The organism is Microbacterium oryzae, from assembly GCF_009735645.1.
Lineage (GTDB): Bacteria > Actinomycetota > Actinomycetes > Actinomycetales > Microbacteriaceae > Microbacterium > Microbacterium oryzae.
In genome coordinates, this window is sequence record NZ_CP032550.1 from 789,951 (window position 1) to 902,965 (window position 113,015).

Consider the following 113,015-nt stretch of genomic DNA (forward strand, 5'->3'; position numbering starts at 1 on the left):
TGCTCCTTTACTCGATGGGCGTCTCCGTCGACGGGTACATTTCCGACCGCCACGGAGTCTTCGCATGGTCGGCCCCCAGTGAAGACCTCTTCCGCTTCCACCTGGAGCGAGTCCGCGGACTGGGAGCGACGCTTCTCGGGCGCCGTCTCTACGAGGCCATGCGGGTGTGGGAGACCGATCCGGCAATGCGCGACTCCCCCGACGCCGAGGACTTCGCGGCTGTGTGGACCGCGCTCCCGAAGGTCGTCTTCAGCCACACGCTCGATCGTGTGGAAGGCAACGCGCGCCTCGCCGAGCGGCCGCTCGCCGAGGAGGTCGCCGACCTCATGCGCTCCACGTCGAAGAACGTGGAGATCGGCGGCGCGGATCTCGCCGCTCAAGCGATCGAGCGCGATCTCATCGACGAATACCGGATCTTCCGGCACCCCGTGATCGTCGGCGGTGGGCCTCCCCTGCTCCCCTCCCTCGTGCAGCCGCTGCGGCTCGAGCTGATCGAGACGCGCGGCTTCGACTCCGGCGTGATCTACGAGCACTATCGGCGCGCCCACTGACGCGGTGAGGTCAGCGAGAGCGCCAGCGCGTCAGATCCTCCCCCGCACCGGCGTGCGCTCGACCCGATCGCCACCCTCCGGCATCTCCATCTCCGCGCGCACCCCGAGCAGGCGCACCTCGCGGTCCTGATCGAGGCTCTCGCCGAGCGCGACGGCCGCGGCGACCACGGCATCGCGATCGAGCGTCGGCGCGGGGAGCTTCCGCCCCAGCGTCCGCGTCACGAATGGCGCGTAGCGGACCTTGAGATTCACACGCACCACCGCGCGCCCCTCCGCCTCGCAGTCGCCGAATGCCTCCTCCGCAAGCGAGCGGATGGCAGCCTCCACCTGGTCGGGCGTCGTCAGGTTCTGCTGATACGTCGTCTCGCGGCTGTGACTGCGCGCGATCCACGGCGCATCGTCGACGACCTCGGGGCCGAGGCCGGAGCCCAGCTGGTGGTACCAGACCCCCATCTTCGGTCCGAACTCCGCGACCAGTTCGGCCTCGTCGCCGTCGGCCAGTTCCCGCACGGTGTGGATCCCGTGCTCGGCCAAGCGCTTCTGCACCTTCGGGCCCACTCCCCACAGCTCGCGGGTCCCCCGCTCCCCCATCACCTCGAACCAGTTCTCGGCGGTGAGTCGGAACATGCCGCGCGGCTTCCCGAACTCGGTGGCGATCTTCGCGCGCACCTTGTTGTCGCCGATCCCCACCGAGCAGTGCAGACCGGTCGCCTCGAGCACAGCCGCCTGCGCCGAGCGCGCGACCGACTCCGGGTCGTCGGTCGTCACCCCGAGAAAGCACTCGTCCCATCCGAGCACCTCCAGCACCACCCCCGGCAGCGCTCGGAGCGCGCCCATGACCTCTGCCGAGACGGCGTCGTACGTCGCATGATCTACCGGCAGGAAGACCGCGTCATCAGGTGCTTTCCTCGCGGCGATCTTCATCGGCATGCCCGAGCCGATCCCGAAGGCCCGCGCCTCGTATGACGCCGTCGACACGACGGCCCGCTCGGTGGGGTCGCCGTTCCCGCCGACGATCACCGGCTTTCCCGCGAGCTCGGGATGCCGGAGCACCTCCACCGCCGCGATGAACTGGTCCATGTCGACGTGCAGCACCCAGGGAAGGGGATTCATGCCTCCGAGTGTGCCGCGTGAGGCGAGCGGATGTCACGGGTTGACGAGGCGAGGACGTCGCGTCTGCAGTGTGCCCGCGTCACCCCTGCCCCCGCCTACGACCATGCCGAGATCACCTCGATCGCCGCCTCCCACGTCGCCTACGACCTGGTGGCGCTGCTGGCGCTGCGGAAGTGAGCGAGGATCATGCCTGCGCGATCGGCTTCCGCATGAAGACCTGCTGCGTGCCGCCCTCCTCCTCGACGCGCTCGGTCTCGCGGTATCCCTGCCGCTCGTAGAGGCGGAGGTTCGCCTCGCTCAGCGATCCCGTGAAGAGCTCCGCCTCCCGCGCTCCCGCCCGGGCGCCGCGCTCCTCCACCGCGTCGAGCAGCAGGGAGCCGATGCCGTGCCCCTGCATGTCGGGGGCGATGGCGATCCGGCCGACCAGGAGCAGGTCGCCGTCGATCCGCGCCCGCAGCGCCCCGACCATCCGCTCACCGGTCAGCGCCACGCAGCCGACGTTGCCGTCCTGCAGCTCCCACTTCACCTCGTCGAGGGTCTGTGTCAGCGGCGGCATGTCGGCGCTGCCGTAGATCTGCGCCTCGGAGACGAACGCCGCGCGCTGCAGCGTCATCACCTCGCCGGCGTCGTCCACCCGGATGTCCCGCACCTCGATCTGCATGTCTGTCACGCGTTCACGGTATGCGGCGAGCGCGGCAGGACGCACGGGGTTGCCTCCGCCGGTGCGTTCCGGTTAGGCGAGGAGACGTCGCTCTCGTCGCGCGCGCCAGAGCGTGACGAGAGCTCCCAGCACCAGGGCGACGAGCACGGGCGGCCAGGACTGTGCGACGACGAGCGGGAACACGTCGAGCGAGGCGCGCGCCATCTCCCCGAGGTCGCCCGCCAGCACGCGCATGCCGAGCCCGTACTGCACGGCGGTGAGAAGCGCGGGGATGAGCCACAGCCCGGCGAGCACCACCGCCCACACCGCCATCCGGCGCCGCGGACGGATGCCGCACCATCCGATGGCGACGCCGGCGATGACGGCGGGGAGCCACCGCGCGACCACGCCGAGTGCGAGGTCCGGCGCGGCCAGCGCGTCTGTCGATGTCGCGACGAGGTCCACGCCCCAGGACCCCGCGGGCACCGCCGCCAATCCGAGGCCCAGGGCCGCGGGCCCTCGAGCCGTGTGCGAGGACAGCCAGAAGACCGCCTGAGCGAGCGCCACCGCGACCACCGCGCCCGTGAGCATGCCGTACACGTAGAGGGCGGCCCGTGGGTTTGCAGTCGGCGCGCCGAGGGCGTGCCCCTGGACCACCACGACGGCGGTCTGGATGGTCGCGGCCGCCTGCCCGAGGAGCAGGCCGGTCGCCACCGGGAGGGGAGTCGTCTCCCGAGGAACGAGGCGGGTGGCGAATCCGGCGAGCGCCCCGCCCACGATGAGCAGCACCAGGAGCCGCGTCGCGTAGTACTGGCTCAGCGGCAGCAGCGCGATCGGCATGTCCTCCGGCAGCACCTGCGTCGCCCACAGGTTCTGCAGCGGAAGCCGCGCGCCGGTGACGAGCCACGGCAGCAGGCCCACGGCCGCCGCCAGCACGCCGAGCGCGAGTCCGGGGATGACGGCGCCGATCCGCCATTGCGTCGTCACGCGCTCCGCCATGCCCCGACCGTAGCGGAGGGAGCGGCACGAGCGGATGTCCGTGGTGCCGATCACAATGGGGTCACCACGACGACGTGAAGGAGCACCATGACTCGCTTGATCTACTACACCGCGTGCACCCTCGACGGCTTCCTCGCAGATCCGCAGGACTCGCTCGACTGGCTCCTTCGGCAGCCGATCGACGAGGGCGGCCCGAACGACTACGGCCGGTTCATCGCAGGCATCGGCGCCGTGGTGATGGGCTCGACCACCTACGAGTGGATCCTCCGCCACGACCGCGACGGCTGGGCCTACGCCATGCCCACCTGGGTCATGACCTCGCGCGACCTCCCGCTCCCCGAGGGCGAGCCGGACGTCCGCTTCGCGTCGGGGCCGGTGCGACCGGTGTACGAGCGGATGGCCGCGGCCGCGGCAGGCAAGGATCTGTGGGTCGTCGGCGGCGGCGACCTCGCGGGGCAGTTCGCCGACGAGGGCCTGCTGGACGAGATCGTCACCTCGATCGCGCCCGTCACCCTGGGCGCCGGTCGCCCGCTCCTCCCCCGCCGCTTCGACCTCGAGCTCATCGACGTCGCGCGCAACGCGACGTTCATCACGGCCCGACATCGATTCGTCGGTCCCCTGCGAGAGGACGCCGCGTGAGCCCACTTCGTCTGCGACACTCGCCCTATGAGCGCACGTCGGAGTCCTCTCGCCGCCGCTGACGTGACGGCAGCCGTCGTCATGGCTGCGCTGAGCGGATGCGCGACGCCAGCCGGCGGGCCGAGCGGATCCACTGCCCCCACCACCCCGCCGTCGGCGTCCGCCGTGCCGTCGGCGGACGCTGCACCGTCGGTGGACGGCCTGCTCACTACCGGTCACCCCGTCACGGTTCTCGACGACGGCGACGGAGCGGAGCTGTGCCTGGGCGGTGTCGCGGAATCGCTGCCGCCCCAGTGCGGCGGACCGGCGCTCGTCGGGTGGGATTGGGGCGAGCACGACGGCGCCTTCGAGGAGCGGAGTGGCGTCAGGTGGGGGGACTTCGTTGTGACCGGCGCGTACGATGCCGAAGCCGATGAGTTCGCCGTGAGCGAGGTGACGCCGGCCGCGGACTACGACCCGCCTCGCGAGCTGGAACCGTCCGCGCCGGACTTCGCGACTCCCTGCCCGGAGCCGGAAGGCGGGTGGCGGGTCGTCGACGAGTCGCTCGTGTCGCCGGAGGCGATGCAGGCCGCGTTCGAGCGGGCGTCGACGTTGGAGGGGTACGGGGTCGCCTGGATGGACCAGAGCCGGAACCCCGCCTCCGAGCGGGACCTGTCGGACCCGGAGGTCGAGTGGCTGCTCAACGACCCAGAGCTCACGATCGTCAACGTCGCCGTGACGCACGATCTCCCCGCTGCCGAAGCCGCCCTCCGCGAGGTGTGGGGCGGGATGCTCTGCGTCTCGCAGGCCGATCGCACGGAGGCCGAGCTGGTCGCCATCCAGCAGGAGCTCCATGAGGACCCGACCGGCGACATCCTCAGCACGGGCATCCCCGGCACCGACCTGGTCCTCGAGGTCTCGGTCGTCTTCGACGACGGCACGCTCCAGGAGGAGCTCGACGCGCGCTACGGCGAGGGCGTCGTGCGCGTGCACTCCGCGCTGGCACCCGCCTGACGATCAGCGCGGGTCAGCGTCGCGGTGTCCACCCTGCCGGTCCGTCGAAGAGCGCGCGTTCGCGATCGACGGCGGCCGACCATCCCTGCGCGGCGTCATCGCCGTCGAACGCGCCCCGCGCGAGGCGGAGGCCGACGTCCTCGTGGTGCGATCGCGTCGGTCCGCCCCGGCGGACCGACGCGCGCACGCTCCACGCGTCGTCGGCGAAGCCACCGCCGCGGAACACGCGATAGTCGTCGTAGCGGGCCGGGTCGAGAAGATCCCAGCACCACTCCCAGACGTTGCCGAGGGTGTCGAACAGCCCGTTCAGGTTCGGCATCCGGCCACCGACATCCTGCGGAGCGCGCAGACCGTCCGCCGCCGTCCAGGCCACATCGGGCAGCGGTCCGTAGTGCGGGCCTGTCGATCCGGCGCGGCAGGCGAACTCCCACTCCGCCTCGGTCGGAAGGCGGTACCCGTCCGCCTGGACATCCCAGTGCACGTCCTCGCCGTCGAACGTGTAGACCGGATCGAGCCCCTCCCACTCCGACGCGGCGTTGCAGAAGCGGATGGCGCGCTGCCAGCTCACCTCGACCGCCGGCCGACGCGGGTGCGACGACGGCACCGCCAGCATCTCGGCGAGCTGCTCCTCGGTCACCGCGAACACGCCGATCTCGAATGCCTCGAGGTCGACCGAGCGCCGCTCCTTGCGCCGCGCGTCGTGCAGCGTCACGCGTCCTGCGGGGATCCGCGCCATCTCGAAGTCGACGGAGCTCATCGCTCCATTGTCGCCGACCGCTCCTCAGCTCGAGGTGATGGTCGTCACGGTGATCGCCGGGATGATCGCCGCCGTCATGATCGCGGTGTTCATCGCCTGCACCGCTCGCTCCACCGCGCTTCCGGCGGGCGAGGCCCCGACGATCTCCGAGATCCTCGCCTTCAACGCGCGCGGTCGGCGTCCCGCCGCCTCCTCCCGCAGGATCGTCCCGGCGACATCGAGCCCCTGCAGGATGGCCAGCAGGGTCGCGTCCGCGACACCCGCCGGGGCCGTGCCCGCGAGCACGGCTGCCAGCCGTGCGCGGAGCGCCGCCTCCGGTGCCGGATCCGCCTCCGGTGTCCGCGCTTTGCCCAGCCCCCAGAACGTCCGCTCGCCGATCGCGAGCACCCCGGCATCGACGAGGGACGCCACCACCGGCTGCTCGGGGTCGAGCTTCGCCCAGGTGATCACCGAGTCGAGGCGAGCTCCGTCCTTCGCCAGCAGACGCTCGAGAGCGAAGTCGAGCACCGGATGGCCGATGGGGGCATCCGAGGTGATCTGCACGCGCGGACGCTTCTCCTCACTCAGCGTCACCCGATTCGCGAGCACGAGGTCGGTCACGATCGCGGCCGCCTCCCCGTACGCGCGCATGGATCCCGATCGCTCCTGAGCGCCATCGGCCGTGGTGAGCAGGAGGTGCAGTTCCTCAACGATCAGCATGCTCCGACCGTACGGCGACGCCTTCGGTCGCGGATCCCCCGTGAGACGGATTCGCGGCGCCCGGGGGGTCGCCCCCGCACAGCGCGTGATCGAGTTTCTCGCCTAGCATCGTCTGCGGGGTCGACGATCGACCCGCGGACGAGGGAGCCGTACCCGCACCACGACAAGACGGACTCAGAAGGGTCTGCCATGGCATGGGTCGTCCTCATCCTCTCCGGCGTGCTGGAGGCCGTCTGGGCCTCCGCGCTGTCGGCCTCCGACGGATTCCGCCGCTGGCGTCCCACGGTGCTGTTCTTCGCGACGATGCTGATCAGCCTGTTCGGCCTCGCGTGGGCGATGAACGATCTGCCCACCGGCACCGCCTACGCGGTGTGGGTCGGCGTCGGTGCGACGCTCACCGTCGTGTGGGCGCTCGTGACGCGTCAGGAGAAGGCGAGCCTCGCGCGCATCGGGCTGCTCGTCCTGCTCGTGGCGTCGATCGCCGGGCTGAAGGTGGTCAGCTGATGTCGTGGGCGATCCTGATCCTCAGCGGCCTCTTCGAAGCGGTCTGGGCGACGGCCCTCGGGCACTCGGACGGCTTCACCGACCCCGGCGCGACCACACTCTTCGCGGTCGCGCTGGTCCTCAGCATGCTCGGGCTCGGGTGGGCCGTCAAGCGCATCCCCATCGGCACGGCGTACGCCGTCTGGACCGGGATCGGTGCGGCCCTGACCGTCGTCTACGCGATGGCGACCGGCGCCGAGCCGGTCTCGGTGGGAAAGGTCGTGTTCCTGTCCGGCATCGTCCTCGCGGTGATCGGACTGAAGCTCGTGCCGAGCGGACGCGAGGAGCAGCCGCCGGCGAGCTAGCGTGGAGGGATGCCACGCCCTCTCACTCTGATCACCGGCGGCACGCGCGGCATCGGCGCGGCGACCGCCCGACGTCTGGCCGCCGACGGTCACGATCTCGTTCTCGGGTACGCGCAGGATGGCCAGGCCGCGTCCCGCACGCAGGCCGAGATCGAGACGCTCGGCGCGAGCTGCCGCATCGTGCGCGCGGACCTCACAGCCGACGCGGGTATCGACGAGCTGTTCGCAGCCGTCGAGCCCGGTCGCCTCACCGGGGTGGTCAACAACGCCGGCGCCACGCTGCACATCGGTGCGCTCGTCGACACGCCGACCGACGTCATCCGCCGCGTTGTCGACCTCAACCTCACCTCCGCCATCCTCGTCGCCCGGCGGGCGGTGCGGGGCCTCGGCGACGGCGGCGTGCTCGTCAACATCTCGTCGGGCGCCGCGACGACGGGCTCCCCCGGGGAGTACGTGCACTACGCCGCAGCCAAGGCCGGCGTCGACGCGCTGACGAAGGGTCTCGCCGTGGAGGCCGCCGCGCGGGGCGTCCGGGTCATCGGCGTCGCGCCGGGGACGATCGAGACCGACATCCATGCCGACGCGGGAGATCCCGGCCGCCCCGCGCGCGTTGCGGCGGCACACCCCCTCGGACGCGCGGGGCGTCCCGAGGAGGTGGCCGCCGTCGTGGCCTTCGCGCTGTCGGCCGACGCATCCTACGCGGCGGGCACGACCATCCGCGTCACCGGCGGCCGCTGAGACTCGAGCCGCCTCAGCGCCAGCCGAGCCCCGGCGCGACGTGGGTGAGGATGGCCTCGAGCACGTGCGCGTTGTAGTCCACACCCAGCTGGTTCGGCACCGTGAGAAGGACCGTGTCGGCCTCGGCGATCGCCTCGTCGTGCGCGAGCTCGTCGATCAGCTCGTCGGGCTCGCCCGCGTAGGAGCGGCCGAACACCGACCGGGTGCTGTCGATGTAGCCGAACTGGTCGTCGCGGTCGCCGCTGCCGAGGAAGTAGCGCCGATCGCGGTCGTCGACGATCGCGAAGATCGACCGGGAGACCGAGACGCGCGGCTCGAACCCGTGGTCGTGCTTCGCCCACTCCTCGCGGAATGCACGGATCTGCTTGGCCTGCTGCACGTGGAAGGGCTCGCCGCTCTCGTCGTCCTTGAGCGTCGAGCTCATGAGGTTCATGCCCTGCTGCGCGGCCCACACGGCGGTGGCGTCCGATCCGGCGCCCCACCAGATGCGCTCGCGCAGTCCCTCGGAGTGCGGCTCGAGGCGCAGCAGCCCGGGCGGGTTCGGGAACATCGGCCGCGGGCTCGGCTCGGCGAAGCCCGCGCCCTCCAGCAGCGTGAGCAGCAGCTCCGTCTTCTGCCGCGCGGCCTGCGCACCCGACGGGTCGTCCTCGGCCGCCTGGTAGCCGAAGTACCGCCATCCGTCGACGACCTGCTCGGGTGACCCGCGCGAGATGCCGAGCTGCAGTCGGCCTCCCGAGATGAGGTCGGCTGCGCCCGCGTCCTCCGCCATGTACATGGGGTTCTCGTACCGCATGTCGATGACGCCCGTGCCCAGCTCGATGCGGCTGGTCTTCGCTCCTGCCGCGGCGAGCAGCGGGAAGGGCGAGGCGAGCTGCCGCGCGAAGTGGTGCACGCGGAAGTAGGCGCCGTCGGCGCCGAGGTCCTCCGCGGCCTGCGCGAGATCGATGGACTGCAGCAGCACGTCCGCCGCGCTCTGCGTCGCCGAGTCGGGATGCGGCGTCCAGTGTCCGAAGGAGAGGAATCCGATGCGCTTCACATCACCATGCAACCACGCCGCCCCCGGTTCTCATTCCCGTGAATGAGAATCAGGCGGAGGGGTGCGGCGGGATCGTCGTCCACGTAGCGTACTTGGGCTGGCGGCCATCCCCCGAGGAACGGCGGGTGAGTCGGCGCTTCACCCACGGCAGGACGTGCTCACGGTAGTAGCGCGTGCGCTGGAGGTGCGCGATGCCCTCGTGCGGCAGATCCCACCACTCCTCCGGCGCGCGCTCCCCCAGCGCGGTCAGCACGCGGGCCGCCACGCGGTGATGACCGCGCGGGCCCATGTGCAGCCGGTCGGCGGACCAGAAGCTCGGGTCGGTGAGCTCCCGGTCCGGCCAGTTGAGCGCCTGGACGACGTCGGGCCGGTCCTCGATGCGGCGCAGGACCGCCGCCGACAGCTCGTCGCCGCGCCGCTGGATCAGCCGCGACAGCGGGAGACCGCCCGACGGGTTCGCGCCCGACAGCAGGATCAGCCGCACCCCCTCCTCGTCGCAGCGTGCGAGCACGCGCGAGAAGGCGTCGGCGATGCTCTCCATGCCGACGCCCGGCCGCAGCATGTCGTTGCCGCCGCCGTTGAACGACAGGTGCGTGGGCCGCAGCGCGAGCGCCGGCTCCAGCTGCTCCGCGACGATCGGGCCCGCGAGACGGCCGCGGATGGCGAGGTTCGCGTATTCGATCGGCTCGCCGAGGCTGTTCGCCCAGCCCTGCGCGGTGAGATCCGCCCATCCGCGCGGGCGGCCATCGGGGAGCTCGTCGCCCACCCCTTCGGTGAAGGAGTCCCCGATGGCCACATAGCGGATCGTCATCCCCTCAGGCTAGCGAGCCATCGCGTCGACGAGCGTCTCCTCCAGCACCTCGCCGCGCTTGTCGACGAGCGGGATGGTGCCGATCGCGGCGACCGCGAAGAACACCGAGAACACGGTGAAGACGAGCCCTGCTCCGCCGACGCCGAGTGCCCAGGGGGTGAACAGCGGCGCGATGATCGAGGCGATCCGTCCGGCGCCCGCCGCCCAGCCCGCGCCGGTTCCGCGCACGCTCGTCGGGTACAGCTCGGGCGTGACCGCGTAGAGCGCGCCCCATGCGCCGAGGTTGAAGAACGACAGCAGCGACCCGAACAGCAGCACCTGCCACAGCTCCCCCGCGGTGCCGAACAGGACGGCCGACACGGCGGAGCCGACGAGGAACGTCGCGAGGGTGACGCGTCGCCCCCACACCTCGATGAGCCACGCGGCCACCGCGTATCCCGGCAGCTGCGCGAGGGTGATCAGCAGCGTGAAGCCGAACGAGCGGACGAGATCGTAACCCTGCGCGACGAGGATCGACGGAATCCAGATGAAGGCGCCGTAGTACGCGAAGTTCACGCAGAACCAGACGAGCCAGATGGCGGCGGTGCGCGTGCGGAGCGCGGGCGACCAGAGTGCGGCGACGCCGGACGGTCCCGCCGCCGCGGCGCTCTCGGTGCGCGCAGGCGCCGGGGTCGCGGCGGTCTCACGCGCGCTCAGCGCGGACGCTTCCTCGAAGCGGCGCACGATCGCGTCCGCCTCCGCGAACCGCCCCTTCGACTCGAGCCACCGCGGCGACTCGGGCAGCCCCCAGCGCACGATGAGCGCATAGACGGCCGGCACCGCTCCGAGGAGGAACGCCCACCGCCATCCGTCGTCCGAGGCGCCCACCACGAAGGTGCCGATGAGGGCGGCCAGCGTCCACCCCACAGCCCAGAACGCCTCGAGCACCACGACGAGCCGACCGCGGATGCGGCTGGGCGCGAACTCGCTCACGTACGTCGACGCGACCGGCAGTTCGGAGCCGAGGCCCAGGCCGACGAAGAACCGCAGCACGAGGAGCGCCCCGACCCCGCCGACCAGCGCGCTCGCGCCGGTCGCGATGCCGTAGACGAGCAGCGTGAGCGCGAAGACCTGTCGGCGCCCGAGCTTGTCGGCGAGCAGTCCGCCGAGGCTCGCGCCGATGGCCATCCCGACGAAGCCGACGGAGGTGATGAGGCCGGCTTCGGCTCCCGTGATCCCCCACTGCGCGGTCAGCGCCGCGATGATGAACGAGATGAGACCGACGTCCATCGCGTCGAGGGCCCACCCGATGCCGGATCCGGTGAGGAGCCGGGTGTGCTGCCTGTTGAAGGTGAGCGCGTCGAGCCGCGCCGAGGGATTCGCCATGCACACCAGGTTAGTGTCACCCGGACCGTAAGTGCGAATCGAGCGGAGTAGCCTGGGATGACGACATCGAATCGACCCCCGGAGGTCCCGTGAGAGCCCGCATCGCCCACCCCTCCGCCGCGTGGATGTGGACGATCTGGGTCGTCGCAGTGCTCGCCTATGTGCTCTCGGTCACGAACCGGACGTCGCTCTCGGCCGTCGGCGTGGACGCCGCTCACCACTTCGGAGCCGATGCCTCGACGCTGTCGATGTTCGCCGTGCTCCAGCTCGGCGTGTACGGGCTCATGCAGCTGCCCATCGGGCTGTGGCTCGATCGCTTCGGCGCGCGACCGATCATGGCGATCGGGATGGTCGTGATGGCGGCCGGTCAGCTCATCATGGCGCTCTCCCCCAACGTCGGCGTCGCGATCTTCGCGCGCATGCTGCTGGGCGCCGGCGATGCGGCGATCTTCCCGAGCGCGCTCCGTCTCGTCGCGACGTGGTTCCCCACGCAGCGGAACCCGATCATGGTGCAGCTGACCGGCATCATCGGGCAGATGGGGCAGCTCGTCGCGATCCTGCCGCTCGCGACCCTCCTGCACGCCACGTCGTGGTCCATCGCCTTCGGCAGCCTTGCCGGCGTCGCGCTGCTCTTCACCATCCTCGTCGTCGCGCTGGTGCGGAATCACCCGCCCGAGCGCGAAGCCGATGTCTCGGTGGACACCGAGACCGGGGCCATCCGCGTCGTGACGAGCGCGATCGACACGCGGGGTGGCATCCGCGGCGCGTGGGCGAACCCCGGCACGCGCCTCGCGTTCTGGTCGCACTTCACCACGCCGTTCGCCGGCACGGCCTTCGTGATGCTGTGGGGGTTCCCGTTCCTCACCTCTGGCGAGGGCCTCTCGTCCGGTCAGGCGTCCCTCGTGCAGAGCACGTTCGTGCTCATGGGCATCGTGTTCGGCCCGGTCATCGGCATCCTGTCGTCACGCAACCCCCTGCGCCGCTCGCGGATGCTCGTGCTGCCGATCGTGGCCATCCAGCTGCTCGCCTGGATCGCCGTGCTCGCGTGGCCGGGGCGGGCGCCGTTCGCGATGCTGCTCGCGCTCGCCGTCGCACTCGGACTCGGCGGCCCCGCGTCGATGATCGCGTTCGACCACGCCCGCACGCACAACCCGTCGCACCAGCTCAGCACCGCGACCGGCATCACCAACGTCGGCGGCTTCCTCGCGGGCCTGCTGGCCATCCTCTTCATCGGCGTCGCGCTCGATGCGCAGGGGGCGAGCGACCCGTCGGACTACTCGCTGGAGGCGTTCCGCATCGCCTTCCTCACCCAGATCCCGATCTGGCTCGTCGGCGCGGCCTTCATCATCCGCGAGCGCAAGCGCACGCGCATCCGGATGGGGCTGGATCAGCCGCGCGGAGCGTAGCTCGCCGACACCCAGGGGCCGCCGACGTCAGATGCCCGCACCGCCGCCGTCGGTGTACCGCTGAGCGGCGCGCATGCGGGCGACGTCCGCGTCGTACTGGGCGCGCTGATTCTCGTGAGGCCGGAGCTCATCGCCGGGAAGCGGCGCAGCGCGGCGATCGCGCAGGATGCCCCAGAGGAGCAGTCCGAGCGCGGCGCCGGCGAGAATCGTCAGCAGCAGCCAGTCCATCCACGTCATCGTGCGCTCCCTTCGCCGTCGCGGCACCCCGCGGCGTCGGCCCTCAGACTAGGGCGTCGAGCGCGGTGGGCGCCAGCGTCGGTGGCTTGCCGCGTGGTGCGGGCTCTGGCTAGCATCGTGCCCATGCAATGCCGGTGAACCTCTCTTCTCGAAGAACTCCGCGCGCCCATCCGGCGCCGTCGAAAGGTTCACCATGCACTCATCTCTTCCCCTGACCGGCAGATCCGCCCTCGTCACCGGCGTCTCGCGGCGTCGCGGCATCGGCTACGCCGTGGCCGTCACGCTCGCCTCGCTGGGGGCCAGCGTCTTCCTCCACCACCACCGCCCGCACGACGAGCATCAGCCGTGGGGCGCCGACGACCTCGACGCCGTGCGTGCGGGCGTCCGCGCGCATCTGACGCCGGGCGCGGCGCTCGGCGATCTCGGCGCGGATCTCGCGGATGCCGCCACCATCCCGGCGCTGGTGCGCGAGGCTCATGCGCTCACGGGAGCGCTCGACATCCTCGTCTGCAACCAGGCCCTGAGCGGAAGCGACGGGAGCATCCTCGACATGACCGCCGAACGACTCGACGCGCACTGGCAGGTGAACGCGCGCGCGTCGCTGCTGCTGACCGCGGAGTTCGCGCGCCTGCATGCGCCGGAGCAGGAGGAGGCGCGGCGGCCGGGCGAGCGGGTCGCCGGCCGGAAGCCCTACCCTGCGCCCCAGGGCCACGTGTTCTGGATGACCTCGGGTCAGCACCACGGCCCGATGGTCGGCGAAGTCGCCTACGCGACGAGCAAGGCGGCGCTGGCGGGCGTCACCGCCACGGTCGCCGCGGATCTCCTCGAGCTCGGCATCGTGCTGAACACGATCGACCCCGGCCCCGTGAACACCGGATACCTCGATGCCGAGAGCGCCGACCGACCTCTCGAAGGGATCGAGCAGCATCTCGCGACCACGCCGTTCGGACGCTTCGGCCGGCCGTCGGACCCGGCCGAGCTGATCGGATGGCTCGCCACGGCTGCGGGGAGCTGGATCGTCGGGCAGGTGCTGACGAGCGACGGCGGCTTCAGCCTGGGTTGAGCCGGCGGCCGGCTCGACCCCGGCGCGTCCAGGCGGCTTACGCGAGCAGCGCGGTCCGCAGCGTGTCGAGGCCGACACCGCCCATGTCGAGCGCGCGTCGGTGGAACTCCTTCATGGAGAACTCAGTCCCGCGCGCTGCGGCGTAGGCGTCGCGCACCTGCTCCCAGATGCGCTGCCCGACCTTGTACGACGGCGCCTGCCCCGGCCATCCGAGGTAGCGGTTCACCTCGAAGCGCACGAACTCGTCCGACATGTTGACGTTCGCGCGCATGAAGTCCAGCGCGTAGTCGGCGTCCCACGTGCCCGCGCCGTCCAGTCGCGGCTTCCCCAGGTGCACGCCGATGTCGAGCACGACGCGGGCGGCGCGCATCCGCTGGCCGTCGAGCATGCCCAGGCGGTCGGCAGGGTCGTCGAGGTACCCGAGCTGCTCCATGAGGCGCTCGGCGTACAGCGCCCACCCCTCGGCGTGCCCGGACGTTCCGGCGAGGAGCCGGCGCCAGCTGTTGAGCTCCGCACGGTTGTGCACGGCCTGCCCGATCTGCAGGTGATGGCCGGGGACGCCCTCGTGGTAGACGGTCGTGAGCTCGCGCCACGTGTCGAACTCGGTGACGCCCTCCGGCACCGACCACCACATGCGGCCGGGGCGGGAGAAGTCGTCGGTCGGGCCGGTGTAGTAGATCCCGCCCTCCTGTGTCGGCGCGATCATGCATTCCAGGCGTCGCACGGGCTCCGGGATGTCGAAGTGCGTGCGCCCGAGCTCGGCGACCGCCCGGTCGCTCGTCTCCTGCATCCACGCCTGCAGGGCGTCGGTGCCGACGAGCTTGCGGCTCGGGTCCGCCTCGAGGAACGCGACGGCCTCCTCGACGCTCGCGCCCGGCAGGATCTGCTGGGCGATCGCCTCCTGCTCGGAGACCATGCGTCCGAGCTCCTCGATCCCCCACTCGTACGTCTCGTCGAGATCGATGACGGCGCCGAGGAACCGGCGGGAGTTCAGGGCGTAGAGCTCCCGTCCCACGGCGTCCTCCGCGGGGGCGGCGGGAGCCAGCTCGTCGCGCAGGAACGTCGCGAGCCGGTCGTACGCCTCGCGGGCGGCTCCGGCGCCCCGGGTCAGGTCCTTCGCCAGCGCGCGGGTGCCATCCGCGGGGTGCGCGCCGGCGACGAGGCCCGCGAAGAAGCCGTCGTCGGCGGTGTACCGCGGGATCTGCGCGGCCACCTCGTGCACCTGGCGCACCGCGGGCATGACGCCCCGCGCCATCCCCTCGCGCAGCGTCGCGACGTACCCGTCGATCGCCTCCGGCACCGCCGCGAGACGGCGGGCGATCGTCGACCAGTCGTCCGCGGAATCGGTCGGCATGAGGTCGTAGACCTGTCGGATGTCCTGGGGCGCGCTCGCGATGACGTTGAGGTCCCGCAGGTGCCACTGTGCGTCATGCAGCTCGAGTCCCAGGCGGAGCTCGGCGGCGAGGTCGGCCTGCGTGACCTCGTCCACCGCGTCGACGCGACGCGCGGCCTCGAGGGAGGCGAGCGCGGCCCGCGCTGTGTCGGCGTGCCGCTGCGCACCTTCCGGGCTGAAGTCGTCGTACCGGTCGCCGACCTCGTCGCGGCCGATGTAGGTGCCGAGGATAGGCGAGAGCTCGACGAGCGTGTCGACCCATCCCTCGGCGATCCGGTCGATCTCCGTCTGCGGTCGCATCGCGGCCATCCTCTCGTCCGACATCAGTGCGCCGCCTCGGTCCAGTCGGCGCCGTGGCCGATCTGCACGTCGAGCGGCACGGTGAGCTGGGCGGCCCCGGCCATCCGGTCGCGGACGATGCGCTCGACGTCGTCCGCCTCCCCCGGGGCGACCTCGACGACGATCTCGTCGTGGATCTGCAGCAGCAGACGCGAGCGCATGCCGAGGAGATCCTGATGGACGCCGAACAGGGCGATCTTCATGATGTCGGCCGCCGACCCCTGGATGGGCGCGTTGAGCGCGGCGCGCTCCGCGTTCTCCCGCAGCACGCGGTTGGGGCTCGTGAGATCGGGGAACGGGCGGCGGCGGCCGAAGATCGTCTCGGTGTAGCCGTCGACCCGCGCCTTCTCGACCGACGCGCGCAGGTAGTCGCGCACGGCGCCGAAGCGCGCGAAGTACTCGAGCATGAGCGTCTTCGCCTCGGACTGCTCGATGCGCAGCTGCTTCGAGAGGCCGAACGCCGACAGGCCGTAGACGAGGCCGTACGACATCGCCTTGACCTTGCTGCGCATCTCGCTCGACACCTCCTCGGGCGTGACGCCGAAGACGCGCGCGCCGACGAAGCGGTGCAGGTCCTCCCCCGCGTTGAACGCCTCGATGAGCCCGGGGTCACCCGACAGATGCGCCATGATGCGCATCTCGATCTGCGAGTAGTCCGCCGTGAGCAGCGTCTGGTATCCCTCGCCGACTTCGAACGCCGAGCGGATGCGGCGCGACTCCTCCGTGCGGACCGGGATGTTCTGCAGGTTCGGGTCGGTGCTCGACAGGCGCCCCGTCTGCGATCCCGTCTGCACGTACGTCGTGCGCACCCGCCCGTCATCGCCGATCGCGAGGTCGAGCCCGTCGATGATCTGCTTGAGCTTCGTCGCCTCGCGGTGCGCGAGAAGCAGACCGAGGAACGGATGGTCGGCCTTTTCCTGCAGCTCGGCGAGCGCGCCGGCGTCGGTCGTGTACCCGGTCTTCGTCTTGCGCGTCTTCGGCAGGTCCAGCTCGACGAAGAGCACCTCCTGCAGCTGCTTCGGCGAGCCCAGGTTCACCTCGTGGCCGATGGTGGCGTACGCGTCGAGCGCGAGCTGCTGCGCGCGGGAGCCGAGCTCCGCCGAGAAGCCCGAGAGCTTGTCGTGCGAGACGGCGACGCCGGACAGCTCCATGTCCGCCAGCGCGAGGAGCGTCGGCATCTCGATGTCGACGAGCACCGACTGCACGGGCTCGGGCATGGCGTCGCGGAGGGCCGTCGCCACGCGCACCGTGAACCAGGAGCGCTGGCCCGGCGTGGCGCCCTCGTTCTCGGGGACGAGCTGCGAGGGATCCGCCTCCGGGAGCTTCTCCTGCAGGTACGTGTCGACGAGGTTCGCGAGAGTCTTGTCCGGGAAGCTCGGCCGCAGCAGCCATCCGCCGAGGACGACGTCGAAGGCGAGACCGGCGACGTCCGCCCCCGCCCGCCGCAGCGCCTTCACCTGCGGCTTGGCGTCCGCGAGCACCTTCGGAGCGTCAGACGAGAGCCATCCGCTCAGCGCGTCGCGCACCTCGTCGCGCCAGTCCGCCTCCACGACCGCCTGCGCGGTCGCGAGGCCGATCCGGGTCGGGAGACCGCCGTCGATGACGACCGTGACGCCGATCTCCCCTTCGGCCGCCGCCACCCAGGCGGCGAGGTCGGCGGCGGTCAGCTCGGTCGGCGCGGGCGCCTCGGCGGCCGGCTCCACGGCGGCGCCGTCGTCATCGGCCGTCTCGGTCACCTGCAGCACGCGGCTGAGAAGCGCGCGGAACTCGAGGCGCGCGAAGACGTCGCGGAGCGCCTGCGCGTCGATGGCCTCGCGCTTCAGCTCGTCGAGCTCGACCGGGAGCTCGACGTCGCGGAGGAGCCGGTTGAGGCGGCGGTTGCGGCGCACGTCCTCGATGTGCTCGCGCAGGTTGTTGCCGACCACGCCCTTGATGGTGTCGGCGCCGTCGAGCAGCGCGTCGAGGGAGCCGAACTGAGTGAGCCACTTGACCGCGGTCTTCTCCCCCACCTTGGGGACGCCCGGCAGGTTGTCGCTCGTCTCGCCCACGAGCGCGGCGATGTCGGGGTACATCTCGGGCGGCAGGCCGTACTTCTCCACGACCGCCGGCGGGTCGTAGCGCTTGAGCTTCGACACCCCCTGCACCGACGGGTAGAGGACCGTGACGTCCTCATTCACGAGCTGCAGGGTGTCGCGGTCGCCCGAGCAGACGAGCACGTTCCAGCCCGCTTCCGCACCGCGCGTCGCGAGGGTGGCGAGGATGTCGTCCGCTTCGAAGTCGGGCTTCTCCAGCACGGTGACGTTCATGGCCCGCAGGCACTCCTGCAGGAGCGGGATCTGGCCCGAGAACTCCTTCGGGGTCTCCGAGCGCGTGCCCTTGTACTCCGCGTACTCCCGCGTGCGGAACGATTCGCGCGACACGTCGAAGGCCACCGCGACGTGCGTGGGCTTCTCGTCGCGCAGGAGGTTGATGAACATCGACAGGAAGCCGTGCACCGCGTTGGTGTGCTGACCGTCCGAGGTGGAGAAGTTCTCGACCGGGAGGGCGAAGAACGCCCGGAAGGCGAGCGAATGGCCGTCGACGACGAGCAGAGTAGGCTTCGTGGAGTCCGTCACCTGTCCAGCGTAACGAGCGGTGCGGACATCCGAGCGACGGGAGCAAGATGACGGACGCGGCCGACGGACTCGCCTGGGCTCGGGAGCGAGGGCTCGGAGCCCTCGCCGAGCGGATGGGCATCGAGCTCACGGAGTTCTCCGTCGAGCGGTCGGTCGCGACGATGCCCGTCGAGGGCAACACGCAGCCGGTCGGCCTGCTCCATGGCGGGGCATACGTCGTGCTCGGCGAGTCGCTCGGGTCCATGTCGGCGAATCTCTTCGCCGGGCCGGACCGCCTCGCGGTCGGCATCGACATCAACGCCACGCACACGTCGTCCGCGGTCCGCGGCCGCGTCACCGGCATCTGCACGCCCATCCACCTCGGCCGGTCGCTGACGGTTCACGAGATCGTCGTGACGAACGAGGATGGCCGGCGCTGCTCGACCATCCGCATCACGAACATGATCAAGGACGCCCCGGCTTCCGGAAGCTGACCGCCCCGGGTCACGCGGCCCCGTCCCTGCCCTCCCTCACGTTCAGACGATGTCGTCTCACCGAGGAGACACGGAATCCCGCAGCATTTCGTGTGCGCGCGGCGAGACGACATCGTCTGGCACGCCCGGGCTTCTTCAGGCGGCGAGACGACATCGTCTGGCGCCACCGAGCAGGGCACCGAAGACGAGACGGGCCGGACATCCGAGGATGTCCGGCCCGTCTCGATGTCGGGGGTGCTCAGCCCTTCTTGGGGGCGAGCTGCTCGATGATCGCCTTCGCGACATCCTGCATGGTCAGGCGGCGGTCCATCGACGCCTTCTGGATCCAGCGGAACGCCTCGGGCTCGGAAAGGCCCATCTTCTCGTTGAGGAGGCCCTTCGCGCGGTCGACGAGCTTGCGGGTCTCGAAGCGCTCGACCATGTCGCCCACCTCGGCCTCGAGCGTGATGATCTGGTCGTGACGCGCGAGCGCGATCTCGATCGCGGGGAGGAGGTCGTTCGGCGTGAACGGCTTCACCACGTACGCCAGAGCGCCGGCCTCGCTGGCGCGCTCCACGAGCTCCTTCTGGCTGAACGCGGTCAGCAGCACGACGGGCGCGATGTGGTTCTTGCTGAGCTTCTCGGCGGCGCTGATGCCGTCGAGCTGCGGCATCTTCACGTCCATGATGACGAGGTCGGGCCGCAGTTCCGTAGCCAGCTGCACCGCGGTCTCGCCGTCGCCGGCCTCGCCCACGACGTCGTACCCGTTGTCGCGGAGGATCTCCACGATGTCGAGGCGGATCAGGGACTCGTCTTCGGCGACCACCACACGACGGGGCGCCGTCGCGGTGCTCTTCTCGGTCTGCTCTTCGGTCACGATTCCATCCTAGAGGTCAAGTCGCTGGGCGAAGCCTCAACCCCGCTGATCCGCGCGTGGCGCGCGGTCAGCGCGGCGGCGCATATCGCAGGCATGCCGTTCCGCATCCCCCGCGACCCGGCAGCTTGCGGGGAACCAGCAGCACGAGGTCGCGCGCCTTCCGAGAGAGAGGATCGCGTCCGCGAATCGGAACCACGACTCGACGAGCTGACGCGACGGCACACAGATCCGCTGCTCTCCCGCCTTATCCAAGGGGCGGAGGAACCGATGCGACGCCGGCATCGTCAGCGAGATCGACGTGCCGCTGCTGCTTGCGCGGGCCCCAGCGGTGTCGACCGCAGTCGGCCACAGAGCCGCGCTTCGGCGAGAGCTACGCCTTCCGGGAGCGGAGCGTGCGGACGAGCATCTGCCCGACGATGAAGACGAGGTAGAGCGAGAAGGCGACATTCCCCCAGAACGGGTCGATCCACACGGCGAACGTGGTGCCGACCGGTGCGAAGACGCAGGCCGAAAGGCCCACGGCGGTGGCTGCGCGCAGGTCGACGTTCTGACGTCGGAGGTTGCCGATCGTCCCCGACAGCGACCCCGGGATCATCATGAGCAGCGACGTGCCCTTGGCGATGAGGTCGCTGGAGCCGAAGAAGAACATCAGCACGGGCACGACGATGATGCCGCCGCCGACCCCCAGGAGCCCCGACAGGATCCCGGTGATGAAGCCGGTGACGACGAGGCCCGCCACGCTCCAGAATCCGATCTCGATCGAGTCCGATCGCTGCGGCACCACGAACCACAGGCTGACGATGACGACCGCGAGGAAAGCCATGAATCCCCAGCGCAGAGCGCCCACTGGCACCTTCTGCAGGAGATGGCTGCCGACCTGCGCTCCCACGACGATGCCGATCGCGAGGCAGAGCCCGGCGACCCAGTCCACATGACCCTGGATGGCGTAGGTCGCGGCGCCGACGATGGCTGTCGGGAGGATGGCGGCTACCGAGGTGCCTGCCGACAGTCGCTGCGGCATCGAGAGCCAGAGCACGAGCGCGGGGACGATGATCGTCCCTCCCCCGATGCCGAAGAGCCCGGACAGCAGGCCGCCGGCGATGCCGACGAGGATGAGCGGGAGGAGTCGCGGGCGGACGATTTCGTTCATCTTCTTCTCACTGTCATCTACGAGGAGTCCGTCCACCGCCACGAGCTCGCGTCCGCAGAGAAGTGCCGGTGGTGGGACTCGAACCCACACGCCCTTGCGGACAGAGCATTTTGAGTGCCCCGCGTCTGCCATTCCGCCACACCGGCATGCGTCCTCGACGATACAGCGAACGGGGCCCGGCGTTGAACCGGACCCCGTTCCCTGGCGCGTCGCGCGTCAGCCCTGCTTGTAGACCGGAGCGGCGCCGTGGACGGCGTCGCCGACACGGTGCACGCGCAGGTCGTTCGTCGAGCCGGAGATCCCGGGAGGGGACCCGGAGATGACGATGACCTTGTCGCCGACCTTCGCGAGGTCGTGGGACAGGAGGTAGTCATCCACCTGCAGGAACATGCGGTCCGTGTGCTCGACCTGCTCGACGAGCGCCGACCGGATGCCCCATGTGAGGGCCATCCGACGGCGGATGGCCTCGTCCTGCGTGAAGGCGATCATGCGTCGCGGCGAGCGGAGCCGCGCCATCCGGCGAGCGGAGTCGCCCGACTGCGTGAAGACGCAGAGGAACTTCGCGTCGACGAAGTCGGCGACCTCGATCGCGGCGAGCGTGATCGCGCCGCCCTGCGTGCGGGGCTTGTTCGTCAGCGGGGCGATGCGCTCGAGGCCGTGGTCCTCGGTCGACTCCACGATCCGCGCCATGGTCTGCACCGTGATCGCGGGGTAGTCTCCGACGCTCGTCTCGCCCGAGAGCATGACCGCGTCGGCGCCGTCGAGGACGGCGTTGGCGACGTCGCTCGTCTCCGCGCGCGTGGGCACGGGGCTCGAGATCATGGACTCGAGCATCTGCGTGGCGACGATGACGGGCTTCGCCATGCGGCGGGCGAGCTCGACGGCCTGCTTCTGCACGATCGGCACGGCCTCGAGCGGCAGCTCGACGCCGAGATCGCCGCGGGCGACCATGATGCCGTCGAATGCGTCGATGATCTCCTCGAGGTTCTCGACGGCCTGCGGCTTCTCGATCTTGGCGATGACGGGGACGCGGCGCCCCTCCTCCGCCATGATGACGTGGACGCGCTGGACGTCCTTGCCGCTGCGCACGAAGGACAGCGCGATGATGTCGGCGCCGTTGCGGAGGCCGTAGCGAAGGTCCGCCTCGTCCTTCTCGCTGAGGGCCGGCACGTTCACCGCGACGCCGGGCAGGTTGATGCCCTTGTTGTTCGACACCGCGCCGGCGACGATCACCTCGGTGGTCACGACCGTGCCGTCGGTCTCGACGACCTTGACGCGCACCTTGCCGTCGTCGATGAGCAGCATGTCGCCGGGCTTGACGTCCTGCGGCAGCCCCTTGAACGTGGTGCCGACGATCTCCTTGGTGCCGAGGATGTCCTCGGTGGTGATCTTGAAGATGTCGCCCTCGGCGAGCTCGTGCGGTCCGTCGGCGAACTTGCCCAGACGGATCTTCGGCCCCTGCAGGTCGACGAGGATGGCGACGGGCTTGCCCGCCTCCTCGGCCGCGGCGCGCACGTTCGCGAAGTTGTTGTCGTGCACGGTGTAGTCACCGTGGCTGAGGTTGAGGCGCGCCACGTCGAGTCCGGCCTCGATGAGAGACCGCACGGTCTCCTTCGTCGAGGTGGCCGGACCCAGCGTGGCGACGATCTTGGCTCGTCTCAAAAGCTTGCCTTCCGCACTGCTTGCTTCTTCTGTTGTGGACGTATCCGCGTCCGTCGGGTCGATGGCTCTCCGCACGAGGCCGTCGCGGACGATTCCGGATGCATCCCCACCCTACGCGCCCGCGCCATCCGCGGTCATGTACGGACATGGACGACGGCCGGGAGCGATGCCCCCGGCCGCTGCCATCCGCTCAGACGCCGATCGCGATGTCGGTCGGCGCGACGGGTGCGGGCAGCTGCGTCTGCCCCATCAGGAAGGTGTCCACCTCGGCGGCGACGGAGCGCCCCTCGGCGATCGCCCAGACGATGAGCGACTGCCCGCGGCCCGCGTCGCCCGCGACGAAGACGCCCGGGGTCGAGGACTGGAACGAGCTGTCGCGCTCGACGACGCCGCGCGTGGTGAACTGCGTCCGCAGCTGCTCCTCGAGGTGCTCGCGCTCGGGGCCGGTGAAGCCCATCGCGATGAGGACGAGGTCCGCGGGGATCTCGCGCTCGGTGCCCGGCTTCGGCACGCGGCGGCCGTCGACGAACTCGGTGTCGGCCACGACGAGCGCGCGCACCTCCCCCGCGTCGTTGCCGACGAACTCGACCGTCGAGGCGAGGAAGTGCCGCTCGCCGCCCTCCTCGTGCGCCGAGGACACTTCGAACACCTGCGGCATCATCGGCCAGGGCTGGTGGCCCGGCCGCTCATCGGATGGGCGCTTGCCGATGGCGAGGTTGGTCACGCTGAGCGCGCCCTGGCGGTGAGCGGTGCCGATGCAGTCCGCGCCGGTGTCGCCGCCGCCGATCACGACGACGTGCTTGCCGTCGGCCGTGATCTGGTTCGGGACGGTATCGCCCGCGACCACCTTGTTGGACTCCACGAGGTACTCCATGGCGAAGTGGACGCCGTCGAGCTCCCGCCCGGGGATGGGCAGCTCGCGGGGAGCCGTGGCGCCGGTGGCGACCACGACAGCGTCGTAACGTGCACGCAGGTCGTCCCACGAGATGTCCACGCCGATGGTGACGCCCGCGCGGAAGCGGGTGCCCTCGTCCTGCATCTGACGCAGGCGCGCCTCGAGGTGGCGCTTCTCCATCTTGAAGTCGGGGATGCCGTAGCGCAGGAGCCCGCCGATGCGGTCGTCGCGCTCGTACACGGCCACCGTGTGGCCGGCGCGGGTGAGCTGCTGGGCGGCGGCGAGGCCGGCCGGGCCGGAGCCGACGACCGCGACCGTCTTGCCGGTGAGACGCGCGGGCGGCTCAGGCTCGACCCATCCGTTCGCGAAGGCCTGGTCGATGGTCGAGACCTCGACCTGCTTGATCGTCACCGGCGGCTGGTTGATGCCCAGCACGCACGAGCTCTCGCAGGGCGCCGGGCACAGGCGACCGGTGAACTCCGGGAAGTTGTTCGTCGCATGCAGGCGCTCGATGGCGGTGCGGCCCTCGCCGCGCCACATCAGGTCGTTCCACTCCGGGATGAGGTTGCCCAGCGGGCATCCTTGGTGGCAGAACGGCACGCCGCAGTCCATGCAGCGCCCGGCCTGGCGGCGGAGCACGGCCGAGTCGCCCGGCTCGTACACCTCCTTCCAGTCGAGGATGCGCACGGGCACGGGGCGGCGAGCGGGCAGCTCGCGCTCCGTGGTCTTCAGAAAGCCCTTGGGGTCAGCCACCAGTCACCTCCATGATCCGGTTCCACACGACGTCGCCGTCGGGGTCCAGCCCCTCGGCGGCCGCCACCTGGCGGGTCTCCAGCACCGCCGCGTAATCGCGCGGCAGCACGCGGACGAAGTTCTCCACCTCGTCCTCGAAATCGGCGAGCAGGCGTCGGGCCAGCTCCGAATCGGTCTCCGCGACGTGCCGCTCGAGCAGATCGCGGAGGATCTCGACGTCGCCGGATCCCAGCGCGCCGAGAGTGAGCTCGCCGGAGGCGATGGCCTCGCGGTTGACGAGGTTCTCGTCGAGCCTGTGGATGTAGGCCGTCCCGCCCGACATGCCCGCCCCGAGATTGCGCCCGGTGCGTCCGAGGATCACGGCGAGGCCGCCGGTCATGTACTCGAGCGCGTGGTCGCCCACGCCCTCCACGACCGCCGTCGCGCCGGAGTTCCGCACGAAGAAGCGCTCGCCCACCATGCCGCGCAGGAACATCGTGCCCTGCGTGGCGCCGTAGCCGATGACGTTGCCGGCGATGACGTTCTCCGCGGCGTCGAAGGTGGCACCGGCGGCGGGCCGGACGACGATCTCGCCGCCCGAGAGGCCCTTGCCGACGTAGTCGTTCGAGTCGCCTTCGAGGCGCAGCGTGATGCCGCTCGGCAGGAACGCGCCGAAGGACTGGCCGGCCGAGCCACGCAGGTTGACGGTGATCGAGCCGGCTGGCAGACCGTGCTCGCCGTGCGCACGCGTCACGTGGTGGCCGAGCATCGTCCCCACCGCACGGGCGGTGTTCTTCACCGGCAGGTCGATGACGACCCGGCCGCCGTCGGCGATCACGTCGCGCGCACGCTCGATGAGCTGCACGTCGAAGTGCTCGTCCAGCTCGTGGTCCTGCGTGCTCACGTTGTGGCGCGGCTCGTCCTCGGCGAACGGCGGCCCCTCGAGGATCGGCGTCAGGTCGAGGCCCTCGGCCTTCCAGTGCGCGATGGCTCGGTTCGCGTCGAGCAGCTCGGCGTGGCCGACCGCCTCCTCGAGGGAGCGGAAGCCGAGGGCGGCGAGATACTCGCGCACCTCCTGCGCGACGAACTCCATGAAGTTCACGACGTGGTCCGCCTGGCCGGTGAACCGGCTGCGCAGGACCGGGTTCTGCGTCGCGACACCGACGGGGCACGTGTCGAGGTGGCACACGCGCATCATGATGCAGCCGGTGACGACCAGCGGCGCGGTCGCGAAGCCGAATTCCTCGGCGCCCAGCAGGGCTCCGATGACGACGTCGCGCCCGGTCTTCATCTGCCCGTCGACCTGCACCACCACGCGCCCGCGCATGCCGTTGAGCATGAGCGTCTGCTGCGCCTCCGCAAGACCCAGCTCCCACGGGGTGCCGGCGTGCTTGAGCGAGTTCATCGGGCTCGCGCCGGTGCCGCCGTCGTGGCCGGAGATGAGGATCACGTCGCTCAGCGCCTTCGCGACACCCGCGGCGACTGCTCCGATGCCGGACTGGCTCACGAGCTTGGTGTGGATGCGCGCGGACGGGTTAGCTCGCTTCACGTCGAAGATCAGCTGCTTGAGATCCTCGATCGAGTAGATGTCGTGGTGCGGCGGCGGCGAGATGAGGCCGACGCCCGCCGTCGCGTGCCGCGTGCGCGCAACCCACGGGTACACCTTGCCCGGCGGCAGCTGACCGCCCTCGCCGGGCTTGGCGCCCTGTGCGAGCTTGATCTGGATGTCGTCGGCGTGCGTGAGGTACATGCTCGTCACGCCGAACCGCCCCGACGCCACCTGCTTGATCGCGCTGCGGCGCTCGGGGTCGAGCAGGCGGTCGACGTCCTCGCCGCCCTCGCCGGTGTTCGACTTGGCGCCGAGCCGGTTCATCGCGATCGCGAGCGTCTCGTGCGCCTCGCGAGAGATCGAACCGTAGCTCATCGCGCCCGTCGAGAACCGCTTGACGATCGCGGAGACCGGCTCCACCTCGTCGAGCGGAACGGGCGGGCGGACGCCCTCCTTGAAGGAGAACAGCCCCCGCAGCGTCTTGAGCTCCGCCGCCTGATCATCGACGAGTCGCGAGTACTGACGGAAGATCTCGTAGCTGCCGCTGCGCGTGGAGTGCTGCAGCTTGAAGATCGTCTCCGGTGTGAACAGGTGCGGCGAGTCGCCTCGGCGCCACTGGTACTCGCCGCCGGTCCACAGCCGCTCGTGCGCGTGCACGGCGTCGTCCTCGGGGTAGGCGAAGTCGTGCCGCACCTGGTTTTCGGCCTCGATGGCCTCGGTGTCGATGCCGCCGAGCTTGGTCTCGGTTCCGGTGAAGTAGGCGTCGACGGTCTCCTGGCTGAGGCCGACGGCCTCGAAGACCTGGGCGCCGGTGTACGACGACACGGTCGAGATGCCCATCTTCGACATGATCTTCAGCACGCCCTTGCCGAGCGCGTAGATGAGGTTCTTCACCGCCTTCTGCGGCGTGATGCCCGCGATCGCGCCGGAGCGGACGAGGTACTCGACCGTCTCCATGGCGAGGTACGGGTTCACGGCGCTCGCTCCGTAGCCGAGGAGCGTCGCGACGTGGTGCACCTCGCGGACGTCGCCCGCCTCCACGACGAGGCCGACCTTCATGCGGGTCTCGTTGCGGATGAGGTGGTGGTGTACGGCCCCGACCGTCAGGAGCGACGGGATGGGCGTGAGGTCCTTGTTCGAGTCGCGGTCGGACAGGACGATGAACTCCACGCCGTCGGCGATGGCCTCGTCCACCTCCGCGCAGATCTCCTCGAGCCGGCGCCGCATCGTGCCGGGGCCGGCATCGAAGTGGTAGAGCGCGCGGATGGTGCGCGAGCTGCGGCCGGGAAGGGAGCTGTCGATGTGCTGGATCTTCGCGAGCTCGTCGTTGTCGATGACGGGGAAGTCCAGCGTCACGCTGTGAGCGTGCTCCGGCCCCCAGTCCAAGAGGTTCCGCTCCGGCCCGAGCCCCTGCTTGAGGCTGGTGACGACCTCCTCGCGGATGGAGTCGAGCGGCGGGTTGGTGACCTGCGCGAACTGCTGCGTGAAGTAGTCGAACAGCAGGCGCGGGCGCTTGCTGAGGACGGCGATGGGCGTGTCCGACCCCATCGCGCCCAGCGGCTCGACGCCGGTCTGACCCATCGGGCGCAGGAGGATCCGCACCTCCTCCTCGGTGTAGCCGAAGGTGCGCTGCCGGCGCGTGATGGACGCGATGGGGTGCACGAGGTGCTCGCGCTCGGGCAGGTCGGCCAGGCGCACGGCGCCCTGGTCGAGCCATTCGCGCCAGGGGTGCAGACGCGCGAGATCGCCCTTCACCTCGTCATCGGAGATGATGCGGCCCTGCTCGGTGTCGACCACGAACATCGTGCCGGGACGCAGACGCCCGCGGCGCTCGATGCGCTCGGGAGCGAAGTCGAGCACGCCGGTCTCCGAGCCGATGACGACGAGGCCGTCCTTCGTGACGGTCCAGCGTCCGGGGCGCAGCCCGTTGCGGTCGAGGGTGGCGCAGACGAGCGTGCCGTCGGTGGCAATGAGGGCGGCCGGCCCGTCCCACGGCTCCATCTGCCCCGCGTGGAACTCGTAGAACGCGCGCAGATCGGGGTCGACGTACGCCTTCTTCTCGTACGCCTCGGGCACCATCATCAGCATGGCGTGCGGCAGCGTGCGACCGGTCAGCGTCAGCAGCTCGAGCACCTCGTCGAACGAGGCGGAGTCGCTCTCGGTGTCGCTGCAGATCGGCAGAAGCGGACGGATGTCGCCCAGCAGCTCGCTCTCGAGCTGCGACTGACGCGCGCGCATCCAGTTGCGGTTGCCGCCGACGGTGTTGATCTCGCCGTTGTGCGCCATCATGCGCAGCGGCTGCGCAAGCGGCCAGGACGGGAACGTGTTGGTGGAGTAGCGGGAGTGCACGACGGCGAGCTCGGTCGTGAAGCGCTCGTCCTGCAGGTCGAGGTAGAACGGCTCGAGCTGCAGGGTGGTGACCATGCCCTTGTAGCCGAGCGTGCGGCTGGACAGGGAGACGAAGTAGGCGCCGAGCTCGTGCTGGGCGCGCTTGCGCAGCCGGTAGCCGAGGCGATCCAGCGCGACGCCCGCGAGCGGGACGTCGGAGGCGCTGGAGAGGAAGATCTGCTCGATGGCCGGGCGGGCTTCGCCGGCGAGGCGGCCGAGGTGCCCCGGGTCGACCGGCACCTCGCGCCAGCCGAGGATCGTGAGGCCCTCCTCGGCGGCGATGGCGGCGATGCCGTCCTTCTGCGCGCTGCGGGCGTCGTCGTCCGTGGGGAGGAACGAGAGGCCGGCGAGGTAGGCGCCGCGGTCCGGGAGGGGGAAGTCGACGACTGCGCGCAGGAAGTCGTCCGGCATCTGGGTGAGGATGCCCGCACCGTCTCCGGTGCCCGCGTCCGAGCCGATGGCTCCGCGGTGCTCGAGGTTGCGCAGGGCCTCGAGGGCGAGGTCGACGATGTCGTGGCCTGCCTCGCCTCGCAGGGTCGCGACCATGGCCAGGCCGCAGGCGTCCTTCTCGAACGCCGGGTTGTACATCCCCTGTCGCGGGGGGTACGCGCCGGATGCGCCGTAGGGGGGCTGGAAGTACATGTGGCTACCGTCCTCAGGATGGATTTCGTGGCAGGGGACGACGCTGGCCCTGGGGGCGCCGTCTCGTGGCGACGATCATCCTCGTGCCCTTTCCGAAAGGACAGCAGAGGCGCGGGATCGTCGCTACGGTGCTTGTGGCGACGGCACGGATGCGACCGTCGATGCAGGGGGTTCGCTCACATCGACGAAGTCGCCCTGTGATTGTAGCGCGTCGGCGCCGTGGCTCTCACGCCCCGGTCGGTACGGCGACGGCTCGATGCCCTTATGACGCGACTGCACCACGAGGATGGCCAGGCCGATGACGATCGCGGCGATCGCGCCCCACACGTTGGTGCGCAGGCCCAGGATGACCTCGCTCGGGTCGATGCGGATGGACTCCCACACCACGCGCCCCGCGCCGTACCAGATGAGGTAGATCGCGAAGAGGCGACCCCAGCGGAAGAAGAGCTTGCGTCCGAGGACGAACAGCACGATCACGCCGAGGACGTTCCAGATCACCTCGTAGAGGAAGGTGGGGTGGAAGAGAGTGTCGTCGGGCAGCCCTGCGGGGAACGCCGCGTTGTCGGGATCGATCTCCAGACCCCACGGGACGTCCGTCGGCCATCCGAACAGCTCCTGGTTGAACCAGTTGCCGAAGCGGCCGAGGGCCTGCGCGAGCAGGATGGCCGGGGCCAGCGCGTCGGCGAAGGTCCAGAAGCGGATGCCGGTCCACCTGCAGCCGAGCCACGCGCCGACGGCGCCGCCGATGAGGGCGCCGAAGATGGCGATGCCGCCCTCCCAGATCGCCCAGACCGAACCGGGCTGGGTCGGGTTCCAGGGGTTCGCGCCCGCGCCGAAGTAGAAGCCCCAGTGCGTGAGCACGTGGTAGATCCGCGCCCCGATGATGGCCAGCGGCACGGCGAGCAGCGCGATGTCGATGACGACCCACGGCTCGGCGCCGCGGCGCGTGAGGCGGTGGTTCGTGATGAGCGTCGCCACGACGATGCCCAGGATGATGCAGAGGGCGTAGAAGTGGATGCGCAGCGGACCGAGGTCGATGTACGACACCGCGGGGCTGGGAATGCTCGCGACGACGCTCGTCAGGGCGGAGGACAGCATGATCGAGAGTCTAATTCCTCTGCAGGGCCGCGCCGTGACGCACCGTGCCCGCGGCGAGCTCGCGGGCCTTGGCGGCGAGCCCCTCGAGCCCGCCGTCTCGGAGCGCGCGGACAAGCGCGGTGCCGACGATCGCGCCATCCGCGTACTCGACGATGCTCGCGACGTGCGCGGCGGTGGAGACGCCGATCCCCACGCAGGCGCGCTGAGCCCCCTGCGCACGGAGGCGGCCGACGAGCGACCGCGCCGCGGCGTCGAGCTCGGCCCGCTCGCCCGTGATCCCCATTGTGGAGACCGTGTAGACGAAGCCGGTGGTCTTCTCGACGATGAGGCCCAGCCGCGCGTCGACCGAGGTCGGCGCGGCGAGGAACACGCGATCGAGGCCGGTGCGCTCGGAGGCGGCGATCCAGTCCTCGGCCGCATCGGGGGTGATGTCGGGCGTGATGAGTCCCGCTCCCCCGGCCTCGCGCACCTCGTCGGCGTAGCGGTCGACGCCGCGCTGCACGACCAGGTTCCAGTACGTCATGACGAGCACGGGCGCGTCGGTGCGGCGGGTGATCTCCCGCAGCGCCGTGAAGAGGTGCTCGGTGCGGAAGCCCGCCTCGAGCGCGGCGTTGGTGGCCTCCTGGATGATGGGGCCGTCCATGACCGGGTCGCTGTAGGGCGGGCCGAGCTCGATGATGTCGACCCCGTTCTCGGCGAGGGTCACGGCCGCGTCGATGCTCGTCTGCAGATCGGGGTAGCCCACGGGGAGGTACCCGATGAGCACACCGCGGCCCTCGGCTGCGGCGTTCGCGATGACGTCCTCGACCCGGCTCACGCGTCGGCTCCCTCGTCGTAGAGCCCGAACCACCGGGCGGCGGTGTCCATGTCCTTGTCGCCGCGGCCGGAGAGGCAGACGGCCAGGATGGCGTCGGGACCCATCTCGCGCCCGATGCGCAGGGCGCCGGCGAGGGCGTGCGCGGACTCGATGGCGGGGATGATGCCCTCGGTGCGACTCAGCAGGCGCAGCGCGTCCATGGCCTCGCCATCGGTCGCGGGGATGTACTCCGCGCGCCCGATCGACGCGAGCCACGAGTGCTCGGGGCCGACGCCGGGGTAGTCGAGGCCGGCGGAGATGGAGTGCGACTCCACGGTCTGCCCGTCGTCGTCCTGCAGCACGTACGTGCGCGCTCCGTGGAGCACGCCCGGTCGGCCGCGCTCGATGGAGGCGGCGTGGCGCGGCGTGTCGACGCCGTCGCCCGCGGCCTCCACGCCGAAGAGGCGCACCTCGGGGTCGTCGATGAACGCGTCGAACATGCCGATGGCGTTCGAGCCGCCGCCGACGCACGCGAGCACGGCGTCGGGCAGGCGCCCGGCGCGCTCGAGGAGCTGCGCGCGCGCCTCCTCGGAGATGATCTTCTGGAAGTCGCGCACCATGGCCGGGAACGGGTGGGGCCCTGCGGCGGTGCCGAAGATGTAGTTGGTCGTCTCGACGCTCGCGACCCACTCGCGGTACGCCTCGTTGATGGCGTCCTTGAGCGTGCGCGAGCCGGTGGTGACCGGCACGACCTCGGCGCCCAGCAGCCGCATGCGCGCGACGTTGAGGGCCTGGCGCTCGGTGTCGACCTCGCCCATGTAGATGCGGCACTCGAGGCCGAACAGCGCCGCGGCGGTGGCGGTGGCCACGCCGTGCTGGCCGGCGCCGGTCTCCGCGATCACGCGCGTCTTGCCCAGGCGCTTGGTCAGCAGCGCCTGTCCGAGCACGTTGTTGATCTTGTGACTGCCGGTGTGGTTGAGGTCCTCGCGCTTGAGGAAGATGCGCGCTCCGCCGGCGTGCTCGGCGAAGCGAGGCACCTCGGTGAGCGACGAGGGCCGCCCCGCGTAGTCGACGAGCAGCGCGTTCAGCTCGGCGTGGAAGGCGGGGTCGGCCATCGCCTGCTCGTGCGCGACGGCGAGCTCGTCGATCGCCGCGATCAGCGACTCGGGCATGTAGCGACCGCCGAACTCACCGAAGAACGGTCCGGGCTGGGTGCGCAGGCTCATGAGATCTCCTCCCCCGCAGGGAAATCGCCGGCCGCGAGGAACGCGCCGAGCGTGGCGACGGGGTCGCCCGTGACGAGCGCCTCCCCGATGAGGACGGCATCGGCCCCGGCGCGCCGGTAGTGCGCGACGTCGACGGGCTGAAGCACGGCCGACTCCGCGATGCGCACGGCGCCGGCGGGGATGGCCTCGGCCAGTCGGCCGAAGAGGTCGCGATCCAGCTCGAAGGTCGACAGATCGCGAGCGTTCACGCCGATGAGGTGCGCGCCGAGATCCGCGGCGCGGGCGACCTCGTCGGCCGAGTGCGCCTCGACGAGCGGCGTCATCCCGAGCTGGACCGTGAGGGCGAAGAGCTCCTCGAGCACGGGCTGATCGAGCGCGGCGACGATGAGGAGCACGATGTCGGCTCCCGCCGCGCGGGCCTCCAGCACCTGGTACGGCGTCGCGATGAAGTCCTTGCGCAGCACCGGCACCGACACCCGCGCGCGCACGGCGGCGAGGTCGTCGAGGCTGCCCTTAAAGCGGCGCTGCTCGGTCAGCACGGAGATCGCCGAGGCCCCGCCCTCCTGGTAGCGCCCCGCCTGCAGGGCGGGGTCGGGGATCGACGCGAGGTCGCCGCGCGAGGGGCTCGCGCGCTTCACCTCGGCGATGATCCGCACGCGGGCGTCCGGACGCAGGGCCTCAGATACGTCGAGCGCAGGCGCCTGGGCGGCGGCTGCGCTCTCGACGTCGGCGTACGGGCGGATGGCCCGCCTCGCTTCCGCGTCCTCGACGGCCCCGGCCGTGAGATCGGCCAGGAGCGACATCAGTGGGCCTTGGGCCGCGACTTGTCTCCGTGCGAGCCGTAGCCCGCCTTGGAGAGGATGAAGCCGGCGATCGGGCCGATCACGAACAGCACCGCGCACGCGATGAGCAGCCACGGCACCCAGAGGAACAGCGCGACCGCGCCGATCGCGAGCGCGACCAGCATGATGAGGACCGTGGTCCAGGCGGCGGGCGAGTGTCCGTGACCGGGGTCGTCGATCGAGTGGCTCATGTCGTGTCATCCTCCGTGCTGCTGGGAACGTCGTTCAGTCTATCGGGGCCGCGCGCCGCGCTCGGTCGCCCGGGCATCCGGCGCGGTCAGCGCGTCGGGTCGTCGCCGCGGGACAGGTCGTCCCACGAGTCAATCGCGTCGAGGGGCGCCGCCTCGTCGCGGCCCGCCCGCGAGCCGCCCTTCTCGTACTTGCGCCCCGATCGCTTCCACCGGTGGGCGGTCGCGAACGTCCAGACGCCCGCCGCGACCACGACCATCCCGGCCGCCGCCGTCGTCGCGGGCCACGGGGTCAACGCGATGCCCTGCACGAGGTCGGCGATCGCGGCATCTCCCGCGATGCCGGTGTGCTCGGTCACCACCGAAGAGGCGGCGGAGGCCGAGGGCGCGAGGGCCACGTTCAGCGACAGCCACGAGATCGCGCCGCCGACGGCGATCGCGACGGCCGCGAGCACGTAGCGCAGGGCCAGCCCGACGATGGCGAGCACGAGCGAGAGCGCGAGCGCCGCGAGGGCGAGTGGGCGCAGCACCGACACGGCCTCCGCGCCCGAGACGGGAAGCACCGCCTCGGCGACGGACGCCGTGAGCCAGGTCTGCGTGGAGCCGATGAGCGCCAGCGCGCCGCCGACGAGCGCCGCGAGGACCGCGATCGACCGGCCCCGGGCGCTCGTGGCGGTCGTCCGGCCGGGCGCGGTCATCCGATCACCGGGTGCAGGTCGCGGTCGCCGACCTCGTCGCGGCCGAGGTCGCTGTCGAAGCACGTGCGCGTGTTCGTGTGGCACGCGGGGCCGATCTGGTCGATCTCGAGCAGCACGGCGTCGCCGTCGCAGTCGAGCCGGGCACCCTGGACGATCTGAATGTGCCCCGACGTGTCGCCCTTGCGCCAGTACTCCCCGCGAGAGCGCGACCAGTACGTGACGCGGCCCGAGGTGAGCGTGCGTCGGAGAGCCTCCGCGTCCATCCAGGCCAGCATGAGCACCTCGCGGGTGTCCCACTGCTGCACGATCGCCGGCACGAGGCCATCCGCATTGAAGGCGACGCGGCCGATGCGCGCCTCGAGGTCGTCGCTCATCGCGTCTCGATCCCGTCCGCGCGGAGCGCCTGCTTGACGTCGCCGATCGTCATCTGGCCGGAGTGGAAGACGCTCGCGGCGAGCACGGCGTCTGCGCCCGCGCGGACCGCGGGGGCGAAGTGCGCGACGTCGCCCGCGCCGCCCGAGGCGATCACGGGCACGGTCGACAGCTCGCGCATGAGGCCGACGAGCTCCAGATCGAAGCCGGCCTTCGTGCCGTCGGCGTCGATCGAGTTGACGAGGAGCTCCCCGGCGCCGCGCTCGATCGCCTCGCGCGCCCATGCCAGCGCGTCGAGGTCGGTCTCCTTCTTGCCGCCGTGCGTGGTGACGACGAAGCCCGACGGCGTGCGCGGCGACCGCTTCACGTCGAGTGAGAGGACGAGCGCCTGCGCGCCGAAGCGGTCGGCGATCTCGTCGAGGAGCGCGGGGCGCGCGATGGCGGCCGAGTTCACGCCGACCTTGTCGGCGCCGACGCTCTGGAGGCGCCCCACATCGTCGACCGAGCGGACGCCGCCGCCGACTGTGAGGGGGATGAAGACCTCCTCGGCCGTGCGCCGGACCACGTCGTACGTCGTCGCGCGCTCGTCGACCGTGGCCGTGACGTCGAGGAAGGTCAGCTCGTCGGCGCCCTGCTCGAAGTACCGGCGCGCGAGCTCGACGGGGTCGCCCATCTCGCGGAGGTTCTCGAAGTTGACGCCCTTCACGACGCGGCCGGCGGCCACGTCGAGGCACGGGATGACCCGGGTGACGACGCCCATCAGAGGCGCGCGTTGTGGATGGCCGTGACGAGGATGGCGCGCGCGCCGATCGCGTAGAGCTCGTCCATCACGAGGTTGACGCCGCGGCGCGGCACCATGACGCGCACGGCGACCCACTCGGGGTCGCGCAGCGGAGACACGGTGGGCGATTCGATGCCGGTGGCGATCTCGACGGCGCGGTCGACGAGCGCGGCAGGCAGGTCGTAGTCGAGCATGACGTACTGGCGCGCGACCATCACGCCGCGGACGCGCCGGAGCAGCGTCTCGATGCCCGGGTGCTCGTTCGGTCCCTGGATGAGGACCGCCTCGGATTCGAGGATCACCGGGCCGAAGATGTCGAGGCCCGCCTGGCGGAGGGTGGTGCCCGTCTCGACGACATCGGCGATGGCGTCGGCGACGCCGAGCTCCACGGCCGACTCCACGGCGCCGTCGAGCGGCACGAGATCGGCCGCGACACCGTGACGGTCGAGGAAGGAGTCCACGAGGCCCGGGTACGAGGTCGCGATGCGCGCGCCCTCGAGGTCGGCGACGCCCGTGAAGCGCCCGGGAGGGGCGGCGAAGCGGAACGTCGAGGTGGCGAAGCCCAGCGTCTCGATCTCGCGCGCGGACATCCGCACATCGAGGAGGAGGTCGCGGCCGGTGATGCCGACGTCGAGCGCGCCGGCGGAGACGTAGGTCGCGATGTCGCGCGGGCGGAGGTAGAAGAACTCGACGTCGTTGGCGGCGTCGATGAGGTGCAGCGACTTCGTGTCGCGGCGCCCGGCGTAGCCGGCCTCGGCGAGCATCTCGGCGGCGGTCTCGGACAGCGAACCCTTGTTGGGAACGGCGATGCGGAGCATTCCAGGTCTTTCGATCGAGGGGTCAGACAGTGCGGCGGCGAGGCTCACAGATGTCGGTACACGTCCTCGAGGCTGAGTCCCTTCGCCAGCATGAGCACCTGGAGGTGGTACAGGAGCTGGGAGATCTCCTCGGCGGCCTCCGCGTCGGATTCGTACTCCGCGGCCATCCAGACCTCGGCCGCCTCCTCGACGATCTTCTTGCCGATGAAGTGGATGCCGGCATCGAGCTCCTTGACCGTCCCGGAACCCTCCGGACGCGTCTGGGCCTTCTCAGCCAGCTCGGCGAACAGGTCGTCGAAGTTCTTCACCCGTCAAGGCTACCGGTTCGCGTGCCGGTGCTTCGCGGCGAGGGCGCGCAGCTGCTCGATGGCGTCGCCGGCGGCGGGTGCGCCGAACACCGCGGAGCCGGCCACGAAGGTGTCGGCCCCCGCCTCGGCGGCCTGCGCGATCGTCGACGACGAGATGCCGCCATCCACCTGGAACCAGACGTCCGCGTCGCGCCGACGCGCCTCGTCGGCGAGGGCGCGCAGCTTCGGCATCGTCTCCGGCATGAACGACTGCCCGCCGAAGCCGGGCTCGACGGTCATCACGAGGATCTGGTCGAACTCGTGCAGGTGCTCGTAGAGGCTCTCGGCCGCGGTGCCCGGCTTCAGCGCGACACCCGCGCGCGCGCCGATGTCGCGCAGCCGACGTGCGAGGGTGATCGGCTCCGCCGCCGCCTCCAGGTGGAACGTGACGGACGCTGCGCCGATCTCCGCGTACCCGGGCGCCCAGCGATCGGGGTCCTCGATCATGAGGTGCACGTCCAGCGGCACGGGGCTCGTCTGCTGCACGCGCTCGACCATCTGCGGCCCGAACGTGAGGTTCGGCACGAAGTGGTTGTCCATCACGTCGACGTGCACGAAGTCGGCCGCGGCGATGCGCTCGAGGTCCGCCTGCATGTTGACGAAGTCGGCGGACAGGATGCTCGGGTTGACGCGCGGCGCAGCGGGAAGGCTCATCGCGTCCATTATGGCCGAGCGCGCTCGCGCACCGCGCCTGCGCTCGCGGTGCGCGCCGTCGCTCCGGGACCGCTCGCGCTGCACGCGGGGCGGGAACGAGCGTGCGGGGTCGGAGCGGGTGCGGTGTGCGGGATGGCCGAGCCGGCGCTGCCGCTCGCGAGCTGCGCCCTCGCCCGCGGACTGCCCCGCCGCTCGGCACCTGCGCCATTGCTCCGAGACCTCACGCGCCGCCCGCGGTGTCGGAGCGAACGTGCAGTCTCGGAGCGGACCTCGGATGGCCGAGCCCGAGACCGCCTCGTCGCTCGCGGGCTGCGCCGCCGCTCCCAGACCTCGCCGTCACTCACTGCCGCTTGCGCCGTGGCTCCGACACAGCACGCGCCGCATGCGGTGTCGGAGCGAGCGCGCGGTCTCGGAGTGGACGTGCAGTGTCGGAGCGAGTACGGGGCGCGGGAGCGCCGCGGGCGCCGCAACCCTGCAGTCTCGGACCTCGGACCTCGGACCTCGGAGCTCGGTCCTCGCACCGCGAGCGAGGCCGAGGCCGCGGCCGCGCTCGCGCACTGCGCCGCCGCTCCCAGACCTCACCATCGCTCAGCGCCACCCGCGCCGGCGCTCCGAGACCGCACGCGCCGAACGCCGTGCCGGAGCGAGCGGGCAGTGCGGGAGCGTACGCGCGGTCTCGGAGCGCTGCGCGCGTCAGACGCGCTTGCGGAGCAGCGCGAGGAACATCGCGTCGGTGCCGTGGCGGTGAGGCCACAGCTGCGCGTGGCCGGATCCGTCCGCGGGAGCGGGCAGGTCGAGCGGCGTGAGCGCCACGGCCTGCAAGGCGGCGCGCGCGTCGAGCTCCTCGACCTCGTCGCCGCGGCGCTCGACGACCTCGCGCACGATGGCCGCGGTCTCCGCCAGGTGCGGCGAGCAGGTGACATAAGCCACCACGCCGCCGGGCTTCAGCGCGGTGAGGGCGGCATCCAGCAGCTGCGCCTGGATGGTCGCGAGCTCGGCGACGTCGGACGGCTGCTTCCGCCACCGCGCCTCGGGGCGACGACGCAGCGCACCGAGGCCGGTGCAGGGTGCGTCGACGAGGATCCGGTCGTACGCGCCGGCGCGCTCGGACGCGAGCTCGCGGCCATCCCGCTCGTGCACCTCGACCTCGAGCGGCACGGGTGCGATCGCGCGTCGCACGAGCCCCGCGCGGGCATGCGCGATCTCGTTCGCGTCGAGCGCCGCGCCGCCGGCGAGCGCCTCGGCCGCGAGGAGCGCGGTCTTGCCGCCCGGCCCCGCGCAGAGATCAAGCCACCGCTCCCCCGGTGCCACCGGCGTGAGGCGCGTGAGCGCGAGGGCGACGAGCTGCGAGCCCTCGTCCTGCACGCGCACCCGGCCGCCGGACCGGCGGACGGCCGGCTCGGGGTCGCCGCCGCCGAGGCGGAACCCGGTCGGCGAGTAGGGCGTGCGCTCGCCGTCGGGCTCGGCGAGGCCCGGGAGGGCCGCCATCGTCACCGTGGGCGCCGCGTTGTCGGCGGCGAGGAGGTCGGTGAGCTCGCCGTCGCGTCCCTCGGCGGCGAGGGCGCGACGGAGAGCGCGGATGATCCACACCGGGTGCGCGGTCTCGATCGAAAGCCGCTCGTCGTCCGAGCGCGCGGCCTCGGTGACCCGCGCGATCCAGGTCGTGACGTCGTCCTGTCCGATGCGACGCAGCACGGCGTTGGCGAACCCGCCGGCACGCGGTCCGGACTCCTCGCGCGCGAGCTGCACCGACTCGTTCACCGCGGCGTGCGGCGCGACGCGCGTGGCGAGGAGCTGATGCGCGCCCAGGCGCAGCGCGTCGAGCACGGGCGGATCGATGGTGTCGAGCTCGCGCCCGGCCGCCGCCCGGATGATCGCGTCGTACGTGCCCAGCCGGCGGAGCGTGCCGTAGGCGAGCTCAGTCGCCAGCGCGGCGTCGGGACCGGCGATCCCCGCGCGCTCGATCTCGCGGGGCAGCAGCAGGTTGGCGTACGCGTCGGAGGTCGTCACCGCGCGCAGCACGACGAAGGCGACCTGGCGGGCGAGCTGCACGCGCACGGGCGCGCGTCCGTCGCGGTTCACGCGCCGAACCGTACGTCGTCGCGGAGGCCGCGGAACCAGTCGGCCGCAGCCATTGCTCCCTTGCCGGCCGGCTGCACGCGCGTCAGCAGCAGCGGCTCGGTTCCGGTGCCGATCAGCACGCCGCCGCGGATGGCCGCGGTCGCGCCGGGCGCGAGCGCCGCGTCCCCGGGCGCCTCGGCCTCACGAGCGGGGGCGAGCGCGAGCAGCTTCACGCGCGCGCCGTCGAGGGTCGTGTGGGCTCCCGGCTCGGGCGTCACACCGCGATAGCGCGCGAAGACGCGCTCGGCCGGCTCGGTCCAGTCGATGAGGCCGTCGGCGAGGGCGAGCTTCGGGGCCGCCGTCGCCTCCCCCGTCTGCGGCTGCGCGACGGCGGTGCCGTCGGCGATCGCGGCGACGACCTCGACGAGCTGGCGCGCGCCGGTCTGCGCGAGGATCTCGAGTGCCTCGCCCGCCGTCGCCTCGGGCGGAAGGGCCACCGTCTCCTGCGCGTACACGTCGCCCGCGTCGAGCTCCTTCACGAGCTGGAACACGGCGGTGCCGATCTCGGCGTCGCCCGCGATGAGCGCGTGCTGCACGGGCGCGGCGCCCCGCCAGCGCGGCAGCAGCGAGAAGTGCAGGTTGATCCACCCCTGCGCGGGCGCGGACAGCAGCGGCTCGCGGACGAGCCCCCCGTACGCGACCACGGCGGCGAGGTCCGCGCCGAGCGCGGCGAGCTCGGACGTCGCGTCGTCGTCGAGGCGCGCGGTCTTCAGCACGCGCAGGCCGAGCTCTTCGGCCGCCTGCGCGACGGGCGACGGCGTGAGCACGCGCTTCCGCCCGAGCGGGGCGTCGGGGCGCGTGACCACGGCGGCGATGTCGTGCCCCGCCTCGTGCAGGGCGCGGAGCGAGGGGACCGCGACGTCGGGGGTGCCGGCGAAGATGAGCCGGAGCGTGCGGGGGGAGGTCATGACTGCTGTCCTTCAGAGCTCGGGGTCGGCGAGGTCGACCCGCACTGCGAGTGTATTGCGGGTCGCCTTGCGGCTTCGTGAGTCCTTGCCGGCGGCCGCCCGCCCGCGCGCCTTCATCGCCGCCGCGACGACCGATGCGCGCAGCGACCGCGTGACGAGCGGACCGCGGCCATAGTCGAAGCGGATGAGCGCACGCGATCCCGGGTAGCCGTCGCGGTCGATCGGCACGGGCCCGAGGATGGCCTCGGCCGGGAGACCGGGGACGTCCTCCGCGAGGGTGCGCAGCGCCGCATCGACCGCGGGCGTGTCGCCCTCGAGGCGCGCGACCCGGGCGGCGGGCGGCATGTGCAGCGGCGCCCGCTCGGCGAGCTCGAGACGCGCGTAGTTCGGCTGCGTCCAGCTCGCGAGTGCACGCGCGACCGGGCCGGTCACCCCGACGAGGTGGACGGGGGCGTCCGGCCCGGCCAGGGCGGCGGCGTTCGACCACCACCGCAGGCAGTGCTCGCCGATCCGCAGATCCGGCGCCTGCAGCATCCGGTCGCCGTCGAGCAGCAGCACGGCGCGGTAGCCGTGCGGCGTGAGGGGCTCGGCGCCGCGCGTGGCGACGACGAGCGCCGGGCGATCGTCGACCTCGCGCACGGGGTGCGCGCCGTCGGCGACGATCACGCGCGCGCCGGCGAAGGCGCGCCCGAGCTCGTCGGCCGTGCGCTCGCTGCCCGACGACGCGAGGCGGAGGCGGGTCGAGGAGCACTGCGGGCACGACCAGGCGTGCGCGGCGCGCCCGCACCACGCGCACACCGGGGTGGCGCCGCGGGCACGGGCGTGCAGCGGGCCGCCGCAGTGCGCGCAGCGCGTGGGCGTGCGGCAGTCCGCGCACACGAGCGACGGGGCGTAGCCGGGGCGGGCCACCTGCACGAGCACGGGGCCGCTGTCGATCGCCTCCCGCACGGCGCGGAAGCTCGCCGAGGGGATGCGCGCGGAGCTCTGCTCGTGCTCGGGTGCGGTGCTGAGGACGACCCGCGGAGCCGCGCGGCGCGCGGTCTGCACCTCGGCGACGAAGCCGATCGACACGAGCCGCTCGACGTCGGTGGTGCGGGTGTGACCGGCGAAGAGCAGCGCGCATCCGTCGAGGCTCTGCCGCACGAGCGCGACGTCGCGGGCGTGGGCGTACGGAGCGAGGGGCTCGTCGAGCAGCGGGTCGCCGTCGTCCCAGAGGGCGACGAGGCCCGCATCGCGCACCGGCGCGTACACGGCGGAGCGGTTGCCGATCACGACGCAGGGCGCGTCCTCGAGCGTGCGGAGGTAGCCGGCGTACCGCTCGGGCCCGGACTGCCCCGCGTCGTGGCGGACGAGCGCGGAGTCGGGCACGAGCGTCAGCAGCTGCTCCTGTAGCAGGTCGAGGTCCCGGTGGTCGGGCACGGCCACCACGGCCGAGCGTCCGTCGGCGAGCATGCTCGCGGCCGCGGCGGCGAGCAGGCGCGCCCATGCCGGACGGCCGTCCACCAGGCGCGGAGGCGCGTCGACCGCGACCCGCTCCCCCGCCCGCAGCTGCTCGAGCAGGGTCGGGAACTCCTCGAGCACGGCCGCCGCGCGAGCGCGCTCGGCCGAGAGCACCACGGGCGGCGTCGCGCCATCGGAGGCGAGCCATGCCTTCTCCGCGCGCACCATCCGCTTCGGCACCGCCAGCCGCAGGACGTCGGCCGCCGAGCCGGCGGCGCGGTCGGCCACCGCGCGGGCCAGGCGGTACAGGCGCTCGGGCAGCACGGGCGCGGCCGAGACGACCTGGTCGAGCTCGGAGAGCGGCCGGTCCGCGTCGTCCTCGTCGCCGATCTCGACGACGTAGCCCTCGACCATCCGCCCCGCCGTGCGCAGCGGCACCTTCACGCGCACGCCGGGAACGGCCGCCTCGAGGAGCTCGGCGGGGATGGCGTAGTCGAACAGCCGGTCGAGCTGCGGCAGCGGCGACTCGAGCTGGATGCGTGCGATGCGGCGGGTCATGGCCGCCCGCCCGTCGTCAGAGCCCGGCCGCGCGGCGCAGCTCGTCGGCGCGGTTCGTCTGCTCCCAGGTGAACTCCGGCAGCTCCCGGCCGAAGTGGCCGTACGCGGCGGTCTGCGCGTAGATGGGACGCAGCAGGTCGAGATGCTCGATGATCGCGCCGGGTCGCAGATCGAACACCTGCTGGATGGCGCGGATGATGACGTCGTCGGAGACCTTGCCGGTGCCGAACGACTCCACGTAGAGCCCGACCGGATTGGCCTTGCCGATCGCGTAGGCGACCTGCACCTCGAGCCGATCGGCGAGACCCGCCGCGACCGCGTTCTTCGCGACCCACCGCATCGCGTAGGCGGCCGAGCGGTCCACCTTGGACGGGTCCTTGCCGCTGAACGCGCCGCCGCCGTGACGCGCAGCGCCGCCGTACGTGTCGATGATGATCTTGCGGCCGGTGAGACCGGCATCGCCCTTCGGACCGCCCGTGACGAACGGCCCCGCGGGGTTGATGTAGAGCTTCACGTCGGGGGCGTCGAGCCCGATCTGCTCGAGGACCGGGCGGATGACGGCCTGCTCGACCTCGTCGCGCAGCTCCTCCTGCGTCACCTTCGGGTGGTGCTGGGTGGAGAGCACGATCGCGTCGACGGTCTTCGGGGTGAAGCCCTCGTAGCCGAGGGTCACCTGCGTCTTGCCGTCCGGGCGTAGGAACGGCAGCTCGCCGCTGCGCCGCACCTCGGTGAGGCGCTCGGCGAGGCGGTGCGCGGTCCACGCCGCCATCGGCATGAGCTGCGGCGTCTCGTTGGTGGCGAAGCCGAACATGATGCCCTGGTCGCCCGCGCCGAGCAGATCGAACCGGTCCACGGAGTCGCCCTCGCGCTGCTCGAGCGCGCGGTCGACGCCGTGCGCGATGTCGCTCGACTGCTCGCCCACCGAGACGCTCACGCCGCACGAGTCGCCGTCGAAGCCCATGTCGCTCGAGGTGTAGCCGATGCGGTTGATCACGCGACGCACGATGGCCGGGATCTCGACGTAGCCGTCGGTGCGGATCTCACCCGCCACGTGCACGAGCCCGGTCGTCACCAGGGTCTCCACGGCGACGCGACTGTCGCGGTCGACCGCGAGGAGCCCGTCGAGGATGCTGTCGGAGATCTGATCGCAGATCTTGTCGGGATGGCCCTCGGTCACGGACTCGGACGTGAACAGGCGCAGGCTCATGGCGGCTCCAGACGATCGAGGGGGCGCGGCGCCTGCGGGCGCCGCGCCCCTCAGTATGACGAGGGCCTCCGACACGCGGTGACGGAGGCCCTGTCGGTATGACGAGTTCTTACGCGCTCACTCAGCAGGACGCAGGCGCAGCTTGTCCTGGTGGATCTCGTGCAGCGCGATCGTGAGGGGCTTGTCCTCCACCGACGAGTCCACGAGGGGTCCGACGTTGTCGAACAGGTTCCCCTCGTGCAGATCGGTGTAGTAGTCGTTGATCTGGCGGGCGCGCTTGGCCCCGTAGATCACGAGCTGGTACTTCGAGTCGACCTTGTCGAGAAGCTCGTCGATGGGCGGGTCGATGATGCCCTTGTGCTCGCTGCTCATAGCAGTCCTCCTGTTCGGCGACGTCCTGTCGCGCGGCGAAACCATGGCTCGAAGGCGCGCCGGTCGGTCAGCGCGCGGACGCCTGCACCAAGTCTACGACCTGCCGCGCGGCGTCGGCGACCGAGTCGTTGACGATGCGGAAGTCGAACTCCGACTGCGCCGCGAGCTCCACCCGCGCGGTGCGCAGGCGCCGTGCGCGCTCCTCCTCGTCCTCAGTGCCGCGTCCCACCAGGCGCGAGGTGAGCTCATCCCAGCTGGGCGGGAGCAGGAACACGAGCGTCGCCGACGGGTCGGCGGCCCGCACCTGGCGCGCGCCCTGCAGGTCGATCTCCAGCAGCACCGCCTTGCCGTCGGCCAGCGCCTGCTCGATGGGCGCGCGCGGCGTGCCGTACCGGTGACGGTTGTGAACGGTCGCGTACTCCAGCAGCTCCCCGTCGGCGATGAGCCGATCGAACTCGGCCTCGTCGACGAAGTAGTAGTGCTGCCCCTCGACCTCGCCGGGGCGCGGCGCGCGGGTGGTCGCCGACACCGAGATGAGGATCTCGGGGTAGTTCTCGCGGATGTGCGCGGCGACGGTCCCCTTGCCGACGGCCGTCGGGCCGGCCAGCACGATGAGACGGCTGCGGCCGGGGCGCGCCTGCGGCTCGGGCATGCGCTGGTCGAGCCATGCGGCCAGGGCGTGGCGCTGGCGGCTGCCGAGCCCGCCGAGGCGCTTGACGGGCGAGATCGCGAGCTCGGCGAGCACGCGGTCGCGCTTGCCCTCGCCGATCGCCGGCAGCGCCATGAGGAACTCCGGCACGCGCATGGTGCCGGCCGGGGACTGCGGGTCGGCCTCGGCGCGGCGCAGCACCTCCTGCGGGGTGACCACGCGCATCGCGAGGTCGCGCTTGAGGCTGGCCCGCGCGCGGCGCGCGGCGACCGCCTTGCGCGAGGCCGCAGCGCGGTCGACCGCCGGCGGGCTGGGACGGCCGGGAGCCGTCGCGTCGCTGTCAGACAAGGGAGCCTCCCTTCGAGGTCCGGTATGCGGATGCGGCGCGCGCGACGGCGTCGGCGAGACCGTCGGGCCCCGCGGCGAGGATGCTGCGGCTCTCGGAGGCGATCACGCTCGGCGCGGCGCCCGCGAACACCGCCTCGAGGCGATCCGGTCGCGCGCCCTGGAAGCCGAAGCCCGGCGCGAGGATGGGCGCCGGCGGCGTGAACGGGGCGATGCCCGCGTCCTGCCAGTCCACCGTCGCGCCGACGACGAAGCCCAGGTTCCCCCACTCTCCCGCGGGCGTCGCCCGCGCGTTGCGCGCCGAGACCTCCGCGATCACCGTCGCGGCGACGGTCGCGCCGTCGGCGACCGCGCGCTGCAGGCCGGCGGCTTCGGGATTGCTCGTGGCGGCGAGGACGAACGCGCCCTTGCCGTGTGCCGCGGCCAGCTCGAACGCGCCGTCGAGGGCGCCCACCCCGAGGTAGGGGCTCATCGTGAGCGCGTCGGCCTCGAGCGGCGAACCGGGGGTCAGCCAGGCAGCGGCGTACGCGTCCATGGTGGAGCCGATGTCGCCGCGCTTGGCGTCGGCGATCACGACGAGATCGGCCGCGCGAGCGGCCGCGAGCACGTCCTCGAGGGCGGCGAAGCCCGCGGACCCGTATCGCTCGAAGAACGACACCTGCGGCTTCACGATCCCCGCACGTCCGGCGACCGCCTCGACGACGCGCAGGCCGAACTCGCGCACGCCCCGGCCATCCGCCCCCAGCCCCCACTGCGCGAGCAGCGAGGGGTGGGGGTCGATGCCCACGCAGAGCGGTCCGCGCGCGCCGATGACGGCGCGGACCCGCTCTCCGAAGGCCGGCACTACGCGCTCACCGCGACCCTGCGCGCGGCGCGGTCGGCCGCGAACTCCTGGAGGCTGCGCACGTCGTAGCCGCCGGACATGGAGTCCATCGCGCTCACGGCCGCCCCGAGCACCGAGATGGTGGTGAAGAGCGCCTTGTCCGCGCCCACCGCCGCCGCGCGGATCTCGTAGCCGTCGGCGCGCGCCGACATGCCGCTGGGGGTGTTGACGATGATGTCCACGCGCCCGGCGTTGATGAGGTCGACGATGTTCTCGGCCTGGTCCTCCTGCGTGTCGCTGTACTTGCGGACGACCTCGACATCGACGCCGTTGCGCGCGAGGATCTCCGCCGTGCCCTCCGTGGCGAGCAGCCGGAAGCCCAGCTGGCGCAGCCGGTGGGCGGGCAGAATGACATCGCGCTTGTCGCTGTCGGCGACCGAGATGAACACGGTGCCCGAGAGCGGGATGCCGCCGTAGGCCGCCGTCTGGCTCTTCGCGAACGCCGTCGGGAAGTCGCGGTCGATGCCCATGACCTCGCCCGTCGAGCGCATCTCGGGGCCGAGCACGGAGTCGACGACGGCGCCCTCGCGGGTGCGGAAGCGCTTGAACGGCAGGACCGCCTCCTTGACCGCCACGGGGGCGTCGAGGGGGACGCGCGAGCCGTCCTGCTCGGGCAGCATGCCCTCGTCCTTCAGCTCGTCGATCGTCGAGCCGGCCATGATGCGGCTCGCGGCCTTCGCCAGCGGGATGCCCAGCGCCTTCGACACGAACGGCACCGTGCGGCTCGCGCGCGGGTTCGCCTCGATGACGTAGAGCACGCCCGCGCTGATCGCGAACTGCACGTTGAGCAGCCCGCGCACGCCGACGCCCTGGGCGATGGCGAGCGTCGCATCGCGCACCCGGTCGATCTCGGTGCGGCCGAGCGACATCGGCGGCAGGGTGCAGCTCGAGTCGCCGGAGTGGATGCCGGCCTCCTCGAGGTGCTCCATGATGCCGCCCACGTACAGCTCGTGGCCGTCGTACAGCGCGTCGACATCGATCTCCACCGCGTCGTCGAGGAACCGGTCCACGAGCAGCGGCAGGCCGGGGCCGATGATCGCCTGGTCGGCGATGCGCACGAAGTAGTCGCGGAGGCTCGCGGTGTCGTAGACGATCTCCATGCCGCGGCCGCCGAGCACGAAGCTCGGGCGGACGAGCACGGGGTAGCCGATGTCCTCGGCGACCGCGACGGCCCCGTCGACGTCGATCGCCGTGCCGTTGCGGGGCGCGACGAGGGCCGCGCGCTCGAGGATCTCGGAGAAGAGGCCGCGCTCCTCGGCGAGGTCGATGGCGGCGGGGCTGGTGCCGAGGATGCGGTAGCCCGCGTCTTCGATCCCCTTCGCGAGGCCGAGCGGCGTCTGGCCGCCGAGCTGGCAGATGACGCCGTGGATCTCGCCCGACTGCGCCTCCGCATGCAGCACCTCGAGCACGTCCTCGAGCGTGAGCGGCTCGAAGTACAGCCGGTCGGAGGTGTCGTAGTCGGTCGACACGGTCTCCGGGTTGCAGTTGACCATCACGGTCTCGTAGCCGGCGGCGCTCAGCGCGAACGAGGCGTGCACGCACGAGTAGTCGAACTCGACGCCCTGGCCGATGCGGTTGGGGCCCGAGCCGATGATGACGACCTTGCGGCGGTCGGACGGCGTGACCTCGGTCTCCTGCTCGTAGCTGGAGTAGTGGTACGGCGTCTGCGCGGGGAACTCGCCCGCGCACGTGTCGACGGTCTTGAAGACCGGGCGGATGCCGAACCCGTGGCGGATGGCGCGCACCTCGACCTCGGCGAGCCCGCGCAGCTGCGCGATCTGGCCATCCGAGAAGCCGTGGTCCTTGGCGAGGCGGATGGCCCGCTCGTCGAGCTCGGGCGCCTGCGCGACTGCATCGGCGACCTCGTTGATGAGGACCATCTGGTCGAGGAACCACGGGTCGATGGCCGTGGACTCGAACACCTGCTCCACCGTCGCGCCGAGGCGCAGCGCCTGCTGCACGGCGACGATGCGGCCGTCGGTCGGGGTCTTGATGACCTCGAGCAGCTCCTCGACCGAGCGCTCCTCCGGGCCCCAGTGGAAGCTCGAGCCGCGCTTCTCCACCGAGCGGAGCGCCTTCTGCAGCGCCGTGGTGTAGTTGCGGCCGATCGCCATGGCCTCGCCGACCGACTTCATGGTGGTCGTGAGGGTCGGGTCGGCGGCGGGGAACTTCTCGAACGCGAACCGCGGCACCTTGACGACGACGTAGTCGAGCGTCGGCTCGAACGAGGCGGGCGTCACCTTCGTGATGTCGTTGGGCACCTCGTCGAGGCGGTAGCCGAGCGCCAGCTTCGCGGCGAGCTTCGCGATCGGGAAGCCCGTGGCCTTCGAGGCGAGTGCCGAGGAGCGTGAGACGCGCGGGTTCATCTCGATGACGATGATGCGGCCATCCGCCGGGTTGATGGCGAACTGGATGTTGCAGCCGCCGGTGTCGACGCCCACCGCGCGGATGATGTCGATGCCGATGTCGCGGAGGCGCTGGTACTCGCGGTCGGTCAGCGTGAGCGACGGGGCCACCGTGATGGAGTCGCCGGTGTGCACGCCGACGGGGTCGACGTTCTCGATGGTGCAGACGACGACGGTGTTGTCGGCCGTGTCGCGCATGAGCTCGAGCTCGTACTCCTTCCAGCCGAGGATGGACTCCTCCAGGAGCACCTCGGTGGTGGACGACTCGTGGAGGCCCGCGCCGGCGATGCGGCGGAGATCGGCCTCGTTGTACGCGAAGCCCGAGCCCAGGCCTCCCATGGTGAACGACGGGCGCACGACGAGCGGGTAGCCAAGCTTCTCGGCGCCCTCGAGCACCTCGTCCATGGTGTGGGCGATGTGGCTGCGCGCGACCTCGGCGCCGGCCTCGATGACGAGCTCCTTGAAGACCTGGCGGTCCTCGCCCTTGCGGATGGCGTCGGGCTTGGCGCCGATGAGCTCGACGTCGTACTTCTCGAGGATGCCGCGCTCGTGCAACGCCATGGCCGCGTTCAGCGCGGTCTGCCCGCCGAGGGTCGGCAGGATGGCGTCGGGCTTCTCCTTGGCGATGATCGTCTCGATCACCTCGGGGGTGATCGGCTCGACGTACGTCGCGTCGGCGAATTCGGGGTCGGTCATGATCGTGGCGGGGTTCGAGTTCACGAGGATGACGCGGACGCCCTCCTCGCGGAGCACGCGGCACGCCTGGGTGCCGGAGTAGTCGAACTCCACGGCCTGACCGATGACGATCGGGCCGGATCCGATGACGAGGACGGACTGGATGTCGTCGCGCTTAGGCATTCGCTTCCTTCTTGCTGATGGTGTCCTGCACCATGTCGACGAACCGGTCGAAGAGGTAGTTGGCGTCGTGGGGGCCGCCGGCGGCCTCCGGGTGGTACTGCACGGAGAACGCGGGGATGTCGAGGGCGCGCAGGCCCTCCACCACGTCGTCGTTGAGGCCGACGTGGCTCACCTCGACGCGGCCGAAGCCGGCCGGGCTCTCGAAGACGCCCTCGATCGGGGCGTCGACGGCGAACCCGTGGTTGTGCGCGGTGATCTCCACGCGGCCGGTGAGCTTGTCGCGGACCGGCTGGTTGATGCCGCGGTGGCCGAAGGGCAGCTTGTAGGTGCCGAGGCCGAGCGCGCGGCCGAGCAGCTGATTGCCGAAGCAGATGCCGAAGAACGGCACGCCCTCGCGCAGCACGTTCTGCAGCAGCTCGACGTGCGCGTCGCTCGCGGCGGGGTCGCCGGGGCCGTTGGAGTAGAACACGGCGACGGGCGAGACCGCGAGGACCTCGTCGATGGTCGCGCTCTGCGGCAGCACGTGCACCTCGAAGCCGCGGCGGGCGAGGTTCTCGACCGTGGCCTGCTTGATGCCGAGGTCGATGACCGCGACGTTCCCGATCCGCTCGCCCTGCGCGGGGGTCACCTCGGCGACCGCGACCGAGACCTCGGCGGAGAGGTTCAGGCCCGTCATCTCCGGGGCCTCGGCGACGAGTCGCAGCTGCTCCTCGGCGGTGAGGCCCGCGGCCTCGCCGGAGAAGACGCCGCCGCGCATCGAGCCGGCGGAGCGGATGTGGCGGGTGACCGCGCGGGTGTCGATCCCGCTGATGCCCACGACGCCGTCGCGCTCGAGGGCGTCGTCGAGGGTCTCCTCGGCGCGCCAGCTCGACACGACGCGGCTGGGGTCGCGCACGATGTAGCCCGACACCCAGATGCGGCGGGACTCGGGGTCTTCGGTGTTCACGCCGGTGTTGCCGATGTGCGGCGCGGTCTGCAGCACGATCTGGCCCGCGTAGGACGGGTCGGTGAGGGTCTCCTGGTACCCGGTCATGCCGGTGGAGAAGACGACCTCGCCGAGGGTCGTGCCGCGGGCGCCGTAGGCGTACCCGGCGAAGCGGGCGCCGTCTTCGAGGACGAGGACCGCGGGTTCGCGGTCGAGCAGAGAGGTCATCGGATGGCTCCTGTCGGGTTCGAGGATGTGCGCAGGTCTTCGATCGCCGCGACGAGCGCGTCGGGGTCGTCGCCCTGCAGGCGCACGTAGGAATCGCAGATCGTGCCGTCGGCCGCGCACCACGCGATGAGGACGAGGCCGTCCTGCTCCACCACGCGGTCGATGGTCCAGGTCGCGCGGCCGGAGCCGGCGATCTCCTCGGCACGGAGGAAGACGGTGGGAGCGCCCGAGAGGTCGAGCGCGACGCCGCGGTCGGTCACCGTGATGGCGACCTTCGCGCGGAAGTCGAGGGGCTTCACGGCGAGGCGGTCGAGCGGCTGCTCGTGCCGCGTCGTGGCGACGTAGATGCCCGCGAAGCGCGCGGTCGCCGCGCCCTCGGCCGGGCGGACCGGCACGACGGTGCCGGCGTCGCGGCGCACGCGTCGTCGCCAGCCCCAGGCCATCCCGGCGAGGATGAGCACGGCGATGACGACCATCAGCAGCAAGCCGGGCAGGTACTCGCTCATGCGCGCGCGCCCTCCCGCTCCACGAGCTCGCCGTCGGCGAGGGTGAGGGCGCCGCGGTGCACGGTCCAGAGGACGCGTCCGGGCAGCTCGCGCCCGAGGTACGGGGAGTTCCCGCTGCGGCCGCGCAGATCGTCCGTGCGGAACGGCGCCGACGGACGCGGGTCGTAGAGGGTGATCTCGGCGGGCTGGCCCACCGCGATCGGCGTGCCGTGGCCTGCCAGGCGGCCGATCCGGGCCGGGGCCTTCGACATCACGCGCGCGACGTCCGACCATCCGATGAGGCCGGTCGCGACCATCGCCTCGTGGACGACGCGCAGCGCGCTCTCGAGGCCGACCATCCCGTTGGCCGCGGCCGCCCACTCGCAGCTCTTGCTCTCGGCGGGGTGCGGCGCGTGGTCGGTGGCGACGATGTCGATCGTCCCGTCGGCGAGCCCCTCGCGCACGGCGCGCACGTCCTCCTCGCGGCGCAGCGGCGGGTTGACCTTGTAGCGCGCGTCGTAGCCGCGCACGAGCTCGTCGGTCAGCAGCAGGTGGTGCGGGGTGACCTCGGCGGTCACGGCGATGCCGCGCTTCTTGGCCCACCGGATGATGTCGACCGAGCCCGCCGTGGACAGGTGGCAGACGTGCAGGCGCGACCCGACGTGCTCGGCGAGGAGCACGTCGCGCGCGATGATGGACTCCTCGGCGACCGCGGGCCATCCGGCGAGCCCGAGCTCGGCCGACACGACGCCCTCGTTCATCTGGGCGCCCTCGGTGAGGCGCGGGTCCTGCGCGTGCTGGGCGACGACGCCGTCGAACGCCTTCACGTACTCCAGGGCGCGGCGGATGATGAGCGGGTCCCACACGCAGAAGCCGTCGTCGCTGAAGACCCGCACGCGGGCGCGAGAGTCGGCCATGGCGCCCAGCTCCGCGAGCCGCTCGCCCTTCTGCCCGACGGTCACGGCGCCGATCGGCTGCACCGTGGCGTACCCGGCTGCCTCGCCGAGCGCGAGCTCCTGCTCGACCACGCCGGCGACATCCGCCACGGGCGACGTGTTCGGCATGGCGAAGACGGCGGTGAAGCCGCCGGCCGCCGCCGCGCGCGTGCCGGTGAGGATGGTCTCGCTCGCCTCGTATCCCGGCTCGCGCAGGTGGGTGTGCAGGTCGACGAGTCCCGGCAGCGCGATCAGGCCGGCCGCGTCGATGACGCGGGCCCCGGCGCGGCTGATGCCGCCGCCGACCTCGGCGATGCGGCCGTCCTCGACGAGGATGTCGGCGGTCTCGCCGCCCTCGATCGCGGCCCCCTGGATGAGGAGCGGCTTCGTCTCGGTCACTTCGTCTCCTCGCTCCTGCGCTCGCCCGCCAGCAGCAGGTAGAGCACGGCCATCCGCACCGACACACCGGCTCGCACCTGCTCGAGCACGGTGGCCCTGGGCGAGTCGGCGGCGGCTGCGGAGATCTCCAGTCCCCGGTTCATCGGACCGGGGTGCATGACGATGGTATCGCCCGTGAGCCTGGCGAAGCGCTCCGGGTCGAGCCCCCAGCGTCGGGAATACTCCCGCTCCGAGGGGAAATAGGCGGCGTTCATCCGCTCGGCCTGGATGCGCAGCATCATGAGCGCGTCGGGCTGCTCGGCGATCGCGTCGTCGAGGTCGTAGCGCACCGACACCGGCCACTGCGTGACGTCCTGGGGCAGCAGCGTCGGCGGGGCGACGAGGGTCACCTCGGCGCCCAGCGTGGCGAGCAGCCAGACGTTCGAGCGGGCCACGCGGGAGTGGAGGATGTCGCCGACGATCGCGACGCGGTATCCGGCGAGGTCCTTGCCGCGGCTGCCGGCGCCGTGGCGGCGCTTGCGCATGGTGAACGCGTCGAGGAGCGCCTGCGTGGGGTGCTCGTGGGTGCCGTCGCCGGCGTTGACGACGCCCGCCGAGATCCAGCCGCTCGTGGCGAGCGTGCGCGGCGCGCCCGAGGCGCCGTGGCGGATGACGACCGCGTCGGCGCCCATCGCCTGGAGGGTCTGCGCGGTGTCCTGCAGGCTCTCGCCCTTGGAGACGCTCGAGCCCTTCGCGGAGAAGTTGATGACATCGGCCGAGAGGCGCTTGGCTGCGGCCTCGAACGAGATGCGCGTGCGGGTGGAGTCCTCGAAGAAGAGGTTCACGACCGTGCGACCGCGGAGGGTCGGGAGCTTCTTGACCTCGCGCTCCTGGGTGCCCTGCATGTCCTCGGCGACGTCGAGGATGCGGATGGCGTCCTCGCGGGTCAGCATGCGGGTGTCGAGCAGGTGGCGCATCACTCGCCTCCCTCGATCGAGACGTGCTCTTCGCCGTCGACCTCGGCGAGGCGCACGTTCACGCGCTCGGAGCGGGCGGACGGGAGGTTCTTGCCGACGAAGTCCGGCCGGATCGGCAGCTCGCGGTGGCCGCGGTCGACGAGGATGGCCAGGCGCACGGCGGCGGGGCGGCCGATGTCGTTCAGCGCGTCGAGGGCGGCGCGGATGCTGCGGCCGGAGAACAGCACGTCGTCGACGAGGACGACGGTGCGGCCGTCGATGCCCTCGGCCGGGATGTCGGTCGGGCGCGGCGCGCGGGTGGGATGCTGCGCCAGGTCGTCGCGGTACATCGTCACATCGAGCGATCCCACCGGCACGGGGCGGCCGCCGAAGCGCTCGATGAGCGCTGCGAGGCGGTGCGCGAGGGTGACGCCGCGGGTGGGGATGCCCAGGAGGACCAGGCCCTCCGGGCCTCGGTTCGACTCGAGGATCTCGTGAGCGATCCGCGTCAGCGCGCGGGCGATGTCGGCGTCATGCAGCACGGTTCTCGTGCTCATCTGCCGCTCCCTTCTCCGCCTCACAGGACGGGGTTAAAGGTGCAGGTGCGCTCAGTCTACCGGGTGCCGGTCACGGCTCGAGCAGGCCGCGGATGTCGTCGGCCGTGAGCGCCTGCGAGAACAGCGCGTCGTCATCCATGACGGCCTTGAACAGGCGCGCCTTGCGCTCCTGCAGCGCCATGACCTTCTCCTCGATGGTGTCGGCGGCGATCATCCGGTACACCATGACCTGCTTGTCCTGGCCGATGCGGTGCGCGCGGTCGACGGCCTGCGCCTCCGCCGCGGGGTTCCACCACGGGTCGAGGAGGTAGACGTAGTCCGCCTCGGTCAGGGTGAGGCCGAAGCCGCCGGCCTTGAGGCTGATGAGGAACACCGGCGCGTCGCCCGTGCGGAACGACTCGACGACCGCCGGGCGATCGCGGGTGCTGCCGTCGAGGTGAGCATGCGCGATGCCCTCCCGGTCGAGGCGCGCGGCCACGAGATCGAGGTACGACGTGAACTGGCTGAAGACCAGCGCGCGGTGGCCCTCGGCGATGACGGCGTCGAGCTGCTCGACCAGCGCGTCGAGCTTGCTCGAGGCGATGTCCGCGTGCTCGGGGTCGACGAGCTCGGGCGCGAGGCTCAGCAGGCGCAGCAGGGTGAGCGACCGGAACACGATGAAGCGGTTGCGGTCGAGGTCGTCGAGCAGGCCGAGCACCTTCTGCCGCTCGCGCTGCAGCACGGTGTCGTAGACGGCGCGGTGCGCGGGGCTCAGCTCGACATGCAGCCGCTGCTCCTGCTTGGGCGGCAGGTCGCCCGCCACGAGCTCCTTCGTGCGGCGCAGCATGAGCGGGCGCAGCCGCCGCCGCAGCCGCGCGAGGCGCTCTGCGCGGTACGCGCTCCCCTCCTGGTCCTCCGGGACCTTCCCCTTCTCGATCGGCCCGACGTACTCCTCGCGGAAACGGCGGGCGGAGGGGAAGAGCCCGGGCGCGGCGAGCGACAGCAGCGCCCAGAGCTCTGAGAGGCCGTTCTCCAGCGGCGTGCCGGTCACGGCGAACGTCACGTCCGCGCGCAGCTCGGCGGCCGCGCGATGCACGCCGGTCTGCGGGTTCTTGGCGAACTGGGCCTCGTCGAGCACGAGCCCCGCCCACTCCACCGACGCGTACTCCTCGGCGTCCAGGCGCAGGAGCGCGTAGGAGGTCACCACGATGTCCGCACCCGCCGCGGTCTCCGCCAGCGTGCCCGTGCGCTTGGACCGGGTCGCCTCGATGCGGCGCACGCGCAGCGACGGAGCGAAGCGCTCGGCCTCGTCGCGCCACGTCGCAGTGACCGAGGTCGGGGCGACGACGAGGAACGGGCGCTCCTCCCCCGCCTCGCGGGTGTGCAGGATGAGCGCGAGCATCTGCAGCGTCTTGCCGAGACCCATGTCGTCGGCGAGGATCCCGCCCAGGCGGTGACGCCACAGGAAGGCCAGCCAGTCCAGGCCCTCCTGCTGGTACGGCCGCAGCTGCGCGTGCAGCCCCGCGGGCGGCGCTGTCGGCTCGATGCGCTCCACGTCGCGCAGCCCCTCGGCCGTCGCGCGCCACGCCGCCGCCGGAAGGGACTCGTCGGCGATGTCCTCGAACTCCGACCAGAGCGCGGTCTGGTAGCGGCTGATCCGCGGCCCCGACTCCCACTCCGACAGGGTCGCCGCCTCGTCGACCAGGTCGCGCAGGCGCTGCAGCGCGGGGTGCGCGAGGGAGAAGTACTCGCCGTCGGCGAGCAGCATCTTCTTCCGCCGCTGGCTGATGGCGGTGAACAGCGGCGCGAACGGGATGGTGCGTCCGTCGATGGTCACCACGACGCCGAGGTCGAACCAGTCCGAGTCGGTCGTCTCCACCGTGGACACGGAGATCTCGGGGGCGCCGGCGAGTTCGCGGTAGCGCCGCCGGGTGCCCGTCGTCTCCACCTCGACGTCGGCGGCCTCCAGCGCCGGCAGGATCCGATCGGAGAACTCCGCCGCGTCGACGTCGCGCAGCTCTCCGGAGGGCGCGAACGGCACATCCGCGGAGGCGTCTGCCCATGCCCGCGCGACGACGGCCGCCTGCGCGGCCTCGGCCTGGCCATCCCGGTCGGGATCGGCGGCGGCGGCGCCGACGGGCGCGTCGAAGCGATGGCGGCCGAGACCGGCGTATGCCCAGGACAGCGCGTACGTGACGCGGTCGCCGGGGTGGAAGACGACCTCGATGACGGGCTGCGGAGCGGGCTGCTCCGGGATCTCGATATCGGCGCTCGAGCGGATCTCCGCGCGCCGCGCGATGACGGGCAGGGCCTCCGCCACGAACTGGTCGGTCTCGTCTTCGGGCACCGAGACCGGCCCGGCGAGGAGCGCGGCGACGGGGTCGGTGAGCGTGACGGGCGCGAGGGTGAGCGAGATGCGCCCGTACTCGACGGCGAACGCGTAGACGCCGGAGCGGGAGATGGGCCGCACGGCCGCGACGTCGACGGGCGCGCCGTCGATCTCGACCTCCGCGCGGACCTCGAGTCCGCCCGCGTCGGCATCGTCGATGCGGATGCGGGCGGCAGCGGCCTGCGCGAGGCGCACGTCGAGGAGCTTCTGCGTGGGGATGAGCGGGATGCTCAGCGCGTCCGCCGCGCGCAGGTGCGTCCACAGGAGCGCAGACGGGATCGTGTCGAGCGTCAGCCACTCGGCGCCGTCGCCGAAGGAGTCGAGGCGGAAGACGTCGCGGGCGATGCTGTAGAGCTCGGCGAACCAGCGCGACTGCGGCCGCGAGAACCGGCCGCCGGGCCTGCGCACCGCCTCCCACGAGGCGTCGCCCTTGATCCAGGCGCCCGACCGGTCGCTGCGCAGCAGCGGGCGCAGCCCGACGAACAGCTCGCCGGCGGCGCCCCGCTCGAGATGGCGCGGGTGCGCGGGCTCGGCGCGCCGCGCCTGCCAGGCGCCGCGTGCCGCGCGGTGACGCAGCTCCACGCCGAGCGCGAGCGGAACGGTCTCCGGGGAACCCGCGGCCTCTTCCGGCGAGCCGATCAGGCCGCGCCAGGACGAGGCCGCGGCGTCATGACGCGCACCGGCGGCGTTCCGCCGCTGCGCGTTGCCCGCGAGCAGGGCGGCTACCACGTGCTTGCAGCGGCTGCGCATGGGGCAGCTGCACTGCGAGGCGACGATCGCCGACGTCCGGGCGTCGATGCGCACACGCACCGAGTAGCTGCGCGCGGCGGAGCCCGACACGCGCGCGGTGAGGGTGACGCCGTCGGTCATCCAGCGGGCGTGCTCGACCGCACCCTCCTGGAAGTACGCGAGCCCGCGCTCGTACGCTCCTTCGTCCGCCATCCTGCGGATGGCGTCGACGGGGACGAACGGCGCGGGCACGCGGAGGGCGCGCTCAGTTCGAGCGCGCGATGCGCGCGAGGACGCCGTGCACGAAGGCGCCCGACTCCTCGGTGGAGAGCTCCTTGGCGAGCTCCACCGCCTCGTCGATCGCGACCGCCGTCGGCACCTCGTCGTTGTACATGATCTCCCACGCCGCCATGCGCAGCAGCGCACGGTCGACGGCGGGCATCCGCTCCAGGCGCCAGTCGCGGCTGTGCGTGGTGATCTGCTCGTCGATCTCGTCGCGGTGGTCGATGACGCCGTCGACGATCTCGCGGGCGTACAGCCACGAGGCCTGTCGCGCGGGCTCGCCCGCGGCGCGCCGCGCCTCGGCCGCGAGCGTCACGTCCAGGCCGTCACCGCGGACGTCAGACGAGAAGAGGATGTCGAGGGCGCGCTTGCGCGCCTTGGTGCGTGCGCTCACTCGCGCGACTCAGTTGACGCGGCCGAGGTAGTCGCCCGTGCGGGTGTCGACCTTGACCTTCGTGCCGGTCTCGAGGAACAGCGGCACCTGGATCTCGGCGCCGGTCTCCACCGTGGCGGACTTGGTGCCGGCCGACGAGCGGTCGCCCTGCAGGCCCGGCTCGGTGTAGGTGATCTCGAGGACGACGGACGCGGGCATCTCGACGTAGAGCGGGAGGCCGTCGTGCAGGGCGATCGTGACGAGCTGGTTCTCCAGGAGGAAGTTCGCGGCGTCGCCGACGACGGTGCCCGGCACGTTGATCTGGTCGTAGTCCGTCGCGTCCATGAACACGAACGACTCGCCGTCGTTGTAGAGGTACGTGAAGTCGCGGCGGTCGACGTTCTGGATGTCGACCTTGGCGCCGGCGTTGAACGTGCGGTCGACGACCTTGCCGGAGACGACGTTCTTGAGCTTGGTGCGCACGAACGCGCCGCCCTTGCCGGGCTTGACGTGCTGGAACTCCACCACGCTCCAGAGCTGTCCGTCGATGGCGAGGACGACGCCGTTCTTGATGTCTGCGGTGGATGCCATGTGCGTATTCGGTCCGTTCGTGTGGATCGTTCGTCGGAAGGGGCGGGGCCCGCGCGGGACCGAGAGAAGATTCTAGTTCAGATCCACGTGCGTCGGATGGATGACCCGCTTGAGGAAGTCCTGCATGCGCGGCGTCTGCGGGGCCGAGATGACCTGCTCGGCCGGTCCCTCCTCCACGACGACGCCGCCGTCCATGAAGACGACGCGGTCGGCCACCACCCGGGCGAACTCCATCTCGTGCGTGACGACGAGCATCGTCATGCCGTCGCGGGCGAGCGCGCGCATGATCGCGAGCACGTCGCCGACGGTCTCCGGGTCGAGGGCGGAGGTGGGCTCGTCGAAGAGCATGAGGTGCGGGTCCATCGAGAGCGACCGCGCGATCGCGACCCGCTGCTGCTGGCCGCCGGAGAGCTGATCGGGGTAGCGCTCGTCGAAGTCGGCGAGCCCCACCTTCGCGAGGTTCTCCCGGGCGACGCGCTGGGCCTCCTCGCGCCCGCGCCGCAGCACCTTGATCTGCGCGACGGTGCAGTTCTCCAGCACCGTGAGGTGCGGGAACAGGTTGAACTGCTGGAACACCATCCCCACGTGGCGGCGCAGCTCGTCGATGTCGACGTCGGGGTCGGTCACCTCGCGGCCGCCCACCTGCACGGAGCCGCCGCTGGGCGCCTCGAGCAGGTTCACACAGCGCAGCAGGGTGGACTTCCCCGAGCCGGACGGCCCGATGAGGCAGACGACCTCGCCGGGCCGGACCTCGAGGTCGACGCCCTTGAGGACCTCGTTCGACCCGAAGGCCTTGCGGAGTCCCTGGATCGTCACGCCGAAGTGCGCCTCCGGCTGGGAGCTGTCGGTCATGTCTCCTCCTGGAGTGCTCATCGCGCGGCCTTCGCCGCCCGCGACTCGAACCGGCGGGAGAGCTGGCTGAGCGGCAGGGTGATGATCAGGTACATGGCGCCCGCCACGACGAGCGGCGTGATGCCCGCGCCGTACTGCAGGATGCCGTCGCGTCCGAGCTTGGTGAGCTCGAAGCTCGATGCGGCCAGGCCGATGACGTAGATCAGCGATGTGTCCTTGGTCACGAGGATGAACTCGTTCGTGAGCGGCGGGAGCACGATGCGGAAGGCCTGCGGGATGACGATCGTGAGCATCGCGCGCCAGCCGGGCATGCCGAGCGAGCGGGCGGCCTCGTACTGGCCGCGCGGCACGGCCTGCAGGCCCGCGCGCAGCGTCTCCGCGATGTAGGCCGCCGCCACGATCCCGAGCGACAGCATGACCACGAGCATCGTCGGCCAGCGCGTGCCGGGGAAGGCCGCCGGAACGCCGAAGCCGAACGCGATGAAGACGAGGAGCGCCGGGACGCCGCGGAAGAACTCGATGTAGGCCGTGGCGATCCAGCGGTAGGGCGGGAACGACGCGATCTTCATGAGCGCCAGCAGCAGGCCGAGCGTCAGCCCGAGAGCGAACGACACCAGCGTGTAGAGGATGGTGTTCTTGAGGCCGACGAGGATCACGCCGGGGAACATGCCCGCGACGGCGGGGAAGTCGAAGAACGAGTTCAGCACGCGCGGCCAGTCGACGCTGACCGCCAGGACGACCAGGACGGCGACGAAGATGCCGCCCTGGACGTACTGGCTGGTCCGCGCGCGCTGGCGTGCGGTCAGGGCCACCGCGCGCCCCTTACGCGCCGTCGCCGAACCAGGTCGACTTCAGCTCGTCCAGCTCGCCGGAGTCGGTCAGGCGCTGCAGCGTGCCGTTGACGACGTCCATCAGCTCGGTGTCGCCCTTCTCGGTTGCGATGCCCAGCTGCTCGCCGGTCTCGAAGTCGGCCACGCGCGTGAAGCCCTCTTCGTCCTTGATGCCGTAGCCGAGGACGGAGACGTTGCCGAGCACGGCGTCGACGGTGCCGGCCTTCAGCGCCTCGAGCTGGAGGCCTGCGTTCTCGAAGCCGACCGGGGAGATCCCGTTCTCCTGCGCGTACGCCTCGCCGGTGGTGCCGGACTGCACGCCGACGACCTTGCCGGCGGCGGACTCGAGGTCCTCGATGCCGGAGCCGTCGGCAGCGATGAGCGTCAGGTCATCGTCCATGTAGGGCTCCGAGAAGTCCATGTTGCCCTTGCGCTCCTCCGTGATGGAGATGGAGGAGATGGCGAGGTCGCACTTGTCGAACGAGAGACCGGACTGGATCGACTCGAACGAGTCGGTGATGACCTCGAGCTCGGCGTCGAGGTCCTCCGCGATGGCCGCGGCGATGTCCATGTCGAAGCCGACGGTGTCGCCGTTCTCGTCGATGAACTCGAAGGGCTCGTAGGGGATGTCGGAGCAGACGGTGAGCTTGCCGGACTCGACGAGCTGGACGCCGCCGGCCGAGGCCTCGGGCTCCTCGCCGCCGGACGCGCAACCGGCCAGGGCGAGCCCGGCGGTGCTCGTGACGATCAGTGCGGTCACCGCACGGGACGAGATGCGCTTCATGGCAGGGGCCTTCCTCGAAGTGGTGGGGTTCATCCTAGTCACGCGCCGCCGGTCGAGATGATGCGACCCGCGCTCTCCTCCGCGATCTCCTGATACGCGGCGAAGAGGAGCGATTCGTCGGGCGCCTGGGCGAGCGTGGGCTTGCCGATGTCGTCCAGGAGCACGAACCGCAGCATCCCCGCGCGCGCCTTCTTGTCGCGCTGCATGGTGGCCAGCAGCTGCTGCCACGCTCCCGTCCGGTAGGTGGTGGGGAGGCCGAGGGACGTGAGGATGGCGCGATGCCGGTCGACGGCCGCGTCCGGGAGTCGCCCGGCCAGTCGCGAGAGCTCCGCGGCATACATCATGCCGATCGACACGGCGGCGCCGTGGCGCCACCGGTAGCGCTCGGCGTGCTCGATCGCGTGCCCGAGCGTGTGGCCGTAGTTGAGCGTCTCCCGGACGCCCGATTCGCGGAAGTCCTCTCCCACCACGTCGGCCTTCATGCGGATGGCCAGCTCGATGCAGCGGCGGAACTCGGGAGTGGTCGGATCGGTCGCCCGCGCCGGATCGGCCTCGACGATCTCGAGGATCTCCGGGTACCGGATGAACCCCGCCTTCACGACCTCGGCGAAGCCCGCGACCGCCTCGTTCTCCGGCAGCGTGGCGAGCAGGTCGAGGTCGCAGAGCACCGCCCGCGGCGCCCAGAAGGCCCCCACGAGGTTCTTCCCCTCCGCCGTGTTGATGCCGGTCTTCCCGCCGATCGCGGCGTCGACCATGCCGAGGACGGTGGTGGGGATCTGCACGACGTCGACGCCGCGCAGCCAGGTCGCCGCGACGAAGCCGGCGAGGTCGGTCACCGCGCCGCCGCCGAGTCCCACGACGGCGTCGGTGCGGGTGAAGTCGGCCTGGCCCATGATCTGCCAGCAGAAGGCCGCCACCTCGACCCGCTTGGCCTGCTCGGCGTCGGGCACCTCGGCGAGGAGGATCTCGCGCCCGCCCGACTCGACGAGCTCCGTGCGCAGCTGCTCGGCGCGTGCGCCGAGCGACGGCTGGTGCACGATGAGCACCTTCGTCGCGGCGGGCGGCAGCGCGTCGGCGAGACGCGCCAGGGCGCCACTGCCGACGATGACGTCGTAGCCGGGGGTCCCCGCCACGCTGATGACGGTGTCGCTCATGTGTCCTCCTCGGTGCGCGCGGTGCGCGCGCTCGGCTCGTGGTCTGCCGGCCCTTCGCCGCGCACCCATGCGACGATGCGGTCGACCGCGCCCTGGGTGGGCCCGCGTGACGTGTCGAAGACGGCGTCGGCGACCTCGGCGTACAGCGGTGCGCGCGCGTCGCGGATGCGCTTCCACTCCGCGACCGGGTCGGTGCCGCCGTTCAGCAGCGGCCGCTTCTGGCCGCGGATGCGATGGGCGATGGCGGTCTCGTCGACGTCCAGCAGCACCACGCGGTGCGCGCGCAGCAGTGCGCGCGTCTCCGGGGCGAGCACGGCGCCGCCGCCCAGGGCGACGACCCCCGGTCGCTCGACCGCGGTCCGCACCGCGTCGCGCTCGAGCGCGCGGAAGCGCTCCTCGCCGTCGCGGACGAAGATGTCGGCGATGGGGCCGTGCGCGCGGACGATCTCGGCGTCGGTGTCGGTGAACGGCAGGGCGAGGGCGCGCGCGACGCGTCGGCCGATGCTGGTCTTGCCCGCCCCCATCGGCCCGACGAGGACGACCGCGCCGACGCCGTCAGCGGGCGACGTCATGCGCGAGCGCTGCGGTCCGCTGCGTCTCGGGGATGGCCGCGAGGTAGCCCTCGAGGTTGCGGCGGGTCTCCGCGATGCTGTCGCCGCCGAACTTCTCCAGGACGACCTCGGCCAGGACGATCGCGACCATGGCCTCGGCGACCACGCCCGCCGCCGGCACCGCGCAGACGTCGGAGCGCTGGTGGTGGGCGGAGGCGGTGTCGCCGGTGGCGACGTCGACAGTCTGCAGGGCGCGGGGCACGGTCGCGATGGGCTTCATCCCCGCGCGCACGCGCAGGACGGTCCCCGTGGACATCCCGCCCTCGGTGCCGCCCGCGCGGTCCGATCCGCGTGCGATGCCGTCGTCGCCTGCGAAGAGCTCGTCGTGGGCGGCGGAGCCGCGGCGCCGGGTGGTCTCGAAGCCGTCGCCGACCTCGACCCCCTTGATGGCCTGGATGCTCATGAGCGCCTGCGCGAGCTTCGCGTCGAGGCGGCGGTCCCACTGCACGTGCGAGCCGAGCCCCGGCGGGAGGCCGTACGCGAGCACCTCGACGATGCCGCCGAGGGTGTCGCCGTCCTTCTTCGCCGCGTCGACCTCGGCCACCATGCGCTCGCTCGTCGCCGGGTGGAAGCACCGCAGCGGGTCGGCGTCGAGCGCGGCGACGTCCGCCGGTGCGGGCAGCGCGGCGTCATCCGGCACCCGGACGGGGCCGATGGAGAGCGTGTGGCTCACGAGGCCGATGCCGAGCTCGGCGAGGAAGCAGCGCGCGACGGCGCCGAGCGCGACGCGGGCGGCGGTCTCCCGCGCGCTCGCGCGCTCGAGGATCGGGCGCGCCTCGTCGAAGCCGTACTTCTGCATGCCCACGAGGTCGGCGTGGCCCGGCCGCGGCCGGGTCAGCGGGGCGCCGCGGCCGCGCGACTTGTCGCTGAGCTCGACCGGCTCGGCGCTCATGACCTCGGTCCACTTCGGCCACTCGGTGTTGCCGATCCGCAGCGCGACGGGGCTGCCCATGCTGAGTCCGTGGCGGATGCCGCCGGAGATCGACAGCTCGTCCTGCTCGAACTTCATCCGCGAGCCGCGCCCGTAGCCGAGCTTTCGACGCTGCAGGTCGGCCTGGATGGCCGCGGCCGTGACGGGGACGCCCGCGGGCAGTCCCTCCATGATGGCGATGAGTTCTGGGCCGTGAGATTCGCCGGCCGTGAGCACGCGGAGCATGGCGACTAGTCTCCCATGAGCGCGGAGCGCATCGCGGCCACCACCGCCGCCTCGTCGGGCAGCTCGGCCTCGACGTCGCCCGCGACGAACACGCGCACCTGCAGCACGGCCTGATGGAGCAGCATCCCGAGGCCCGAGTGCGCGGCGCCCGCGGGCCACGCCGCGGCGAGGGCCGAGGGCCAGGGCGCGTAGGCGGCGTCGAACAGCGTGCCGCCGGCTGCCGACAGGGCCTCGGCGTGCGCGGAGGGAAGCGCGGTGCCGCCCGGCAGGGTGGCCACGGTGAGGTCGACAGCGGTGTGCGCGGCGTCGAAGGACGCAGCGACGACCGCGATGCCTGCGCGCTCTCCGATCGCGACGAGCGGGGCGACGGCCCCCGGCCGACGCGCGACGACCTCGACCCGCTCCGCGCCCATCTCGCCGAGTGCGACGAGGGCCGAGGCGGCGGTGGCGCCCGCGCCCACGATGCGAGCGGTCGCGACAGCGGCGACGCCGAGCTCGTCCAGCGCGCGCACGATGCCGCCGACGTCGGTGTTGTACCCGTCCGGTGCGGCGAGCCGCTCGCCGTCCGCGCCGAAGGAGAGCGTGTTGACCGCTCCGGTGAGCTCCGCTCGGCGGCAGCGCCGGCCCGCCGCGCGGAACGCGCGGGCTTTGAGCGGCATGGTGACCGCGAGTCCGCGCCATCGGGCGTCGAGGGACGCGAGCGCGTCGGAGAACTCTCCCTCGCCGACGCGCCGCCGCTCGAAGGCCCAGTCGAGGCCCAGAGCGCGATACGCGGCGCCGTGCAGCTGCGGGGATCGGCTGTGTGCGATGGGGTCGCCCCACACCTCCAGACGGATGTCACTCACAGTAGACGGCGTTCTCCTCGCTCGCGCGGCACCATTCCTGCAGGCGGGCGACGGCCGCCTCGTGCTCCTGGAGGGTGCTGGAGAACACCGTCTCCCCCGTCTCGAGGTTCACGGGCACGAAGTAGAGCCAGTCGCCGTCGGCCGGCGAGATCGCCGCGGCGATCGCCGCCTCGCCGGGCAGGCCGATCGGGCCGACCGGCATGCCCTCGTGCACGTACGTGTTGTACGGGTTGGCGGCGTCGGCGCGCTGCTCGTCGGTCGTCCACACCGTGTGCGTGCTGTCCGCCCCATACGCGACGGTCGCGTCGGACTGCAGGAGCATCCCCTCGTCCACGCGGTTGGCGAACACGCGCGCGATCTTCGGCATGTCGGCCTCGCCGCCGGACTCGCGCTGGACGAGAGCGGCCATCGTGAGGATCTCGAAGCGGTTCTCCGGCGCCACGCCCTGCGCGTCGAGGCGCTCGAACATCTCGTCGACGAGCTGCTGGATCACGTCGTCTGCGGTCGCGTCGGGATCGAACGTGTAGGTCGCCGGGAACAGGAAGCCCTCGATGCTCGGCGCCTCCGCCGGCACGCCGAACCGCGTGTAGTCATCCGCGGCGGCCTGCAGGTCCTCCAGCGGGATGTCGGTGACCTCGGCGATGTTCGCCAGCGCGTCGGCGGCGAAGCTGCCCTCGGTGATGAGCACCGTGTTCTCGAGGCGCGACGCCGGGTCCTGGAGCGCGGCCAGAGCGGCCGCCGAGGTCATCTTCTGCTGCAGCCGGTAGACGCCGGGCTGCAGCCCGCCGTCGTCGTCGATCTCGATGAGGTGGCGGTAGAAGGAGTCCTCCTCGAGGGTGACGCCCGCATCGTGCAGCGTCTTCGAGATCGCCTGCCCGGTGTCGCCCTCGGCGATGGTCACCGTCGCCTCGCCGGTGGCCTCGCCCTCCTCGTAGTCGTGCGGGCCGTCCCAGCCGAGCGCCTCGGAGATGCGCTCTCCGTACGTGTTCCACGCCCACAGGGCGCCGGCGCCGGCCCCCGCCAGAAGCGCGAGCACGATGATCCCGGCGATGAGGCAGCCGGCGCGGCTCGTCCGGCGCTTGGCGGGCCGGTGCTCGTTCTCCGGCGTGAAGAGATCCTCGAGGCCCGCCGGACGGTGCTCGGGAACGGCCTGCGCCGCGGGCCGCTCGGCTGCGGGCTGCCCGGGCCGGGCCGCGCTCGCCACTTCGTGAGCGGCGGCGCTCGGCAGCTTCCGTCGGGCCTCCGCGGCGAGCTCCTGCTCGCGGCGCTCGCGGCGGGTGAGCTCGCGCTCGTCGGGATTCGAGGGATCGGACATGCGTGTGCCTTACTCCAAACCGGTGCCGACGAGGATGCCGGGCGCGGCCCCCGTCTGCTTCTCCGTGTCGACGGCGTGCTGCAGCAGCACGACCGCGGCGACCTGATCGACGATGCCGCGCGACCCCTTCTGCGACCGCCCGGACTGGCGCAGCGCCGCGTGCGCGCTCACCGTGCTGAGCCGCTCGTCGACCATGCGCACGGGCGCCGACTGCGCACGCGTGAGCTCGTCGGCGAAGTCCCGCGCGTCCTGGGTGGACGGCGTGTCGTCGCCGCGCATGTTGAGCGGCAGGCCCACGACGAGCTCCAGCGGCTCGTGCGCGGCGGCCAGCTCGACGATGCGCGCGATCGATCGCTCATCGCGCGGCACCGTCTCCACCGGGACGGCGAGCATGCCGTCGCGGTCGCACCGCGCGACGCCGACCCGGGCCTTGCCCACGTCGACGCCGAGGCGCACACCGCGGCGGAAGCCGGTCATGCAGCCGCCAGGCCGGTGCGGATGGCCGCGAGCGCGGCGGGCACGGCGGTCGCGTCGGTGCCGCCGCCCTGCGCCATGTCGTCGCGCCCGCCGCCGCCACCGCCGAGGGCCGACGCCGCGGCCTTCGCGAGGGCGCCGGCCTTCGCGCCGGCGCCGCGTGCGGCCTCGTTCGTCGCGACGATCACCACGGGGCGCCCCGCCACCTCGCCCGCGAGGGCGACGACGGCCGCGTCGGACCCGAGCCGCTCGCGCACCTGCGTGACGAGCGCGCGGACGTCGTCCTGCGATCCGACCGCACCGAGCGATTCCGCGACGAGGCGCACCGCGCCTACCCGCGCCGCACTCTCGGCGAGGGCCGGCACGCGCTCGGCCAGCGCCTTGGCCTCGTACTGCGCGATGCGCTTCTCCGCGGCCTTGAGGCTCGCCGCCAGCTCGGCGACGCGGGTGGGGAGCTGCTCGCGCGGGGTCTTCAGCGCCGCGGTGAGCTCGTTCACGAGCGCGCGCTCCGCGGTCAGCTCGCGGAAGGCGTCGAGACCTACGAGGGCCTCCACACGGCGGTTCGACGCGCCGACCGACGACTCGCCGGTGATGGAGATCAGCCCGATCTCGGCCGAGGTCGACACGTGGGTGCCGCCGCAGAGCTCGCGCGACCACGGCCCGCCGATGTCGACCATCCGCACGCGGTCGCCGTACTTCTCGCCGAACAGGGCCATCGCGCCGGCGGCCTTCGCCTCCTCGAGCGTCAGCACGCGCGTGGTGACCTCGAGGTTGTCGCGCACGGCGTTGTTGGCGATCTCCTCGATCTCGCTGCGGGTGGCCGAGCTGAGCGGCTGTCCCCAGGTGAAGTCGAAGCGCAGGTAGCCGGCGCGATTGAGCGACCCGGCCTGCGTCGCGCCCTTGCCGAGCGTGTCGCGGAGGGCGGCGTGGACGAGGTGGGTGGCGGAGTGCGCCTGCGTCGCCGCGCGGCGGTTCGCCGCGTCGACGACCGTGGTCGCCGGCTGACCGACGCCCACCTCACCGCGCGTGACCTCGACCGTGTGGCTCACGAGCCCGGGCACGGGGCGCTGCACGTCGAGCACCTCGAGCTCGAAGCCCGGTCCGACGATGGCGCCCCTGTCGGCCACCTGGCCGCCCGACTCCGCGTACAGCGACGTCTCGGCGAGGATGATCTCGGCGATCTGCCCCTGCGTGGCGCTCGTCCGGCTCTCGCCGTCGACGAGCACGCCGAGCACGCTCGACTGCGTCTCGAGGTCGGTGTAGCCCGTGAACTCGGTCTCGCCGAGCGCGCGGAACTCGCGGTACACGCCGACGTCGGCGATCGCGCGCTTGCGGGAGCGGGCGTCGGCCTTCGCGCGCTGCTTCTGCTCCTGCATGAGGCCGTCGAACGCGTCGCGGTCGACGCCGAGGCCGGCCTCCTCCGCGATCTCGAGGGTGAGGTCGATGGGGAAGCCGTAGGTGTCGTGGAGGAGGAACGCCTCGGGACCGGCGAGGGTGGCGCCCCCCGAGGCCTTGGTCTTGGCCACGGCGGTGTCGAGGATGGTCGAGCCCGCCGTGAGCGTGCGCAGGAACGTCTCCTCCTCCGCGAACGCGTAGGACGAGATGCGCTGCCAGTCCTGCTCGACGACCGGGTAGCCCTCCTTCATGGCGTCGCGCGACGCCTCGAACAGCGCGGGGAACGTGGCTTCCTCGACCCCGAGCAGGCGCATCGAGCGCACGGTGCGGCGCATGAGGCGGCGCAGGATGTACCCGCGGCCCTCGTTGGAGGGCGTGACGCCGTCGCTGAGGAGCATGAGCGATGAGCGCACGTGGTCCGCGATCACGCGGAAGCGCACGTCGTCGCCCTGGTCGGCGCCGTAGCGGCGGCCGGAGAGCTCGACGGCGCGGTCGAGGACCGGCCGGACCTGGTCGGTCTCGTACATGTTCTCGACGCCCTGCTTGAGGAACGCCACGCGCTCGAGGCCCATGCCGGTGTCGATGTTCTTCTTCGGCAGCTCGCCGACGATGTCGAACTCCGTCTTCGAGCGCACGTTGGTGATGGAGTTCTGCATGAACACGAGGTTCCAGATCTCCAGGAAGCGCCCGTCGTCGACGGCGGGTCCCCCGTCGCGCCCGTAGGCCGGGCCGCGGTCGACGTAGATCTCGGAGCAGGGGCCGGCGGGGCCCGGCTGACCCGTGGTCCAGAAGTTGTCGGCACGTCCGAGCCGCTGGATGCGCTCGGCGGGGATCCCGGCGATCTTCCGCCACAGCGCGGCGGCCTCGTCGTCATCCTCGTACACCGTCACCCACAGATCGCGCTCGGCGAACCCGAGGCCGCCATCCGCCTCGCTGGAGGTGAGGAGCTCCCACGCGTAGGAGATCGCACCCTCCTTGAAGTAGTCGCCGAACGACCAGTTGCCGAGCATCTGGAAGAACGTGCCGTGACGGGCGGTCTTCCCGACCTCCTCGATGTCGTTCGTGCGGATGCACTTCTGCACGTCGGCCGCGCGCGCGTACGGCGCGGGCACCACGCCGGTGAGGTACGGGATGAACGGCACCATGCCGGCGATCGTGAACATGATCGACGGGTCGTCGCTCACGAGCGACGCCGAGGGCACGATGGTGTGGTCGTTCTTCTCGAAGTAGTCGAGGTAGCGCTGCGCGATCTCCGCGGTCTTCATGAGGAGGGAAACGTCCTTCGGTGTACGTGCGAAAGCGGCCGCCGGTCGGGCGGCCGCAGGAGTGTGAGGGTCAGGCGGGCTCGTCGCCGTCGTGCCGGGCGGCCTCGGCGTAGTACGCGTCGGACATGCGGTCGGCGAACTCGTCGATCCGCCGGTCGATGGACGCCAGCAGCTCGTGTCCGCGCGGGTCCTTGTTCAGGAGGTGCCCGACGACGAGGCCTCCGACGAGCCCCAGCAGGAACCACAGCAGCTTCTTCATGTCATCCGTCCTCGCGCCCGTCGCGTGTGTCGGCGCCGCACGCGACGCGCAGCGCCATCCCATCCTAGGGCGCAACGTCGGCGGAGAAGCGAGAGGGCGCCGGGGCACGAAGCCCCGACGCCCTCCCGCGCGTATCGCGATGTGCGATCAGCGCGCCGCGTAGTACTCGACGACGAGCTGGACTTCACAGGTGACCGGCACCTCGACGCGCTTCGGGCGACGCACGAGCTTCGCCTGGAGCTTGTCGAGGTCGACCTCGAGGTAGCCGGGGACGTTCGGCAGGACCTCGGCGTGACCGCCGGCGGCCGCGACCTGGAACGGCTCGAGCGCCTCGCTCTTGGCCTTGACCTCGATCGTCTGACCCGGCTTCACCCGGAACGACGGACGGTCGACGATGTTGCCGTCGACGGTGATGTGACGGTGCACGACGAACTGGCGGGCCTGCGCGGTGGTGCGGGCGAAGCCCGAACGCAGCACGAGCGCGTCCAGACGCATCTCGAGGAGCTCGACGAGGTTCTCACCCGTCAGGCCGTCCTGGCGACGCGCCTCGTTGAAGGCGATGCGGAGCTGCTTCTCGCGGATGCCGTACTGCTCGCGGAGACGCTGCTTCTCACGCAGACGGACGGCGTAGTCGCTGTCGGCCTTGCGCTTGGTGCGGCCGTGCTGGCCGGGGCCGTAGGGGCGCTTCTCGAGGTAGCGCGCGGCCTTCGGGGTGAGCGCGACGCCGAGCGCGCGCGACAGGCGGACCTTGCGGCGGTCCTGGGACTTGGTGACCATGGTTTCCTTTCACGTGGCCGCGGATGTCGCGGACACACGGACGTACATCGCTCTTCTCCCGTTGGGGGCGTACGCCGGACTGCCCGAAGGAACTGCGAAGAGGGATGTGCCCGGATTTCGAGCCGATTCAGCCTATCAGACCGGCGCTCCCCGGCCGCCGAGGCGGCTCCCAGCAGCGGATGGCGTCGGCCGGCCATCCGCAGAGCCGTCAGTCCTCAGAGCCGTCAGCCCTCGAGGATGCGGCGGATCCGCTCGAGGCGGGCGGACACCTCGCGCTCGCCGCCGTGCTGCGTGGGCTCGTAGTAACGCGTGCCGACGAGCTCATCGGGCAGGTACTGCTGCGGCACCACGCCGACGTCGCTGTCGTGCGGGTAGCGGTAGCCCTTGCCGTGCCCCAGCCGCTTCGCCCCCGCGTAGTGCGCATCCCGCAGGTGCTTGGGGACCGGCCCCATCCGCCCGGCCTTCACGTCGGCGATCGCAGCGCCGATCGCGCGGTACGCGGCGTTGGACTTGGCGGCGGTCGCGAGATAGATGGTCGCCTCGGCGAGCGGGATGCGCCCCTCCGGCATGCCGATGAACGCGACGGCGTCGGCGGCGGCCACGGCGATCTGCAGCGCCTGCGGGTCGGCGAGGCCGATGTCCTCGGCGGCGTGCACCACCAGGCGCCGCGCGATGAAACGCGGATCCTCGCCGGCTTCGATCATGCGGGCGAGGTAGTGCACGGCGGCGTCGGGATCGGAGCCGCGGATGGACTTGATGAACGCGCTGATGACGTCGTAGTGCTCGTCGCCCTGCCGGTCGTAGCGCAGGAGCGCGCGGTCCACGGCCTGGGCGACATGGTCCGCCGTCACCAGGGCGGGCTCGCCCTCGCTCTCCTCCTCGGCGTCGCCTGCGATCTCGGACGCCGCGACCCCCGCGCTCGCCTCGAGGGCGGTGAGCGCGCGCCGGGCGTCGCCGGAGGCGAGCTGGATGAGCGCCGCGCGCGCCTCCGGTGCGAGCGACACCGCGCCCGCGAGGCCGCGCGCGTCGGATACCGCCCGGTCGATGAGGGCGCCGAGATCGTCGTCGGTGAGGGGCTGCAGGGTGAGCAGGAGCGATCGCGAGAGCAGCGACGAGATGACCGAGAACGAGGGGTTCTCGGTGGTGGCCGCGATGAGGATGACCCAGCCGTTCTCCACGCCGGGCAGCAGCGCGTCCTGCTGGGCCTTGGTGAAGCGGTGGATCTCGTCGAGGAAGAGGATGGTCGACTGGCCGTAGAGGTCTCGCTGGTTCAGCGCCTCCTGCATGACCTCGCGCACGTCCTTCACCCCCGCGGTGATCGCGGACAGCTCGACGAAGCGTCGTCCCGACGAGCGCGCGATCGCCTGGGCGAGCGTGGTCTTGCCGGTGCCGGGCGGGCCCCACAGGATCACGGAGACGGTGCCCGGCTTGGTGCCGTTGGGGTCCGCCAGCGCGACGATGGGCGAGCCCGGACGCAGCAGATGCGCCTGACCGGCGACCTCGTCCAGCGACGTCGGGCGCATGCGCACGGCGAGCGGCGTCTGCCCTTGGAAGAGCGCGGCGGAGGTCATCTCTCCAGGCTAGTCGGCGCCTCCGACGCCGGGCTGGATGGCCGTGCCAGCTCCGCGAGCTGCTCGCGCATGCCCGCGAATGCTTCATATCGATGAAGCGCTCCTCGCCGACGGAGCCACGGAGGCGCTCGCGGTGCGAGCACTGCCGGATCGCCCGCGCGCGGTCGCCCTCGAGCGGAGGAGGTGTCACGGCCGAGCGGATCGAGTGCGGCCAGGAGCGGGACGGCGGAATGAATCGCACTCCACCGCTGACCTGAGCGACCGCGCGTACTAGGCTGGGCGCGTCCTGTTCCCCTCCCGCGGACCCCCGCGCAAGGAGATTCCCGTGTCGATTCCCGACCACACCACCCCGACCGACTCCGCGCCCGAGGAGGCTCCCGTCGACGCGACCGCGTCTGCGGACGAGACCGCCTCGTCTGCCGCCGACGCGCTCACGCGTCAGGCGGTGGCCGACAGCGCTCTCATCGAGGCCGGCGCCATCCCCGCGCCGACCGGAGCGGAGTCCGCCGACGAGGAGACCCCTGCCGGGGCGCCCGAGCCGGGGTCCGCGCCGGAGCCGACGACCGCGGCGGGCACCGAGCTGCCGGCGGACGGCGCCGCGGCTGCCGAGCCGACCGAGGCCGCAGACGCCGCGCTGACCGACGCCGAGCCGACGCAGCCCGCAGACGCCACGCCCGATGCCGCTCCGGCGGCGCCCGAGCAGGCCGACGCCGCACCCGCCGAGGCGCCCACGGAGCCCGGTGAGGTCGTCATCGAGGAGACCTGGGGCCGCGTGACGGAGAACGGCGTCGTGTCGGTCCGCGAGGGCGACCAGTGGCGCGTCGTGGGCGAGTTCCCCGACGGCACGCCGCAGGAGGCGCTCGACTACTTCGTGCGCAAGTTCGCCGACCTGGAGTTCAAGGTGTCGACGCTCGAGCAGCGCCGCACGCGCGGCGGCGCATCGGCGAGCGACCTGCGCGGTCAGGCCACGCGCCTGCAGAAGGACGTCTCCGGCGCCACCGCCGTCGGCGACCTCGCCGGACTCGAGCAGCGCCTCACCGCTCTCGTCGAGGCCCTCGCGGAGGCGACGGCCGAGGAGGCCGCCGCGGCGCGCGCCGCCGTGGATGCGGCCATCGTCGAGCGCACCGGCATCGTCGAGAAGGCGGAGGCGCTCGCCGCCCGCGACCCGAAGACCGTGCAGTGGAAGCAGGCGACGGCCGACCTCGCCGACCTCTTCGCCGCATGGCAGAGCCACCAGCAGAACGGCCCCCGTCTGCCGAAGGCACAGGCTCAGGCCCTCTGGAAGCGTTTCCGTGATGCGCGCTCGACGGTCGAGCGGCAGCGACGCGCCTTCTTCGCCGAGCTCGACGAGGTGCACAAGTCGGCGCGCGACGCGAAGAACCGTCTCATCGAGCGCGCCGAGGCCCTCGCTCCGCGCGGCGAGGACGGGATCCCCTCCTACCGCACGCTCCTGGACGAGTGGAAGCGCTCGGGCCGCGCCGGCCGCAAGGCCGACGACGCGCTCTGGGCCCGCTTCAAGGCCGCGGGCGACGCGCTGTACCAGGCGCGCACGGAGCGCGACCAGGCCGAGCAGGCCGAGTCGGCCCCGCGCATCGAGGCGCGCCGCGCGCTCCTCGAGGAGGCCAAGGTCGTCGCCGACACGAAGGACCTCACCGAGGCGCGTCGCATCCTCACGGGCATCCAGCGCCGCTGGGACGAGGTCGGCCGCATCTTCCCGCGCGACGTGGAGCGCGGGCTGGACGATCAGATGCGCCGCATCGAGCAGGAGCTCAAGCAGCGCGAGGACCTGGACTGGAAGCGCAACAATCCCGAGACGAAGGCGCGAGCCAACGACCTCGGCGGTCAGCTGCGCGAGGCGATCGAGAAGCTGCAGGAGGAGCTCGCCGCCGCGGAGGCGCAGGGCGACCCGCGTGCGATCGCCGACGCCAAGGAGGCCCTCGAGGCCCGTCAGGCCTGGCTGCGCGCCATCGGCGGCTGATCCCACACGAGAAGCGGCCCCGTCCATCCGGACGGGGCCGCTTCGTCTGTCCACAGGCATCCGCGCCACCCCGGCCATCCGCGGCACACTGGCGAGCATGACCGTGTCGGGCGTCCTCTTCCCGGGCGGGCGCTTCAGCGTCGCCGAACTGCAGGCGTCATGCCTCGACGGCGAGCTCGTGCCGCTCGGCATCGGGTATCTGCCGGCCGACGCCCCGACGCCGCCGGCGGTGCGGGCGGCCGCCCTCGCCCCGCTGCTCACCACGAGCTGCGCATACGTCGGGATGGCCGCGGCCTGGATCCATGGGGCGGCCTGCCGATTGCCGGAGCCTCTCGACGTGCAGCGCGCGGTGCCGTGGCGCACCACCCGCACCCTCGACCGCAGGGTGCGCTTCCACGATCAGGAGCTCGCCCCCGCCGACGTCGAGCTCCTCGGCGCGACCGCCGTGTCGACCCCGGCGCGCACCCTCGCCGACCTCGCCCGCGACGCGGTGCGCCCGGATCCGCTTCACGCCGATGCCGGCCGCGCCGCCCTCGTGCTCGCGCGGGACGCCGCGACGCGGGCGACGGCCATCGCCTGGTTCGCCGCGCATCCGCGGCGCACGCACGCGGTCGCGGCGGTCGCGCTCCTGCGCTCGCTCGACGAGGTCGCCCCCGCCGAGCGAGCTCAGGAGGACGTCACGCGGTAAACGTCGTAGACGCCGTCGATGCGGCGCACCGCGTTCAGCACGCGGTCGAGATGCACGGTGTCGCCCATCTCGAACACGTAGCGCGAGATCGCGAGGCGCTCCCGCGTGGTCGACACGTTCGCCGAGAGGATGTTGACGTGATGCTCGGTGAGCACGCGCGTGATGTCGGAGAGCAGTCCGCCGCGATCGAGGGCCTCGACCTGGATCTGCACGAGGAAGACGCTCTTGGTCGTCGGCGCCCACTCCACGTCGATCATGCGCTCGGGGTTGTCCTTCAGCGCCCGCACGTTCGTGCAGTCGGCGCGGTGGACCGAGACGCCCTGGCCGCGGGTGATGAACCCGACGATCTCGTCGCCGGGCACGGGCGTGCAGCACTTCGCGAGCTTGACGAGGATGTCGTCGGCGCCGCGCACGAGCACGCCCGAGTCGCCGCCGCGCGACTTTCTGCGCGAGGGGCTCGACGGCAGGTCGATGAGGCCGGTCGCCGGCTCCGACGTCTGATGCAGCGCCGTGACCTTCTCGAGCACCGACTGCGTCGAGGTGTGCCCCTCGCCCACGGCCGCGTAGAGCGCCGAGACATCCTCGAGCCGCAGCTGGTGCGCGACCTCGGCCAGCGAGTCCTTGAGGTTCTGCAGAGGCATGTTCTGGCGGCGCATCGCGCGGGCGATGGCCTCCTTGCCCTGCTCGATCGCCTCGTCGCGGCGCTCCTTGGTGAACCAGCCGCGGATCTTGTTGCGCGCGCGCGAGCTCTTGACGAACTCGAGCCAGTCGTGGCTGGGGCCCGCGTCGGGGTTCTTCGACGTGAAGACCTCGACGATGTCTCCAGAGTTCAGCTGGGAGTCCAGCGGCACGAGACGGCCGTTGACCTTCGCGCCCATCGTGCGATGGCCGATCTCGGTGTGCACGGCGTACGCGAAGTCGACCGGCGTCGCGCCGGCGGGGAGCCCGATCACACGCCCCTTCGGCGTGAAGACGTAGACCTCCTTCGCGCCGATCTCGTAGCGCAGCGAGTCCAGGAACTCGCCGGGGTCCTTCGTCTCGGCCTGCCAGTCGCTGAGGCGGGCCACCCACGCCATGTCGGTGTCGGAGAGACGTCCGTCCTCCTGGCCCGAGGCCATCCGCTCCTTGTACTTCCAGTGCGCGGCGACGCCGTACTCCGCCTGCTGGTGCATCTCCTGCGTGCGGATCTGGATCTCGACCGTGCGGCCGCCCGGGCCGATCACGGTCGTGTGGAGCGACCGGTAGAGGTTGAACTTCGGGGTGGCGATGTAGTCCTTGAAGCGCCCGGGAAGCGGCGTCCAGCGCGCGTGGATCGCGCCGAGCACGGCGTAGCAGTCGCGCACGCTGCTCACGATGACGCGGATGCCGATGAGGTCGTAAATGTCGTCGAACTCGCGTCCGCGGACGATCATCTTCTGGTACACCGAGTACAGCTGCTTGGGGCGGCCGACGACGGCGCCGCGGATCCGCAGCTCGTGCAGGTCGATGCTGACGTCGTCGATGACGCGCTGCACGTACTGCTCGCGCTGCGGGGTGCGCTGCTTCACGAGGCTGTCGATCTCGTTGTAGATCTTCGGGTACAGCACCGCGAACGACAGGTCCTCGAGCTCGGACTTGATCGCCTGGATGCCCAGGCGGTGCGCGAGCGGCGCGTAGATCTCGAGGGTCTCCGTGGCCTTCTTCTTCGCCTTCTCCGGCGGCACGAAGCCCCACGTGCGGGCGTTGTGCAGGCGGTCGGCGAGCTTGATGACGAGCACGCGGATGTCCTTCGACATCGCGACGATCATCTTGCGGACGGTCTCGGCCTGCGCGCTCTCGCCGTACTTGACCTTGTCGAGCTTCGTGACGCCGTCGACGAGGAGCGCGACCTCGTCGCCGAACTCCGAGCGGAGGTCCTCGAGCGGGTAGCCGGTGTCCTCCACGGTGTCGTGCAGGAGCGCCGCGGCGATCGCCTTCGGACCGAGGCCCAGCTCGGCGAGGATCTCCGCGACCGCGAGCGGGTGGGTGATGTAGGGCTCGCCGCTCTGTCGCTTCTGCCCGCGGTGCCGCTCGGCGGCCACCTGGTACGCCTTCTCGATGATGGCGACGTCGCCGCGCGGGTGGTTCGCGCGCACCGAGGTCAGCAGCTTCGAGAGATCCGCGTAGCGAGGGGCCCGCGAGAAGATCCGCGGCACGAGCCGTCGCAGGCTCGTGGGGCTGCTGTCGGGCATCGTCCTCCTCCCCCGGCCGCCGGGCGTGGACATCATCCTAAGCCCGCCGCACCGCGCACGAGGGCCGCGGTCAAGCGCGGGCTCCGAGCACGCGCTGGTCGCGCTGGGCGATCGCCGGCTCCTTCTCGCGCATCAGCGAGTAGAGCGGCGCCGACACGAACAGCGTGGAGTAGGTCGCGACGAGGATGCCGACGAAGATCGACAGCGAGATGTCGGAGAGCGTCTCCGCTCCGAGCCAGATCACGCCGATGAAGAGGATGGCCGCGACCGGCAGCGCTGCCACGATCGACGTGTTGATGGAGCGGACGAGGGTCTGATTGACGCCGAGGTTGACCGACTCCCCGAACGTGCGCCCGGAGATCTCGCCGTCCTCCGCGGTGTTCTCGCGGATCTTGTCGAAGACCACCGTGGTGTCGTAGAGCGAGTAGCCGAGGATCGTGAGGAAGCCGATCACCGCCGCGGGCGAGATCGCGAAGCCCGCCAGCGCGTAGATGCCGATCGTGATGACGAGGACGTCGACGAGGCCGATGATCGCCGCGACCGACATCTTCCAGGTGCGGAAGTAGATGGCGAGGATGACGAACGTCAGCACGAGGAAGACGCCGAGGCCCCACAGCGACTGGCGCGTGACATCCGCACCCCAGGTCGGGCCGATGAACGAATCGGTCACCTCGGCGGCGTCGACGCCGTAGCCCTCGGCGAGGGCCGCCGAGACCTGGCGGGTCTCGTCCTGCGACAGCTGCGTGGTCTGCACGCGGATGTCGGTGCCGCCGACGACGGTGACCTTGGCCTCCGCCTCTCCGTCGACCGAGTGCACGGCATCCGTCGCGATGGACTGGTCCGTGGACTCCGGCGCGGAGACGGTGAACTGCGAGCCGCCCGTGAACTCGATCGAGAGCTCGACACCGCGCACGAACGGCGCGAGCACCGAGATCGCGACGAGCGCGATGGCGATGATGAACCAGAGCTTCCGGCGCGCGACGAACGGAACCGACGCCTTGCCCGTGTAGAGGTCGTTGCCCCACTGTCCCATCGAGCGCATCAGACGTTCTCCTCCGTGCCGAGGCGCTCGCCTGCGCGGCGCTCAGCTTCCTTGCGTTCGGCGATGGTCTGGCGTCGCTCGGCTTCCCCGCGCGCGCGGCTGCTGCGCGGCGACGTGACCGCCGGCGCGCGGAACTGCGCGCGTCCGCGGAAGACGGCGCCGAGCGAATCGGGGTCGAGCCCCGAGAGCGGATGGCCGCCCCCGAAGAAGCGGGTGCGCGCGAGCAGCTGCATGACCGGGTGGGTGAAAATGATGAAGATCAGGATGTCGAGCACGGTGGTGAGACCGAGCGTGAACGCGAAGCCCTTCACGGTCGCGTCGGCGAGGATGTACAGCACCACGGCCGCGAGGATGTTGATCGACTTCGAGATGTAGATCGTGCGCTTCGCACGGGCCCAGCCGTCCTCGACCGCCCCGGTGATCGTCTTCCCGTCGCGCAGCTCGTCTCGGATGCGCTCGAAGTAGACGATGAACGAGTCGGCGGTGAAGCCGATCGTGACGATGAGGCCGGCGACGCCCGCGAGCGACAGACGGTACCCCACGCGCCACGACAGGATGCAGAGCAGGATGTAGGTCAGCACCGCCATCACGGCGAGCGAGGCGATGATCACGAAGCCCAGTGCGCGGTAGCTGATCGCCACGACGTACAGCGCGACGAGGCCTAGGCCGATCAGGCCGGCGATGAGGCCGATCTGCAGCTGCTGCGAGCCGAGCGTGGCGGAGATGGTATCGGAGGAGACGACCTCGAAGCTGATCGGCAGAGCGCCGAACTTCAGCTGGTCCGCCAGGACCTGCGCGGTCTCCTGCGTGATGCCCTGGCCGGAGATGCTGGGGCGGCCGTTCGTGATGACCGCGTCCATGGTGGGCGCGGAGATGACCTGGCCATCCAGGACGAACGCGAACATGTTCGCGGGCTGTGCCTGGCCGTAGAGCTGCTGGCTGATCTCGCCGAACGTCTTGGTGCCCTCGCCGTTGAAGCGCAGCTGCACGGCCCACTGGCCGTTCTGCTGATCGACGACCGCCTGCGCGTCGGAGATAGACGAGCCGTCCATCTCGAGCGGGCCGAGGAGGTACTTCGCGGATCCGGTCTCGTCGCACGCGATGAGCGGCTGGTCGTCGGCGGCCTCGGACGGGTCGGACGGCTGCGCGCAGTCGTACGCGAAGAACTGCGCCTGCAGCGCGGGCGTGATCCAGTTCGGGTCGTTGCCCGCCGTTGGCTCGACCGTGGGGGTCGCGGGCAGCGACGGGTCGGGCGTCGGGTACGGCGTGGTCTCGCCGTCCTCGCCCACGAACGTGTTGGCGGCCGCGTCGGCGTAGAGCACCTTGCGGAGCTGCATCTGCGCGCTCGCCTCGATCCGCTCGCGGGTCGCGTCATCCGCGACCCCCGGGATCTGCACGACGATGTTGTTCGCGCCTTGCGTGGTCACCTCGGCCTCGGAGACGCCGGAGGCGTCCACGCGCTGGCGGATGATCGTCACCGCCTGGCGCATCTGCTCGTCGGACGGGGTCTCGTCCGCTGTCTGCGCCTCGAGCACGATCTGCGTGCCGCCCTGCAGGTCGAGCGCGAGTTCGGGAACCCAGGCGCTCTCCTTGAACACGTGCACGCCGAGCGCGTTCACGCCGAAGAGCACCGCCGTGAGGACGAGGAGGCCGGTGAGAGTGCGCACAGCTCTGCGCACGGGTGAGGATGTCGCCACGAGACGTCAGCTTTCCGGTCGGCCCGAGGGCCCGAGATGGGGACGAGTCAGTTCTGGGGCTTGTCGTCACCGGGGCGACGGCCGCCCTCGATGTCGTCCAGGCCGTCCACGCGCGGCGCATCGTCGACCGGACGCTCCACGTCGGCCCCGCTGAGGTTCAGCAGCTCGTCCTGCTGCGCGACGGGCTCGACGGTCTCGTCATCCGCGGCGTCGACCGCGACGGCGGCCGTCTCCGGAGCCAGGTCGAGCGCCTGCGCGTGCACCTCGATGACGACTCCGGGAGCCACCTCGATCTCGGCGGGCTGCGTGAGGTCGTCCGCGTCGAAGAACACGATGGTGCCGAAGATGCCGCTGCGGGTCATCACCCGCGCGCCGGGAACCAGCTGGGCCTGTCGACGCTCCTGCTCCTCCTTCATCTTCTTGGTGCGGCGGCGGGAGCTGACGAACATGAACACCAGCAGCGCGGCCAGGACGACGAGGAGGAGAAGATCCATGGAGGATGCGCCTTTCAGACGTGCGTGAGCCGTCTTCGGCTCGAGGGGAACGACGCCGGAGAGCCCGGCGGAAGTCTCCAGCGATTATAGGTCATCGAGTTTCAGCGCTGTCTGCCCCTGCGCTGCGTGCACCACGCCGAGGTGCTCGTACGCCTCCGGAGTGGCGACCCGCCCGCGCGGCGTGCGCCCCATGAAGCCGATGCGCACGAGGTAGGGCTCCACGACGCTCTCGACCGTGTCGGCCTCCTCGCCGACGGAGACCGCCAGCGTGCCGAGGCCCACGGGACCGCCGCGGAATCGCCGCACGAGGGCGTCCAGCACGGCGCGGTCGAGCCGGTCCAGACCGATCGCGTCGACGTCGTACAGCTCGAGAGCGGCCCGGACGTCGTCGAGCGACGCCGCTCGGCCGCCGCCGCGCACGAGCGCGTAGTCCCGCACGCGACGCAGCAGTCGATTCGCGATGCGCGGCGTGCCGCGCGAGCGGCGCGCGATCTCGTCGCGCTGCGGACCCGCGAGGTCCATCCCGATGACGCGCGCGGAGCGGGCGATGACCTGCTCGAGCTCCTCGGGTTCGTAGTACTCGAGGTGGGCGGTGAACCCGAAGCGGTCGCGCAGCGGATTCGGCAGCATGCCCGACCGGGTCGTCGCGCCGACGAGGGTGAACGGAGCGAGGTCCAGCGGGATGCTCGTCGCGCCGGCGCCTTTGCCCACCATGATGTCGATGCGGAAGTCCTCCATGGCGAGGTACAGCATCTCCTCGGCCGTGCGGGCCATCCGATGGATCTCGTCGATGAAGAGCACCTCGCCCGGTACGAGACTCGACAGCAGCGCGGCGAGGTCGCCGGCGTGCTGGATGGCCGGGCCGCTCGACATGCGCAGCGGCCGGTCGCTCTCGTGGGCGATGATCATCGCCAGGGTGGTCTTGCCGAGGCCGGGAGGGCCGGCGAGGAGGATGTGGTCGGCGGGGCGCTCCTGGATGCGCGCGGCGTCGAGGAGGAGCTGCAGCTGCCCGCGCACCTTGTGCTGGCCGACGAACTCCTCCAGGCTCGCCGGCCGCAGGGCGCCCTCGATGGCGAGCTCGGTGTCGTCCGCGGGCTCCGGCGAGATGGCGTCCCGCTCAGCCACGAGGGCCTCCCGGCTGCGCGGGGCCGAGCGCGGCGAGCGTCAGGCGCAGGAGGGCGGGAACCGACGCGCGGTCGGCGTCGGAGGCGGTCTCCGCGGCCGACGCGACCGCGTCCACGGCGACGCGCTCTGGCCATCCGAGACCCGCGACGGCCTGGGTGACCTGCGCGAGCACCGCGTCCGGCGCTGCCGCCCCGCGTGCCGCGGCGGCCGGCGACGGCGGGGCGAGGCGGCCCTGCAGCTGCAGGGCGATGAGCTTCGCGGTCTTGGGGCCGATGCCGGAGACCTTGCGGAACGGCTTGTCGTCCTCGTTCGCGACGGCCTCGGCGATCTGATCGATGGTGAGACCCGACAGCACGCCGAGGGCGGACTTCGGGCCGACGCCGGTGACGCCGAGGAGGATCGCGAAGACCTCGAGCTCCTCGCGCTCGGCGAAGCCGAACAGCGCGAGCTGGTCCTCCCGCACGATGAGGTGCGTGTGGAGGAAGAGCTCCTCCCCCTGCCTCGCGATGCGCGCGACGTCGACCGGCACGGCGACCGAGAAGCCGACTCCCCCCACCTCGACGATCACGCTGTCGGATCCGGTGTGCAGCACGGTTCCGCGCAGTGTCGAGATCATGACGTCCAGCCTACGGTGCGCTCGTACCTATGTTCGATGCGACACGCTCAGCGTGCGAGGGCGCCGCGGTTGCGCGTGCGCTTCTCGGCCTCGGCCCAGGCGCGCTGAGCGGGGGTGAGGGCCGCGTCCGCGGCGGCCTCCGCCGGCGCGCCGCGCCACGCGTGGCACAGAGCGAGAGCGAGCGCGTCCGCCGCGTCCGCGGGGCGAGGGAGCTCTTCGAGGCGCAGCACGCGGGCGACCATGGTCTGCACCTGCAGCTTGTCGGCCGACCCGTACCCGGTGATCGCGGCCTTGACCTCGCTCGGGGTGTGCGTGGCGGTCGGCAGGCCCGCCTCGGCCGCGAGCAGCAGGGCGACACCCGCGGCCTGCGCGGTGCCCATGACCGTGGAGCGGTTCTGCTGAGCGAAGACGCGCTCGACGGCGACGACCTCCGGACGGTGCTCCTCGAGGACGACGCGGATGCCGGCGGCGATGATCGCGAGCCGTTCGGCGACCGACGCGTCCACCGGCGAGCGGACGACGCCGACGTGCACGAGGGTCGCCGTGCGGTCCCGCCGCACGTCGACGATGCCGACACCGCAGCGGGTGAGACCGGGGTCGATGCCGAGCACGCGCATGCCGTCAGCCTACGCCGGGGGTCTGACGGCGGCGTGACGCGGGCGGGTCGCGGGCGGGGAGCACGAGTGCGGGAGTGCGGGGTGGCGCGCTCGGGCGAGGCGGGGTGGCGCGAGGCGGGGTGGGGTGGGCGGGTACGCGAGACGCAGTGTGCTCCGAGACAGCGCGTACGCTCGCCGGCATCGCCGCCGCTCCCACACCGCGCGTGGCGCACGCACTCTCGGAGCATCGACGCGCGCGGTCGCGGCCAGACAGCCCCATCGCTCCGACCCGGTGCCTGTGCTCGCGACCATCCGCGACGGTCTCAGCCCCCGCGTTCGCTCGCCGGCATCGCCGCCGCTCCCGCACCGCCCGTGACGCACGCACTCTCGGAACATCGACGCGCGCGGTCGCGGCCAGACAGCCCCATCGCTCCGACCCCGTACGCACGCTCAGGCCGGGCGCAGGCGCGCCCGGAGCCGGTTCACGTCCGCACGCCGCTCCCCGTCCCCGCGCGCAGATGACGCACCGGGCGGCGCGGAGCACGCACCGAGGATCAGCGCTCCAGCACGGGCTGCGCGAGCATCCCACCGAGCGCGGCGGGGAGTGTCGCGAGCAGCGCGTATCGCGGCGGCCTTCGCCGCACCAGGCCGGCGGCGTGGAGCGTCTCCTCGAGCTCGCGAGGATCGCGGACCTCCCGCCATCCCCACCGCGCCACGTTCGCGTGTTCGCGCAGCAGCCGATCGCGCTGCTTCTCCGCCAGCACCACCTCGGCCGGCGCTCCGTATGTGCCGTCGTACTTGACCGCGCCATCCGCCTCGCCGATGACCCGTTCGTGCTGCCACCACATGTCCACCCGCTGCGCGCGGCCATCCCTCGTCACGATCTGCTCCTGCAGGTGGGGCTCGTCGTAGCCCAGCCACGTCGCCGCGCACCGGCTGACCGACTCGAGCGGCGTCTCCGCCAGGGGATTCGCGAACGCGATCGCCTCCGACGACCTGCCCGAGCCGCGACCGATGGGCCGGTCGCCGCTCATCTCCGCCAGGTCGTCGCGGCTGGGAGCATCCGACCGGCGCAGCAGCGCGTCGAACACGGCGACGCCGGCGGCGAGATGACGGGAACGCGCGATGTCGATCGCGGTGTCCGCACGGGACACGACGCGCAGCCCGTCGATCTCCACGATGTCGCGCCGGTGCGCGCTCTGATGGATGCGGACCCCGCGCGACGCCCGGGCGGTGCCGGTCTCGGTCAGCAGGTGGACCTCGGCCGGCTCGGCCAGCACGGGCAGACCCAGCACGGCGGCCGCGGACTCGAGGAAGAGGGTGGTGCCCGGATGGGTGAGGGCCGCCGCGTGCACCCGCACCAGGTAGCGGCGCCAGGGAGGCAGCGCGCTCCACCCCGCGTCGTCGACGTACACGCCGCGCGCGACTCGGCGAACCTCGCCGCGCCGCTCCGCGAGATCGAGACGGATGTCCGCATCGCGCGGCGTCAGCAGCGGCAGCGGCGAGGGGACGAGACGGGGCGGAACGACGAGAGCCGGCATGCGGACCATGCTGGTCTTCACCGGAGCCCGCCAGACGCCTCGAACCAGCGCCGTGAGAGGACACGCCGCCAAGCTCGGGCTGTGCACACGTCGTCGACCGCCGGCACGTGCGAGGTCAGCGCGCCGAGGCCGCATCGATGCTCGGACACCGCGCCCCTGCGCCGAGACGTCGAGCAGGGCGCGCTGTTTCCGATCGAGCATGCGGCGGAGGCGGGAACCCGCGGCCTCGGAGCGCCCAACCGGTCCCCGATCTGCGGATGGCCCGGGGCGCTCCGAGACGGCCTCGACGCTCACGCACAGCGCCCCCGCTCCGAGACCGCGTGCGGGGCACGCGGTCTCAGAGCGGGGGCGCGGGAGAGCACGGGAGGCGCTACTGCTGTGCGCGCTCCAGGACGAGCTCGCGGACGCGTGCGGCGTCCGCCTGGCCCTTCATGGCCTTCATGACGGCGCCGATCACGGCGCCGGCGGCCTGGACCTTGCCGTCCTTGATCTTCGCGAGCACGTCAGGCTGCGCGGCGAGGGCGTCGTCGATCGCGGCGATGAGCGCCCCGTCATCCGACACGACCGCGAGGCCGCGGGCGTCGACGACCTCCTGCGGGGTCCCCTCCCCTGCGATGACGCCCTCGAGCACCTGGCGGGCGAGCTTGTCCGTCAGCGTGCCGGCCTCGACGAGACCCTGCAGCGCCGCGACATCGGCGGGCGACACGAGCGCGGACGGCTCGCGGCCCTCGGCGTTCGCGACGCGCGTGATCTCGCCGGTCCACCACTTGCGGGCGGAGGCGGGCGACGCGCCGGCGGCGACCGTGGCCTCGACCTCGGCCAGCAGGCCGCCGTTGGCGACGTCCTGGAACTCCAGGTCGGTGAACCCCCACTGCTCCTTGAGGCGGCGGCGGCGCGCGGACGGCGGCTCGGGCAGCGCGGCACGCAGCTCCTCGATCAGCTCGAGCGAGGGCTCGACGGGAAGGAGGTCCGGCTCGGGGAAGTAGCGGTAGTCGTCGGCGTCCGACTTCGGACGACCGGGCGACGTGGTGCCGGTGTCCTCGTGCCAGTGCCGCGTCTCCTGCGTGATCGTGCCGCCGGCGGCGAGGATGGCCGCCTGACGGCGGATCTCGTAGCGGACGGCGCGCTCGACCGAGCGCATGGAGTTGACGTTCTTCGTCTCCGTGCGCGTGCCGAGCTTCTCCGCACCCCGCGGACGCAGCGAGACGTTCGCGTCGCAGCGGATGTTCCCGCGCTCCATGCGGGCCTCGGAGATGCCGAGCCCGCGCGCGATCTCGCGGATGGTCGCGAGGTACGCCTTCGCGAGCTCGGGCGCGCGATGCTCGGCGCCGAAGATCGGCTTCGTGACGATCTCGACGAGCGGCACGCCCGCGCGGTTGTAGTCGACGAGCGAGTACTCGGCGCCCTGGATGCGGCCCGACGAGCCGCCGAGGTGCGTGAGCTTGCCCGCGTCCTCCTCCATGTGCGCGCGTTCGATCGGGATGCGGAAGACGTCGCCGCCCTCGAGCTCCACCTCGACCTCGCCCTCGAACGCGATCGGCTCGTCGTACTGGCTGATCTGGTAGTTCTTCCCGAGGTCGGGGTAGAAGTAGTTCTTGCGCGCGAACCGGCTCGACGGCGCGATCGAGCAGCCGAGCGCGAGGCCGAGGCTGATCGACGAGCGGATGGCCTCGGCGTTGACCGTGGGCATCGAGCCGGGAAGGCCCATGTCGACGGGCGCGATCAGCGTATTGGGGGCCGCGTCGTGGAACTCCTCGTTGGCGGGGTTGCCCGCCTCGGAGAACATCTTCGTGCGCGTGTTGAGCTCGACGTGCACCTCGAGGCCGATGACGGGCTCGAACATCTCGAGCGCGGCATCGAAGTCCATCAGCTTGTCCTTGGCCATCAGCGGGCCCCTCCTTCCGTCGCGCCCAGCACCGGCGCGCGATCCAGCAGCGGTCCGCCCCACGCGTCCACGAGCAGCGTCTCGAGGGCGGCGCCCACGCGGTACAGCCGCGCGTCCTCACGGGCCGGCGCCAGGAACTGGATGCCGGTGGGCAGCCCGTCGTCGGACGCGAGCCCCGACGGGATCGAGATCCCGGGGACGCCGGCGAGGTTCGCCGGGATGGTGGTGAGGTCGTTGAGGTACATCGACAGCGGGTCGTCGACCTTCTCGCCCAGACGGAATGCCGTCGTCGGCGCGGTCGGCGTCGCGATGACGTCGACGTCCGCGAACGCGCGGGCGAAGTCCTGCTGGATGAGCGTGCGGACCTTCTGCGCGCTGCCGTAGTACGCGTCGTAGTAGCCCGCGGAGAGGGCGTACGTGCCGAGGATGATGCGGCGCTTCACCTCGGGGCCGAAGCCGGCGTCGCGCGTGGCGGACATGACGTCCTCCACGGTGCCGCCGGGCACGTCGACGCGCATGCCGAAGCGCACGGAGTCGAACTTGGCCAGGTTGCTCGACGCCTCCGCCGGGAGGATCAGGTAGTAGGCCGCAACGGCGTACTCGAAGTGCGGGGCGCTGATCTCGACGATCTCGGCGCCCTGCGCCTCGAGCATCGCGACGGCGTCGCGGAACGACTCCGCCACCCCGGTCTGGAAGCCGCTGTCGGGCAGCTCCTTGACGATGCCGACGCGCAGGCCCTTCAGCACATCGCCGCGGGCCCCCTCGCGCGCGGCGGCGGCGAAGGATGGCCATGCGTCGGTGAGCGAGGTGGAGTCGCGCGGGTCGTGCCCGCCGATCACGTCGTGCAGGAGCGCGGAGTCGAGGACGGTGCGGGTGACGGGGCCGACCTGGTCGAGCGACGAGGCGAGGGCGATCGCGCCGTAGCGGCTGACGCCGCCGTAGGTCGGCTTCATGCCCACCGTGCCGGTGACGTGCGCGGGCTGGCGGATGGAGCCGCCCGTGTCGGAGCCCAGCGCGAGCGGCGCCTCGAAGGCGGCCACCGCGGCGGCCGAGCCGCCGCCCGAGCCGCCCGGGATGCGGTCGAGATCCCACGGGTTGCGGGTCGGCCCGTATGCCGAGTGCTCGGTGGAGGAGCCCATGGCGAACTCGTCCATGTTGGTCTTGCCGAGCGGCACGAGGTCGGCGGCGCGCGCACGGGCGACGACCGTGGCGTCGTAGGGCGACATGTAGCCCTCGAGGATGCGCGATCCCGAGGTGGAGGGCATGTCGGTCGTGACGAGCACGTCCTTGATGGCCAGCGGCACGCCGGCGAGCGGGCCGAGCTCCTCCCCGGCCGCGCGGCGGCGGTCGACGTCCTGGGCGACCTCGACGGCGTGATCGCTGACATGGAGGTAGGCGTTCACCTGCCCGTCGACGTCGGCGATGCGGTCGAGGTGCGCACGCGTGGCCTCGACGCTGGAGATCTCGCCCGCCGCGAGGCGCTCGGCGAGATCGGCGGCGGTCAGTCGGATGATGTCGCTCACTGCTCCTCCTCCGCGAGGATCGCGGTCACGCGGAACCGGTCGCCGTCGGCGTCGGGCGCGTTCTGCAGCGCCTGCTCGGTGGTGAGCATGGTGCCCACCTCGTCGGGACGGAAGACGTTCTGCAGGGCGATCGGATGGCTCGTCGCCGGCACATCGTCGCGCGCGACCTGGCCGACCTTGGCGATGTTGTCGACGATCGCGTCGAGCTCGCCGGTCAGGCGGGTCACCTCCGCGTCGTCGAGCTGGATCCGGGCGAGCACACCGAGATGGCGCACGAGATCGGGGGTGATTTCTGACACCCCTCGATTCTAGGCGGTGCCTGTCGGGCCATCCGCCGGTCGCCCCTAGGCTGGACGCGTGACGCAGCCGTTCGACCCGCCTCGCCCGTGGGTGTCCTCCTACGCCGACGGGGTCCCGCATGACCTCCCTCCCGTCTCGGGCTCCCTGCTCGACCTCGTCGACGCCTCGGCCCGCGACTACCCGAGCGCTCCCGCGCTGGAGTTCTTCGGGCGCGTCGTCGACTACGCGACGCTCCGCGCGGACATCGACCGTGCGGCCGCGGGCCTCCTCGCCCGCGGGGTGCGCAGCGGCGACCGGGTGGCGATCATCCTTCCGAACTGCCCTCAGCACATCGTCGCGTTCTATGCGGTGCTGCGGATCGGGGCGGTCGTCGTCGAGCACAACCCGCTCTACACGCCCCGCGAGCTGCGCAAGCAGTTCGAGGATCACGGCGCGCAGCACGCCATCGTCTGGAGCACGGTCGTCGAGACGGTGCGGTCCTTCCCCGCCGACCTCGCCCTCGCCACCATCGTCTCGGTGGACATCACGCGCGCGATGCCGCCGCTCATGCGCCTGGCCCTGCACCTGCCGGTGCCGAAGCTGCGCGCCACCCGCGCGCAGCTGACCGCCCGGGTGCGCGACGCCGTCAGCTGGGAGGACGTGGTGCGGCACGCGCCGATCGCCGCAGACCATCCGCGACCGGCGACATCCGACATCGCCATCATCCAGTACACGAGCGGCACGACCGGCGACCCGAAGGGCGCCGCGCTCACGCACGGGAACCTCCTCGCGAACGCCGAGCAGGCGCACGCATGGACGCCGGGCGTGGCCCGAGGCGAGGGCACGGTGGTCTATGCCGTGCTGCCGATGTTCCACGCGTACGGGCTCACGCTGTGCCTCACCTTCGCGATGTCGCAGGCCGCACGCCTCGTGCTCTTCCCGAAGTTCGACCCCGACATGGTGCTGGCGGTCACCCGCCGCCATCCCGCGACGGTGCTGCCCCTCGTGCCGCCGATCGCCGAGCGGCTCCTGCGGCGCGCGAAGGAGAAGGGCGTGTCGCTCGCGGGCACGCAGATCGGCGTCTCGGGCGCGATGGCGCTGCACGACAGCCTCGTCGTGCCCTGGGAGGAGGAGACGGGCGGCTACCTCGTCGAGGGCTACGGCCTGTCGGAGTGCTCCCCCGTGCTCATCGTGAACCCGGTGTCGGAGAACCGCCGTGCCGGCACCATCGGACTCCCCCTGCCCGGCACCGAGGTGCGCGTCGCCGATCCCGACGACCCGTCGCGCGATGTCGCGTCGGGCGAGCCGGGCGAGCTGCTCGTGCGCGGCCCCCAGGTGTTCGGCGGGTACTACGGGCGCCCGGAGGCGACCGCGAAGGTCTTCCACGAGGGCTGGTTCCGCACGGGCGACATCGTCACGATGGACGCGGACGGCTTCGTGAAGGTGGTCGACCGGATCAAGGAGCTCATCATCACCGGCGGCTTCAACGTCTCGCCGACGGAGGTGGAGATCGCCCTCCGGCAGCATCCCGCGGTGAAGGATGCCGCGGTCGTCGGCCTGCCGAGCACGCGCAGCGGCGAGGACGTCGTCGCGGCGGTGGTCCTCGATGCCGGCTCACGCGCGGACGAGCAGGAGCTGCGCGCCTTCGTCCGCGGCATCCTCACGCCGTACAAGGTGCCGCGACGGATCGTGTTCGTCGACGAGCTGCCCACGTCGATGATCGGGAAGGTCCTGCGCCGCGAGGTGCGCGAGCGCCTCCTCAGCGCCGACGCCTGACGCCCCGGCGGGAGCTCACGCGAGGCCCCCGTTCGCGAAGAGCACCTGGCCGTTCACCCAGCGGGCGGGGCCGGCGAGGAAGGCGACGACTTCGGCGATATCCTCCGGAGCGCCCAGGCGCTCGAGCGGCGCGGCCGCCGCCAGCTGCGCGACGGCCGCCTCGTCCTTGCCCTGCAGGAACAGCGGGGTCGCGGTCGGGCCGGGCGCGACGGCGTTGACCGTGATGTCCTTGCCGCGCAGTTCGCGCGCGAGGATCAGGGTCATCCCCTCGACCGCCGCCTTCGTCGCGACATAGGGGCCGTAGGAGGGGAAATGCGTCCGGGTGACGCTCGTGGAGAAGTTCACGATCGCGCCGCCCGCGCGCACCCGTCGCGCGGCCTGCTGGGAGACGACGAACGCGCCGCGCAGGTTGGTGCGGACGATCCGATCGAAGGCGTCGAGGTCGTACGACGCGATCGGGCCGAGGACCATGACGCCGGCGGTGTTCACGACGACGTCCACGCCGCCGAACGCCTCCTCGACGCGGTCGAAGGCGGCGCTCATCGCCTGGTCGTCCGCGACGTCGCCGGCCACCGCGATCGCGCGGCCGCCATCCGAGACGATCTCGTCGACGACCGCCTCCGCGGCGGACCGGTTGCCGGCGTAGTGGACGCCCACGGCGACTCCATCGGCCGCCAGGCGCAGGGCGACGGCGCGGCCGATGCCGCCAGATCCCCCGGTGACGAGGGCGGCGCGGCGCGCATCGGAAGCGGGCGCGCCGGTGCGGCTGAGGGGTTCGGTGCGGGTCATGGGGTCTCCTTCGGGGATGGCCGCCGTCGGGTCGGCGGGCCGGGTCGGGATCAGCGGATGCGTCGGAGCCATTCGTCGAGGAGCGCGGCCTCGGCCGGGCTGAACGACGAGGAGCCCGCGAGATGCGCGCGCAGGGTGGTGGCCGCCACGGAAGCGGCGTCGTCGGCCGCGGCCTCGGCGTCCACGAGGATCGAGGCGAGTGCCGCGTCGCGGGCGAGCGCCGACACCGCCGGGTCGGGGTAGGCCTCGGGTCGCAGGATGAGACCGAGCGCGAGGCCGCTGTTGGCGGCCATGATCACGCGCGCGGCGTCACTCGGCGCCATGCGCAGCCTTCCCTGCGCGGCGAGGCGCCCGGTGATGCCCTCGAGGAGCGCCATGGCCTCGGCGATCGCCGCGGGTCGCGTGGTGAGCGCGCTGCCGAACACCAGCCGGTAGGCTTGCGGGTGCGCGAGCGCGAAGTCCGTGTGCGCGTTCCAGCCGGCCCGGAGGTCCTCCACGGGATCCTCGGAGGGCCGCGCGGCCCGCTTGGCCGTCAAGTACTCATCCCACACCGCGTCGACGACGGCGGCCAGCAGGCCGTCCTTGTCACCGAAGTGGCGATACAAGACGGGCTGCGTGATGCCCGCCGCCTCGCACACTGCGCGCGTGGAGATGTCGCCCGTCGCCGACTGCGCGAGCAGCTCGGCGGCGCGGGCGATGATCGCTGCTCTCGTTTCCACGTATCACCGATAACACTGACAGCGTATCGATGCAACGGAACGGCGCTATCGCCGCGACGTCCTCACGCCAGCGCGTCGGGCCCCTCGGTCACGAGCAGGTGGAATTGCGCCGCGTCGATGATCCGCACGCCGAGCTGCTCGGCCTTCGCGAGCTTGGAGCCGGCACCGGGCCCCGCCGCGACGAAGTCGGTCTTCTTGCTCACGCTCGACGCCGCCTTTCCGCCGGCCTTCATGATCGCCTCCTGCGCACCCTCGCGGCTGTACCCCTCCAGAGTGCCGGTGGCGACCACCGTGACCCCGGCGAGCACCCCTCCTTCGGCGGCCGCCGCGCCTGGTCCGGGATGGCCGGGCGTGTGGAAGCGCACGCCCGCGGCGGTCCAGCGGTCGATGATCTCCCGATGCCAGTCGACCTCGAACCAGTCCCGCAGCGAGTCGGCGATGATGCCGCCGACTCCCTCGACCGCTGCGAGCTCCTCGCGGCTCGCCGCGCGGATCGCGTCGAGCGACCCGAACCATCCGGCCAGCGCCCGCGCCGCCACGGGGCCGACGTGACGGATGTTGAGGGAGACGAGCAGGCGCCACAGCTCCTTCGTCTTCGCCTTCTCGAGCTCTTCGAGGAGCTTCACGGCCTGCGACGACGGCTGCGGCCCGGTCAGCCCCTCCCGGCGCTCCGCCGCACTGGGATTGCGCCGGAAGGGGGAGCGCCGACGCACCTCGCCCTTGTCGTCCTCCTTCGGCAGTCCGGTCTCGCCATCGCGCACGATGAGCTCGATCGGGACGAGCTGCTCCATCGTGAGGTCGAACAAGCCGGCCTCCGTCCGCAGCGGCGGCTCGGCGGGCACCTCCGGCTGCGTGAGCGCGGCCGCGGTGACCTCCCCCAGGGCCTCGATGTCGAGTGCGCCGCGCGATCCGATGTGCTCCACGCGTCCGCGCACCTGCGCGGGGCAGTCCTTCGCGTTCGGGCAGCGGAGGTCGATGTCGCCCTCCTTCATGGGGCGCAGCGGCGTGCCGCACTCGGGGCAGTTCGCCGGCATCACGAACGCGCGCTCCGACCCGTCGCGCAGCTCGGCCACCGGCCCCAGGACCTCGGGGATCACGTCGCCGGCCTTCCGGAGCACGACCGTGTCTCCGATGAGCACGCCCTTCGCCTTCACCACGTCCTGGTTGTGCAGCGTCGCCTGCCGCACGACGCTGCCCGCGACGAGGACGGGCTTCATGTTGGCGAACGGAGTCGCGCGGCCGGTGCGCCCCACCGAGACGACGATGTCGAGCAGCTTCGTGTTGACCTGCTCCGGCGGGTACTTGTACGCGATCGCCCACCGAGGCGCGCGGCTGGTGGCGCCCAGCTCGTCGTGCAGGGCGAGCTCGTCGACCTTGATGACGATGCCGTCGAGCTCGTGCTCGACGGAGTGCCGGTGCTCGCCGTAGTGCGTGACGAACGACAGCACGCCGTCGAGGTCGTCGGAGGTCCGCAGGTACGGGCTCGTCGGGAGCCCCCACTCCGCCAGCAGCTCGTACACCTCGCTCTGCGACGCCACGGGCGGATCGGGCCACGCGCCGATGCCGTGCACGTAGAGGCGCAGCGAGTCCAGGCGCGCCTGCCCGGCCTCCAGCTCCATCCCGCTCTTCTTGTCCAGCTGCTGCCGGAGTCCGCCGCTGGCGGCGTTCCGCGGGTTCGCGAACGCGGGGAAGCGGCGGTCGGCGCTGCGCTGCGCGCGCTCCTCGTCCATGCCGCGACCCGTCGCCTCGGAGAGCACCCGGTCGCGCAGCCGCGCCTGGAGCGCGTTCAGCTCCTCGAACGCCGCGACCGGGATGAAGACCTCGCCGCGCACCTCCACGAGGGGCGGATGGCCGGTGCCGGTGAGGCGCTCCGGGATGCCCGCCACGCGGAGGGCGTTCACGGTGACGTCCTCGCCGACGCGGCCGTCGCCGCGGGTGGCGGCGGTGACGAGCACCCCGTTCTCGTACCGCAGCGCGATGGCCAGGCCGTCGATCTTCAGCTCGGTCAGCCAGCGCACCGACCGCCCGGCGGACGCCTCGGTCTTCGCGCACCACTCCGACAGCTCGTCGAGGGAGAAGACGTTGTCGAGACTGAGCATGCGCTCGGCGTGCTCGACGGGCGCGAGCATGCTGGCGTCGGCCGCGCCGACGGTCTGCGTCGGCGAGTCCTGCCCCTGCAGCTCCGGGTGGCGACGCTCGATCGCCTCCAGCCGGTGCAGCCATCCGTCGTATGTCGCGTCGTCGACGAGTGCGGCGTCGTCGCCGTAGTACGCGTCGCGAGCGCGGAGGATCTGCTCGGTGAGGGTCGCGGCCTCGGCCCGCGCCTCGTCGAGGGTCAGGTCGGGCAGCTCGATGTCGGCGTCGGTCACGCCATCAGTCTAGGAAGGACGAGCGACATCGGGGCGGCTCAGGCGTCGACGGGCACCGCGCTGACGGTCCGATCGATCGTGCACTGGCCCAGCACGCGGGTGCCGGCGTAGAGCACGGCCGTCTGGCCGGGTGCCACGCCGTCCAGGGGGGCCTCCGGCGTCACCACGAGCTCGCCGTCGCGGACGACCGCGACGGCGGGCACGGGGTCGGCGTGCGCGCGGATCTGCACGTCGCACGCGAACGCGCGCTCGGGCGCGTCGGGAGCAGCGCCCGCCCACGTGTACCGCGAACCGGCGATCTCCGCGGTCGCGAGGGCCTCCTTCGGCCCCACCACCACGGTGTTGGTCACCGGCCGCACCTCGAGGACGAAGCGCGGCTTGCCGTCGTCGGCGGGCACGCCGAGCCGCAGGCCGCGACGCTGGCCCACGGTGAACGCGTGCGCGCCGTCGTGGTCGCCGACGACGGCGCCCGAGCGGTCGACGATCGCGCCCCGCTCGGCCCCCACCCGCTCGGCGAGGTAGCCGCGCGTGTCGCCGTCGGGGATGAAGCAGATGTCGTAGCTGTCGGGCTTGGCTGCCACGGCGAAGCCGCGCTCCTCGGCCTCCGCGCGGACGAGGGCCTTCGACGGCGTGGTGCCGAGGGGGAAGTACGTGTGCGCAAGCTGCTCGGCGGTGAGGACGCCGAGCACGTAGGACTGGTCCTTCGCCTCCTCGCTCGACCGATGCAGCTCGAGCCCGCTCGGCCCTTCGCGCAGCGTGGCGTAGTGGCCGGTGCAGACGGCGTCGAAGCCGAGCTCCAGGGCGCGCTCGAGGAGCGCGGCGAATTTGATCCGCTCGTTGCAGCGCATGCAGGGGTTGGGGGTGCGCCCGGCGCGGTACTCGCTGAGGAAGTCGTCGATGACGTCGTCGCGGAAGCGCTCGGAGAAGTCCCACACGTAGAACGGGATGCCCAGGCGGTCCGCGACGCGGCGCGCGTCCATCGCGTCCTCGATGGTGCAGCAGCCGCGGCTGCCGGTGCGCAGGGTCCCGCCCGCGCGCGAGAGCGCGAGGTGCACGCCCACCACGTCGTGCCCGGCGTCGACCGCGCGCGCGGCGGCGACGGCGGAGTCCACTCCCCCGCTCATGGCGGCCAGAATACGCATGCGGCCAGTCTACGAGCGCGCCCCTGAGCGCACTCCGGGCACGGTCAGCCGACGATACGCCTCCGGCAGCGCGGCGACGAGCGCGTCGGCGTCGGCGTCGGTGGTCGTGCGTCCGAGCGAGATGCGCAGCACCTGCCGCGCCTCCGCCTCGGTCCGGCCCATCGCGAGCACGACATGCGACGGCTCGCTCACTCCCGCCTGGCATGCCGACCCCGTGGAGACGGAGATCCCGTGCTGGTCGAGGAGGAACAGCATCGACTCGCCGGTCGCCCCGGGCAGGTGGAGGTGAATCGTGCCCGGCAGCGTGCGCTCCGGGTCTCCGAGCACCTCGAGCTCGGGGACGGCCGCGCGCAGCCGCCCGATGAGGCGGTTGCGAATGGCCGTGAGCCGGGCCGCCTCGCTCTCGCGTTCGCGTTCGGCTATCTCGAGCGCGGTCGCGAGCGCCACGGCCCCGGCGACGTCCTGCGTGCCGGAGCGGAGCCCGCGCTGCTGATCGCCGCCGTGCAGGAGCGCCTGCGGCGCGATCGTGCGCGACACGACCAGCGCGCCGGTGCCCACGGGCGCCCCCACCTTGTGACCGGACACGCTGAGGGCGACCAGACCCGCGCCATCCGGAGCGTCGCCGCGCCAGCGCCGGAAGCCCACCCCGACGTGCCCGACGGCGGCGACCGCGTCGAGATGCAGGGGCACGGCCGAGCGGGCGGCGGCCGTGGCGAGGGCGGGTGCGTCGTGCACCGCGCCGGTCTCGTTGTTGGCCACGAGCGCGGTGGCCACCGCGACGCGGGGGTCGGAGAGTGCGGAGTCGAACGCGGCGGGAGCGATCCGCGACCGCTCGTCGAGGGCGATCGGCGTCACACGCGCGCCCTCCGCGCGTCGCAGCCACTCCACGGCGTCGAGGGTGGCGTGGTGCTCGCCATCGGGCAGCGCGACCGCGTCGCGTCCGGCCGACCGCGCCCACCACAGCCCCTTGAGCGCGAGGTTCACCGCCTCCGTGCCGCCCGACGTGAGCACCACCTCGATCGGCTCGCAGCCGAGCGTCGCCGCGATCCGCTCGCGGGCGTCCTCGAGCGCGCGGCGCGCGCGCTGCCCCGCGCCGTGCACCGACGAGGCGTTCCCGACGAGCGCGCCGGCCGCGAGCCACGCCTCGCGCGCCTCCGGACGCAGCGGCGTGGTGGCGGCGTGGTCGAGGTACGCGCCCACGGAGCTCAGAACAGCAGCGAGGTGAGGCGCCCGCGGGCTCGGATCACGCGCGGGTCGTTCGCGCCGATCACGCCGAAGAGCTCCACGAGGCGCTCCTGCACGGGGCGACGCGCGTCGCCCGGCAGCTGCGCGAAGAGGTCGAGCAGGCGCTCGAACGCGTCCTCGACGTGGCCACCGGCGACGTCGAGGTCGGCGACGAGCAGCTGCGCGTCCACGTCCTGCGGTTCGGCCGCGGCTGCCGTGCGGGCGGCCTGGAGGTCGGCGCCCTGCACGCGGCCGAGAAGTCGCACCTGGCCGAGGCCGGCGGCGGCCTCCTCGTCGCGGGGGTTCTCCTTGAGCGCGCGCTCGTACGCGTCGGCAGCACGGGCGTAGTCTCCGGCCTCGATCGCGTCGAACGCCTCCTGATGCAGCGGCGGCAGCGCGGGCGCCTCCGGCTCCTCGGCTGGCTGCTCCGTGCCCTGCCCGACCGGCACCGCGCCGGTCACCCCGTTCTGGGCGGCGAGCTGCAGGAGCTGCGCGAAGACCTCCCGCACCTGCTCCTCGGGCACCGCGCCCGTGAACAGCGGCACCGGCTGACCGGCGACGAGCGCCACGACCATGGGGATCGACTGCGCGCGGAACGCCTGCGAGAGCTGCGGGTTCGCGTCGACGTCCACCTTGGCGAGCACGAGGCGCCCGCCGTGCTCGGCGACGACCTTCTCGAGGATCGGGCTCAGCTGCTTGCAGGGGCCGCACCACTCCGCCCACAGGTCCACGACGACCGGCACGCGCTTGGAGAGCTCGAGGACGTCGCCGAAGGTCGCGTCGGTGACGTCGAACACGAGGCGCGGCGCTCCGGCGTCCCCACCCGTCGGCGCGGCGGGAGCGGCAGGGGTCGCGGGACGGTTCTTCAGGGTCGAGAGATCGACGGCGCCGCGCAGAACGGCACCGGGGGCGACGTCACTCATGTTCACCTTCCGTGTGAAGTGGGGATGGATCGAGCCTATTCGCCCTTCTCGGGCTCCGGCAGCAGTTCGGCGCCCTGGATGGCCGAGGTGTAGCCGAGCAGGCGCACCTTCTCGTCGGAGCCCTGAGCGGGCACGAAGAAGAAGAGCTGGTCGGTGTAGGTGGTCTCGACGCCCGTGGCGGACTCCTTCTCTCCGGTCAGCAGCGCCAGGGCGGCGTCGTCCTCGAAGCGGATGACGGCGTCGTCGTCGGTCGGGCGCACGGTCTCGGTCTCGTCGACGCCGACCGAGACGATCGCGCCGCTGTCGAGCGTCGCGAGGGCCGTCGGCGGAGCGTCGTTCGCGCCCTGCGCGTACTCGATTCGCCCGGTCTCCGCGCCCGTCTCGTTGAACGCGTCGATGGTGGCCTTGCGCTTCTCCGCCACGGCGGTGAGGAAGCCGTCGCCCTCGATGTCGAAGAGGTCGGCGTACTCGCTCTTGTCGCCCTGGCCGATGATGTCGGCGTACGCGCTCGCGAGCTGGTCGGGAGCGATCGCGAGGAACGGCGAGTCGGGCGCGACGAGCGCCGCACCGAGCCAGACCGGGGCGAGCTCGGGCGTCTCCGCCGCGGCTTCCAGGTTCGCCAGGTAGCTCACCCGGTAGCGCGACCACGGGTCGTCCTGCGTCATCGAGAGGATGCTCGGCGCCACGGTGGCGTCATCGGGGTCGGCCACGATGACCAGCGCGGTGCGCGGCCATCCCTCCGCCGCCTGGGGCAGGACGACGCTCGCCGGACCCTGCGGGATCGACACCGCCGCGGGGTGGTCCTCGATCTCCTTCCGCAGCCGGTAGTTCACCTCGCGCGTCTGCAGCGCGAGGCCCGAGAGGCGCTGCGCCGCGATCTTGTCGTCCAGATCGGCGTCGGCCCGCGCGACGGTGTCCGAGATCTCCCCGACGATCCGGTCGGCCTGCGCCTGCGTGAGGGTCGACGGCTTCTGATCGGGAGCCGCGGTCGCGGTGGCGGTCGGCGTCGGGGTGGGCGTCTGCCCGCCGCCGAACTCCGGCCAGTCGTCCGCCGTGCAGCCCGCGAGGAGCGCCGTGGAGATGCCGAGCGCGGGGACGGCGAGGAGCGCGCGGCGCCCCTTGCCGCGGCGCGACGTGGAGATGACGCCCTTGGATGCGCCGTCGTCGTCGGCGACCGGGCCCGACGGTCCCTTGCGGATCGGGCCGCGACGTCGCCGCGCCTGGCGCAGCGCGAGGATGTAGAGGACGAGGCCGGCGGCGAGGAAGATGCCGCCGAGCACCATCAGCGGCCCGAACCAGGGCGTGCGCTGGTCGAGCGGCCACACGAGCGAGATGTCGGAGGGCGCGGGCTGCGTGCCGTCGACGGCGACGAGCATGCTCATCCCCTCGGGCAGCTGGTCGCGGCGGACGATCTCGTCCTCCGCGGTCTGCTCCTCGATCCACAGGTCGCTTCCGGCCGGGTTGCGACCCTCGGTCGCCTCCCCCGCCTCCACGCTCGGCTCGACGACCTCGGTCTCCAGCTGATCATCGTCTCCCGCGCTCACCCGGCTGTATCGCTGGTCGGACAGCCACGCCTCGACATCGCTCGTGCGGCCGTACGCGGTGTAGAGAGGGCCGTCGCCGCGCACCGTCAGGGTCTGCGCGCCGGGTCGCAGCGCGAACGCGTCGCCGTCGATGACGAGGTAGGGCAGGTCCTCCTCGACAGACACCGACTGCTCGGCGGAGTCGGGGCCGAGGAACAGCGTGCGCTGCGCGAGTCCCGCGCCGAACGACGCCGCCGCGAGCACAAAGGCCAGTACTGCCCACACGAAACGCACGAATCGACTCCTCGCCGACCCGCGCGGGTGTCGCGGGTCTGGATATCCGACTGCACAGGATAGCGAGTGCAACTGAAAGGCGCCCAGAAGCAGGTCGCATCCGGGCGCGGCGCCGACGGCGCTCTATCCTGACGGGAGTCGTGCGGCAGGGCGCCCGCGGCGGCAGAAGGGCGCACATGAAGATCCACAACCCGTTCCGGGTCGCACTGGTGGCGACGCTGGGCGTCGGGCTGGGCATCCTGCTCATCGAGGGGCTGCAGTCGCTCTCGACGATCCTCGTGTACGTCGGGACGGCGCTGTTCATCTCCTTGGGCCTCGACCCCGTGGTGACGTGGCTCGAGCACCGGCGCCTTCCGCGATGGCTCGCGGTGACCCTCGCCATCCTCGCCGTCCTGGGACTGTTCACCGGGATCGTGCTCATCATCCTCCCCGTGCTCGTGGGGCAGATCGGCCAGCTCGTCGAGCAGATCTCCCTCCTCGTCTCGCGCGGCACCCTCCTCGACGACCTGCGGGAGTGGTCGCTGGCCACCTTCCCCACGCTGCAGATCGATCAGGTCCTCGACTTCGTCAACACCTGGCTGACCGACAACATCGACCTCATCAGTCAGGGCGTCGTGGGCGTGACGCTGAACGTGGCGCAGGGGCTGTTCGGCGCGTTCATCGTGCTCATCCTCACGATCTACCTCACGGCGTCCACGCCGTCGCTGAAGTCCGCGCTGTACCAGATGGTGCCGGCGTCGCGACGCGAGGGCTTCACGAACATCGCCGAGCAGATCACCGACTCCGTCGGCTACTACGTCATGGGGCAGATCACGCTGGCAGCGATCAACGGCCTGCTGAGCACGATCTTCCTCACGATCATCGACGCGCCCTACCCCACCGTGCTGGCGGTGGTGGCCTTCCTCGGGTCGATGATCCCGCTGGTCGGCACCATCTCCGGCTCGACGATCATCGCGCTGACGTGCCTGATCCCGGGGCTCGGTTCGCCGACCACCGCCATCATCGCCGCGGTGTACTACCTCATCTACATGCAGGTCGAGGCGTACGTGCTCTCGCCGCGCATCATGAGCCGGGCGGTGTCGGTCCCGGGCGGCGTGGTCGTGATCGCCGCGCTCGCCGGCGGCGCGCTGCTGGGGCTCCTGGGAGCCCTCATCGCCATCCCCGTCGCCGCGAGCATCCTCATCATCTACCGCCAGGTGCTCATCCCGCGCATGAACGCGCGCTGATCAGGCGTCGGGCCACTCTGCCGGCAGCGGGACGGCGGCGGGGTTCACCACGGCGACGATCTCGTTGAGCACGCGGGCGGTCTGCTTCTCCCCCACCCACAGGTGCCGGCCTTCCTCGACCGCGACGACGCGCAGCTGCGGCACGATCGAGAAGCGCTCCACCGCCTCCGCCGGCCGCAGGTAGTCGTCGAACTCGGGCACGACCGCGACGAGGGGCCGCGCGTCGCCCTGCCAGGCGCGCAGGTCGTCGTCGGTCGCCCGGTGCAGGGGCGGCGACAGCAGGATGGCCCCCTCGATCGGATGCGGTCGGCCGTGCTTGAGCGCCACCTCGGTCCCGAACGACCACCCCACCAGCCACGGATGCGGCAGTCCGCGCTCGGCCACGAACCGCATCGCGGCGGCGAGGTCCGCCGCCTCCGCGACGCCGTCGCCGAACGCCCCGTCGCTCGTTCCCCGCGGAGAGGTCGTGCCGCGGGTGTTGAAGCGCAGCACGGCGAGATCGGCGAGGGCGGGGAGGCGAGCCGCGGCCTTCCGGATGATGTGCGAGTCCATGAAGCCACCCGCTGTCGGCAGTGGATGGAGCGTCACAAGTGTGGCGAGCGGCTCGCGTTCGAGGGGCAGCGCGAGCTCGCCGACGAGCGTGAGCCCGTCGGACGTGTGCAGCTCGACGTCCTCGCGGCGGGCGGGCAGCAGGGCGGCTCCGCGGATCTCCATCCGGTCCTCCTCAGTAGAGCTTCCAGCAGTGGCTGTGCCAGTGACGACGGGCGGCGAGATCGGCCTGCGCGCCGAGGACGCCGTCCTCGCGCCAGACGACGACGTGCGCGGCGCCGATCGCGATCTCGCTGCCGCACCCCGGGCACGAGTAGGTCTTCTCCGAGCGCCCCTGGCCGATCGGCTGGACCGACCACTCCCGGCCGCGTCGCATCTCGGTGCGCCGCCACCCCGCAACGAGACGATCGAGCGAGTCGTCGTCGCGACCGTCGCGGCGGCGTCGGTTCGACCGCGGCACGGCTCAGTACCAGCCGGACGCCTCGGAGTGGCCCCATGCACCGCAGGGCGTCCCGTAGCGTCCGGCGATGTAGTCGAGGCCCCAGGCGATCTGCGTGGCGGGGTTGGTCTGCCAGTCGGCGCCGTGGCTGGCCATCTTGCTGCCGGGCAGCGACTGGGGGATGCCGTACGCGCCACTCGAGGCGTTGTAGGCGTTCACGTTCCAGCCGGACTCGCGATTCCACAGCGCGACGAGGCACGAGAAGTCGCCCTCTCCCCAGCCGCGCTCCCCCACCATCTGGTACGCCACCGCCTGCGCCGACCCGGGGTCCGGCGCGGCGAACGGCGCGGCCCAGGTCTCGGCCTGCATCGGTGCCGACTCGTCGCTCCCCTCGGTGGGCTGCGGCGTCGGCGTGGGCGTGGGCTTCACGTACACGGAGTAGTTGCCGAACTCGAGGCTGCCGGCGTGCGCGAGGTCGGCGGCGGCGATGTACACCTGCGCCTCGTCGGCGGCCGTGGCGAACGCCGACGCCGTCTCGCGCTGCTCGGCCTGCGCCATCGAGGCGCCGGTCGTGACGAGGGTGCCGCCGAGGAGCCCGAACGCCGCAAGTCCGGCGAGCACCGACATGACGCGTCGCCGTGGCGATGGCCGCTCCGTCGTCAGGAGCGCCGCGTGCTGGGTCGCGATGGCGCGCGCCTCGCGGCGCGTGAGGGCTCGGGTCTCGGGAGGTCCGTCAGTCACAGTCGGGCCAGTCTATCGGCTGTTACGCGACCGTGATATCGCGTGTCGCGGGAGGCGGCGCTCACCGGACGGCGAGCATCACCTCGATGACCGCGTCCAGCACCGCATCGACCTGCTCCTCGCGGTAGCCGTCGCGCGTCATCCGGAACGCCGTCTGCCGCACCTGCTCGACCGACAGCGGATCGCCGTGCGCGAGATACGCGACGATCCGATCGGCGACGAGGTCGACCTCCGAGCGCGCGTAGCCGAAGCGCAGCAGGCCCACGCGGTCGAACCGCTCCCCGACCGGTCGCTGCAGCCGATCGAGAACGACCTGCGCGTCCTCCCGGACGCGCGCGACCCACGTGCCCGCGCCATCCGCTCGCACCGCCTGGTCTCGCTCGCGCGCGGCGAACGCGTCCTCCACGCGGGCGAGGGCTGCGTCGACGGAGGCGACCCGGTAGCCGCCGCGCACGAGCGGAAAGGCGGCGGCGCGCACCTGCTCGGCATCGACGTCGTCGCTCTGCTCCTCGAAGGCCGCACGAGCGCGCGCGAGGAAGGCGTCGACGGCCGCGCGGTCGTAGCCCTTGTCGCGCCCCTCCGTCAGCGGGAAGGGCAGGTCGGTGGACGAGTCGGTCACGATACCGCCAGCGGGGTGAGGAGCAGGTGCAGGGCGAGCGCGGCCACGGCGGACGGCAGCATGCTGTCGAGACGGTCGAGGACTCCGCCGTGCCCGGGAAGCATGGAGGACATGTCCTTGATGCCGAGGTCGCGCTTGATCATCGACTCGCCGAGGTCTCCTGCGGTGGCCGTGCAGAGGATCACGGCGCCGAAGATCAGTCCCGTCCACCAGGGGATCTCGAGCATGAACTGCGCGAGCAGGGCGCCGGCGACGACGGCGGCCAGCGCGGCGCCCGCGAAGCCCTCCCAGGTCTTCTTGGGGCTGATCCGCGGCGCCATCGGGTGCTTGCCGAAGGCGAGCCCCGACGCGTAGGCGGCGGTGTCGGCGACGACCGCGACGATGAGGAAGGCGAGGACCCACCATTCGCCGTCTTCGGCGCGCAGGAGGACGAGCGCGAGGCTCGCGAGCAGCGGCACGTAGAGGGGCACGAAGGCGCCCACCACCACGTCGGCCAGCACCTCGCGGTGGGGCCGGCCGTCCTCCGCCATCATCTGCGCCATCAGCCGCCACACGACGATGATCGTCAGCGACACGAACAGCGAGACCGCATGCAGCCAGGAGTCGGCGAAGTAGCCCGCGCTCAGCAGGAGGACGACCGCGATCAGCTGCGGAGCCAGGTCCACGCGCCGACCGCCCCTCCGGAGGGCACGCCACAGCTCGTGGACGCCGAGCACCGAGACCAGCAGCGCGACGAGCACGAACAGCGTCTTCACGACCAGCAGCGACACCAGCAGCACGGCGCCCGCCGCGACGCCGATGAGGACGGCCGCGATGAGGTCACGTCCTGTCCGCTGCTTGAGCCGCTGGTTGCGCTGCTCGAACTTCTCGCGCGCGTAGGCGACCTGGTGCTCGAACTCGCCGCGGGCGGCGCTCACGCGCTCCTGGAAGGAGCCCTGCTCGGCGCGTGGCTCGCTCGAGGGCGTCTCCTCCGGTTCCGGAACGTCGGTCATCCCCGCCTCAGACCTCGAGGAGCTCTGCCTCTTTGTGCTTCAGCGCCTCGTCGATCTTCTCCACGTGCGCCTTGGTGATCGCGTCGAGCTCCTTCTCCCCGCGCACGATGTCGTCCTCGCCGACCTCGTCGCGCAGCGCGTCGAGGTCGTCCTTCACCTGACGGCGGATGCCGCGCAGGCGGACCTTCGCGTCCTCGCCCTTGGTGCGGACGATCTTCACGTACTCCTTGCGACGCTCCTGCGTCAGCTCGGGCATCGTGATGCGCACGAGGGTGCCGTCGTTCGTCGGGTTCGCCCCGAGGTTCGGCATCTCGCGGATGGCCTCCTCGATGGCCTTGAGGGCCGACTTGTCGTAGGGCGTCACGATGAGCGTGCGCGCCTCGGGGTTCGCGAGCGACGCGAGCTGCTGCAGCGGCGTGGGCGTGCCGTAGTAGTCCACGAGGAGGCGCTGGAAGAGCTGCGGGTTCGCGCGTCCGGTGCGGACCGTGGCGAAGTCCTCCTTCGCCGCCTCGACGGCTCGGCCCATCCGGTCAGTGGCATCGGCCAGAACGTCCGCGATCACGGTGACTCCATTCGTCGGTGGTGCTGAGGGAAAGTCTACTGGGAGCTGTCGCGGCTCCCCGCGCGTCACGCGGTGACGAGCGTGCCGATGGTGCGACCGCGCAGAGCGGCCGTGACGTTGCCGCCGGGCTCCATGCCGAACACGCGCATGTTCATGCCGTTGTCCATGCAGAGGCTGAACGCGGTGGCGTCGACGACCTTGAGGCCGCGCATCAGGGCGTCGGAGTAGGTCACGTGATCGAGCTTCGTCGCGGTCGGGTCGGTGCGCGGGTCGGCGGTGTACACGCCGTCCACGCCGTTCTTGGCGACGAGCACCTCGGTGGCGCGGATCTCGAGCGCGCGCTGGGCGGCCACGGTGTCGGTGGAGAAGTAGGGAAGGCCCGCGCCGGCGCCGAAGATCACGACGCGCCCCTTCTCGAGGTGGCGCTCCGCGCGTAGGGGGATGTAGGGCTCGGCGACCTGGCGCATCTCGATGGCGGACTGCACGCGCGTGGCGGCGCCGGCCTGCTCGAGGAAGTCCTGCAGGGCGAGGGCGTTCATGACCGTGCCCAGCATGCCCATGTAGTCGGCGCGGGAGCGGTCCATGCCGCTCACGGCGAGCTCCGCGCCGCGGAAGAAGTTGCCGCCGCCGACGACGATCGCGATCTCCACGTCCTGCGACGCCTCGGCGATCTCGCGGGCGATCTGGCTGACGACGTCGGGGTTGACGCCGAGCTGACCTCCTCCGAACGCCTCACCGGACAGCTTCAGCAGCACGCGCCGCTTGCTCACTACGCTCACACTCGATCCTCTCGTCGCCGATACACGCTACCGGTCGCAGGCGGCAGCACCCTGTGCTCGACCCGCGGATGGCCGCGTGCGGCGTCCCCGGGCAGAGCAAGGGGGCTCGGATCCGCGGATCCGAGCCCCCTTCATCACGTCGTTACGCGCCGACCTTGAAGCGCGCGAAGCCGGTCACCGTGATGCCGGCGTCCTGCGCGACCTTGGCGACGGACAGCTTGTTGTCCTTCGCGTAGTCCTGGTCGAGCAGAGCGACCTGCTTGAAGAACGCGTTCACGCGCCCCTCGACGATCTTCGGCAGGGCGGCCTCGGGCTTGCCCTCGTTGCGGGAGATCTCGGTGACGATCTCGCGCTCCTTCTCGACCTCGGCCGCGGGGACCTCGTCGCGCGAGAGGTACGAGGGGTTGGCGAAGGAGATGTGCTGCGCGATGCTGCGTGCGGTCTCCGCGTCGTCGCCCGAGTACGCCACGACCACGCCGACCTGCGGGGGCAGGTCCTTGCTGGTGCGGTGGAGGTAGATCTGGAAGGCGTCGCCGTCCAGCGTGCGCACGCGACGCAGCTCGACCTTCTCGCCGATGATCGCCGCCTCGTCCGAGATGAGCTGGTCGACCGTCTGGTCGCCGGCCGAAGCGGCGAGGGCTGCCTCGACGGAGTCCGCACCGGCAGCGGCGGCCGCGTCGGCCACCTTGTCGGCGAGGGCGATGAAGCGCTCGTTCTTCGCGACGAAGTCGGTCTCGCAGGCGAGCTCGACGAGGGTCGCCTTGCCGTTCAGCTCACGCGCGACGACGAGGCCCTCGCTGGTGGCGCGGTCCGCGCGCTTGGCGTTGCCCTTGGCGCCCTTGAGGCGCAGCAGCTCGACGGCCTTCTCGACGTTGCCGTCGGCCTCTTCGAGCGCCTTCTTGGTGTCGACCATGCCGGTGCCGAGCTGCTCGCGCAGCGCCTTGATGTCCGCGATGGTGAAGTTGGCCATGAGTGCGGGCTCTCCTTGATTCGTGGTGGGATCTGAAGCGCCAGGCGGGCCCGATCGGGCCCGCCTGGCGTGAGCGTTACTCCGCTGCGGGAGCGGCAGCGGCCTCGGCCGGAGCGGCCTCCGCCGGAGCAGCCTCGGTCTCGGCGACCTCGGCCGGAGCGGCCTCGGCGGACTCGACCGGAGCGGACTCGGTGGAGCCCTGCTCGAGGAGCTCGCGCTCCCACTCGGCCAGCGGCTCCGCCTCGCCCTCGGGGTTGTGCTTCTGCTGCAGGCCCTCGGCCGCGGCGTCGGCGATGATGCGCGTCAGCAGCGACACCGAGCGGATGGCGTCGTCGTTGCCCGGGATCGGGTACTGCAGGTCGTCGGGGTCGACGTTGGTGTCGAGGATGCCGATGACGGGGATGCCGAGCTTCTTGGCCTCGTCGATGGCGAGGTGCTCGCGCTTGGCGTCGACGACCCAGAGAGCCGAGGGCGTCTTCGACAGGTTGCGGATGCCGCCGAGCGACTTGTGCAGCTTGGCGAGCTCACGACGCTTGAGCAGGAGCTCCTTCTTGGTGAAGCCCGTGCCGGCGGGGTCGTCGAAGTCGAGCTCCTCGAGCTCCTTCATGCGCGCGAGGCGCTTCGACACCGTCGAGAAGTTGGTGAGGAGGCCACCGAGCCAGCGCTCGTTGACGTAGGGCTGGCCGACGCGGGTCGCCTGCTCGGCGAGCACCTCCTGCGCCTGCTTCTTGGTGCCCACGAAGAGGATGGTGCCGCCGCGGGCGACCGTCTCCTTGACGAAGTCGTAGGCCTTGTCGATGTAGCCCAGCGACTGCTGCAGGTCGATGATGTGGATGCCGCTGCGCTCCGTGAGGATGAAGCGCTTGACCTTCGGGTTCCACCGACGGGTCTGGTGTCCGAAGTGAACGCCGCTGTCGAGCAGCTGGCGGATGGTGACGACGGCCATGGTCGTACTCCTTGTCTGGGCGCTCTCGCGCCATGCGGTTGATTCCGCCGGTCAGTCGACCGGCGAGCCTGGTGCCCGACGCACTCCCGCCCTTCGAGAAGGGACCGAGGGGAGTCGCGCCACGACGCCCGTCCGTGGGACGGAGCCGCTGCGGGCACGCGTAGTCATCCCGATGAGGGATGCGTCTGCCAGCATACCAGGCGGATGCGCCCACGACGGCGCGTGCACAGCCCCGCGACACGCCGCTGGCCCGTCCACGACGTCGAGCGGGTCGGTCGGAGGGGCAGCGCGCGGCCGAGCCTGGAGGCATGCGCCGGATCATCCTCGTTCTCGCCGTCCTCGCGCTCGTCGGCGTGTCCGTCGGCGCCGCTCCCGCGTCGGCCGCCGCGCCGGTGGTCGTCTCCGCTTCCGCGGCGGCTTCCCCCGCCGACGCGGCGATCGTCCGCATCCGCACGAGCGAGCCCTGGCGGTGGCCCGTGTCCCAGGAGGTCCGGGTCGTCCGCCCGTTCGCGGCGCCGCCCCATCGCTACGGCGCGGGGCACCGCGGCGTGGACCTCGGCGCGGATCAGGGGCCGGTGCTCGCCCCGGCATCCGGCGTCATCGCCTTCGCCGGAGTCGTCGTCGACCGCCCGCTGCTCACCATCGATCACGGCGACGGGCTCGTCACGACGCTCGAGCCGGTGGCGACCGAACTCCGCGTCGGCGACGAGGTCGCGGTCGGCCAACAGCTCGGCGAGGTCGCTTCCGGCGGTCACGCCGCCGCCGGCGCCGTGCACTTCGGCGTCCGCCTGCACGGGGAGTACATCAACCCCCTGCTCCTCCTCGCCGGCGTGCCCCGCGCCGTGCTCCTCCCCTGCTGCTGAGGGCGCCCGCGTGTCGCGCGAGAACGGCGGGTCAGCCGGATGGCCGCGATCAGGCGCGGGGATGGGCGAGCCGGTAGGCGGCGGCGAGGCGCTCGGTCGACACGTGCGTGTAGATCTGCGTCGTGCCGAGGCTCGCGTGGCCGAGGATCTCCTGCACCGCACGGAGATCGGCGCCGCCGTCGAGCAGGTGCGTGGCGGCGGAGTGGCGCAGCGCGTGCGGACCGGCGGTCTCCACCCCCATCGCGGGACCCACGGTGCGCGCGACCAGCGCGTACACCGCACGCGGACCCATCCGCCCGCCGCGCGCGCCGAGGAGCAGCGCGCCGCCCGCGCCCTCCGAGCGAGCCGCCAGGACGGGGCGTCCCCGCGAGAGGTACCCGGAGACCGCCCGTGCGGCGGGTGCGCCGAACGGCACGACACGCTCCTTCGAGCCCTTGCCGAGGACGCGCGCGGTGCCGCGCTCGAGATCGATGTCGTCCACGTCGAGTCCGCAGAGCTCCGACACGCGCACGCCCGAGCCGTACAGCAGCTCGAGAGCCGCGTGATCGCGCAGCGCGGTCGGGTCGCCCTCCCCCGCGGCCACGGCCATCCGCTTGAGGAGCTCGTCGAGGGAATCGGCGGTCGCGACATGAGGGAGCGTGCGACCGCGCTTGGGAGTCACCAGGCGCAGGCTCGGGTCGGTCTCGACGAGCCCCTCCTCGCGGGCCCAGCGGAACAGCGCCCGCGCGGAGGACGTGCGTCGCGCCACCGTCGAGCGCGCGTCCCCGCGCTGCGTCGCCCGCCACAGCCAGTCGCGGAGCGCGTCGAGATCGACCGCATCGAGTTCGCGATCGCCCGCGGCGGCGACGAGGTCGGCGAGGTCCGCCCGGTAGGCGCGTACCGTCGCCGGAGACAGGCGGCGCACGTTCTCGAGGTGCGCGGCGAAGGCGTCGATCGCGCGGGACAGCTGCATGCTCCCATCGTCTCGCCGCCGCGGCGCCCGGCGCGGTCGCCGCGCCGCTCCGCGACCTCCGGTGCCCATGCGGCGCTCGCGCACGACAGCGGGCCGCCTCCCGAGCGGCAGGCGGCCCGCTGAGGCAGCGGCTGTCGAGCGGAGGCCTACTTGAAGGCGTCCTTGATGTTCTCGCCGGCGTTCTTGAGGTCGGCCCTCGTCTGGTCGCCCTTGCCCTCGCGCTCGAGGCGCTCGTCGTCGGTGGCCCTGCCCGCGGCCTCCTTCGCCTTGCCGGCGAGCTCTTCCGCGGCGTTCCTGATCTTGTCGTCGAGGCCCATGATGCGTCCTTTCACGATGCGGTCTGCGGATCAACGAAACTAGGCGCGGACGCGCTTCGAGGCAAGGGGTGGACAGAAGCCGCGGAGCGTCGGCGGCCTACGAACGCTCCGCCGGTGCCGCGGTGATGCGCGCGATCGCCGTGCGCACCTCACGAGGGTCGCGCGCTCCTGAATCGAGAGCGCGGTGGATCGTGAGCCCCTCGATGAGCGCGTCCAGCAGGCGCGCGGTCTCCGGATCGAAATGGCGCTCGAGGGCCGCGCGACTGCGCCGCATCCACTCCGCGGTGATGGATCGGTAGGCGGGATCGCGAGCGGCGAGCGTGTAGAGCTCGTGCGAGAGGACGAGCTCGCGGGCGTCGCCGAAGACGTCCTCGAGGATGATCGCCGCGACGGCATCACGGGCCGCAGCGCGGTGCGGCGCAGACGCCATGCGGCGTTCGAAGCGATCGCTGACCGTGGTCGCGAATCGGGTGAACGCCGCACGCAGGAGATCGTCGATGCCGTCGAAGTAGTAGGTCATCGCGCCCAGCGGGACGGCCGCCTGCGCCGCGACCTTCCGGTGCGACGTGCCGGCGACGCCGGAGCCGGCGATGACCTCGAGGCAGGCGTCGACGATCCGGTCGCGACGACCGGGATCGTTGCGCCGCCCCCGCCGGGAGCCGGCCGCCCTATCGGGGATCGACATCCGAAGGCTCGATACGGCGAACCACCCGCGCGGGATTCCCGACGGCCACGACGTCGGCGGGGATGTCCTTCGTGACGACTGCGCCCGCGCCGATCACCGAGTTGCTGCCGATCGTCACACCGGGGCACACGATCACGCCGCCCCCGAGCCAGACATTGTCTCCGATCGTGATCGGACGAGCAGCTTCGAGCTTGTCGCGTCGGGGCTGGGGGTCGATCGGATGGGTGGGGGTCAGCAGCTGGACGTTCGGTCCGATCTGGCAGTCGTCGCCGATCGTGATGGTCGCGACGTCCAGCGCCATCAGGTTGTAGTTGATGAACGTGCCGGCGCCGAGGTGGAGGTTCTCGCCGTAGTCGACGAAGAGCGGGGGGTTGATGTGCGCACCCTCGCCGAGCGTGCCGACCAGGTCCTCGAGGATCTCCCGAGCTCCGGGCTCCCCTGCCACATCTGCGCGGTGGTAGGCGTCGGCGAGCTGGACCCCGCGGCGATGGAGGCGCTCGTTCTCGGGGTCGTCGGCGATGTACAGGTCCCCGGCGAGCATCCGCTCGCGGTTGCTGCGCGAGTCTCCGGCGAAGTAGTCGACAGTCATGCGCCCGACTCTACCGTAGAGTGGGTACGAACGTACACTTATTGCCTTCAGGACAGCACCCATCCACCCGGCACAGCGCGCACCTCCCCCGCGAGTTCCAGCAGACCCAGCGCGGCTTGGACGTCGCCGACCGCGAGGCCGCTGCGGCGGGCGATCTCCGGGATGTCCCGCGGCGTGCGAGAGGCGAGCGCGTCGCGCACGCGCACCTCCTCCGCCGACGGCTCCCTCGCACGGTCCCCCGCGTCGGGGCCCTCGCCGAGAAGCTCCAGCACGTCCGCCGCTGAGGTGATGCACTGCGCGTCGAACTCACGCAGCAGGCGGTGGCACCCGGCGGAGGTCGCACTCGTCACCGGACCGGGAACGGCGCCCAAGGGCCGACCGAGGGCGGCGGCGTGCCCGGCGGTGTTGAGCGTTCCGCTCCGCGCGCCTGCTTCGACGACGACGGTCGCGGCGGTGAGCGCGGCGATCAGCCGGTTGCGCTGCAGGAAGCGCCACTTCGTCGGCGTCGACCCCGGAGCGCTCTCGCTGACGATCGCACCGGTGCGCGCGAGCTCGGTGAAGAGCCGGGCGTGACCGGCCGGGTAGACCCGGTCGGCGCCGCCCGCGACCACGGCGACGGTCAGTCCGCCGCTCCCGAGCGTCGCGCGATGGGCGGCGCCGTCGATGCCGTACGCAGCGCCCGACACGATCCCCACCTCACGCGCCGAGAGCTCCCCTGCCAGCTCCGCCGCGACATGCTCGCCGTACGGCGTGGCGGCCCGCGCGCCGACGATCGCGACCGACCGCGCCAGCCGAGCGAGCGCCGCTCGGTCGCCGCGCACCCACAGCGCGAGCGGCGCGTGGGCTCCCAGATCATCCAGCTGCGGCGGCCACGACTCCTCCTCGGGCGTGAACAGGGCGAGCTCCGCCTTCGCGGCATCCTGCAGCGTGCGCGCGACGAGGGACGCGTCCAGCCGCGGACGCCACCGCGCGGACGCCGCCGTCAGCGTCTGCGGAGCGAGCTGCAGCGCTGCCAGCTGCGCATCGCGCAACCCGGCCTCGGCCATCCGGAGCGCGCGAGCCGGACCGAACGCGGCCACGAGCGTGCCCGCGGTGCCGTCCCCCGGCTCGGTGATCGCGGTCCACGCCGCGCGAGCGAGGCGATCGGAGTCATCGGCGCCGACGCATGCACCGCCCGCGCGCACGGCGGGCTCGTCGAGGAGGCTCATGCCACCACTCCCTTCTTGAGGAACAGGGCTCGGCCGACGTCGGCCGCCGTCGGTCGGTCGTGGCCGGCGAGGTCGGCGACGGTCCACGCCACGCGCAGCACCCGGTCGTAGCCGCGCAGCGTGAGGACGCCGCGCTGCAGCGCGGCGTCGAGCGAGCGCACGGCGCCGGGGTCGACGGCGCGCGGACCGCGGCGCAGCCAGGCGCCGGGGACGTCCACATTGACCTGCCACGGCGTGCCCGCCAGCCGCCGACGTGAGCGCGCCCGCGCGTCCGTCACCCGACTCCGCGCGGCGGCGGACGTGGTGCCGTCCGCGCTGCGCGTCTGCGCGATGCTGGCGATCCGCTCGACCTTGAGATCGATGTCGATGCGATCGAGCAGCGGTCCGGACAGCCGCTGCGCGTATCGCCGGATCAGGTGCGGTGAGCAGGTGCAGTCCCCGCCCCGCACCCCGTACTCCCCGCACGGGCAGGGGTTCTTCGCGAGGACGAGCTGGAACCGCGCCGGGAACCGCGCGGTGAACCCCGCGCGGTGGATGTCGATGCTCCCCTGCTCCAGCGGCTGGCGCAGCGCGTCGAGCGTCGAGGCGGCGGCCTCCGTGGCCTCGTCGATGAAGAGCACACCGCGGCTGGCCCGGGCGATGGCGCCGGGGCGCGCGACCCGCGACCCGCCGCCGATGAGCGCGGCGGTCGATGCCGAGTGGTGCGGCGCCTCGAAGGGCGGCCGCCGATCGAGCCGTGTGACCTGCTCGCCCGCGAGCGACCGCACCGACGCGACCTCGAGAGCGGCCTCGTCGTCGAGCGGCGGGAGGATCCCCGGCAGTCGACGGGCGAGCATGGTCTTGCCCGCACCGGACGGCCCCGACATCAGGAGGTGGTGCCCGCCGGCCGCGGCCACGATGAGCGCCTCCACGGCGTCCTGCTGTCCGACGACGTCGGCGAGATCCAGCTCCTCCGCGTCGGCGGGCGCCGCTGTCGCCCCGGGAACCGGCGGCACGTCGGGGACCTCCACCTCGGCACCGTGCCACGCGGCGACCTGCGCGAGCGACACCGCCGCCCACACCTCGGCGCCCACGACGAGCTCGGCCTCCTCGCGGTTGCCCCACGGCACGATCACGCGCGGACGACCGGCGGCGACCGCGGCGCGCACGGCGGGCAGCACGCCGGCCACCGGCCGGAGGCGCCCGTCGAGCCCGAGTTCGCCGAGGTGCACGACCGCCGCGGCGCTGGGTCGCCGCACCCGATCGTCGGTGGCGAGAGCGGCGACGGCGATCGCGAGGTCGAAGCCGGTTCCCTGCTTGGGCAGTCCCGCCGGCGACAGGTTCACCGTGAGCCGCCGATACGGCAGCGGCAGTCCGCTGTTCTCGCACGCGTTGCCGACCCGCCGCGCCGCCTCGCCCAGCGCCCGGTCGGCGAGGCCGATGATGCGGATGTCGGGCTGGTGCGCGGTGACGTCGGCCTCCACCTCCACCACCTCGCCGCGCAGGCCGGTGAGCGCGACCGCCCACGTGCGCGCGACGCTCACCGCAGGTCCTCGAGGTGCTCCAGCACGCCACCGCGCGGATCGGGGCCGACGATGCCCACGGCGTCGACGTGCAGGCTGCGCCGGTCCAGCACCCCGGGATGCGCCTGCGCCCACGCCACTGCGAGCCGCCACAGCCGCCTGAGCTTGCGCCCGTCGACGGCCTCGAACGGATGGCCGTAGCCGGTTCCCGAGCGCGTCTTCACCTCGACGACGGCGAGGCGCTCCCCTCGGCAGGCGACGATGTCGATCTCGCCGGCAGCGCAGCGCCAGTTGCGGTCGAGGATCTCGTATCCCTCGGACACGAGGTATCGCGCCGCCCGCTCCTCACCCGCTCGCCCCAGGTCGTCTTTGCGTGCCATGACGGCAGACTGCCCGGCCGCTCGGCCCCGAGGGGGACGCTCACGCGGACGGTGGAGAAGATGCCGCGTGTCGGCGGCCTGTGCAGACGGCGTCGCGCACGACGCCGTCGCGGAAGACTACTGGCCGTCGATGGAGAGCTCGTCGGGCAGCTCGAAGTCGCGCCGCGAGAGCTCCTCGATGTTGACGTCCTTGAATGTCAGCACGCGCACGGACTTCACGAACCGGTCCGAGCGGTAGATGTCCCAGACCCAGACGTCCTTCATCGTGAGCTCGAAGTAGAAGTCGGTCTCCGTGTCGTGACGCACGACGTCGACCTCGTTCGCCAGGTAGAAGCGCCGCTCGGTCTCGATCACGAACTGGAACTGGGAGACCACGTCCCGGTACTCGCGGAACAGCGCCAGCTCGAGTTCGCGGTCGTAATCCTCGAAGACATCGTCATCCATGGTCATCCCATCCTAGGCGCTCGCCGCGACGCCCCGCGTCGGCCGCGGCGCTCAGAAGAGGGCGGGCGCGTCGGCGATCGCCCAGGAGTGACGGTGGTGCGCGCTCAGGCCGTGGTCCCGGATGGCCGAACGGTGCGTCGCGCTCGCGTAGCCCTTGTTGCTCGCCCACTCATAGGCGGGCGCGTCGTCGTGCAGCCGCACCATGAGGTCGTCACGGGCGACCTTCGCGAGCACGGACGCCGCGGCCAGCGACGCGCAGTCCCGATCGCCCTTGACGACCGTGCGCACGTCGAGTCCGCCGCCGCGCACGGGGCTGATGTAGTCGTGGTTGCCGTCGAGCAGCACCACGCCGGTCGCGGGTGCGTAGCCCTGCTCCTCGAGGGCGGCCAGCGCGCGCACCGCCGCGAGCCCGAGGGCGCGGATGATGCCGGCCTCGTCGACCTCGGCGGCGGTGGCCCAGCCGAGCGCGCTCGCGCGCACCCAGCCCGCGGCTCGCTGAGCGACGTCGGCGCGGCGTCCCGCGGGCACGAGCTTCGAATCGCGCAGGCCGTCGGGCACGGGCGACGCGATGGCCTCGGCGTCGACGACGGAGGCGCCGATGGTGACCGGGCCCGCCAGCGCACCGCGGCCGACCTCATCGAGTCCGAAGACGAGAGGGCGCTCCGCCAGCAGCGCGCGCTCCTGGTCGAGAGTGGGGGCGACGACGGTCATCCGGCCGCGCTCGCCTTCTGCTCCTCGCGCTCCTCCTCGTGCTCGGGGATGCCGCGGAACACCTCGTGATGGCCGTCGATGAGCCCGAAGCGCTCGAGGGGCCAGGTGGTGAGGAACACGCGGCCGACGACGTTCTCCAGCGGCACGAAGCCCCCGCCGGGCTGATCCATGTTGAAGCGGGCGTCGCGGGAGTTGTCGCGGTTGTCGCCGAGCACCCAGAGCGCGCCGTCGGGCACCTGCACGTCGAACGGCTCGTTCGATGCGGCCGTGTCGCCCACGGGGAGCTTCAGGTAGTCCAGCTCGTCCACGGGGACGCCGTTGACGGAGATCTGGCCGAGCGCGTTGCAGCACTCCACGTGGTCGCCGGGGATGCCGATGATGCGCTTGACGAGATGGTCGTCGGAGTCGCCGGCGGAGAGGCCCACGGCCGTCAGGAGGTGATCGACCGCCTCGACGATCGGCGCGCGCGGCGCGGGAGCGGGCTGCCCTTCGAGCCATCCGCCCGGGTCCTCGAAGACGACGATGTCGCCGCGCTCGTACCCGGTCCACGCCGGCGTGAGCTCGTCGACGAGGATGCGGTCGTCGACCTGCAGCGTGTTCTCCATCGAACCGGAGGGGATGAAGAACGATCGGACGACGAACGTCTTGATGAGGAACGACACCACGAGCGCGATGACCACGATGAGGGCGATGTCGCGCAGAAAGGTGAGGAATCCGCGTCCGCGTCGCGTAGGCCGCGCCGCGGTCGTGATGTCGGTGGTCATGGGGTCCTTCGCATCCGCGCCGCCGGGTTGCGGGGGCGTCGATCCAGGTTCTCACACGAACGCAGACACCCCGTGCCGAGAGGCACGGGGTGTC

General features: G+C 72.0%; 107 protein-coding genes, 1 tRNA gene, 1 pseudogene and 1 riboswitch (1 of these 110 only partly in view). Of the genes and pseudogenes, 15 read left to right on the plus strand and 94 right to left on the minus strand.

The genetic code is table 11. From position 1 onward, the window contains the following. Positions 1-551 carry the 3' portion of a dihydrofolate reductase family protein gene (locus tag D7D94_RS03665; RefSeq protein ID WP_156241265.1) on the plus strand. Its footprint begins 1 nt before the window's first position, so 551 of the gene's 552 nt are visible here — the last part of the coding sequence; only part of the start codon is in view: it crosses the left edge, with 2 bases visible at positions 1-2; it ends in the stop codon at positions 549-551. A gap of 30 nt (positions 552-581) precedes the next feature. Here D7D94_RS03665 and D7D94_RS03670 read toward each other — a convergent pair whose 3' ends face one another. Beyond that, entirely contained in the window at positions 582-1,664 is a 1,083-nt protein-coding gene (locus D7D94_RS03670) for a DNA polymerase IV (protein WP_156241266.1), read from the minus strand. A gap of 78 nt (positions 1,665-1,742) precedes the next feature. Between D7D94_RS03670 and D7D94_RS14340 the strand changes: the two are divergent. Further along, a pseudogene (locus D7D94_RS14340) lies at positions 1,743-1,841 on the plus strand (agmatinase); the annotation flags it as partial. A 7-nt stretch (positions 1,842-1,848) separates the two neighbouring features. Here D7D94_RS14340 and D7D94_RS03680 read toward each other — a convergent pair. Then, positions 1,849-2,325 carry a GNAT family N-acetyltransferase gene (locus D7D94_RS03680; RefSeq protein WP_173024355.1) on the minus strand — a complete coding sequence of 159 codons (477 nt, stop codon included), beginning with the start codon at positions 2,323-2,325 and terminating at the stop codon, positions 1,849-1,851. A 72-nt stretch (positions 2,326-2,397) separates the two neighbouring features. Next, the gene (locus tag D7D94_RS03685) at positions 2,398-3,303 is read right to left on the minus strand and encodes a hypothetical protein (RefSeq protein WP_156241269.1); all 906 of its coding nucleotides are present in this window, start codon (positions 3,301-3,303) and stop codon (positions 2,398-2,400) included. Positions 3,304-3,390: 87 nt separating this feature from the next. Here D7D94_RS03685 and D7D94_RS03690 point away from each other — a divergent pair, with 87 nt between their 5' ends. Next, on the plus strand, positions 3,391-3,942 hold the full coding sequence (locus D7D94_RS03690) for a dihydrofolate reductase family protein (RefSeq protein WP_156241270.1): 552 nt from the start codon (positions 3,391-3,393) through the stop codon (positions 3,940-3,942). A gap of 27 nt (positions 3,943-3,969) precedes the next feature. Continuing rightward, the gene (locus D7D94_RS03695) at positions 3,970-4,935 is read left to right on the plus strand and encodes a hypothetical protein (protein WP_156241271.1); all 966 of its coding nucleotides are present in this window, start codon (positions 3,970-3,972) and stop codon (positions 4,933-4,935) included. 13 nt (positions 4,936-4,948) lie between these two features. Here the strand turns inward: D7D94_RS03695 and D7D94_RS03700 are convergent, their stop codons facing one another. Continuing rightward, entirely contained in the window at positions 4,949-5,692 is a 744-nt protein-coding gene (locus tag D7D94_RS03700) for a formylglycine-generating enzyme family protein (RefSeq protein ID WP_156241272.1), read from the minus strand. Positions 5,693-5,716: 24 nt separating this feature from the next. Further along, positions 5,717-6,391, minus strand: coding sequence for a GOLPH3/VPS74 family protein (locus D7D94_RS03705; protein ID WP_156241274.1), 675 nt, complete (start codon positions 6,389-6,391; stop codon positions 5,717-5,719). Positions 6,392-6,505: 114 nt separating this feature from the next. Continuing rightward, a riboswitch (guanidine-III (ykkC-III) riboswitch) is annotated at positions 6,506-6,570 on the plus strand. A 10-nt stretch (positions 6,571-6,580) separates the two neighbouring features. On the opposite strand from D7D94_RS03705, the gene D7D94_RS03710 reads away from it, so the two are divergent. From D7D94_RS03710 to D7D94_RS03720, 3 genes are read left to right on the plus strand one after another with little or no spacing between them, the layout of a single operon-like run. Then, on the plus strand, positions 6,581-6,895 hold the full coding sequence (locus D7D94_RS03710) for a DMT family transporter (protein ID WP_156241276.1): 315 nt from the start codon (positions 6,581-6,583) through the stop codon (positions 6,893-6,895). Next, positions 6,895-7,239 carry a DMT family transporter gene (locus D7D94_RS03715; RefSeq protein ID WP_156241278.1) on the plus strand — a complete coding sequence of 115 codons (345 nt, stop codon included), beginning with the start codon at positions 6,895-6,897 and terminating at the stop codon, positions 7,237-7,239. Before D7D94_RS03710 ends, D7D94_RS03715 begins: the two co-directional genes overlap by 1 nt. Before the next feature lie 9 nt (positions 7,240-7,248). Further along, positions 7,249-7,977 (plus strand): SDR family NAD(P)-dependent oxidoreductase, encoded by a 729-nt coding sequence (locus D7D94_RS03720; RefSeq protein ID WP_156241280.1) that lies wholly within the window; start codon positions 7,249-7,251, stop codon positions 7,975-7,977. A 13-nt stretch (positions 7,978-7,990) separates the two neighbouring features. Here D7D94_RS03720 and D7D94_RS03725 read toward each other — a convergent pair whose 3' ends face one another. From D7D94_RS03725 to D7D94_RS03735, 3 genes are read right to left on the minus strand one after another with little or no spacing between them, the layout of a single operon-like run. After that, on the minus strand, positions 7,991-9,013 hold the full coding sequence (locus D7D94_RS03725; RefSeq protein WP_156241282.1) for an LLM class flavin-dependent oxidoreductase: 1,023 nt from the start codon (positions 9,011-9,013) through the stop codon (positions 7,991-7,993). 49 nt (positions 9,014-9,062) lie between these two features. Beyond that, entirely contained in the window at positions 9,063-9,824 is a 762-nt protein-coding gene (locus tag D7D94_RS03730) for an SGNH/GDSL hydrolase family protein (protein WP_173024232.1), read from the minus strand. Positions 9,825-9,833: 9 nt separating this feature from the next. Beyond that, positions 9,834-11,189 carry an MFS transporter gene (locus D7D94_RS03735; RefSeq protein WP_156241284.1) on the minus strand — a complete coding sequence of 452 codons (1,356 nt, stop codon included), beginning with the start codon at positions 11,187-11,189 and terminating at the stop codon, positions 9,834-9,836. 125 nt (positions 11,190-11,314) lie between these two features. On the opposite strand from D7D94_RS03735, the gene D7D94_RS03740 reads away from it, so the two are divergent. Further along, positions 11,315-12,595: an MFS transporter gene (locus D7D94_RS03740; RefSeq protein WP_156243304.1), complete on the plus strand. Its 1,281-nt coding sequence runs from the start codon at positions 11,315-11,317 to the stop codon at positions 12,593-12,595. Positions 12,596-12,622: 27 nt separating this feature from the next. Here the strand turns inward: D7D94_RS03740 and D7D94_RS03745 are convergent, their stop codons facing one another. Next, positions 12,623-12,832: a hypothetical protein gene (locus D7D94_RS03745; protein WP_156241286.1), complete on the minus strand. Its 210-nt coding sequence runs from the start codon at positions 12,830-12,832 to the stop codon at positions 12,623-12,625. Between the two features lie 193 nt (positions 12,833-13,025). On the opposite strand from D7D94_RS03745, the gene D7D94_RS03750 reads away from it, so the two are divergent. Next, complete coding sequence (locus D7D94_RS03750; RefSeq protein WP_156241288.1) at positions 13,026-13,895, plus strand: SDR family oxidoreductase; 870 nt, start codon at positions 13,026-13,028, stop codon at positions 13,893-13,895. A 37-nt stretch (positions 13,896-13,932) separates the two neighbouring features. Here the strand turns inward: D7D94_RS03750 and D7D94_RS03755 are convergent, their stop codons facing one another. Both D7D94_RS03755 and polA read right to left on the minus strand, forming a co-directional pair. Then, the gene (locus D7D94_RS03755; protein ID WP_156241290.1) at positions 13,933-15,612 is read right to left on the minus strand and encodes a DUF885 domain-containing protein; all 1,680 of its coding nucleotides are present in this window, start codon (positions 15,610-15,612) and stop codon (positions 13,933-13,935) included. Next, positions 15,612-18,242, minus strand: a complete 2,631-nt coding sequence (polA, locus tag D7D94_RS03760; protein WP_156241292.1) for a DNA polymerase I — start codon at positions 18,240-18,242, stop codon at positions 15,612-15,614. Before polA ends, D7D94_RS03755 begins: the two co-directional genes overlap by 1 nt. Before the next feature lie 47 nt (positions 18,243-18,289). On the opposite strand from polA, the gene D7D94_RS03765 reads away from it, so the two are divergent. After that, on the plus strand, positions 18,290-18,715 hold the full coding sequence (locus D7D94_RS03765) for a hotdog fold thioesterase (RefSeq protein ID WP_156241294.1): 426 nt from the start codon (positions 18,290-18,292) through the stop codon (positions 18,713-18,715). 238 nt (positions 18,716-18,953) lie between these two features. On the opposite strand, the gene D7D94_RS03770 is transcribed toward D7D94_RS03765, so the two are convergent. From D7D94_RS03770 to D7D94_RS03995, 46 genes are all read right to left on the minus strand, one after another. Further along, complete coding sequence (locus D7D94_RS03770; RefSeq protein WP_425486988.1) at positions 18,954-19,574, minus strand: ANTAR domain-containing response regulator; 621 nt, start codon at positions 19,572-19,574, stop codon at positions 18,954-18,956. Between the two features lie 367 nt (positions 19,575-19,941). Next, the gene (locus tag D7D94_RS03775) at positions 19,942-20,721 is read right to left on the minus strand and encodes a sulfite exporter TauE/SafE family protein (protein ID WP_156241298.1); all 780 of its coding nucleotides are present in this window, start codon (positions 20,719-20,721) and stop codon (positions 19,942-19,944) included. Between the two features lie 63 nt (positions 20,722-20,784). Further along, a tRNA-Leu gene (locus tag D7D94_RS03780) sits at positions 20,785-20,867 on the minus strand. Between the two features lie 70 nt (positions 20,868-20,937). Continuing rightward, on the minus strand, positions 20,938-22,383 hold the full coding sequence (gene pyk, locus D7D94_RS03785; protein ID WP_156241300.1) for a pyruvate kinase: 1,446 nt from the start codon (positions 22,381-22,383) through the stop codon (positions 20,938-20,940). Between the two features lie 190 nt (positions 22,384-22,573). Beyond that, the gene (locus tag D7D94_RS03790; protein ID WP_156241302.1) at positions 22,574-24,031 is read right to left on the minus strand and encodes a glutamate synthase subunit beta; all 1,458 of its coding nucleotides are present in this window, start codon (positions 24,029-24,031) and stop codon (positions 22,574-22,576) included. Beyond that, the gene (gene gltB, locus D7D94_RS03795; RefSeq protein WP_156241304.1) at positions 24,024-28,589 is read right to left on the minus strand and encodes a glutamate synthase large subunit; all 4,566 of its coding nucleotides are present in this window, start codon (positions 28,587-28,589) and stop codon (positions 24,024-24,026) included. Before gltB ends, D7D94_RS03790 begins: the two co-directional genes overlap by 8 nt. 123 nt (positions 28,590-28,712) lie before the next feature. Beyond that, complete coding sequence (lgt, locus tag D7D94_RS03800) at positions 28,713-29,687, minus strand: prolipoprotein diacylglyceryl transferase (RefSeq protein WP_156241306.1); 975 nt, start codon at positions 29,685-29,687, stop codon at positions 28,713-28,715. Positions 29,688-29,697: 10 nt separating this feature from the next. Continuing rightward, positions 29,698-30,504 (minus strand): tryptophan synthase subunit alpha, encoded by an 807-nt coding sequence (gene trpA, locus D7D94_RS03805; protein ID WP_156241308.1) that lies wholly within the window; start codon positions 30,502-30,504, stop codon positions 29,698-29,700. Beyond that, on the minus strand, positions 30,501-31,709 hold the full coding sequence (trpB, locus tag D7D94_RS03810) for a tryptophan synthase subunit beta (RefSeq protein WP_156241310.1): 1,209 nt from the start codon (positions 31,707-31,709) through the stop codon (positions 30,501-30,503). Before trpB ends, trpA begins: the two co-directional genes overlap by 4 nt. Next, positions 31,706-32,512 carry an indole-3-glycerol phosphate synthase TrpC gene (gene trpC / locus D7D94_RS03815; protein WP_156241311.1) on the minus strand — a complete coding sequence of 269 codons (807 nt, stop codon included), beginning with the start codon at positions 32,510-32,512 and terminating at the stop codon, positions 31,706-31,708. The genes trpB and trpC overlap by 4 nt, the downstream gene beginning before the upstream one ends. Then, positions 32,512-32,742: a DUF6704 family protein gene (locus tag D7D94_RS03820; RefSeq protein WP_156241312.1), complete on the minus strand. Its 231-nt coding sequence runs from the start codon at positions 32,740-32,742 to the stop codon at positions 32,512-32,514. Before D7D94_RS03820 ends, trpC begins: the two co-directional genes overlap by 1 nt. Before the next feature lie 86 nt (positions 32,743-32,828). Beyond that, the gene (locus tag D7D94_RS03825; RefSeq protein WP_156241314.1) at positions 32,829-33,437 is read right to left on the minus strand and encodes a Trp biosynthesis-associated membrane protein; all 609 of its coding nucleotides are present in this window, start codon (positions 33,435-33,437) and stop codon (positions 32,829-32,831) included. Further along, positions 33,434-33,811: a phosphoribosyl-AMP cyclohydrolase gene (gene hisI, locus D7D94_RS03830; protein ID WP_156241316.1), complete on the minus strand. Its 378-nt coding sequence runs from the start codon at positions 33,809-33,811 to the stop codon at positions 33,434-33,436. The genes D7D94_RS03825 and hisI overlap by 4 nt, the downstream gene beginning before the upstream one ends. After that, on the minus strand, positions 33,808-34,569 hold the full coding sequence (gene hisF / locus D7D94_RS03835; RefSeq protein ID WP_156241318.1) for an imidazole glycerol phosphate synthase subunit HisF: 762 nt from the start codon (positions 34,567-34,569) through the stop codon (positions 33,808-33,810). The genes hisI and hisF overlap by 4 nt, the downstream gene beginning before the upstream one ends. Continuing rightward, a complete protein-coding gene (gene hisG / locus D7D94_RS03840) occupies positions 34,569-35,408 on the minus strand; it encodes an ATP phosphoribosyltransferase (RefSeq protein WP_156241319.1) in 840 nt (279 codons plus the stop codon). Before hisG ends, hisF begins: the two co-directional genes overlap by 1 nt. A gap of 44 nt (positions 35,409-35,452) precedes the next feature. Further along, positions 35,453-35,716: a phosphoribosyl-ATP diphosphatase gene (locus tag D7D94_RS03845; RefSeq protein ID WP_156241320.1), complete on the minus strand. Its 264-nt coding sequence runs from the start codon at positions 35,714-35,716 to the stop codon at positions 35,453-35,455. Positions 35,717-35,725: 9 nt separating this feature from the next. Next, positions 35,726-36,409, minus strand: coding sequence for a ribulose-phosphate 3-epimerase (gene rpe, locus D7D94_RS03850; protein ID WP_156241322.1), 684 nt, complete (start codon positions 36,407-36,409; stop codon positions 35,726-35,728). Between the two features lie 693 nt (positions 36,410-37,102). Further along, positions 37,103-38,491 carry an RsmB/NOP family class I SAM-dependent RNA methyltransferase gene (locus tag D7D94_RS03855; RefSeq protein ID WP_246171867.1) on the minus strand — a complete coding sequence of 463 codons (1,389 nt, stop codon included), beginning with the start codon at positions 38,489-38,491 and terminating at the stop codon, positions 37,103-37,105. Further along, on the minus strand, positions 38,488-39,438 hold the full coding sequence (gene fmt, locus D7D94_RS03860) for a methionyl-tRNA formyltransferase (RefSeq protein WP_156241324.1): 951 nt from the start codon (positions 39,436-39,438) through the stop codon (positions 38,488-38,490). The genes D7D94_RS03855 and fmt overlap by 4 nt, the downstream gene beginning before the upstream one ends. A 12-nt stretch (positions 39,439-39,450) precedes the next feature. Continuing rightward, positions 39,451-41,436 carry a primosomal protein N' family DNA-binding protein gene (locus D7D94_RS03865; protein ID WP_156241326.1) on the minus strand — a complete coding sequence of 662 codons (1,986 nt, stop codon included), beginning with the start codon at positions 41,434-41,436 and terminating at the stop codon, positions 39,451-39,453. Positions 41,437-41,452: 16 nt separating this feature from the next. Then, positions 41,453-42,643, minus strand: a complete 1,191-nt coding sequence (gene metK / locus D7D94_RS03870) for a methionine adenosyltransferase (protein WP_156241328.1) — start codon at positions 42,641-42,643, stop codon at positions 41,453-41,455. 117 nt (positions 42,644-42,760) lie between these two features. Further along, positions 42,761-43,015: a DNA-directed RNA polymerase subunit omega gene (gene rpoZ / locus D7D94_RS03875; protein WP_156241330.1), complete on the minus strand. Its 255-nt coding sequence runs from the start codon at positions 43,013-43,015 to the stop codon at positions 42,761-42,763. A gap of 67 nt (positions 43,016-43,082) precedes the next feature. Further along, positions 43,083-44,012, minus strand: coding sequence for a guanylate kinase (gene gmk / locus D7D94_RS03880; protein ID WP_246171868.1), 930 nt, complete (start codon positions 44,010-44,012; stop codon positions 43,083-43,085). Further along, positions 44,005-44,853, minus strand: coding sequence for an orotidine-5'-phosphate decarboxylase (pyrF, locus tag D7D94_RS03885; protein ID WP_156241332.1), 849 nt, complete (start codon positions 44,851-44,853; stop codon positions 44,005-44,007). The genes gmk and pyrF overlap by 8 nt, the downstream gene beginning before the upstream one ends. Continuing rightward, positions 44,853-48,155 (minus strand): carbamoyl-phosphate synthase large subunit, encoded by a 3,303-nt coding sequence (gene carB, locus D7D94_RS03890; protein WP_156241334.1) that lies wholly within the window; start codon positions 48,153-48,155, stop codon positions 44,853-44,855. The genes pyrF and carB overlap by 1 nt, the downstream gene beginning before the upstream one ends. After that, on the minus strand, positions 48,148-49,308 hold the full coding sequence (gene carA / locus D7D94_RS03895; RefSeq protein WP_156241335.1) for a glutamine-hydrolyzing carbamoyl-phosphate synthase small subunit: 1,161 nt from the start codon (positions 49,306-49,308) through the stop codon (positions 48,148-48,150). Before carA ends, carB begins: the two co-directional genes overlap by 8 nt. Beyond that, entirely contained in the window at positions 49,305-49,814 is a 510-nt protein-coding gene (locus D7D94_RS03900) for a PH-like domain-containing protein (RefSeq protein ID WP_156241337.1), read from the minus strand. Before D7D94_RS03900 ends, carA begins: the two co-directional genes overlap by 4 nt. After that, positions 49,811-51,127, minus strand: a complete 1,317-nt coding sequence (locus tag D7D94_RS03905) for a dihydroorotase (protein WP_156241339.1) — start codon at positions 51,125-51,127, stop codon at positions 49,811-49,813. The genes D7D94_RS03900 and D7D94_RS03905 overlap by 4 nt, the downstream gene beginning before the upstream one ends. Next, positions 51,124-52,083 (minus strand): aspartate carbamoyltransferase catalytic subunit, encoded by a 960-nt coding sequence (locus D7D94_RS03910; RefSeq protein ID WP_156241340.1) that lies wholly within the window; start codon positions 52,081-52,083, stop codon positions 51,124-51,126. The genes D7D94_RS03905 and D7D94_RS03910 overlap by 4 nt, the downstream gene beginning before the upstream one ends. Further along, the gene (gene pyrR, locus D7D94_RS03915; protein WP_156241342.1) at positions 52,083-52,619 is read right to left on the minus strand and encodes a bifunctional pyr operon transcriptional regulator/uracil phosphoribosyltransferase PyrR; all 537 of its coding nucleotides are present in this window, start codon (positions 52,617-52,619) and stop codon (positions 52,083-52,085) included. The genes D7D94_RS03910 and pyrR overlap by 1 nt, the downstream gene beginning before the upstream one ends. 70 nt (positions 52,620-52,689) lie before the next feature. Beyond that, a complete protein-coding gene (locus D7D94_RS03920) occupies positions 52,690-55,929 on the minus strand; it encodes a DEAD/DEAH box helicase (protein ID WP_425486989.1) in 3,240 nt (1,079 codons plus the stop codon). Between the two features lie 52 nt (positions 55,930-55,981). Then, positions 55,982-56,392, minus strand: a complete 411-nt coding sequence (gene nusB, locus D7D94_RS03925) for a transcription antitermination factor NusB (RefSeq protein ID WP_156241343.1) — start codon at positions 56,390-56,392, stop codon at positions 55,982-55,984. Between the two features lie 9 nt (positions 56,393-56,401). Continuing rightward, the gene (efp, locus tag D7D94_RS03930) at positions 56,402-56,962 is read right to left on the minus strand and encodes an elongation factor P (RefSeq protein ID WP_156241345.1); all 561 of its coding nucleotides are present in this window, start codon (positions 56,960-56,962) and stop codon (positions 56,402-56,404) included. Positions 56,963-57,034: 72 nt separating this feature from the next. Next, the gene (locus D7D94_RS03935; protein WP_156241347.1) at positions 57,035-57,814 is read right to left on the minus strand and encodes an amino acid ABC transporter ATP-binding protein; all 780 of its coding nucleotides are present in this window, start codon (positions 57,812-57,814) and stop codon (positions 57,035-57,037) included. A gap of 17 nt (positions 57,815-57,831) precedes the next feature. Continuing rightward, positions 57,832-58,626 (minus strand): amino acid ABC transporter permease, encoded by a 795-nt coding sequence (locus D7D94_RS03940; RefSeq protein ID WP_156241349.1) that lies wholly within the window; start codon positions 58,624-58,626, stop codon positions 57,832-57,834. A gap of 10 nt (positions 58,627-58,636) precedes the next feature. Continuing rightward, the gene (locus D7D94_RS03945; protein ID WP_156241350.1) at positions 58,637-59,428 is read right to left on the minus strand and encodes an ABC transporter substrate-binding protein; all 792 of its coding nucleotides are present in this window, start codon (positions 59,426-59,428) and stop codon (positions 58,637-58,639) included. A 38-nt stretch (positions 59,429-59,466) separates the two neighbouring features. Then, complete coding sequence (aroB, locus tag D7D94_RS03950; protein ID WP_156241352.1) at positions 59,467-60,582, minus strand: 3-dehydroquinate synthase; 1,116 nt, start codon at positions 60,580-60,582, stop codon at positions 59,467-59,469. Beyond that, the gene (locus tag D7D94_RS03955) at positions 60,579-61,154 is read right to left on the minus strand and encodes a shikimate kinase (RefSeq protein WP_156241354.1); all 576 of its coding nucleotides are present in this window, start codon (positions 61,152-61,154) and stop codon (positions 60,579-60,581) included. The genes aroB and D7D94_RS03955 overlap by 4 nt, the downstream gene beginning before the upstream one ends. Then, on the minus strand, positions 61,138-62,349 hold the full coding sequence (aroC, locus tag D7D94_RS03960; protein ID WP_156241356.1) for a chorismate synthase: 1,212 nt from the start codon (positions 62,347-62,349) through the stop codon (positions 61,138-61,140). Before aroC ends, D7D94_RS03955 begins: the two co-directional genes overlap by 17 nt. Before the next feature lie 5 nt (positions 62,350-62,354). Further along, positions 62,355-63,194 (minus strand): shikimate dehydrogenase family protein, encoded by an 840-nt coding sequence (locus D7D94_RS03965; protein WP_156241357.1) that lies wholly within the window; start codon positions 63,192-63,194, stop codon positions 62,355-62,357. Further along, positions 63,187-64,509 carry an endolytic transglycosylase MltG gene (gene mltG, locus D7D94_RS03970; RefSeq protein ID WP_156241359.1) on the minus strand — a complete coding sequence of 441 codons (1,323 nt, stop codon included), beginning with the start codon at positions 64,507-64,509 and terminating at the stop codon, positions 63,187-63,189. The genes D7D94_RS03965 and mltG overlap by 8 nt, the downstream gene beginning before the upstream one ends. Before the next feature lie 9 nt (positions 64,510-64,518). Beyond that, positions 64,519-64,986, minus strand: a complete 468-nt coding sequence (gene ruvX / locus D7D94_RS03975) for a Holliday junction resolvase RuvX (protein WP_156241361.1) — start codon at positions 64,984-64,986, stop codon at positions 64,519-64,521. Continuing rightward, entirely contained in the window at positions 64,983-67,643 is a 2,661-nt protein-coding gene (gene alaS, locus D7D94_RS03980) for an alanine--tRNA ligase (protein ID WP_156241363.1), read from the minus strand. The genes ruvX and alaS overlap by 4 nt, the downstream gene beginning before the upstream one ends. 70 nt (positions 67,644-67,713) lie before the next feature. Further along, positions 67,714-67,902, minus strand: a complete 189-nt coding sequence (locus tag D7D94_RS03985; protein WP_156241365.1) for a hypothetical protein — start codon at positions 67,900-67,902, stop codon at positions 67,714-67,716. Positions 67,903-68,049: 147 nt separating this feature from the next. Next, positions 68,050-68,679, minus strand: a complete 630-nt coding sequence (gene rpsD / locus D7D94_RS03990) for a 30S ribosomal protein S4 (protein WP_156241366.1) — start codon at positions 68,677-68,679, stop codon at positions 68,050-68,052. A 224-nt stretch (positions 68,680-68,903) separates the two neighbouring features. Beyond that, on the minus strand, positions 68,904-70,250 hold the full coding sequence (locus D7D94_RS03995) for a replication-associated recombination protein A (RefSeq protein WP_156241368.1): 1,347 nt from the start codon (positions 70,248-70,250) through the stop codon (positions 68,904-68,906). 325 nt (positions 70,251-70,575) lie between these two features. Between D7D94_RS03995 and D7D94_RS04000 the strand changes: the two genes are divergently transcribed. Then, on the plus strand, positions 70,576-72,228 hold the full coding sequence (locus tag D7D94_RS04000; protein WP_343032143.1) for a DUF349 domain-containing protein: 1,653 nt from the start codon (positions 70,576-70,578) through the stop codon (positions 72,226-72,228). A 97-nt stretch (positions 72,229-72,325) separates the two neighbouring features. Next, positions 72,326-72,916, plus strand: coding sequence for an SAM-dependent methyltransferase (locus D7D94_RS04005; protein WP_156241370.1), 591 nt, complete (start codon positions 72,326-72,328; stop codon positions 72,914-72,916). Here the strand turns inward: D7D94_RS04005 and D7D94_RS04010 are convergent. From D7D94_RS04010 to gatC, 11 genes are all read right to left on the minus strand, one after another. Then, positions 72,895-75,159 (minus strand): RelA/SpoT family protein, encoded by a 2,265-nt coding sequence (locus D7D94_RS04010; RefSeq protein ID WP_425486980.1) that lies wholly within the window; start codon positions 75,157-75,159, stop codon positions 72,895-72,897. The genes D7D94_RS04005 and D7D94_RS04010 overlap by 22 nt on opposite strands. A 37-nt stretch (positions 75,160-75,196) precedes the next feature. Continuing rightward, positions 75,197-76,168, minus strand: coding sequence for a protein translocase subunit SecF (gene secF / locus D7D94_RS04015; RefSeq protein ID WP_156241374.1), 972 nt, complete (start codon positions 76,166-76,168; stop codon positions 75,197-75,199). Beyond that, complete coding sequence (gene secD / locus D7D94_RS04020) at positions 76,168-77,865, minus strand: protein translocase subunit SecD (RefSeq protein WP_156241376.1); 1,698 nt, start codon at positions 77,863-77,865, stop codon at positions 76,168-76,170. The genes secF and secD overlap by 1 nt, the downstream gene beginning before the upstream one ends. Positions 77,866-77,912: 47 nt before the next feature. Continuing rightward, positions 77,913-78,359 (minus strand): preprotein translocase subunit YajC, encoded by a 447-nt coding sequence (locus tag D7D94_RS04025; protein WP_156241378.1) that lies wholly within the window; start codon positions 78,357-78,359, stop codon positions 77,913-77,915. 84 nt (positions 78,360-78,443) lie between these two features. Continuing rightward, positions 78,444-79,484 carry a Holliday junction branch migration DNA helicase RuvB gene (ruvB, locus tag D7D94_RS04030; protein WP_156241380.1) on the minus strand — a complete coding sequence of 347 codons (1,041 nt, stop codon included), beginning with the start codon at positions 79,482-79,484 and terminating at the stop codon, positions 78,444-78,446. Continuing rightward, positions 79,477-80,100, minus strand: coding sequence for a Holliday junction branch migration protein RuvA (gene ruvA / locus D7D94_RS04035; protein WP_156241382.1), 624 nt, complete (start codon positions 80,098-80,100; stop codon positions 79,477-79,479). The genes ruvB and ruvA overlap by 8 nt, the downstream gene beginning before the upstream one ends. A gap of 47 nt (positions 80,101-80,147) precedes the next feature. Further along, a complete protein-coding gene (gene ruvC / locus D7D94_RS04040) occupies positions 80,148-80,717 on the minus strand; it encodes a crossover junction endodeoxyribonuclease RuvC (protein WP_156241383.1) in 570 nt (189 codons plus the stop codon). 533 nt (positions 80,718-81,250) lie between these two features. After that, positions 81,251-82,237 (minus strand): hypothetical protein, encoded by a 987-nt coding sequence (locus D7D94_RS04045; protein WP_156241385.1) that lies wholly within the window; start codon positions 82,235-82,237, stop codon positions 81,251-81,253. Between the two features lie 370 nt (positions 82,238-82,607). Further along, positions 82,608-84,122, minus strand: a complete 1,515-nt coding sequence (gene gatB, locus D7D94_RS04050) for an Asp-tRNA(Asn)/Glu-tRNA(Gln) amidotransferase subunit GatB (protein WP_156241387.1) — start codon at positions 84,120-84,122, stop codon at positions 82,608-82,610. Further along, complete coding sequence (gatA, locus tag D7D94_RS04055) at positions 84,122-85,645, minus strand: Asp-tRNA(Asn)/Glu-tRNA(Gln) amidotransferase subunit GatA (RefSeq protein WP_156241388.1); 1,524 nt, start codon at positions 85,643-85,645, stop codon at positions 84,122-84,124. Before gatA ends, gatB begins: the two co-directional genes overlap by 1 nt. After that, the gene (gene gatC, locus D7D94_RS04060; protein WP_156241390.1) at positions 85,642-85,944 is read right to left on the minus strand and encodes an Asp-tRNA(Asn)/Glu-tRNA(Gln) amidotransferase subunit GatC; all 303 of its coding nucleotides are present in this window, start codon (positions 85,942-85,944) and stop codon (positions 85,642-85,644) included. The genes gatA and gatC overlap by 4 nt, the downstream gene beginning before the upstream one ends. A 58-nt stretch (positions 85,945-86,002) precedes the next feature. Here gatC and D7D94_RS04065 point away from each other — a divergent pair, with 58 nt between their 5' ends. Then, positions 86,003-87,700, plus strand: a complete 1,698-nt coding sequence (locus D7D94_RS04065) for a long-chain-fatty-acid--CoA ligase (protein WP_156241392.1) — start codon at positions 86,003-86,005, stop codon at positions 87,698-87,700. A gap of 15 nt (positions 87,701-87,715) precedes the next feature. Here D7D94_RS04065 and D7D94_RS04070 read toward each other — a convergent pair whose 3' ends face one another. From D7D94_RS04070 to D7D94_RS04100, 7 genes are all read right to left on the minus strand, one after another. Further along, positions 87,716-88,489 (minus strand): SDR family oxidoreductase, encoded by a 774-nt coding sequence (locus tag D7D94_RS04070; protein ID WP_156241394.1) that lies wholly within the window; start codon positions 88,487-88,489, stop codon positions 87,716-87,718. A 50-nt stretch (positions 88,490-88,539) separates the two neighbouring features. Next, on the minus strand, positions 88,540-89,208 hold the full coding sequence (locus D7D94_RS04075; protein ID WP_156241395.1) for a TetR/AcrR family transcriptional regulator: 669 nt from the start codon (positions 89,206-89,208) through the stop codon (positions 88,540-88,542). 62 nt (positions 89,209-89,270) lie between these two features. Further along, complete coding sequence (gene ligA, locus D7D94_RS04080; RefSeq protein WP_156241397.1) at positions 89,271-91,577, minus strand: NAD-dependent DNA ligase LigA; 2,307 nt, start codon at positions 91,575-91,577, stop codon at positions 89,271-89,273. 38 nt (positions 91,578-91,615) lie between these two features. Continuing rightward, the gene (mnmA, locus tag D7D94_RS04085) at positions 91,616-92,719 is read right to left on the minus strand and encodes a tRNA 2-thiouridine(34) synthase MnmA (protein WP_156241399.1); all 1,104 of its coding nucleotides are present in this window, start codon (positions 92,717-92,719) and stop codon (positions 91,616-91,618) included. Positions 92,720-92,728: 9 nt separating this feature from the next. Next, positions 92,729-93,919, minus strand: a complete 1,191-nt coding sequence (locus D7D94_RS04090) for a cysteine desulfurase family protein (RefSeq protein ID WP_156241400.1) — start codon at positions 93,917-93,919, stop codon at positions 92,729-92,731. A 5-nt stretch (positions 93,920-93,924) separates the two neighbouring features. Then, positions 93,925-94,866 (minus strand): tetratricopeptide repeat protein, encoded by a 942-nt coding sequence (locus D7D94_RS04095; RefSeq protein ID WP_156241402.1) that lies wholly within the window; start codon positions 94,864-94,866, stop codon positions 93,925-93,927. A gap of 35 nt (positions 94,867-94,901) precedes the next feature. Beyond that, positions 94,902-96,683: a DUF8094 domain-containing protein gene (locus tag D7D94_RS04100; RefSeq protein ID WP_156241404.1), complete on the minus strand. Its 1,782-nt coding sequence runs from the start codon at positions 96,681-96,683 to the stop codon at positions 94,902-94,904. Positions 96,684-96,859: 176 nt separating this feature from the next. Here D7D94_RS04100 and D7D94_RS04105 point away from each other — a divergent pair, with 176 nt between their 5' ends. Continuing rightward, on the plus strand, positions 96,860-97,909 hold the full coding sequence (locus tag D7D94_RS04105) for an AI-2E family transporter (RefSeq protein WP_156241405.1): 1,050 nt from the start codon (positions 96,860-96,862) through the stop codon (positions 97,907-97,909). On the opposite strand, the gene D7D94_RS04110 is transcribed toward D7D94_RS04105, so the two are convergent. The 9 genes from D7D94_RS04110 to rpsB all read right to left on the minus strand — a co-directional run bounded on the left by D7D94_RS04110 (position 97,910) and on the right by rpsB (position 104,506). Continuing rightward, complete coding sequence (locus tag D7D94_RS04110; protein ID WP_156241407.1) at positions 97,910-98,623, minus strand: alpha/beta hydrolase; 714 nt, start codon at positions 98,621-98,623, stop codon at positions 97,910-97,912. It abuts the gene before it with no gap. Positions 98,624-98,633: 10 nt separating this feature from the next. Next, positions 98,634-98,918, minus strand: coding sequence for a hypothetical protein (locus D7D94_RS04115; RefSeq protein WP_156241408.1), 285 nt, complete (start codon positions 98,916-98,918; stop codon positions 98,634-98,636). 3 nt (positions 98,919-98,921) lie between these two features. Continuing rightward, positions 98,922-99,638: an aggregation-promoting factor C-terminal-like domain-containing protein gene (locus D7D94_RS04120; RefSeq protein ID WP_246171870.1), complete on the minus strand. Its 717-nt coding sequence runs from the start codon at positions 99,636-99,638 to the stop codon at positions 98,922-98,924. Positions 99,639-99,699: 61 nt separating this feature from the next. Continuing rightward, positions 99,700-100,257, minus strand: a complete 558-nt coding sequence (locus D7D94_RS04125; RefSeq protein ID WP_156241410.1) for a DivIVA domain-containing protein — start codon at positions 100,255-100,257, stop codon at positions 99,700-99,702. Then, a complete protein-coding gene (locus D7D94_RS04130) occupies positions 100,254-101,249 on the minus strand; it encodes a phosphatidate cytidylyltransferase (protein ID WP_156241412.1) in 996 nt (331 codons plus the stop codon). The genes D7D94_RS04125 and D7D94_RS04130 overlap by 4 nt, the downstream gene beginning before the upstream one ends. 7 nt (positions 101,250-101,256) lie before the next feature. Beyond that, on the minus strand, positions 101,257-101,811 hold the full coding sequence (gene frr, locus D7D94_RS04135) for a ribosome recycling factor (RefSeq protein ID WP_156241414.1): 555 nt from the start codon (positions 101,809-101,811) through the stop codon (positions 101,257-101,259). 65 nt (positions 101,812-101,876) lie between these two features. Further along, positions 101,877-102,590 carry a UMP kinase gene (gene pyrH, locus D7D94_RS04140; protein WP_156241416.1) on the minus strand — a complete coding sequence of 238 codons (714 nt, stop codon included), beginning with the start codon at positions 102,588-102,590 and terminating at the stop codon, positions 101,877-101,879. Positions 102,591-102,732: 142 nt separating this feature from the next. After that, positions 102,733-103,560 carry a translation elongation factor Ts gene (gene tsf / locus D7D94_RS04145; protein ID WP_156241418.1) on the minus strand — a complete coding sequence of 276 codons (828 nt, stop codon included), beginning with the start codon at positions 103,558-103,560 and terminating at the stop codon, positions 102,733-102,735. 76 nt (positions 103,561-103,636) lie between these two features. Then, positions 103,637-104,506, minus strand: a complete 870-nt coding sequence (rpsB, locus tag D7D94_RS04150; protein ID WP_156241420.1) for a 30S ribosomal protein S2 — start codon at positions 104,504-104,506, stop codon at positions 103,637-103,639. Positions 104,507-104,814: 308 nt separating this feature from the next. Here rpsB and D7D94_RS04155 point away from each other — a divergent pair, with 308 nt between their 5' ends. After that, positions 104,815-105,369, plus strand: coding sequence for a M23 family metallopeptidase (locus tag D7D94_RS04155; protein WP_156241422.1), 555 nt, complete (start codon positions 104,815-104,817; stop codon positions 105,367-105,369). A gap of 49 nt (positions 105,370-105,418) precedes the next feature. Here the strand turns inward: D7D94_RS04155 and D7D94_RS04160 are convergent, their stop codons facing one another. The 10 genes from D7D94_RS04160 to lepB all read right to left on the minus strand — a co-directional run bounded on the left by D7D94_RS04160 (position 105,419) and on the right by lepB (position 112,921). Then, positions 105,419-106,321: a tyrosine recombinase XerC gene (locus D7D94_RS04160; protein ID WP_156241424.1), complete on the minus strand. Its 903-nt coding sequence runs from the start codon at positions 106,319-106,321 to the stop codon at positions 105,419-105,421. A 146-nt stretch (positions 106,322-106,467) separates the two neighbouring features. Further along, positions 106,468-106,638 (minus strand): CsbD family protein, encoded by a 171-nt coding sequence (locus D7D94_RS04165; RefSeq protein ID WP_156241426.1) that lies wholly within the window; start codon positions 106,636-106,638, stop codon positions 106,468-106,470. A gap of 97 nt (positions 106,639-106,735) precedes the next feature. Continuing rightward, the gene (locus D7D94_RS04170) at positions 106,736-107,323 is read right to left on the minus strand and encodes a TetR/AcrR family transcriptional regulator (RefSeq protein ID WP_156241428.1); all 588 of its coding nucleotides are present in this window, start codon (positions 107,321-107,323) and stop codon (positions 106,736-106,738) included. Then, entirely contained in the window at positions 107,307-107,912 is a 606-nt protein-coding gene (locus tag D7D94_RS04175; protein ID WP_156241429.1) for a sugar O-acetyltransferase, read from the minus strand. Before D7D94_RS04175 ends, D7D94_RS04170 begins: the two co-directional genes overlap by 17 nt. Before the next feature lie 47 nt (positions 107,913-107,959). Then, positions 107,960-109,120 carry a DNA-processing protein DprA gene (dprA, locus tag D7D94_RS04180; RefSeq protein WP_156241430.1) on the minus strand — a complete coding sequence of 387 codons (1,161 nt, stop codon included), beginning with the start codon at positions 109,118-109,120 and terminating at the stop codon, positions 107,960-107,962. Next, complete coding sequence (locus tag D7D94_RS04185) at positions 109,117-110,643, minus strand: YifB family Mg chelatase-like AAA ATPase (protein WP_156241432.1); 1,527 nt, start codon at positions 110,641-110,643, stop codon at positions 109,117-109,119. Before D7D94_RS04185 ends, dprA begins: the two co-directional genes overlap by 4 nt. Next, a complete protein-coding gene (locus D7D94_RS04190; RefSeq protein ID WP_156241434.1) occupies positions 110,640-111,002 on the minus strand; it encodes a YraN family protein in 363 nt (120 codons plus the stop codon). The genes D7D94_RS04185 and D7D94_RS04190 overlap by 4 nt, the downstream gene beginning before the upstream one ends. A 117-nt stretch (positions 111,003-111,119) precedes the next feature. Further along, positions 111,120-111,446, minus strand: coding sequence for a DUF2469 family protein (locus tag D7D94_RS04195; RefSeq protein WP_156241436.1), 327 nt, complete (start codon positions 111,444-111,446; stop codon positions 111,120-111,122). A gap of 51 nt (positions 111,447-111,497) precedes the next feature. After that, positions 111,498-112,157, minus strand: a complete 660-nt coding sequence (locus D7D94_RS04200) for a ribonuclease HII (protein WP_156241438.1) — start codon at positions 112,155-112,157, stop codon at positions 111,498-111,500. Next, on the minus strand, positions 112,154-112,921 hold the full coding sequence (gene lepB, locus D7D94_RS04205; protein WP_156241440.1) for a signal peptidase I: 768 nt from the start codon (positions 112,919-112,921) through the stop codon (positions 112,154-112,156). Before lepB ends, D7D94_RS04200 begins: the two co-directional genes overlap by 4 nt. Between the last annotated feature and the right edge of the window lie 94 nt (positions 112,922-113,015).

Excerpts from the sequence above, each read along its gene's own strand:
- D7D94_RS03680 (WP_173024355.1), bottom strand. The coding sequence starts at position 2,325 with ATGCAGATCGAGGTGCGGGACATCCGGGTGGACGACGCCGGCGAGGTG.
- D7D94_RS03935 (WP_156241347.1), bottom strand. The coding sequence starts at position 57,814 with ATGACCGACAGCTCCCAGCCGGAGGCGCACTTCGGCGTGACGATCCAG.
- D7D94_RS04195 (WP_156241436.1), bottom strand. The coding sequence starts at position 111,446 with ATGGATGACGATGTCTTCGAGGATTACGACCGCGAACTCGAGCTGGCG.
- D7D94_RS03825 (WP_156241314.1), bottom strand. The coding sequence starts at position 33,437 with ATGACCGCGCCCGGCCGGACGACCGCCACGAGCGCCCGGGGCCGGTCG.
- dprA (WP_156241430.1), bottom strand. The coding sequence starts at position 109,120 with ATGAGCCTCCTCGACGAGCCCGCCGTGCGCGCGGGCGGTGCATGCGTC.
- D7D94_RS03670 (WP_156241266.1), bottom strand. The coding sequence starts at position 1,664 with ATGAATCCCCTTCCCTGGGTGCTGCACGTCGACATGGACCAGTTCATC.
- D7D94_RS04005 (WP_156241370.1), top strand. The coding sequence starts at position 72,326 with ATGACCGTGTCGGGCGTCCTCTTCCCGGGCGGGCGCTTCAGCGTCGCC.
- D7D94_RS03710 (WP_156241276.1), top strand. The coding sequence starts at position 6,581 with ATGGCATGGGTCGTCCTCATCCTCTCCGGCGTGCTGGAGGCCGTCTGG.
- fmt (WP_156241324.1), bottom strand. The coding sequence starts at position 39,438 with ATGACCTCCCCCCGCACGCTCCGGCTCATCTTCGCCGGCACCCCCGAC.
- efp (WP_156241345.1), bottom strand. The coding sequence starts at position 56,962 with ATGGCATCCACCGCAGACATCAAGAACGGCGTCGTCCTCGCCATCGAC.
- D7D94_RS03985 (WP_156241365.1), bottom strand. The coding sequence starts at position 67,902 with ATGAAGAAGCTGCTGTGGTTCCTGCTGGGGCTCGTCGGAGGCCTCGTC.
- D7D94_RS03685 (WP_156241269.1), bottom strand. The coding sequence starts at position 3,303 with ATGGCGGAGCGCGTGACGACGCAATGGCGGATCGGCGCCGTCATCCCC.
- hisF (WP_156241318.1), bottom strand. The coding sequence starts at position 34,569 with ATGGGCGTCGTCACCCGGGTCATCCCGTGCCTCGACGTGGCCGCCGGC.
- D7D94_RS03775 (WP_156241298.1), bottom strand. The coding sequence starts at position 20,721 with ATGAACGAAATCGTCCGCCCGCGACTCCTCCCGCTCATCCTCGTCGGC.
- ruvA (WP_156241382.1), bottom strand. The coding sequence starts at position 80,100 with ATGATCTCGACACTGCGCGGAACCGTGCTGCACACCGGATCCGACAGC.
- D7D94_RS03720 (WP_156241280.1), top strand. The coding sequence starts at position 7,249 with ATGCCACGCCCTCTCACTCTGATCACCGGCGGCACGCGCGGCATCGGC.
- D7D94_RS04110 (WP_156241407.1), bottom strand. The coding sequence starts at position 98,623 with ATGGAGATCCGCGGAGCCGCCCTGCTGCCCGCCCGCCGCGAGGACGTC.
- lepB (WP_156241440.1), bottom strand. The coding sequence starts at position 112,921 with ATGACCACCGACATCACGACCGCGGCGCGGCCTACGCGACGCGGACGC.
- D7D94_RS03910 (WP_156241340.1), bottom strand. The coding sequence starts at position 52,083 with ATGCGCCACCTGCTCGACACCCGCATGCTGACCCGCGAGGACGCCATC.
- D7D94_RS04155 (WP_156241422.1), top strand. The coding sequence starts at position 104,815 with ATGCGCCGGATCATCCTCGTTCTCGCCGTCCTCGCGCTCGTCGGCGTG.
- gltB (WP_156241304.1), bottom strand. The coding sequence starts at position 28,589 with ATGTACTTCCAGCCCCCCTACGGCGCATCCGGCGCGTACCCCCCGCGA.
- trpC (WP_156241311.1), bottom strand. The coding sequence starts at position 32,512 with ATGTCGCTCCTGGCCGATCTCACGGCCGGGGCCGTCGAGGACGCGGAA.
- D7D94_RS04105 (WP_156241405.1), top strand. The coding sequence starts at position 96,860 with ATGAAGATCCACAACCCGTTCCGGGTCGCACTGGTGGCGACGCTGGGC.
- D7D94_RS03765 (WP_156241294.1), top strand. The coding sequence starts at position 18,290 with ATGACGGACGCGGCCGACGGACTCGCCTGGGCTCGGGAGCGAGGGCTC.
- alaS (WP_156241363.1), bottom strand. The coding sequence starts at position 67,643 with ATGAAGACCGCGGAGATCGCGCAGCGCTACCTCGACTACTTCGAGAAG.
- D7D94_RS03705 (WP_156241274.1), bottom strand. The coding sequence starts at position 6,391 with ATGCTGATCGTTGAGGAACTGCACCTCCTGCTCACCACGGCCGATGGC.
- D7D94_RS03865 (WP_156241326.1), bottom strand. The coding sequence starts at position 41,436 with ATGACCCGCCGCATCGCACGCATCCAGCTCGAGTCGCCGCTGCCGCAG.
- D7D94_RS03820 (WP_156241312.1), bottom strand. The coding sequence starts at position 32,742 with ATGAGCCACTCGATCGACGACCCCGGTCACGGACACTCGCCCGCCGCC.
- D7D94_RS03730 (WP_173024232.1), bottom strand. The coding sequence starts at position 9,824 with ATGACGATCCGCTATGTGGCCATCGGGGACTCCTTCACCGAAGGGGTG.
- D7D94_RS03945 (WP_156241350.1), bottom strand. The coding sequence starts at position 59,428 with ATGAAGCGCATCTCGTCCCGTGCGGTGACCGCACTGATCGTCACGAGC.
- D7D94_RS04130 (WP_156241412.1), bottom strand. The coding sequence starts at position 101,249 with ATGACCGACGTTCCGGAACCGGAGGAGACGCCCTCGAGCGAGCCACGC.
- D7D94_RS03995 (WP_156241368.1), bottom strand. The coding sequence starts at position 70,250 with ATGACCTCCGCCGCGCTCTTCCAAGGGCAGACGCCGCTCGCCGTGCGC.
- secF (WP_156241374.1), bottom strand. The coding sequence starts at position 76,168 with ATGCGCTCGATGGGACAGTGGGGCAACGACCTCTACACGGGCAAGGCG.
- D7D94_RS03755 (WP_156241290.1), bottom strand. The coding sequence starts at position 15,612 with ATGTCGGACGAGAGGATGGCCGCGATGCGACCGCAGACGGAGATCGAC.
- D7D94_RS04190 (WP_156241434.1), bottom strand. The coding sequence starts at position 111,002 with ATGGCACGCAAAGACGACCTGGGGCGAGCGGGTGAGGAGCGGGCGGCG.
- D7D94_RS03900 (WP_156241337.1), bottom strand. The coding sequence starts at position 49,814 with ATGAGCGAGTACCTGCCCGGCTTGCTGCTGATGGTCGTCATCGCCGTG.
- D7D94_RS03750 (WP_156241288.1), top strand. The coding sequence starts at position 13,026 with ATGCACTCATCTCTTCCCCTGACCGGCAGATCCGCCCTCGTCACCGGC.
- D7D94_RS04160 (WP_156241424.1), bottom strand. The coding sequence starts at position 106,321 with ATGCAGCTGTCCCGCGCGATCGACGCCTTCGCCGCGCACCTCGAGAAC.
- hisI (WP_156241316.1), bottom strand. The coding sequence starts at position 33,811 with ATGAGCGACGACCTCGAGGCGCGCATCGGCCGCGTCGCCTTCAATGCG.
- D7D94_RS03920 (WP_425486989.1), bottom strand. The coding sequence starts at position 55,929 with ATGGCGGACGAAGGAGCGTACGAGCGCGGGCTCGCGTACTTCCAGGAG.
- D7D94_RS04025 (WP_156241378.1), bottom strand. The coding sequence starts at position 78,359 with ATGGATCTTCTCCTCCTCGTCGTCCTGGCCGCGCTGCTGGTGTTCATG.
- D7D94_RS03715 (WP_156241278.1), top strand. The coding sequence starts at position 6,895 with ATGTCGTGGGCGATCCTGATCCTCAGCGGCCTCTTCGAAGCGGTCTGG.
- D7D94_RS03695 (WP_156241271.1), top strand. The coding sequence starts at position 3,970 with ATGAGCGCACGTCGGAGTCCTCTCGCCGCCGCTGACGTGACGGCAGCC.
- rpe (WP_156241322.1), bottom strand. The coding sequence starts at position 36,409 with ATGAGCCTTCCCGCTGCGCCGCGCGTCAACCCGAGCATCCTGTCCGCC.
- D7D94_RS04010 (WP_425486980.1), bottom strand. The coding sequence starts at position 75,159 with ATGTCCACGCCCGGCGGCCGGGGGAGGAGGACGATGCCCGACAGCAGC.
- gatB (WP_156241387.1), bottom strand. The coding sequence starts at position 84,122 with ATGGCCAAGGACAAGCTGATGGACTTCGATGCCGCGCTCGAGATGTTC.
- ruvC (WP_156241383.1), bottom strand. The coding sequence starts at position 80,717 with ATGCGCGTGCTCGGCATCGACCCCGGTCTCACCCGCTGCGGTGTCGGC.
- D7D94_RS03690 (WP_156241270.1), top strand. The coding sequence starts at position 3,391 with ATGACTCGCTTGATCTACTACACCGCGTGCACCCTCGACGGCTTCCTC.
- D7D94_RS04095 (WP_156241402.1), bottom strand. The coding sequence starts at position 94,866 with ATGAGTGACGTCGCCCCCGGTGCCGTTCTGCGCGGCGCCGTCGATCTC.
- pyrR (WP_156241342.1), bottom strand. The coding sequence starts at position 52,619 with ATGAGCACGAGAACCGTGCTGCATGACGCCGACATCGCCCGCGCGCTG.
- D7D94_RS04045 (WP_156241385.1), bottom strand. The coding sequence starts at position 82,237 with ATGCCGGCTCTCGTCGTTCCGCCCCGTCTCGTCCCCTCGCCGCTGCCG.
- aroC (WP_156241356.1), bottom strand. The coding sequence starts at position 62,349 with ATGCTCCGCGTGCTCACGGCCGGCGAATCTCACGGCCCAGAACTCATC.
- D7D94_RS03740 (WP_156243304.1), top strand. The coding sequence starts at position 11,315 with ATGTGGACGATCTGGGTCGTCGCAGTGCTCGCCTATGTGCTCTCGGTC.
- D7D94_RS04070 (WP_156241394.1), bottom strand. The coding sequence starts at position 88,489 with ATGACCCGCACCGAACCCCTCAGCCGCACCGGCGCGCCCGCTTCCGAT.
- rpsD (WP_156241366.1), bottom strand. The coding sequence starts at position 68,679 with ATGGTCACCAAGTCCCAGGACCGCCGCAAGGTCCGCCTGTCGCGCGCG.
- trpB (WP_156241310.1), bottom strand. The coding sequence starts at position 31,709 with ATGAGCCTGCGCACCCAGCCCGGACCGTTCTTCGGTGAGTTCGGCGGT.
- D7D94_RS04200 (WP_156241438.1), bottom strand. The coding sequence starts at position 112,157 with ATGACCGTCGTCGCCCCCACTCTCGACCAGGAGCGCGCGCTGCTGGCG.
- mltG (WP_156241359.1), bottom strand. The coding sequence starts at position 64,509 with ATGTCCGATCCCTCGAATCCCGACGAGCGCGAGCTCACCCGCCGCGAG.
- tsf (WP_156241418.1), bottom strand. The coding sequence starts at position 103,560 with ATGGCCAACTTCACCATCGCGGACATCAAGGCGCTGCGCGAGCAGCTC.
- mnmA (WP_156241399.1), bottom strand. The coding sequence starts at position 92,719 with ATGCGTATTCTGGCCGCCATGAGCGGGGGAGTGGACTCCGCCGTCGCC.
- D7D94_RS03735 (WP_156241284.1), bottom strand. The coding sequence starts at position 11,189 with ATGGCGAATCCCTCGGCGCGGCTCGACGCGCTCACCTTCAACAGGCAG.
- rpsB (WP_156241420.1), bottom strand. The coding sequence starts at position 104,506 with ATGGCCGTCGTCACCATCCGCCAGCTGCTCGACAGCGGCGTTCACTTC.
- hisG (WP_156241319.1), bottom strand. The coding sequence starts at position 35,408 with ATGCTCCGCATCGCCGTTCCCAACAAGGGTTCGCTGTCCGAGACCGCC.
- D7D94_RS04170 (WP_156241428.1), bottom strand. The coding sequence starts at position 107,323 with ATGTCGATCCCCGATAGGGCGGCCGGCTCCCGGCGGGGGCGGCGCAAC.
- D7D94_RS03955 (WP_156241354.1), bottom strand. The coding sequence starts at position 61,154 with ATGACGTCGCCCGCTGACGGCGTCGGCGCGGTCGTCCTCGTCGGGCCG.
- metK (WP_156241328.1), bottom strand. The coding sequence starts at position 42,643 with ATGAGCCTGCGCCTGTTCACGTCCGAGTCCGTGACCGAGGGCCATCCC.
- D7D94_RS04175 (WP_156241429.1), bottom strand. The coding sequence starts at position 107,912 with ATGACTGTCGACTACTTCGCCGGAGACTCGCGCAGCAACCGCGAGCGG.
- rpoZ (WP_156241330.1), bottom strand. The coding sequence starts at position 43,015 with ATGAGCAGCGAGCACAAGGGCATCATCGACCCGCCCATCGACGAGCTT.
- carB (WP_156241334.1), bottom strand. The coding sequence starts at position 48,155 with ATGCCTAAGCGCGACGACATCCAGTCCGTCCTCGTCATCGGATCCGGC.
- carA (WP_156241335.1), bottom strand. The coding sequence starts at position 49,308 with ATGACCTCTCTGCTCGACCGCGAACCCGCGGTCCTCGTCCTCGAAGAC.
- ruvX (WP_156241361.1), bottom strand. The coding sequence starts at position 64,986 with ATGACCGGCTTCCGCCGCGGTGTGCGCCTCGGCGTCGACGTGGGCAAG.
- D7D94_RS03745 (WP_156241286.1), bottom strand. The coding sequence starts at position 12,832 with ATGACGTGGATGGACTGGCTGCTGCTGACGATTCTCGCCGGCGCCGCG.
- D7D94_RS04165 (WP_156241426.1), bottom strand. The coding sequence starts at position 106,638 with ATGGGCCTCGACGACAAGATCAGGAACGCCGCGGAAGAGCTCGCCGGC.
- lgt (WP_156241306.1), bottom strand. The coding sequence starts at position 29,687 with ATGCTGTCCTCCGCCCTGACGAGCGTCGTCGCGAGCATTCCCAGCCCC.
- aroB (WP_156241352.1), bottom strand. The coding sequence starts at position 60,582 with ATGAGCGACACCGTCATCAGCGTGGCGGGGACCCCCGGCTACGACGTC.
- D7D94_RS03700 (WP_156241272.1), bottom strand. The coding sequence starts at position 5,692 with ATGAGCTCCGTCGACTTCGAGATGGCGCGGATCCCCGCAGGACGCGTG.